The following is an 82,864-nucleotide window of genomic DNA, read 5'->3' on the forward strand; positions in this document are numbered from 1 at the left end:
AGGCCGACCTGGCCGGGTCCGGCCGGCGCAGCACCCGCAGCACCAGTTGCGCGCCGTGGTTGACCAGCTGCGGCCGCACCAGCACGACCACGATCAGCACCGCCGCCACCGCCACCAGCCACGCCACCTGGGTGCCGATCATGTGCACGCCCGCGAGCAGCCCGATCGTGAGCCCGGTCAGCAGGACCAGGCTCATGCTCAGCGCCGCCGTGCCCATCAACCGCCCGAGACCGACACCGTTGGCCGTGGCCACCTTGGTCGCGGCGATCAGGCCGGGCACCTTGCCCGGCACGTACTTGCTCAGGAACGTCACGAAGAAGACGCGTGCCACCCGCGGTTCGCCGACCCGCGGCCCGAGCTCGAACAGCACCGCCCGCCACGCCAGGTAGCCGAACCCCAGCCCGGCCATGCTGGTCAGCAGCGCGCCGGCCAGCAGGAGGCCGATCCGCCCGCCGTCGCTCCGGGCGAGCATGACGGAGACCACGCTCCAGTCCTGCCCGGCCAGTGCCGCCGCCACCGCGCCCACCAGGACCAGCGCGAACGCCGCGATCAGGGCGCGCACGAGCGCGCGGGGCAGGCGCCACGACGGGCGCCACGGGCGCCACGGCCGGCTCTCGGTCACTCGGGCGCACCGGCCGGGGAGACCGGGGTCATACCGGTCTTGGCCGGGTGCCCCTGGCGGCGGAGCAGCTCGTAGACGAGCCGTGGCAGCCCCGCGCCGGCGCCGAGGAAGAACGCCGTGTGATAGCAGAACTGCATCGAGGCCATCAGCAGCGCGAAGCCCGCGCCCCGGTAGCGGTAGGAGTATCGGAGGAAGTCACGGTTCACCGTCACGAACGCCGCCAGCAGCAGCGCGAGCACCACGAGCAGCCACGGCACGAAGAAGACGAACGGCAGCGTGAACAGGCTCAGCGCCGCCGAGACGGAGGAGATCCGCGGCGGCAGGCGGCGGGTGCGGGGATCCGGGCCGATCATGTCCAGCCGGAACCCGATCGTGTCGTCGTCGTACAGCCGCCGCGCCCTCAACATGATCACCGGCAGGGTGCTGGCCCTGACGAACCGCTCCCACATGCATTCCCAGAACCGGTCGACGTCGTCCGCCCTGGTGACCACGGTCGCGGTCACCACCAGCCGGTACCTGGACGGCACCCGGTTGCCGAACTCGAAGTCCTCGCCGTCGCGCAGCCGCTCGTCCAGCCCGCCCGCCTCGCGGTAGACCGTGCGCGGGATCAGCGAGTTGGACAGGAACGTGGACACCGCCCGCTGGCGGTCGAAGTGCTCGGAGAAGACGCGGTATCTCTCCACCGGTCCGTCGTCGTACAGCGGCTCCTTGTCGTAGATCCCCTGAACCATGCCGCAGTCGGGCGTCTCCCGGTAGGCCCGCACCGCGTTCTCCACGGCGTCCGGGGCGAGCGCCGTGTCGGAGTCCACGAAGAAGAGCAGGGGCGAGGTGCTGGAGTCGACCCCGGTGTTGCGCGCCCCCGACGGCCCCTGGTTGGTCGGCAGCTCGACGATCGTGCACGGGAACTCCCGCGCGATGTCCAGCGAGCCGTCCGTGCTGCGGTCGTCGACCACGATCACCTCGGCCGGGGGGTACGTCTGCGCGTACACCGCCTCCAGGCAGGCTCGGAGGGTCTTCTTCTTGTTGTAGTTCGGCACGATGACCGCGACATCCTCGGGTCGCGCGGTCGCTGGTTCCGTCATGTCAATTCCTTCCACGGCTCAGTGGCCGACCGATAGAACCGTTTGCTGAGGACGGTGGTCGGACAGTCCGGCGGCCCCGGGCATCTCGTAGCGGTGCACGACGACGTCCGGCGTGGTGCGCACCCAGTCGATCCGCCAGAGCTCGAGGTTTCCGGCGAGGTAGGTGACCGGATAGAGGGACGGCAGCGCCCGGGTGTGGTCGACCAGCTTCTCCGGCAGCAGCCGGAGCATCCCCATCGCCGGGGTGGTGTTGAGGTCACCGGCGAGCACCACCGAGTTGTCGTTCGCCTCGACGTCCGCGCGAAGCGCCCGGTAGCTCGCCTCGCGCCTGCTGTGGGCGTACTGGTTGGAGTCGCGGGCCTCGCCGTCGTACAGCCGCCATTCGAGCGGGGGCTGGTTGATCTGCGTGTTGTAGAAGGAGACGACCTTGCCGTTCACCCGGATGTCGGTGCGCAGCGTCTCGACCGTGTAGGAGTCCGGCCAGTCCCGCATCACCTCCGGGATCGCCTTCTGGTCCTCGGGCAGCCACGGGGTCATGTCGAGCCCGCGCTGCGCGACGATGGGAAGCCGGGAGAGCGTGATCAGCTCCCCGGACGTCGCGACCTCGTATCCCGGGAACTCGCGTCGCAGCTCTGCCGTCTTGTCGATGCGGAGCGCCATGTCGGCGGTCCACTTCGTCGACATCATGTCCCCCGCCGAGGTGTCGACGTAGAGGTACTCCGTGAGCAGGTAGACGTCCGCGTCCATCTCGCGCAGGTAGTCGTAGAAGTCGGGCGAGTAGCTGTTCCCGTCGGAGGTGCGCCAGTCCTGGTCCCAGAACTCGGTGTTCCACATGGCCACCTTGACGGCCCCGGGCGGCGCGGGCGGCGGGGTGTGCCAGAGGGTCGCCACGTTGATCCCGCTGTGTCCCGCGCCGAGCGCCAGGGTGAGCACCAGCACCGGGATGACCCGCCGGCGGACCGGGCGCGCCAGCGGCGCCACCACCAGCACCAGCAACGGCACCGCCACGAACATGAACGGCGGCATCAGGTCGAGCGGGGCCCACAGCGAGGTGCGGCCGCTCACCAGCAGGTGCGCGACCACGAACAGCAGCCACCCTGTGGTGGCCGTCACCACCAGCCGGGTGCCCAGGCACCACCGCCGCCGTGGCCGGACGAACCGGCCGATGCGGGCCCGCCGGCTGAGCGGCTTCTCGGGAGGGACATCCGTCGGCTGATCCTCGGTCATGATGTCCCGGTCGCCCATCAGCACACCACCTCGGCACGTAGGTCAGGCCGGCGAGAGCCATTGACGATCCGCGGTCACTTCCGGCACCTCAACGTACTGACCGGTTCTTGTCGCTTCCTTGTCGTCCGCGCCCCGGACCGCGCGAACCTCGGCTTCGAACCACGCAGACCTTGGCTTCGAACCGCGCAAACCTCGGCCCCGGACCACGCAGGCCTCGGTCTCGGACCGCGCAAACCTCGGCCCCGGACCGCACAAGCCGCACGGAAAGGGAACCGTACGACATGACGGACCGCACGACAAGAATGAGACAAGCCGTCGAGGCTAGCGTGGGCGGGAAGCAAGGCGGTCGGAGGTCGGGCGACGAGCCACGACCGGTTGACCGAAGACCCACCGGGGCTGCCCGCCCTGATCATCGGCCGACACCCGGCGGTTCGGAAAGAGCGGCCTTCAGCCAATGGAGCGACCTGTGAATCGAGAACGCCCGCTAGTCTCGGTCATCATCCCCAGCTTCAACCGATCCCACGTGTTACGCCTGTGCCTGCGCGCGCTGGAGAAGCAGACCTACTCCCCCATCGAGGTCATCGTGGTGGACGACTGCGGCACCGAGGACGCGGCGGAGGTGGCGAGGTCGATGGGCGTCACCGTGCTGCGCACCGAGGTCAACAGCGGGGCGTCGACCGCGCGCAACCTCGGCGCGGAGCACTCCCACGGCGAGATCCTGCTCTTCCAGGACGGCGACATCGCCCTCGACCCGGACGCCGTGGAGAACGCGGTGAACATCCTCCAGGCCGAGCCCAGGCTGGGCGCCCTGGGAGGCATCCTGCACCCCGAGCCGCTGGCGGCCAACACCCTCCCCGCGCAGTATCGCGCGCTGCAGATGTATCACTGGTGGATGCCGACCGACCGTCCGACCCTCGAACTGCACGCGGCCGTGCTCGCCGTAACGGCCAAGGTGTTCAAGGAGATCGGCCCCTTCAACCCGCATCTGAGCGACACGGTGTCCGCGGACTACCGCTCCCGGCTGATGCGGAAGGGTTACGAGGTGCGCATCACCGACGCCGTCCGCGGCCGGGCCGACCACGACTCCACGATGGGGATGATCGTGAACAAGGTGTTCCGGCGCGCGCGGGTGAGCGCGCGGGAGTGGAAGAAGGGCGAGACGCCGGGCGACTCCGTGCCGCGCGCGTTCGGCGGTGTCCTGCTGGTCGTCGCCGTGCCGGCGGCTCTGCTGCCGCTGCTGACCGGCCGCGTCGGCGCCCTCGTGTCGCCGCTGCTCGTCGCCGCCGCCATCGTCCTCGACGGCAGTACCTACCGGCGGGTGTTCGCCCGCCGGGGCGTCCCCTTCGGCCTCTACTTCAGCGCCGTCCACCTCCTGGTCACCCTCGTGGGAGCGACCGGGGCGGGGGTCGGTGTCCTGCAGCGCCTCCTGCAGGGCGGCCCGCCGAAGGTCGTCTGGGTCCCCCAGACCGGTGAGCTGAAGAACCGGTGAGCTGAGACCGGCGTGCCCCGTCGCTCCGGTCCGAGGGGACCCGGACCGGCGCGACAGCGTGGTGACCCCGACCGGCCGGAACCGGGGGAGCTCGGTCATCCGGTGGCGCGGGGGCACGAGGACCCGGCGGCCGCCTCGCGGCCGGGGCCGCCGGGCTCTTCCAGCAGCGCGGCCATCGGGAGCAGCCAGGACATCCGGGGACTGCCCATCTCCTGGTCGAGCTCCTCGGGGCTGGGCATCCTGTCGTCGAGCACGTGGGGCGGGACCAGGTGGTGGATCGCGTGCGCGAGCAGGTTGGCCATCGAGTATCCGGGGTCGGCCTCGTGCGCCCGGGTGAGGGCGACGCCCGCCAGCGCGGAGTCTCCCCGCCGCCAGGCGACCAGGCCGAGTAACGAGGCCACCGGAGGCACGAACCTCGGCTCCAGCCTCCGGGTGAGGTCGTGCCAGAGCTTGAGATGCGCGTCGTGGCTCTCGTCGGTGACCAGCGCCCACGCCTCGTCACGGATCCTGATCACCGCCAGGTCGAGCCCCAGCCTGGCCGCCTGGTCCTCGTCGAGCCGCCCTCCCGAGGCGTAGGTGACGATCGCCTCGCGAACCCTGGCCATGCCGTCCGCGACGAACTCCGCCGCGAACCCGTCGGGGTCGTGGCATCCGGCGAGCCTGCCGCGCATCTCCTCCGTGAGACGGCCCGTCGCCTCGCGGACGGCCTCCCGCGCGGGCCCGGTGACCGGGTCGAGCGAGCGCTCCAGGGTCTGCCTGTCCGGCAGGGCGACCAGCCCGTGCAGGACCGCCTCCGCCGCGACCGCACCGGCCCGCCGCTCGTACGGCATGCCGTCGGCCGAGCAGCAGTCGGTCCGCGAGCATTCGTACGACCAGTAGCGGCCGTCTTCCACCCGGAGCGCGTCGACGACGGTGAGCTCGCTCCGGCGGAACAGCGCCACGGCCTCGTCGACGGCCGGGGTCACCAGCGGGCCGGCACCGTAACCGACCACGACGACCTGGGTGACGCCCTCTTTCCCGAGGAGCGGGACGATCCGGCCGAGACCGCCGGGCCCCAGCGGCAGGTCCCACCGGACGGTGAGATGCAGCCTGCCCCTGGACGGGCTGCCCGTGAGGCCGATGACGACCAGGCTGTCGGCGGGGTGGAACCCCAGCAGGTAGGGAACGGCGCCCAGGACGTCTTCCGTGGAACCGAGCAGGAGCCGGGGCCGCGCGGCGGGCGGGGAGGACGGAGAGGAGGGAGACGGCGCTTCGGGCGCGACCGGGGACCGGGCCGATGGAGACGACGCTTCAGGTGAAACCGGGGACCCGGCAGGCGAGGGCTCGGGCGAGGCAGGGGTGTTTGGTGTCATGTCCCGAAGCCTCGCCGGAACCGGCCCGCCTCCTTTGCACCGAGCGCCTTTCTGTGGAAAGCCCTCCTTGGCCGTCCACAGGTGAACGGCCAAGGGGAGCGGGAACTCCTCAGACACCCCTGTCGACGCGCGGGCTCCCGTCCGTCCTTCCCGCCGGGAGGACGGGCGGCGCCAGGCGGGTGCGGACCATGATGGCCGCGCCCGCCACGGCGGCGGGCATCGCGATCACCGCGACGAACGGGATGAGGAAGAGCAGGAAGAGCAGGACCCCGAAGCCGAGCGCGGGGGCCTTGTTCCCCCTGAGCAGGCCGAAACGTCGCTTGCGCGCCAGTCCCCTGCGCTCGAGGGCCAGCGTGGTCAGCTCGATCGTGAGGAAGAAGCCCGAGACCAGGGCGCCCAGGACCGGCACCACCGTCTGCCCGATCACCGGCACGAAACCGAGGAAGAACAGCGGGATCGTGAACAGCAACAGCCACCCGAGGGTGACGAGACTGTCCCTGATGGATCGGGGGATCGACTTCCACAGCGGGAGGTCGTAGCCGGTCGGCACCTCCCCGTAGGTCTCCTCCACCTTCTCGGAGAGCTTCTCGTAGAAGGGGTCGCCCAGGATGAGGGTGATCGCCGTGAAGGTCACCACCGACAGGATCAGCGCCGCGCCGAAGAGCGCCAGCCCGACCACCGCCCGCAGCGCGGTCCGCGTCGCCTCGCTCCATCCGTCGGCGAACGGCGTGCCCCACGCGGCGATGTCCAGCGCGTTCGTGCCGAGGAAGTAGAGGCCGGTCGCGTAGAGGGCGAACGCGATCAGAGCCGGGATCAACCCGAACAGCCACCAGCGCGGGTATCGCGCGACCCAGCGCAGCCCTTGGAAGAAGAACCCGATGCCGTCCAGAAAGGAGCGGAAATGACCCATGGCGGAAGATTATCGGGATCGGGCGTCACCCGGGAGGGCGCGCCCGACGGCACCGGGAGACCTCGGAGGAAAGCCTCCGGAAGCCGGCGGGCACGCAGGCGGCGGGCGTCAGGGACGCTGCCAGAGGCCGGGGACGGAGAAGCCGAGGGCGCCGAAGAGGCGGCGGAGCAGGGGCAGGGAGATGCCCAGGACGTTGCCGTGGTCGCCGTCGATGCCGTCGACGAACCAGCCCCCGCGGCCGTCCAGCGTGAAGGCCCCGGCGACGTGGAGGGGCTCACCGGTGGCGACGTAGGCGGCGATCTCGTCGTCTCCGGGGGTGCCGAAGCGCACGACCGTCGCGCCCACCTCCGCCACCTCGCGCCCGTCCGCGGCGTCGATGACGCAGTGACCGGTGAGCAGGCGGCCCTCGCGCCCGCGCATGTCGCGCCAGCGGGCGACGGCCTCCTCGGGTGAGGACGGCTTGCCGTGGGCCCGGCCGTCGAGTTCGAGCATCGAGTCGCAGCCGATGACCAGCCCCTCGGTCAGATCATCGGCGACCACGGTCGCCTTCGCGCGGGCCAGCGCGAGGCAGAGCTCGCTCGGGCTGTCGGCGGTGACGGCGTCCTCGTCCACACCGCTGACGATCACCTTGGGATCGAGTCCGGCGCTGCGGAGCAGGGCGAGGCGGGCGGGAGAGGCGGAGGCGAGGACGATCTGGGTCACGGCGACCGAGCCTAGCGCGACTCCGATCCACGACAGGCACACGGCCCACGACAGAGCAACCGATCCACGACAGAGCACCCGATCCACGACAGAGCACCCGATCCACGACGGAGCACCCAATCCACGGCAGAGCACCCCGTCCACGACGGAGCACCCGATCCGCGACAGGTGCCCAGAGGTCAGCCGTGCGGCGGGGGCGGGAGCCGCGGAGGCGGTTCCGGGGAGGGAGGCTCGGCGGCGGTGTTCACCGGGAGCCCGGCTGCGGCGTAGGCCTCGGCCTCGGCCAGGGTCTCGTTCTCCAGCAGGGCCGCGGCGATGCCGTCCAGGCGGCTCCGGTTCTCCGTCAGGACGGCCAGGGCGACCTCGTAGCACTCGTCCACGATGCGCCGTACCTCCTGGTCCACCGCGGCGAGGGTGTCCGGGGCGGCGGCGGGCCGGCCGTCGGAGGCGGCGGGCAGGACGGTGAGCGGGCCGATCCTGGCGGACATGCCCCAGCGGCCGACCATGCCGCGGGCGATCACGGTGACCTGTTCCAGGTCGTTCTCCGAGCCGGTGGTGACCACGCCGTAGACGACCTGCTCGGCCGCCATGCCGCCGAGGGCCCCGACGATCCGGTCGCGCAGGTACTTCTCGTCGTAGGCGTACCGGTCGGTGTCGGGCGTGGAGAGCGTGACGCCGAGCGCCCGCCCGCGCGGGATGATCGAGACCTTCCGCACCGGGTCGGCGCCCGGCTGGAGCATGCCGAGCAGCGCGTGGCCCGCCTCGTGGTACGCGGTGCGCCTCCGCTCGTCCTGCGGGATCACGACGGCGCGGGCCGCGCCGAGCAGGATCTTCTCCAGCGCGTCGGCGAAGTCGGCGGCGTCGACCCTGTCGTTGCCCCGCTTGGCGGCGAGCAGCGCCGCCTCGTTGACCAGGTTGGCCAGGTCCGCGCCCGTCATGCCGGGAGTGGTCCTGGCGAGCCGCTCCAGGTCCACGTCGCCGGCGAGCGGCACGCCCCGGCTGTGGACGCGCAGGATCGCCAGCCGCCCCTCGGCGTCCGGCGCGGAGACCACGACGGTACGGTCGAAGCGGCCGGGACGCAGCAGCGCCGGGTCGAGGACCTCCGCCCGGTTGGAGGCGGCGATCACGATGACCCCCTCGGAGCCGGTGAAGCCGTCCATCTCGGTGAGGATCTGGTTCAGGGTCTGCTCGCGCTCGTCGTGGCCGCCGATGGTGCTGCCGCCCCGCACCCTGCCGATCGCGTCGATCTCGTCGATGAAGATGATCGACGGCGCGACCTTGCGGGCCTCGTCGAACAGCTCGCGCACCCGCGAGGCCCCGACCCCCACGATCATCTCGATGAACTCCGAGGCGCTCGCCGAGAAGAAGGGCACGTCGGCCTCCCCCGCCACGGCGCGGGCGAGGAGGGTCTTGCCGGTGCCGGGCGGCCCGGAGAGCAGCACGCCCTTGGGCAGTTTCGCCCCCAGCCGCCGGTACTTGTCGGGGTCCTTGAGATAGTCGACCACCTCGGCGACCTCGTTCTCGACCTCGTCGATGCCCGCGACGTCGTCGAAGTCGACCCGGACCTTGGCCGGTTCCACCGGTTTGGCCGCCCTGGACCTGCCGAGGCCGCCGAGACCTCCGAGGCCGCCCATCCCGCCGCCCATCGCGCCGGACGCCGCGCGCCGGACGAGCCAGATCCACAGGCCGCCCAGCAGCAGGACCGGGACCAGGGACAGCAGGAGGTTCGACAGGAGGTTCCCGCCGACGGGCTCGGCCCTGATGTTCACCTTCGTCGCGAGGAGCCGCTGGTAGAGCCCGGCCCGGTCGGCGAAGACCGGCAGCTCCGTGGAGAACTTGTGGTAGGTGACGTTGTCGCTGTCGGGGTCGCGGGCCGCCTTCCTGAGGGTGCCCTGGATCGCGGTGCCCGTGGCGTAGACCTCCTTGACGTTCCCCGCCTGAACCTGCTGGGTGAACTGGGTGTAGGAGATCGGCTCGGTGGGTTCCTCGAAGAACGAGGAGACGATGAAGAAGCCCGCGTAGACGATGACCATGGTCATCAGGAAGCGCACCCAGTTGAACCTCGGGCGCTGCGGGGTGGGCGCCCCGTCGCCGGGCAGGCCCTCGGACCGCCAGGGCTTGGTCTCGTTCCCCTTGTCGGGCGTGTCGGGGCCGGCACCCTTGCGTTCCTGAGACGCCGGTCGGTTCACGACTTCCCCCTCGACGGCTCGGGGGAGTCGGCCTGGCCGGGCGTCCCGGAGGCGCGCCCGGGACGCCCGGCTCAGTCCGGGCCCTCGAACCGGGGCCGCCTTCCGCAGGAGAGCCGAACCCCGCGCCCGGCGAGCGGGCGGGAGGTCGTCACGCGTGCGGCGGCGAAGCGGCCGGCCGTGAAAATCCCCCGAGTTTCACCAGGTCACACGGACAAGGCGATTCCTGCCCAGGTGAGGCTCACTTCAATCTGAGGGAGGAGACCGCGGTGTTGATGGCCCGCCAGTACTTGCTCTGGGCGTCGGGGATCGTCGCGAAGAGCATCGCGGGCTTGGCACCGGAGATCTCGGTCACGGCGACGGCGGCCATGGAGGAGCGCGTCTTGCCCTTCAGCTTGTACTTCACCCGGTAGGCGAGCAGCCAGCCGTCCTTGATCGGCTGCGAGGCGGTCCAGGTGATCTTGCCGCCCTTGGGGTGGTGGTTGAGCGTCCACCGGGCGGCCAGCACCGCGGTGTCCTTGGACTCCTTCTGCACCAGGATCGGCACCGGGCAGGTCGCGAGCATCCCCCGGTGGGCGGCGCCCTTCGCCTTCGGCAGCACCTGCTTGGTGGAGAACGGCGACGCGCCGAAGACCTTCCAGGGCTTGCCCAGGCGGACCAGCGACACGCCCGACTTGCCGTCCTGGACGCGTCGCTTGCTCTTGTCCGCCTTGCCGGGCAGGCGGCCGAGCCGCTTGTCACGCGGCAGGTCGGGCACCCGGGGATCGGCGAGGGCCGCGATGACGGCGCTGCGGTCGGGCGCCGGCTCCGAGCCGTCGGGCGGCGAGGAGGGAGCGGCCGTCTCGGCGGGGCTCTCCGAGGGGGACGCCTGCGCCGACTGCGCCGGGGAGGCCTCGGCGGAGGACTGAGCGGACGCCTGCTCCGACGCCGAGGCGGACGGCTCCGTCGCCGGAGTCGCGGGGACGGACGGCTCCGCCGAGCCTGGACCGGACGAGGGTGGCGCGGCAGATGGCGCGGCGATCTGCCCCGTCTTTCCCTCGCCCGGTTGATCTGGGGAGCCCGAGGAGACGAAGCCGACCACCGCCGCGACCGCGGCCAGGATCACCGCGAGGCCGACGGCCAGGATGCGGTAGATGACGCGCATCGGCAGGTCGCCGATACGGGACCGCTTCACGGGGGAATCCGGTAGCTTCGGGGGGCTCTCAGCCACGATTCTCGGCATCTCCGATGTGGCCGCCTCCGCGGTCACGTATGTCGGCGCGGGACCCGTCTCCCGGGTCCCCTGAGTCCCACCCAACCCATCGAGCACGATCGGGAGCGTACGACAAATCCTGTTTTCCCGTGCGGGATCCCCATCACACTTCGGGAACGAGTACCTTCCCCTTCCTCGCGCGAAACACCCTGCGATGATTCCAGGATGTTCGTGGAACACCAGGTGGAGCTCAGGTTCGACGTCTCCTCACGCGAGGCGAGGACGCACACCAACCTGTCGGCCGTGCGCACCGACGCCCTCGGGCTCTGGCTGGCCGGTGACGAGACCGCCACCGTCGAGCATCTGGCGTTCCGCGCCGGGCGCTTCGACGACCAGCGCACCTTCCACCTCGCCGATTTCGTGGACCTGCCGGCCGGGCGCGACGAGGAGGCCGACATCGAGGGCCTGGGCCGGGCGGACGGCTGGCTCTGGGCGATCGGGTCGCACAGCCTCAAGCGCAGGCGGGTCAAGAAGGGGCATCCGCCGAACAAGGCCCGCCGCCGTCTCGGCAGCGTGGTGCGCGAGGAGAACCGCTACATCCTCGTACGGCTGCCGCTCGTCGGCGCCACCCCGGCCCGCGAGGACGGCTCCCGCAGGGCGGAGATCCTGGCGGGTCCCGGCCGGAACCTGGCCGACCTGCTGGCGGACGATCCGCACCTCGCCCCCTTCGTGGCGATTCCCAGCAAGGACAACGGGCTGGACATCGAGGGCATCGCCGTGCTCGACGACCGCCTGTTCGTCGGCCTGCGCGGCCCGGTGCTGCGCGGTTGGGCCGCGATGCTGGAGATCCGGCCGGAGAGCGATCCCCGGCGTCCCGGCAGTCTGAGGCTCGCCCCCATCGACGGCAGGCCATACCGGACGCACTTTTTGAACCTCGGCGGGCTCGGTGTCCGCGACATGTGCCCGCACCGGGGCGGGTTGCTGATCCTCGCGGGGCCGACCATGAGCCTGGACGGCCCGGTCCGGGTGCTGCGCTGGGACCCGGAGGACGAGCCGTCGGTACGGCACGAGCTGGAACTCGTCGGCGACCTGCCGCACGGGAACGGGAACGACCACCCGGAGGGGATCACCGTGCTCGACGGCGAGCGCCTCCTGGTGGTCCACGACAGCCCGTCGGCGGCGCGGCTCACCCCCGAGGGCGGCGTGCTCGCCGACATCGTCAGGATGCCCCGCTGACCGCTCGTCCCCCGGACCGGGTCACCGGCCGTTCCCCCGTGGACGCCTGCGCCCCCATGCCGGTCACCCGCCGATCACCGGCTCACGCGTCGCCCGCCGATCACCGGCCGTCCCCGCGCAGCCACGGAGCGTCCGCGACGACCGTGCGGGAGCCCGGCTCGATCTCGGTGAACCCGGCGTCCCTGACCACCGGCAGGCCAGAGGCGACCAGCCCGGCCCACGCGGCGGGATCGGCGGTCCGCACCGAGGCAGCCAGGCCCTTGTCCCGCCATGCCCTCCTGGTGTCGTCCCCGCTCGCCTGCCAGGCGAGCTGGGCGGCGTGCCCGGCCTGGGCCATGGCCTTGCCCGCCGACATCGTCAGCCCGGGGTTGAGCCACAGCACCACGTCCCCCGGCGGTCCCGGCTCGGAGGGGTCGGCGAGCTCGGTCCCGGACACCTGGAGCCTGGAGAGGTCCCTGGGCCAGCCGTCCAGCGGGACCGGCGGGTGGACGCGGACCTCGGCGGTGCCCGAGGTGACGGTGACACCGGGCAGGTCGAGCACCCTGCGCCACTCCGCCCCGCGCGCCCGCCGGACGACCTTCCTGAACCGGCTGCCGTCCCAGGCCCGTACGGCCTCGGCCCACTCGCCGCCGTCGAGGGCGCGCGGGTCGTCGAGCAGCGCCAGCACGGCCAGGGCCGCCGCCTCCAGGGCGTCGGTCCGCGCGGGCGGCGCGGAGCGCTCGATCCGCACCACGAGCGGGAGGACCTTCCTGTCCCTGTCCCCGCCCTCGCCGCCCTCGCCGCCCTCGCCGTCCCCGCCGCCCGTCGCCGCCGCCCCGCCTCGTTCTCTCACGCCTTCAAGGATGCCTGCTCCTCGGTGGTGACCTCGCCGGTGCCGGACGTCACCGTGACGGGGTTCCCGGTGACGGGCTTCCTGGTGATGACGATCGACATGACGGCGGCGGCGAGGCAGAGGAGACCCGCGGCGTACCAGGCGAGGTCGTAGGCGCCGAAGTGGTCGCGGGTGACTCCCGCGGCGACCGCGGCGATCGCGGCGCCGACCTGGTGGGAGGCGAAGACCCAGCCGAACACCACGGCCCCGTCGGGACCGTAGATCTGGCGGCACAGGGCGACGGTCGGCGGGACCGTGGCCACCCAGTCGAGGCCGTAGAAGATGATGAAGACGAGCATGCTGGGCTCGGCGGTCGCCCCGAACAGGCTCGGCAGCGCCATCAGCGACAGGCCGCGCAGGCCGTAGTAGGCGCCGAGGAGGACGCGCGAGTCGACCCGGTCGCTCAGCCAGCCGGACGCGACGGTGCCGACCACGTCGAAGATCCCGACCAGGGCGAGCAGCCCCGCGGCGACCGGCTCGGCCATGCCGTGGTCGTGGGCCGCGGGGATGAAGTGGGTGCCCACCAGGCCGTTGGTGCTCATCCCGCAGATCGCGAACCCCCCGGCGAGCAGCCAGAAGGGACGCGTACGCGCCGCGCTCCGCAACACGCCGAGGGCGCGTGAGGCGGCACCGCCGGCCCGCGCTGGCCGGACCGCCGGGGGCGCGGCGGGGTCGGCGCCGAGGGCGGTGGTGCCCACGTCCTCGGGCCGGTCGCGCAGCAGGAACCAGACCAGGGGGACCACGACGAGGGCGGCGACGGCGACCGTGACGGCGGCCGACCGCCAGCCCCTGTCCGCCGCCAGGTGCGCGAGGACGGGCAGGAAGACGAGCTGCCCGGTGGCGCCGCCCGCCGTGAGCACGCCGGTGACGAGTCCGCGGTGGCGGACGAACCAGCGTTCGGTGAGGGTGGCGGCGAAGACCAGGGCCATCGAGCCGGTGCCGAGACCGACCAGCACGCCCCAGCACAGGATGAGCTGCCAGGGGGCGTTCATCAGGATGGTGAGCCCGCTGCCCGCGGCGACCAGCAGCAGGGCGTACGTCACGACCCTGCGCATGCCGAAGCGGTCCATGAGGGCGGCGGCGAAGGGTGCGGTCAGCCCGTACAGCATGAGGTTGACCGAGACGGCCAGTGAGATCGTGCCCCGGGACCAGCCGAACTCCTCCTGGAGCGGTGTGATCAGCACGCCGGGCGTCGCCCGGAACCCGGCCGCGCCGAGGATGGCCACGAACGCGACTCCCGCCACGATCCAGGCGCGGTGCAGCGTGCGTTCGGGCGCCCGAGGGGTCGTTGTCATGCGCTCCATAATCGAGGGACGGCACACGGGCCCACGAGTGGCCCGAGCGCCAATAACCGCAAGAATCAGGCCACGGCCCTTCTCGCGGGACATGCCCGTGATCCGAACCCGTGAGACGGCTATCTCACATATTGGGTAAATTCGCTCAAAGGTGGTGTTTTTCCTATTCTCCTCATTTGAGGGTCTCGCGTTCGGCATGGTCATGGGGAGACGCGATGCCGGTCCGGGTTCCGCCCGGCCACACGAAGTGACGATGCTCGACCGGTACGGGGACAGACCGGGGACCGGGCGATCGAAGGAGTGGTGCCGTGTTCCACGCACGAAGGCCGGGAAGGTTCCTGGCACTGCTCGCGAGTGGCGCGCTCCTGCTGAGCGCCTGCGCGGACACCGGCCCGGCGGACGACCCCGCGGCCTCCGGCTCGGAGTCGGCCCTGCCGAGCGAGACCATCACCTACGCGTACGAGCAGGAGTTCCACTCCTACAACAACAACACCACCGCCGAGAACGCCACGCGCAACGCCGCTCCCCTGCAGCGGGTGCTGACGGGCTTCTGGTTCTACGGCGACAAGGGCGCGATCACCCCCGACAAGGACTTCGGGACGTACGAGAAGGTCTCCGACGACCCGCTGAGCGTCGAGTACACCATCAACGACAAGGCGGTCTGGTCGGACGGCGTCCCGATCGACTGCGACGACGTCATGCTGTGGTGGGCCTTCCGGTCCGGCAAGGTCGGGGGCTTCGCCTCCGCCGACACCACCGGCCTGCGGGACACCAAGGTGCCCGACTGCCGCAAGGGCGAAAAGAAGTTCACCCTGGTCTACGACAAGCCGTTCGCGGACTGGGTGGCCGGGGGTCCTGGCGCCACCGAGATGATGCCCGCCCATGTGATCGCCAAGCAGGACGGCCTGTCCGAGGAGGACTTCATCGCGGCGGTCAGGGAGGGCGACTCCAGGAGGATCGCGAAGGGCATCACGTTCTTCAACGACGGCTGGGTCTCCGAGGGCAGGCTGCCCGACGCCGAGCTGATCCCGTCCTCGGGGCCGTACAAGCTCTCCAAGCTGGACGCCGGGCAGCGGCTGACCCTGGTCGCCAACGACAGGTGGTGGGGCACCCCGGCCGCGACCCCGACGATCGTCGAGCGCTTCATCACCCTCGACGAGCAGGCCCAGGCGCTGCAGAACCGCGAGGTCCAGATCGTCGAGCCGCAGCCGGGACCCGACGTGCTCAGGCAGCTGCAGTCGCTGCGTGGCGTGGAGGTCGACGTCTTCGAGAAGTACACCTACGAGCACCTGGACTTCAACTTCGACTCCAGCCCGTTCAGGGACAGGAGGCTGCGTGAGGCGTTCGCCAGGTGCGTGCCCAGGCAGCTCATCGTCAACACCCTGATCGGGCCCGTCTCCCCCTCCGCCAAGCCCCTGCAGGTCCGTACCGTGGCCCCGTTCCAGGCCAACAGCGCGAGGGTCGTCGCGGCCAGCGGCAGCGCGGACGTGTACGCGCGGCAGGACATCGCGGGCGCCAGGGCGCTGCTGCGGGAGGCGGGCAGGACGGGCCTGGAGGTCAGCATCGGCTACCAGACCCCGAACCCGCGCCGTACCGCGGCGGTGCAGCTCATCATCGACGCCTGCAACAAGGCCGGTTTCAAGGTCGTCGACAAGGGTTCCGAGGACTTCCTCGGCACCGTGATGCCGGCCAACGGCTACGACGTGGCCCTGTTCGCCTGGTCGGGCTCCGCCCTGGTCAGCGGCTGGGCCTCCAACTTCACCTCGCCGGGAAAGTGCGACGCCCAGAACAAGGGCAACAACAACGGCTGCTACTCCAGCAGGCAGGTCGACCGCCTCATCGCGAAGCTGAACTCGACGGTGGACCTGGCGGCCCAGGACCCGATCATCGGCGCGATCGAGAAGCGGCTCTGGAGCGACCTGGCCACCATCCCGCTGTTCCAGCACCCGGGCCTCAGCGCGTGGGACGAGACGCTCCAGAACGTCGTCCCCAACCCCGCGCAGTCGACCATCACCTGGAACATGGACAAGTGGAGGCTGTCCTAGGGAGTCCGGAGCGGGCCCGTATCTGACATCAGATGGCAGGTACGGTCGCCAGGATGGGCGCGAGATCCGGAATTCCACAAGGGAGCCCCACATGCCTCGCGCCACAGGAACCTTCACCATCGACAGCTGGGACCCACAGCCCTACGACGAGGCCGAGGGAGCCACGCTCTCCCGCGTCCACATCACCAAGACCTTCGACGGCGACCTGGTGGGCACCAGCACCACCGACATCATCACCGCGATCTCCCAGGTCGAGACGTCGGCGGCCTACGCCGGCTTCGAGCGCTTCACCGGCATCGCGCACGGCCGCAAGGGCACCTTCGTGCTCCACCACACGGCCACGGGCCACGCGGGCGAGTCGGCGCTGAGCTGGACGATCCTCCCCGACTCCGGCACCGGCGAGTTGTCGGGCATCCGGGGCGGCGGCCAGATCGTCAACGACGACGGCGCCCACTCCTTCCACCTCGACTACGAACTGGGCTGAGAACGACCGCCCCCGCGCGCGCCGGCGTACGGCAGCAGGCGACGCGCGGGGATGCCCCCTCCGCCTCCGCCGAGGCCGGCGATCCGGCCGTCCGGCGCGCGAGACCGGTGCCCGCATCCCGGTGACCCACGCCCGGCGCCCACGGACCGGCGCCGTGACCCCGCGCCCGTGACCCCGCGCCCGTGACCCGGCGCCCACATGTCCGCGCTCACAGGCCGATGCCGGCGCCCGGCGTCCACAGCCCAGCGCTCACAGACCGATACCCGCGCCCGGCGGCCACGGCCACAGCCACGGCCCGGCATTCACCGCCGTTCTGACCCCTTGTCACATCTCGCGTCGAGCCGGTTGAGAAAGCTGCTTCCCAGCCGTTGACGCGCCCGTAGCACGTATGTAACATTTGGCCAACGTCATGCAAGAATATTGCAATCTATTGTTCAGTTTCTTGCTATTCCTCGCAACTCTCCAGGGATGCACTGCGTCGTGCACCTGCCCCCCATTACGTGTGCGGTGAAGGCGCAGCCTTCACGCCTCGGCCCCGCCGTGCCTGACGAGAGAAGAAGAGCGCGAATGAGAATGCTGTACAGACCGTTACGGCTGGTGGCGACCATGGTCGCCGCCGCCGGCCTGCTCATGGTGGGGTCGGTCGTCCCGGCCTCCGCCGCGGCCGGCCCCAATCTGTCGCCGGGCAAGGCGACCCTGGCGAGCAGCTCCACGGGCGGCCAGGCGGTGTCCGCCATCAACGACGGAAACCAGTCCACCTACTGGGAAAGCGCCAACAACAGCTTCCCGCAGTGGGCGCGGATCGACCTCGGCGCCGCCACGAGCGTCGACCAGATCGTCCTGAAGCTGCCCCCGCCGGCCGTCTGGGAGACCCGCACCCAGACGCTCTCGGTCCAGGGCGGCGCCGACGGCAACACCTTCAGCACGGTCGTGGGCTCGGCGACCTACACGTTCAACCCGGCGACCGGCAACACGGTCACGATCGACTTCGGCGCCGCGACCCACCGCTACTGGCGTGTCAACATCACCGCCAACACCGGCTGGCCCGCCGCGCAGATCTCCGAGTTCGAGATCTACGGTGCCGCCGCCGGCGGTGACAACCAGAACCCGTCGGCCCCCGGCAACCTCGCCTTCACCCAGCCGGCCACCGGTCAGATCAGGCTGGCCTGGAACGCCTCCACGGACAACGTGGGCGTCACCGGGTACGACATCTACGCCAACAACCAGCTGCGGGGCAGTGTCGGCAACGTGCTGACCTACACCGACAACCAGCCGGCGTCGGCGACCGTGACGTACTTCGTACGGGCCAAGGACGCGGCGGGCAACCAGTCGGCCAACAGCAACTCCGTGACCCGCAACGGCACCGGCGACCCCGGCACGAACCTGGCGATCGGCAAGGAGATGGTCGCGTCAGGCCACGTGCACTCGTTCGTCGCCGCCAACGCGAACGACAACAACCTGGCCACCTACTGGGAGGCCAACTCCGGCGCGTTCCCGAACACGCTGACCGCCAGGCTCGGCGCCAACGCCGGCGTCAGCTCTGTCGTGGTGAAGCTCAACCCCGACTCCGCGTGGGGCACCCGTACGCAGAACATCCAGGTCCTGGGCCGTGAGCAGAACGCCACGGGATACACCAACCTGGTGTCGGCGCAGAACTACACGTTCAACCCGGCCTCCGGCAACTCGGTGACGATCACCTTCAGCGCCACCGTCGCCGACGTCCAACTGAGGTTCACCGGTAACAGCGGCGCGCCCGGCGGCCAGGTCGCCGAGTTCCAGGTCATCGGCGTCCCCGCGCCGAACCCCGACCTCACGGTCACGAACCTCTCCTGGACCCCGGCGTCCCCGAGCGAGGCCGGCGCGATCACGCTGTCGGCCACGGTCAGGAACGCGGGCAACGCCGCCTCTCCGGCGGACAGCGTCAACCTCAACCTCGACGGCACCCTCGCCGGCACCGTCGCCGTCCCCGCTCTGGCCGCCGGCGCCACCGCCACAGTGACCCACAACATCGGCACTCGCGGCGAGGGCAGCTACACGGTCAGCGCCAGGGTCGACGCGGACAACACGGTCTTCGAGCAGAACGAGGGCAACAACACCCTCACCGCCTCGTCGCCGCTGGTGGTCTCGCAGGCTCCCGGTCCCGACCTGCAGGTCCTCGGCGTCACCTCCAGCCCGCAGAACCCGGCCGTCGGCGCGCCGGTCACGTTCACCGTCGCGGTGCGGAACCGGGGAACCGCCGCGTCGGGCACGACCACGGTCACCCGCGTGGCGGTGGGCGGCACCACGCTCAACGGCAACACCGCGTCGATCGCCGCGGGCGCGACGGCCAACGTGGCCGTCAGCGGGAGCTGGACCGCCACCAGCGGCGGCGCCACCATCACCGCCACCGCGGACGCGACCAACACCGTCACCGAGACGAACGAGAACAACAACACGTTCTCGCAGTCGATCGTGGTCGGGCGCGGCGCGGCCGTCCCGTACGTCGAGTACGAGGCCGAGGCCGCCAACTACCAGGGCACCCTGCTGGAGACCGACCCGCTGCGCACCTTCGGGCACACCAACTTCGCCACCGAGTCCTCGGGCCGCAAGTCGGTGCGGCTGAACAGCACGGGCCAGTTCGTCGAGTTCACCTCGACCAACCCCTCCAACTCGATCGTGGTCCGCAACTCCATCCCCGACGCGGCGGGCGGCGGCGGCATCGAGGCCACCATCAGCCTCTACATCAACGGCGCCTTCTCCAGGAAGCTGACCCTCTCCTCGCGCCACAGCTGGCTGTACGGGAACACCGACGGCCCCGAGGCGCTGTCGAACACCCCCCAGGCCGACGCCCGGAGGTTGTTCGACGAGTCGCACGCGCTGCTCTCACAGAGCTACCCGGCCGGCACCAAGTTCAAGCTGCAGCGCGACGCGGGCGACACGGCCTCGTTCTACGTCATCGACCTGATCGACCTGGAGCAGGTGGCGCCGGCGGCGAGCCAGCCGGCCGGCTGCACCTCGATCACGAACTACGGCGCGGTGCCCAACGACGGTCTCGACGACACGGCCGCCATCCAGCGGGCGGTGACGGACGACCAGAACGGCGTCATCAGCTGCGTGTGGATCCCGGCGGGCCAGTGGCGCCAGGAGCAGAAGATCCTCACCGACGACCCGCTGAACCGGGGTCAGTGGAACCAGGTGGGCATCAGCAACGTCACGATCCGCGGCGCGGGCATGTGGCACTCCCAGCTGTACACCCTGACCGAGCCGCAGGACGTGGTGGGCGGCATCAACCACCCGCACGAGGGCAACTTCGGCTTCGACATCGACAGCAACACCCAGATCTCCGACATCGCCATCTTCGGCTCGGGCCGCATCCGCGGCGGAGACGGCAACGACGAGGGCGGAGTGGGCCTGAACGGCCGGTTCGGCGAGAACACCAAGATCACCAACGTGTGGATCGAGCACGCCAACGTGGGTGCCTGGGTCGGCCGTGACTACGACAACATCCCGGCCCTGTGGGGCCCCGGCGACAACCTGCTGTTCAGCGGCATGCGCATCCGCAACACCTACGCCGACGGCATCAACTTCACCAACGGCACGCGGAACTCGCGGGTGTTCAACTCCTCGTTCCGCAACACCGGCGACGACGCCCTGGCGATCTGGGCCAACCAGGCGGTGAAGGACCGGGTCGTCGACAACACGCACGACAACCACTTCGTCAACAACACCATCCAGCTGCCCTGGCGGGCGAACGGCATCGCGATCTACGGCGGTTACGACAACTCCGCCGAGAACAACCTGATCTACGACACCATGAACTACCCGGGCATCATGCTGGCGACCGACCACAGCCCCCTGCCCTTCTCGGGGACCACGCTGCTCGCCAACAACGGGCTGTACCGCACGGGTGGCGCCTTCTGGAACGAGGATCAGGAGTTCGGCGCGATCACGTTGTTCCCGCAGGGCAGCGACATCACCGGTGTCACCGTCCGCGACACCGACATCTCCGACTCGACCTACGACGGCATCCAGTTCAAGACGGGCGGCGGCAACATGCCGAACGTCGCGATCACCAACGTGAAGATCGACAAGTCCAACAACGGGGCCGGGATCCTGGCCATGAGCGGCGCCCGCGGCAACGCGGTCCTGTCGAACGTGACCATCACCAACTCGGCCGACGGCGACATCGTGAGGCAGCCGGGGACGAGCTTCGTGATCACCGGCCAGTGATCCTTCCGGTGAACGCTCCGCTGCCCCCTCATCCGGGGGCCGGCGCCTGAAAAACGACCGGCCATGTGGCGTGCTCCCCGGGGAACACCTGGGGAGCACGCTCATGGCCGGTCTCGTCGACCCCGATGGATCCCGGTCGATCACGCCGATCACGCCGATCACGCCGATCACGCCGATCACGCCGGCGAGCGTGCCGATCCCCCGGGTGAACGACGAAGGGGCCCGCCGGGAGCAGGCTTCAAGCCTGCGAACAGCGGACCCCAGTCACCGAAGTGGAGCTATGGGGATTCGAACCCCAGACCTCCTCCATGCCATGGAGGCGCGCTACCAGCTGCGCCATAGCCCCTCGGGTGTAACCATGTCCCCGGGCCCGGCCCGGCGACCACGCCAGTGTATAGGAAATCACCCCGCACCCTGTAACCGTGGGCGCCCTCGCCCCCGCCCCCGCTCACGGTCCGGTCGCCGTCGGGGGACCGGCGGCACGGACCTCCCACGGGGCCGGCTCACGGGGAGCCAGCCCACCCGATCACGATTCGCGCGTACGGGCGACGCGGGTGCGGGCGCCTACCGGAGCGACGCGGCCTTCTCGATCAGTTCGGCGAGCTCGGTCACCGCCGGGTCCTCGGTGGACGCGGCCAGGCGGTCGGCGTGGGCGGCGAGGTCGTCGGGCTCGGCTCCGGCGATCCCCTCCCCGGTGCGGAGATACTCCGCGAAGCCCGCGGCCACCACGTCGACCTGGAACCTCGGCGTGGGCCCCTCCCACGGCGAGGCCGCCAGGTCGCCCGTCTCCAGGGAACGGGCGGCTTCCGCGGGGTCGCGGGTGTCGGGATCCTGCCAGCGCACGGTGGCGGTGGCCAGCTGTCCCGACGCCCCGCCGCGCAGCCGGACCTCGTACAGTGCCGTCACCGAGTGGCCGGGGCCGATCTCGCCGCCGTCCTTGCTGTCGTCGCGGAAGTCCTCGGTCGCGATCTGCCGGTTCTCGTAGCCGATCAGGCGGTAGGACTCCACGGCCGAGGGGTTGAACACGACCTGCGCCTTGGCGTCGCGGGCGCGCAGGTCGATGTTGGTGGCGAGCTGCTCGACGAAGACCTTGCGCGCGTCGTCTACGGAGCTGACGTAGACCGCGGCGCCGTCGCCGTTGTCGGCGAGCTGCTCCATCAGCTCGTCACCGTAGTCGCGGCCGACGCCGACACACAACAGCGTGATCTTCTTGCCCGCGGCGTCCGCGACCCGGTCGAGAATGCCCTGCCAGGTGGTGTCACCGGCGTTGGCCAGGCCGTCGGAGAGCAGGATGACACGGTTGACGGCCACCGGCCTGAAACCCGCCGCGGCCACCGCGTAGCCGCTGGTCAGTCCCGCCTCCAGGTTCGTCGACTCCTGGATGGCGAGGCGCTCGACGGCGGCGTGGAGCTCCTCCTTCTCGGTCGCCGGGGTCATGGAGAGGACGACGTCCGCCTGGTCGCTGAAGGCCACGAGGGAGACGTGGTCGCCGGGCCCGAGCTGGTCGACGAGCTTGTGCAGCGCCTCCCTGACCAGGTCGAGCCTGCCGGGTTCGTCCATCGAGCCGGACACGTCCACCACGAAGGTGAGGTTCGCCGGGCGCCGGGCCTCCGCGCTCGCCCGGCGGGTCTGCAGGCCGACGCGGAGCAGCGCGGTGCCGTTCCCCGGCGTGCGGGCGCCGTCCATGTGCACGGTGAAACCGTCGTCCCCGGGCTCCGCGTAGTCCTGCTTGAAGGAGTTGACGAATTCCTCCGGCCTGACCTGGCCCGCCTCCGGCAGCCTGCCCTCGTCGAGGGTCCGTTTGCTGTAGCCGTACGAGGCGGTGTCCACGTCGAGGGCGAAGGTGGAGATCTGCTCGGCGGAGGTGTCGCGCCGCCGGGTGGCATCGGCCTCGGGCGCCTCGCTTCCGGTGGTGGCCCGGGCTTCGGTCTCGTTCTCGGCGGTGTCCTCTCCGGCGGCGGGCGGACGACCGTCCGGGGGCATGGACGGGATCCCCTTCCCGGATTCGGGCATCGGCTGGCCGGCGGATTCGACGGCGCCCGAACCTCCGCAGGCGGCGGCGAACAACAGGGCGAGCACGGCGAGGACGATGGCGAGCGGACGTGACTTCATGTCGCCTCCTAGGGATGCGGGTCATCCCCTACGACGACTCCCCCCGCCGGTCCGCCGGGAGCTTGACCCAAGCGAGCGCAAACCGTGTTCGGCGCGTGATCAGGATTTCCAGGCCGGATCCCGCCCGCCGAGCCCGGGTGCCCGCTCGAACGGCGAGGCGTCCTCCGCCACGGGCACCTCCTCCCCGAAGACCCCCGTTCGCCGTCCCTGCGGCGGCGGCTGCTCGCGGCGGGCCGGCGCCTCGAACATCGCGGCCGTCCAGGCCAGATGGTCGAGCAGTTCCCGTACGTCGAAACCGTCGCAGGGGGTGGGCAGGTCCAGCTGGTCGTCGCGGACGCCGCGGGCGACGGTCGCCGCGCCGGTGACGGCGCGTGACAGCATCCCGTTCATGACGGTCATGCTGTCGGGCCGGACTCACAGCTGTCTTGAAAAAACGCGGCATAGGATCCTGCACCATGCGCGTGTATCTCGGCCTCGCGGCCAAACACCCGGAGGCCGGTATACCGGAGACGATGCTGCACACCGTCAGGGGCGCCATCGACAGCGCGTTCCCCGTACCGCCCGAGGTCATCAGATCCCGGGAGTGGCACCGTCCCGGCATCGCCATGTTCGCCTGGACCAACGAGCCGGACGACTCGCGGCAGCCTCCCCTGCTGGAGACCGGGCACGACCGGGTGACCGGGGTGAACGGCTACCTGGCCGCGCCCGACGACGTGAACCGGCTGGCGGGCATGCCGACCCTGGACACCGAGGCGGTCGGCGGGTGCTTCTCGGCGTTCCGGGCGACCGAGGACGAGCTGTCGGCCGCCACCGCGATCCACCGGGTCTGCCCGGTCTACTACGCGGAGACCCCCGACGTGCACGTGATCGGCAGCCGGGCGCTGCTGGTCCACCTCGCGGCCGGCGGTGACCGGGTCGAGTGGGACGTGCTCGCGCTGCAGTCGATGATCAGGCAGGGGTACTTCCTGTCGGACGAGACGCCCTACCGCGGGGTGAGCGCGCTGCCGCCGTCCTCGTCGGTGACCGTCAGGGGCGGCCGCCGTACGATCTCCACGACCCCGCTCCCCTCCGCCGTGCCCGCGCCCACGTCGCGCAGGGGGAAGAAGGAACTGGTCGGCGAGCTGGCGAGCGCGCTGCTGGCCACGGTGGAGCCGCTGCGCGCGGCCGGGGAGCCGGTGAACCTGGCCCTCACCGGCGGCAGGGACAGCCGCCTGATCGCCGCGACACTGCACGCGGCCGGCATCCCGCTGCGCGCGACCACCAACGGCCTGGACACCCACCCCGACGTGATCATCGCCGGGCGGGTCGCCCGCGCCCTCCGCGTCGAGCACACCGTCATCCCCCCGGCCCGCGCCGAGAAGAAGGACGCGATCGTCGTCGAGCACCCCCTCGCGCGGGCCTACGAGACGCTGCGCGCCTGCGAGGGCATGACGTCGGCGTACGAGTCGATCGTCGGTTACCTCCCCTACAGCGCCAAGCCCACCATGTCCGGGCAGAGCGGGGAGATCCTGCGGGCCGGGGGCCTGCTGCTGCTCCAGACCGACCTGAGCGAGAAGGCGCTGCGCCGCCGGGTGGACGTGACCTTCCTGCGGGACCCGGCGCTGTTCACCGAGGAGGCGAACGAGCACGCCCGCGAGCTGGCCGGGCCCTGGCGGGAGCGGGCTCCGCTGGAGGCGCTCGACCACATGTACATCTCCTACAAGGTCGGCCGCTGGCACGCGGGCGCGCGGGCCGGCTCGCTGCGCAGGGGCGACCAGGTCTGGCCGTTCCTCGACAACCGGGTGGTCCGCGCCGCGCTGGGTCTCGACCAGACCTGGCGGCTGTCGGAGGAGGTCATCTACGAGCTGCTCGGTGTCCTGGCCCCTTCGCTCAGGGACATCCCGGTCGAGGGCAAGCCGTGGCGGTTCAGCGTCGGAAAGCGCTACTACCCCTGGCAGCGCAGGCCGCAGGTGCTGACCGCGCCGAAGACAGGTGGCGGTGGCTGGAACTGGCGGACCAGCCCCGGCGCGGAGCTGACCGGCCTGATGCGCGACCACGTTCTCGGCCGCCTGGACCTGCTGGCGCCCGTCGTCAGGCCCGACGAGGTGCGCAAGCTGTTCGCCGAGCCCGTCCTGAAGAAGCCCAACCAGGCCTGGCACCTCTACACCGTGGCCACCATGCTGGGTGGCGAGTACCCGGGCAAGGAACCCCAGGGCCTGCCGAGGGTCCACATCCCCATCCCGTCGTGACGGGGGCGCCCGCCGACGACACCCGGGGCATCCTGAACTTCGGGGCGGCCAGGTTCCGCTACGGGCGCCACGCGTGCCACCCGGCGCTGGCCCCCTTCGTCGAGCACCACTGGATCGTCCGCTGGGAGCTGGACGAACCGTACGAGCAGCGGATCGTGTCCCACCCGTCGGTGAACCTGGTCTTCCACGAGCACGGTTCCCGGGTGGCCGGGGTCATCACCGGCGACTACCTGGAGATCCTGACCGGCACCGGGGTCGTGGTCGGCAGCCGCTTCCGGCCGGCCGGTTTCCGTCCCTTCCTCGGCGCCCCGCTCTCCACGATCACCGACCTCTTCACGCCGGCCTCCCAGGTCTTCGGTCCGGACGCCGACACGGTGACCCCGGCCGTACTGGCCGCCTCCGACGAGGAGGCCCTGCGGGCGCTGGAGGGATTCCTGCTCGCGCGGCTGCCCGCCCGCGACCCCGTCGCCGAACGGGCGGCGGACCTCGTCGCGAGCGTGCTCGCCGACCCGGCCATCGTCCGCGTCGGCGACCTGGCCGCCCTGCACGGGCTGAGCGTCAGGCATCTGCAGCGGCTGTTCAGCGACCATGTCGGCGTCTCCCCCAAGTGGGTGATCCGCCGCTACCGCATCCACGAGGCCGCCGAACGTGCCGGGGCCGCCACCGACTGGTCGCGGCTGGCCGCCGACCTCGGCTACAGCGACCAGTCCCATTTCACCCGCGACTTCACCGCCGTGATCGGCATGTCCCCCACCGCGTACGCCCGCCGCCTGGCGGAGTGACGTCAGCAGGCGCAGGCGATGCCGGAGACCGGCGCGGTCAGGGCGTCGACGGGGCGGCGGGACACACCCGCGGCGGTCTCGACGGGGAAGCCCTCCCTGACCCAGTACTCGAAGCCGCCGAGCATCTCCTTGACCGGGTAACCGAGTCCGGCGAACTCCAGCGCGGCCCGGGTGGCGCCGTTGCACCCGGGACCCCAGCAGTAGGTCACCACGGTCACCCCCGCGGGGACGACCGAGCGGGCGCGGGCGGCGATCAGCGCGGTGGGCAGGTGAACGGCTCCCTGGATGTGGCCCTGATCCCAGCTCTCCTGGCTCCGGGAGTCGACGACGACGATGTCGCCGACCCCGGCGGCCAGGTCGGCGGCGACGTCGGACACGTCGGTCTCGAACGCCAGCCTGGCGGCGAAGTGCGCCAGCGCGTCTGCGTTCCCCGCCGCGGGTACCGCGGTGACGGCGGAGGAGAAACGAGCGGTGACAGACATGTGTGACCTTTCGGGTAAGGGGGCGAGGGCCGCGTGGGGCGACGGCGCCGCCATGATGTCGGGCCGAGCGATGGTGCCGGTCGCGACGCCCGGCATGGGCGACAGGGCCGGTCACCATGCCCGGCACGGGCAATGGTGCCGGTCGCGATGCCGGTCCCGACAGTGGCACGAATGCCGCTTATCGTTAATATCTCGCCATGTTCGTCCCGTCGCCGATGCCCCGCGCCACGCCCCGCACCGTCTCCGTGCTCGCCTTCGACGGCATGTCCCCCTTCGAGCTGGGCTGCGTGGTCGAGATCTTCGGCATCGCCCGCCCCGAGTTGGAGGTCCCCTGGTACGAGCTGTACGTCTGCGCCGAGATCCGCACCGACCTGCGGGTCACGGGCGGGTTCACGATGCGGGCGGAGCACGGCCTCGACGTGCTGGCGGCCGCGGACACGGTGATCGTGCCCGGGGTGGCGGACGTCCGCGGCGAGGTGTCCCACGAGGTGGTCACGGCACTGCGGAGGGCTCGCGACCGAGGGTCGCGGATCGTGTCCATCTGCTCGGGAGCGTTCGCGCTGGCCGCCGCGGGACTGCTGGACGGCAGGGAGGCGACGACCCACTGGAGGTACGCCGACCTGCTCCGGCGGAGGTTCCCGCGGGTCAAAGTCGATCCGGACGTGCTCTATGTGGACGGTACGGACGTGCTGACCAGCGCGGGCAGCGCGGCGGGGCTGGACCTGCTGATCCACCTGGTACGCAAGGACTACGGGCCGGGCGTGGCCAACGAGGTCGCGCGAAGACTCGTCATCCCCCCGCACCGGGACGGAGGGCAGGCGCAGTTCATTCAGGCCGCGGTCACCCCGGTGGAGGACGGTGTCGCCATGGCGAGCGCGATGGCCTGGGCGCTGGAACATCTCGCCGAACCCATCACGATCGCCGCCCTCGCCGAGGCCGCGCACATGTCCCGGCGTACCTTCATCAGGCACTTCGGGCGGCAGACCGGAACGAGCCCGCTGCGGTGGGTGATCTCCCAGCGGGTCACGGCCAGTCTGGCGATGCTGGAGTCCACCTCCGTCCCGGTGGAGGAGATCGCGTCCGCGGTGGGCTTCGACAGCGCGGCGACCTTCCGCCACCACTTCACCCGGGCGATGCGCACCTCTCCCTCCGCCTACCGGCGGGCCTTCCGCACCTCGGCGACACCGTCCGGCCAGGTGAACCCGCATGGAGCCGGGCACCGAACCCGGACACTGGATCCGGCCACGGAACTTTAGCGCGAAACAATCCCTTAGCGTAATTTACCCTTTATCTCACCGTGGTTCGCTTATCCGACTAATCAGGACAAGGACACCATTAACACTTTATCAAGAGACCCAAATTCACGGAACGCAAAGAAACGCGCGCCCTCCATCAAGCTTCCATTCTGGATTCGAACCATACTTCTCCTGCCTATCTCCCGGACGCTCCAAGAATGGCCGTACAGCGTTTTCTCTCAATAGGAGGGGAGAGACAACGCACGTGTCTACTTTCATGAAACGGACCCTTGCGGGCGGCGCGCTCGCCGGGGCCGTCCTTCTTCTGCACTCCCCTGTCCCAGTTTCAGCCGATTCGCAACTTCAAATATCGGCGCTGTCTCGTCACAACGGAATCCAACCCACTGGAAGCGTGCAGGGTGACCCCTGCCCCGTGATGCTCTCCAGCATTTGCACGAACTTCATCGCCCTGCCCACCGTGATCCGCAGCAGGGACGTCGTAGCCACCGGAACGATCATTCATGGCGGTCTGCAGCCGACCGCGAGCGACGCGGTTTACATCCCGCTGTGCAGGTGGCTGGGCCTGCCCAGCTTCCTTTGCCGGATCCCTGACGGAATTCAGGGCCCACCTGGTCCCAGGGGCCCGGCAGGTCCCAGGGGCCCGGCAGGCGCGGACGGGGCCGACGGCGCTGACGGCGCACCCGGACCCGAGGGACCCGCAGGACCTGAGGGACCCGCAGGACCCGAGGGACCGGCAGGCGCTGACGGCGCACCCGGACCCGAAGGACCCGAGGGACCCGCAGGACCTGAGGGACCCGCAGGACCGGCAGGCGCCGACGGCGCACCCGGACCCGAGGGACCCGCAGGACCTGAGGGACCCGCAGGACCGGCAGGCGCCGACGGCGCACCCGGACCTGAGGGACCGGCAGGACCCGCAGGCGCTGACGGCGCACCCGGACCTGAGGGACCCGCAGGACCGGCAGGCGCCGATGGCGCACCCGGACCTGAGGGACCGGCAGGACCGGCAGGCGCTGACGGCGCACCCGGACCGGAAGGACCGGCAGGACCCGCAGGCGCCGATGGCGCACCCGGACCCGAGGGACCCGCAGGACCTGAGGGACCCGCAGGACCCGCAGGCGCCGATGGCGCACCCGGACCGGAAGGACCCGCAGGACCTGAGGGACCCGCAGGACCCGCAGGCGCCGATGGCGCACCCGGACCGGAAGGACCCGCAGGACCTGAGGGACCCGCAGGGCCGGAGGGACCCGAAGGACCCGAAGGACCCGCCGGGCCAGAAGGGCTGGAAGGACCTGAGGGACCGGCAGGACCCGCAGGCACCGACGGCGCACCCGGACCGGAAGGACCGGCAGGACCCGCAGGCGCTGATGGCGCACCCGGACCCGAGGGACCGGCAGGACCCGCAGGCGCTGACGGCGCACCCGGACCCGAGGGACCCGCAGGACCTGAGGGACCCGCAGGACCCGCAGGCGCTGACGGCGCACCCGGACCTGAGGGACCGGCAGGACCGGCAGGCGCTGACGGCGCACCCGGACCTGAGGGACCCGCAGGACCCGCAGGCGCCGATGGCGCACCCGGACCTGAGGGACCCGCAGGACCTGAGGGACCCGCAGGACCCGCAGGCGCCGACGGCGCACCCGGACCGGAAGGACCGGCAGGACCGGCAGGCGCTGACGGCGCACCCGGACCCGAGGGACCCGCAGGACCGGCAGGCGCCGACGGCGCACCCGGACCGGAAGGACCCGCAGGACCGGCAGGCGCCGACGGCGCACCCGGACCCGAGGGACCCGCAGGACCCGCAGGCGCCGACGGCGCACCCGGACCCGAGGGACCCGCAGGACCCATAGGACCTCAGGGCCCGGTCGGACCGCAGGGTCCCATCGGACCGCAAGGCCCTAGTGGAGGGACGACAACCGGTACCCAGGTTGTCGGTTACCCGGTCGTCTCCGCCCACATCGTCAGGGCTCCGATTGTCAGCGCCCCGCTCGTCTGGGCTGCTCACATGGGTCTCTGCACGCCTGTGAGGATCTGCTGAGGTTTTCCAGGGGCCTCGTGGAAACAGGTCGATTGACGTGCCCCGGCCCGGCGGTTTACTCCGAAGGTCCATAGGACCGGGAAAGTAAAACTCGGGAACGGCCGTGCGGGGCAGGTGGCCGTCAACTGAAACACGGAGAGGTGCGGGGCATTGCGCCTCGCACCTCTTCGCCTGTCCGAGGATCTCCATCCGAAATCTTCTAATACGGATTTCACGACCACGCGGGCCGCCTCCCGCGTTCACCGGCCCGCGAAACGGTAGAACCGAGCAGCCGGACGCGCGCCTCTCCGTTCGCACCTCTGCCCCTACCGCCGTCCACGCCGGTCACGCAACATGACCCCTGGACAACAGACAGTTTTCCTACATGATTAGTTGGGTACCGGTTCCGGCTACGAGTTCAGGAGTTCACCGTGGCACTCATCCAGCCTGACCCCACCTTCTACCCGTCGGCCCGCGAGGCCATGGCGGCCCCGAAGGAGGAGCTCGCCTACGTCGCTTTGCTCGCCACGACCGGTGACGACCGGCCCGACGGGCTCGCCACGATCGACCTGTCGAACGGGTCGATCGCCAACGTGCACGACATGTCCGTCCCCGGCGACGAGCTCCACCACTTCGGCTGGAACGTGTGCAGCGCGGCCCTGTGCCCGTACGCGCCGCATCCGCACGTGGAGCGGCGCTACCTGGTCCTTCCCGGTCTGAGGTCCAGCAGGATCTACATTTTCGACGTCAAGGACGATCCCTGGTCCCCCAAGCTCGTCAAGACGATCGAACCAGAGACGATCTTCGAGAAGACCGGGTACAGCCGCCCGCACACCGTCCACTGCGGCACCGACGCCATCTACGTCAGCGCGCTCGGCAACGTGGACGGCGACGCGCCCGGCGGTGTGTTCACGCTCGACCACGACACCTTCGAACCCAAGGGCCGCTGGGAGGCCGACCGGGGTTCGCAGCGGCTGCACTACGACTTCTGGTGGCACCTCGGGCACGACACGATGATCACCAGTGAGTGGGGAACGCCCAACCAGATCGAGCCGGGGCCCTCGCTGGAGCTCCTGGTCGGCCGGCAGTACGGCCACAAGCTGCACGTCTGGGACCTGGCCAAGCGCAGGCACCTCCAGGAGATCGACCTGGGCGACCAGCACCAGATGGCCCTGGAGCTCCGGCCCGCCCACGACCCGACCAAGACCTACGGCTTCGTCAACAGCGTGATCAACGTCGAGGACCTGTCGGCCAACATCTTCACCTGGTACCTGGAGAACGGCGTCTGGAAGGCCCGCAAGACGATCACGATCCCGGCCGAGCCCGCGGACCCCGACCTGCTGCCCGAGCCGCTCAAGCAGTTCGGCGCGGTACCGCCGCTGGTCAGCGACATCTCGCTGACCCTCGACGACCGGATCCTGCTCGTCTCCGCCTGGGGCACCGGCGAGCTCAAGGCGTACGACGTCTCCGACCCGTTCGCGCCGCGCGAGACCGGCTCGGTCCGGATCGGCGGGATCGCCGGGAGCGGCGGTCACCCGGCCGCTCCGGGCCGGGCGCTGAACGGGGGGCCGCAGATGGTCGAGGCCAGCAGGGACGGACGGCGGGTCTATTTCACCAACTCGCTCTACCGCTCCTGGGACGACGTCTTCTACCCCGACGGCATCTCGGGCTGGATGGCGAAGGTGGACGTCGCCGACGACGGTTCGATCGCCCTCGATCCGGGTTTCTTCGTCGACTTCGCCTCCGACGGCCGGCGCGCGCACCAGGTCCGCCTGCAGGGCGGCGACTCCTCCTCCGACTCCTACTGCTTCCCGTGACCCCGGCCGAGGGACCACAGGCCACCTTCCCACTCTTCTCAAGGCGTGCCCGATGGATCTGACACCGCTGCTCATCCTGGCCGGGCTCGGCGCCTTCCACGGCCTGAACCCGGCCATGGGCTGGCTCTTCGCGGTCGCGCTCGGACTGCAGGAGCGCTCGCGCGACGGGGTGCTGCGCGCGCTGCCGCCCATCGTGCTCGGTCACGCGGGCTCGGTGCTGGTCACGCTCGGGCTGGTGTCGGTGGCCCGGCTGGCCGCCCCGCCCAAGGCGGTCTCGTACGGCGTGGCGGCCGTGGTGTGCGGGTTCGGCCTCTGGCGGCTGTTGAGGCGGCGTCATCCCCGCTGGGTCGGCATGAAGGTGACGAAGTGGCAGCTGGCCGGATGGTCGTTCCTGATGGCCACCGCCCACGGGGCCGGGCTGATGGTGCTCCCGGTCACCCTGCACGGCGGGCACGGCGGGCACGGCGGGCACGGGGTCCACGGCGGGCACGACGCCGCCGCGCTGGCCTCGCAGAGCCTGCTGGCGACCGGGGTGCACACGATGGCCATGCTGGTGACGACCACCGTACTGGCCCTGGTCGTCTACGAGCGGCTGGGCGTGGCGGTGCTCCGCAAGGCGTGGTTCAACCTCGATCTCGCCTGGGCCGTCGCCCTCATCGGGGCGGGCGCCTTCGCCGCGCTCACCTGATGCCGCCCACCGGGCGAACCGGACGCCGCGCGAACCGGGTGAACCGCCCGGCGGCGGCGTACGTCTCAGGAACATGCGCCGACTGTTACCCGCCCTGCTGGCCGTCGCCGCCCTTTCGGCGTGTGCCATGACCGAGTCCAGCGCGATCACCGCGAAGGGGGTGAAACGGGAGGTCCCGAAGGACCCTCCGATCGCGGAGACCGTACGCGGTCTGACCTCCTTCGGGCACGCCCTGTTCGCCGCGACCGCGAAACCCGGGGCCAACACCGTCCTGTCGCCTCTGAGCATCGGTTACGCATTCGGCCTGGCGAGGGCGGGGGCCGCCGGAGACACCGCCACCGAACTCGACGCGGTCTTCGGCTTCCCCTCCGAGGGGCCGCACACCTCCCTCAACGCGCTCACCCGGCAGATCGTCACGACCGACGACCCGCCTCCCCTCACCGAGCCGGACGCGGAACGGGACGCCCAGGAGCGCGACCCCGAGCCGCCGACCGTGGGCATCGCCAACGAGTTGTTCACCCAGGAGGGACTCAGCGTCAAGCCCGGGTTCCTCCATACGCTCGCGGCGCAGTACGGCACGGGCGTGCGCCAGGTGGACTTCGCCGGGAACGCCACCGAGGTCATCAACGCCTGGGCCGAGGAACGGACGGCCGGGCGGATCAGGAAGGTGTTCGACGACCTGCCCGCGAAGACCAAGCTGGTCATCGCCAACGCCGTCTACCTCAAGGCCGACTGGAGGACGCCGTTCACCGACCCGCCGGAGGAGGGCGCCGCCTTCACCCGCGCGGACGGTACGACGACACGCACGACCCTGATGCGCCACGAGGGTTTCCTCCCGTACGCGGCGGGGTCCGGCTGGCAGGCGGTGGAGCTGCACTACGCCGGAGACGAGCTGGCCATGTGGGTCCTCGTGCCGCGAGCGGGCGGCTCTCCCGCCGACCTGCTCTCCCCCGCCGTGATGGCGGAGGTGGCCGCCGGCCTCGGGCAGCGGCCGGTGCGGCTCGCCATGCCCCGATGGGACTTCTCCGCGAGCCTGGACCTGGCCGAACCACTCGCGAGACTGGGGCTGCGGGGGACCGACTACTCGGGGATCACCGACGGGGCCTACCTCGACCAGGCGATCCACCGTGCCGACATCGCCGTGGACGAGTGGGGCACCGAGGCCGCCGCCGTCACCGGCCTCGCCTTCCCCGTGTCGGGCCCGCCCCCGCCGGAGGCCGAGGTCCGCGCCGACCACCCGTTCGCCTTCGCGATCGTCCACCGGCCGACGCTGACCCCGCTGTTCATCGGCCAGGTCGGCGATCCGTCCGCGGGAAACTGAGCCGGCCCGCCCGGCGAGGGGCGATCGCGAAAGCCCGAACCCCCGGCGAGAGGTGACCGCGAAGGCCCGGCTCCGGCGGGCTCAGCCGGAGAGGGTGAGCAGGCCGTTGTCCACCACGGCCCGGCCGAAGGCGCGCGCGAGCTCGGCCAGGCGGGCCAGCTCGTCGTCGGAGAGCGCGGCGTACGCGGGCAGCGCCAGCTCGTCGGTGCGGTCCTCGATCCGCTGCCTGAGCGCCGCGCCCTCCTCGGTGAGCCCGTCACCGGCCAGCAGGCCGCGCCCGCGCAGCCTCTCCTCCGCCGCGGTCCACTCCTCCTCGGGCCAGTCGCGGCTGAACTTGAGGAACACCGTGGGGACGTGCCCGGTCGCGGCGTGCAGGACCAGCGCGTCCAGCGGGCCGACGCCCTCGGTCAGCAGGGTCGCGACGTGCCCGTCACCCCGGAACTCGCGAAGCAGCGTCTGGGCGTGCCAGAGCCGCAGGAGCGGCTCCGAGGGCCAGGGCAGCGCGGCGTGCGCGGCGAACAGCGGGCGCCCCTGGGGGTGCTCGCAGGCCCTCTCGGCGGCGCGGACGGCGAGCTCCGTCGTCTCTGCGAGGGTGTCGATCTCGTGGATCCCGGCACGGCGCAGGGCTGCTCCGGCGGCTTCGAGACGGGCCGCGAGCACCTTCTCCGGCGTCGTGACCTGCCACGCGGCGGGAAGCGCGCGCCGTACGAGGGCGGGGTGGAAGTTGTAGAAGGTCGCGATGACCAGCTCGGCGGAAGCGGCGCCGAAGGCCGCGGCGCGGGAGGCGAAGTAGCCCGCCCGGCTGTCGAGGCCGAGCGCGGCGTAACGCTCGGTGGCCTCGGGCACGAAGTAGATCATTCCGTGGACGGGCTCCAGGCGGCGCCAGGATTGACGGGCCAGCTGGACGTCGGTCATCACGCCTCCGGGGGAATCAACGGAACGGCCGGCGGCCGGGGTATCCGGTCTCGCGCCGGACGAAACCGGCGTCCCACGCCCTCGAACCGACCAGTCGGTATCCGGAAACCTATTCCTACTCGCCAGTAGCCGTCAACGGCGGCGCGCCACGAAGACCCCCCAGCCGAGGTATCGCCTGCCGTACTCGACGTGCGAGCGGCGCGAGCGCTCCAGGAAGTCGCGCACTCCCCCGGCATCGGGGTCCTCGGGATTGTCGCGCAACCAGTCACTCAGCGTCCACCACTGGCTCGCCATGTAGCGGTCCCAGCTGTCCTGGTCGGCGAGGACCATCTCCAGCACCTCGACCCCCGCCGCCTCGAACCGGTCGAACGTCCCCGCCAGCGAGGTGAAGTCGTCCGGGCCGAAGCCGAGCGACTCGTACGCCCCGGCAGGCGGCTCGGAACTCCAGTACGGCTCGCCGACGAGGAGGATCCCGTCGTCCTTCAGCGCGGGGAGCATCAGCTTGACCGTTCCCTCCAGCCCGCCGCCGATCCAGGTCGCCCCGAGGCAGGACACGACGTCGAACGCCCCCGCCTGCGCCCGGTAGGCCCCGGCGTCGCCCTTCTCCAGGCGGACGCGATCGGCCACCCCGAGCTCCTCGGCCCTGGCCCGCGCCGCGTCGAGGAAGACGTCGCTGATGTCGACGCCGACCCCCTTGATCCCGTGGCCGAGCGACCACTGGCAGAGCATCTCCGCCTTGCCGCAGCACAGGTCCAGCAGGCGTGCGCCCGGCCGGAGCCTGGCGACCTCGCCGAGCAGCATCAGCTTGTCGTGGGTGAACGGGTTGAGGATGCGATGGCCGCCCTCGGCGATCTCGTGAAAGCGCAGTGACATGGCCGCCATGCTCACCCGGCGGGGAGCCGCCGGACAACCGGTTATCGCCGCGCCCCCTGCCGGCCCGCGGGAGCGCGACCGGGCGAAGACGGGGGACACGCGCTGAGGCGACTCGACGGAGACGGGATCCGGGGGTTGCGGCTGACACGGTGTCAGCCCCTATACCTGAAGGCACCATGTTCAGTATCGGAGAGTTCTCCCAGCTCGGCCAGGTGTCGGTGCGCATGTTGCGGCACTACGACGCGATCGGCCTGCTCCGGCCCGCCCATGTCGACCCGGCCGGCGGACACCGCTTCTACCGGGCCGACCAGCTGTCGCGGCTCAACCGCGTCATCGCCCTGAAGGACCTCGGTCTCACCCTGCGCCAGATCGGCTTGGTCCTGGACGAGCGGGTCGACGCCGCGGAGCTGTACGGGATGCTGCGGCTGCGTCGCGCCGAGCTGGAGGAGCGGATCGCGGCGGACACGGCCCGGCTCGTCCGGGTGGAAGTACGGCTCGCGACGATCATCAAGGAAGGTCACATGCACCCCGAAGAGGTTCTTCTCAAGCCGATCCCCTCGACGCGCGTGGCGGAGCTCACCGCCGTCGCGGCCAGCTACGACGGCGAGGACATCGGCCCCGTCATCCAGCCGCTCTTCGCCGACCTGTGCCGGCGCGTCGACGCCGCCGGGGTGAAGGTCACCGGATACGGCATCGCCCGCTACGAGGCCGAGGCCGACGGCCGGGTGACCGTGCACGCCGGGCTGGAGGTCGCCGCGGAGACGGGCGACGAGCACGACTTCGCGGTCGTGGACCTGCCGGAGATCGAGCAGGCCGCCACGATCATCCACCGCGGTTCGATGGAGCAGGTGGGGCCGACGTTCCAGACGCTGGCCCACTGGATCGACGAGCACGGCTACCGCGGTGTCGGGCTGGCCAGGGAGGTCTCCATCGACTGCCCCGAGGGCGACCACGACAACTGGGTGACCGAACTGCAGATGACGGTCACGCGGGCCTGACGACCAGGTGGGCGGCGACGCCACGGGCCGCGTCCACACGAACGCGGTCGCCGCGGTGAACACGGACGACGAACCGGTCGCCGCGGTGAACACGGACGACGACCGCGAGGGGCGACCGCCACCCGCGGACGACGTCACGCGTCCGTGGTGACCAGGTCGCCGAGGCGGCGGACGTTCTGCTCGAGCTTGCGCCTGAGCATGCGTTCGAGCATGGGAGCGCGCAGGCGCAGCAGGCCGGGGAGCTTGAGCCGGAACCACATGGTCACCCGGCACCGGTCGTCGTTCAGGGGCACGACCGACCTGCCGCCCTCGACGTCGATCCCCGACGTCCCCCGCCAGAGGAACTCCCTGCCGGGCACCACCGACGTCACCAGGCCGCTGATGTAGAAGCCGCGTCCGGCGAAACGCATGGTCTCGTCGGTGGTGGTGCCCGGGACGACGAGACCCGGCGGGTCGGGCGCCATCGTGGTCACGCCCGCACGCCACCGGGGATCCTGGCCGAAGTCGGCGACGATCCGCCATATCTCGGCCGCGGGACGGTCTATGTCGATCGACACGCTCAATTCGATCACAGGCCGTACACGATCCCCGTCAGCCGCTCGGACGCCGCTCGCGGGCGGGCCTGGACGGCGGGCACCTGGGCGGCCTCCGGACGGGGACCGGTGCCGGCACCGGTGGCGGTCACGACCCGCCGTGACCGGCCGGGAACCTCGACCCCGGTCCAGCGGTCACCGGCCATCGACCTGCTCTTTCCCATTAAGCGAAATTAGTCGACAAACCATATTCAATCCATATTTGTCATGAATGTTAACTAAAAAGGGTTTTCTGGGTCGGCCCGGCGATCGTGCCCGCACCTGGCTCTGACCGGCCGTGCGCGGTGACCCGCGATCACGGCCGGTCAGAGCCGGCGAGCCGGGATCACGCCTGGTCGGAGCCGGTGGAGTCAGTGGAGCCGGTGGAGTCAGTGGAGTCGGGAACACGGATGGTGATGCCGCCGGGCACGACCTTGGCCTTGAGCTCGGTGACGGTGCCCTTGGCGCCGCCGTCCAGTTCGTAGGTCATGGGGGTCGCGAACGTGGCGGTCACCTTGCGCGCCCGGGACATCCGGACGAACGGCGACTCGTCGGACCGCCCCACGCTCATCCGGCCGAGCACGCGGGCCCACTGGATCGGCCCCGTCGCGGTGGTCACGCCGATCTCCAGCCATCCGTCGTCGGGACGCGCGTCGTCGAACGCCTCGATGCCGCCGGTGATGGTGCCGACGTTGCCCAGCAGCAGGCAGCTCGCCTCGCCCTCGAACCACGTCACACCGTCGATCTTGACCTCCATCCGCACGAGCTCCCCCCGGACGTGGCGCAGCCCCGTCCAGACGTACGCCACGCGCCCCAGGCGGTCCTTCAGCCCCCGGTCGGCGTCCTCGATCATCGCCGCGTCGAATCCGACCCCGGCCATGACGGCGAAGTGCTCCCCGTTGACCTTGCCGAGGTCCAGCTTCCGGCTCTCGCCGTGGAAGGCGATGTGCACGGCCTTGGGCAGGTCCTCGGGAATGCCCAGGTTCTGCGCGAAGAGGTTCGCCGTTCCCGCGGGGAGGATGCCGACCGTGACACCGGAGCCCGCGAGCGTGTCCACGCAGCGCTGCACCATGCCGTCGCCACCCCACACCAGGACCAGGTCGGCCCCTTCCTTCAACGCCTTCTTCGCCTTCTTCGGCGCCTTCTTGCTCTTGGGCACCTCATACCAGAGCAGCTCGCCGACCCCCTCGTCGGCGAGGAGCCTGCGCAGCTCGTCCAGCCCTCCGCCGAACGTCTTCCTCTGGTGGGCGATCACCGCGACCGTGCCGACCTTCTGCTTCCGGGGCAGCATCTGACCTCCTGTAACACCACGTCGGATACGTCGAACAGCACCGCGTCGGATACCTCGACGGCTGCCCTCACCCCGGGGCGGCAAACGTCGCCCCCTCGCTCCGGGAACGGATGCCCCCGCCGCGCGCGCCCAGCTCGTGCCCCGTTTCCTCCGTTTCCCGAGCGCTCCGCCAGTTCGGCCAATCGGTGAGGAACGGATCCCAGGAGTCACTATCGTCACACCTATGGAGCAACTGGCGTTCGCCTCGACCACCCTGGTCAACTTCAAGGACGGGACCTACCGCTGGGTGGATGTGAAGCACTTCCGCCTCGCCACCCCGCAGGACGACGAACCGCTGCTCACCGCGCTGCTCTCCCACCAGCTGTACCGGGACGACTACCTGGGCTCCGACTCCTGGAAGGACGGCGGGCCGGTGCACGGCCCCTACCGCCTCGACGCGCTCTCCGCCGCCTCGTTCGAGAAGGTCGGCCAGGAGGCCGCCTGCGCCACGATCCGCACCTGGGCCGGCAGGTACGCCGACCTCCCCGAGACGATCGCCCACGACCTGGAGGCCGAGGTCTACCCGCTGATCCGCGCGGCCACCTCCCGCTACCGCCTCCGCGACCTCGACGAGGCGGCCCGCGACGACGACCTGGGATGGATTCTCGGCGAGTTCCACGAACTCGTCCTGATCGACAGGAACGAGGACTCCCTGGCCGTCATCGTCGCCTCCGACGACTGACCCGGCCCCTGGGTCGTGGTTCCTGTTCGTCGCCCTGCCCGGCCCGCTCCAGCCGTCAGGAGCGCCGGTCAGCGGTTCTCTCATCCGCCTGACGCGAAAACGATCCCGGTGGGCTTGGACGCGCGCCTCAGACCCGCGAGATTCCGAAACCGCCCAGCCCACCGAGGCGGCCCCTGAGCGAAGCGAAGCGGGGGGCGTGGGGGCGGAGCCCCCACACCGGGGGGCCGGGGGGTCGTCCCTCCGGGTGAACGACGAAGGGGCCCGCCGGGAGCAGGCTTCAAGCCTGCGAACAGCGGACCCCAGTCACCGAAGTGGAGCTATGGGGATTCGAACCCCAGACCTCCTCCATGCCATGGAGGCGCGCTACCAGCTGCGCCATAGCCCCTTGCGATGCAGATGAAATCCTAACCGACTCGGGACAGTCCTCGCGCCTTCATTCCGGTCACGAGCGCGACGACGGCGGAGCCCACCGCGCTCACGGTGATGATGCCGAAGGAGATCACGTACGCGTCGCGGGAGGGGACGGAGGTCCCGGCGATGGTGACGGAGGTGAGGAGGGCCGAGGTCGCGGCCCCGGAGACGCTGCCGCCGATGGAGCGGACCAGGGAGTTGATGCCGCTGGCGATGCCGCTCTGGTCCATGGGCACGTGCTGCACGGCCAGCGCCCCCAGCGCGGCGTAGCCGATGCCGAATCCCAGCCCCTGCACGGCGTTGGAGCCGATCAGATGGAGCACCGAGTCGTTGAAGAAGGTGAACCAGCCGAATCCGGCCGCGCACAGGCCGGCGCCGAGGGCGAGGGAGTAGGCGGGGCCGAGCCGGGTGGAGAGGCGGCCCGCCATGAAGGAGGCGAGCAGCATGGTCACGGTGCTGGGCAGGGCGTAGACGCCGACGTCGAGGACCGACCCGCCGAAGCCGTACCCGGCGGACGGGGGCGTCTGGATGAAGCTGGAGATCAGGGTGAAGAAGCCGAACATGGCGAAGCCCAGGAGCATCGAGGCCAGGTTGGCCGGCAGGGACCGGCGGCCGACGAGCAGGTGCAGCCGGATCATCGGCGCCCGGAGCCGCATCTGGCTGAAGACCCAGACGGCGCAGAACAGGACCGCGCCCGCGAACAGCCCGACGACGGTTCCCGAGCCCCAGCCCCAGTCGTTGCCCTTGGAGATCGCCAGCAGCAGGCAGACGAGCCAGACCGACAGCAGCGCCGCGCCGACGAGGTCGGGACGGCCGCCGGCGCCGGCCCCGCCGTCGTGGGCGCTGAGCGCGATGAGGACGATCGCGGCCGCCGCGAGTCCCGCGGTGATCCAGAAGACCGGGTGGTGGCTGGGGGTGCGGTCGGCGATCAGGCCGGTGACGATCATGCCGAAGCTGCCGCCGACGCCCATGGTGGCGCTGACCACCCCGATGGCCGTCATCACCCTGGCGGGCGGGAAACCGTCCTTGATCATGCCGATGGCCAGCGGGATCAGCGCGGCCGACGCCCCCTGCAGGGCCCGCCCGGCGATCAGCACGGGGAGGGTGTCGGACAGCGCGCAGACCACCGAGCCCAGGACGAGCAGGCCGACCGTGAACAGGATCATCCGCTTCTTGCCGTACATGTCGCCGAGGCGCGACAGCAGTGGCGTGGCCACCGCGGCGGCGAGCAGCGAGGCGGTGAAGACCCAGGTGACCTCGGCCACCGACGCGCCGAAGGTGACCATCAGCCGGGGCAGCAGCGGGATGACCACGGTCTGCTGGACGGACACGACCATCCCGGCCATGGAGAGCGCCACCAGGGTCAGCCAGAGGTGCCCGCCCTGCCGTGTGGCGCCCGGTTCGGCAAGGGTCGTTCCCGTCACTGCCCGCTCCTCCGCTGTCGACTTCCGCCCTCGCATGGTAGAGGGTCGCTGTAAACAACCGTTTACCGGGTCGTGTCACATCAGGGTGCCGTGATACGTCTGTCTCCCTATGGCCGTTGAGCGTTTCGAAGAGCACCGCGACCTGCTGACCGGGGTCGCCTACCGGATCCTGGGCAGCGTGACCGACGCCGAGGACGTCGTCCAGGAGGCGTGGCTGCGCTGGTCGGGGGTGGACGTCTCCCAGGTGGAGGACGACCGGGCATACCTGGTCAGGGTCGTGACGCGGCTTTCCATCGACCGGCTGCGGCGGGTGAGGGCCCGGCGTGAGGCCTACGTCGGGTCGTGGCTGCCGGAGCTGATCGTCACCCCGGACGTGGCCGAGCACGCCGAGCTGGCCGGCTCGGTGGAGCTCGCGCTGCTCGTGGTGCTGGAGACCCTGTCCCCGCTGGAGCGCGCGGTGTTCGTGCTGCGGGAGGCGTTCGGCATGCCGTACGCGGAGATCGGCGAGGTGATCGAGCGCAGCGAGGCGGCGACCCGGCAGCTCGCCCGGCGCGGCAGGGAGCACGTCCAGGAGGGCAGGCCGAGGTTCGAGGTGGACCGGCGGCTGCGGCGCAGGCTCACCGAGCGGTTCGCCGAGGCGGCCGTGGGCGGTGACCTGGGGGCGCTGACCGCGATGCTCGCCGAGGACGCGTCGCTGGTCAGCGACGGCGGAGGCAGGGCGAAGGCCCCGCTGCGGACCATCACCGGCGCGGGCAGGGTGGCGCGTTTCCTGTCCTCGATCACGTCCGGGGACCGCCCGCGGGCCTTCATGGAGAGCATCGGCGCCGGACCGGTCTCCGGCTTCGGCATGGAGATCGCGGAGGTGAACGGCGGACCGGCCGTGGTGGTGACCGCGGACGGCCGGCCGGTCACGGTGTTCTCCCTGGTGGTCGAGGACGGCCTGATCAGGACCGTCTTCCTGGTGACGAACCCGGAGAAGCTCTCCCGTCTGTGACCTCCCCCGGAGAAGACCGGGCGGGGATGTCACGAACGGCGTCCTTCGATCCGTCGTACGGGCATGACACGAGAGACGCGACAGATCAGCATCGTCGGCGGCGGGCTCGCCGGCCTCACCGCGGCCATCGCGTGCGCCGAGGGCGGCGCACGGGTCACCCTCCACGAGGCGCACCGGGAGCTGGGCGGCCGGGCCCGCAGCACCGCCGCGCCGTACGTCGCCAACAAGGGCACCCACGTCTTCTACTCCGACGGCGAGCCGTGGCGCTGGCTGGCGGCCAGGGGGCTGGTCCGGCCGTACACCAGGCTCACGCCGGGCATGCTCGTCAGGAGCAGGTTCCGCCACGGCGGCCGGCTGTCGGGCCTGCCGCCCCGGTCGCTGCTGAAGGCGCTCGCCGGGCGGCGGCTGCGGGCACCGGTGGACGAGGACTTCGGGACCTGGGCCACCCGTCGTTTCGGCGAGGAGGGCATGCGGGCCGTCGCCGGGCTGGTCGGTGTGATCACCTACGACGCGGACCCCGGGCGGCTGTCGGCGGCGTTCGTCTGGGAGCGGGCGCTGCGGGCGACCGCGCCGAGGTATCCTGCGCCGCGCTACGTCACCGGCGGCTGGGGACGGGTGATCGACCGGATGGCCGTCCACGCGCGCGGCCTGGGCGTGCGGATCGAGACCGGCTCGCGGGTGGACCGCCTGCCCGAGGGCGTCCCCGTGATCGTGGCGACCTCGCTGGACGCCGCCAGGACACTGCTCGGCGACGAGTCGCTGCGCTGGGAGAGCGGCAGGGCCGTCCTGCTCGACCTCGGCGTCTGCGCGAGCGCCGGCGACCTCTTCCTCGTCTCCGACCTGGACGAGGGAGGATTCATGGAGCGGTACAGCCTGCCGGACCCCTCGCTCGCCCCGGACGGGCACAGCCTCTGCCAGCTGCAGATGCCGGTCAGGCCGGGCGAGACGAAGGCGGAGGCGATCTCCAGGGCGGAGCGGGTGGCCGATCTCGGGCTTCCCGGCTGGCGGGAGCGGACGACCTGGCGGCAGGAGGCCGCGTGCAACGGCCGCACCGGTGCCCTGGACCTGCCGGGGGCCACCTGGCGGGATCGGCCCGCGATCGGCCGGGGGGACGGCGTCTGGCTGATCGGTGACGCGGTGGCGGCTCCCGGCCTGCTCAGCGAGGTCTCCTCGCACAGCGCCCTGATCGCGGCGGAGGCCGCCCTGCGAGCCGTCTCCGGGGCGGGCGCCGCTCGAAGCCGCGCCTGACCGCCTCACCGCGTCCGCCTCACCGCGTGGCCGGGCGGCCGTTCACCGGGGGCGGTGGGAGCGGCCGCCCGACGCCCCGCGTCCTACGAACCGCCGGCGTACGGACCGGTGGTGGTGCGCATGGTCAGCTCGGAGCCGTCGGCGGACAGGTCCAGGGTCACGGAGATCGTGCCGAGCTCGGCGGTGCTCGACAGGTGCGTCCCCCCGCACGGGATGGAGACCTCGGCCTCGGGCAGGGCGCAGTGCCAGGTGCGCCGGGCGGTCAGCTCCGGGCCGGGGCTGTCGACCCTGACGGCGGCGCCGGCCGCGATCCACGCCGTGAGCCGGTCGCCGGCCAGGCGGGCGATCTCCGGGAGCTCCTCGGCCAGTCCTTCGGTGACGAACCCCTTGCGGCGCAACGACTTGCCCAGCCGGTAGACGTCGAGGCTGCCGCCGGGCAGGATCCGCGAGGAGGCGATGGCGGTCTGGTCGAAGTCGGGGTGGCCCAGCCCGTCGGCCGGCACCTCCTTGCGCCACCGTCCGGCCAGCACCGCGTTGAGCGCGAGCGCGGCGAGGTGGCAGGCGGTGTGTCCCGCCGAGAGCGCGCGGCGGCCCGCGGCGTCGACCACCAGCTCGACCTCGCCGCCGGGCCCGGCGGCGGTGAGACCGTCGCCGGCGAGCCCGCCGTCCGCGACGGGTTCGGCGGTGACGTGGACGACCAGCCAGTGCCAGCCGGGGGTACCCCGGCGCACCGGGATGTCCACGCCCAGATGGACGGTCTCCTCGCCCTCGGCCACGGCTCCGGTCACGCAGTCGGTCACCGCGAGCCCGCCGATGGTCCCCGCGTCGGCCGGCTGGTCGGGCCAGGTGTGGTCCAGCGGGTGGAAAGGGGTCTCGGCCACGATGGTCCCGTACCCGTCCCCGACCGGCACGGTGGCGACGACGGCCGAACTCCCCCTGACCTCCCCGCCCGGGTAGGTGACCCGTGTCGAGTCCGTGATGGGCATCGCCCCATTATGCCGGTACGGCTTGCGCCGCCCCCGCAGGGGCGCAAGCCGTACCGGTTCAGGGTGGATCAGCGCGCGAGGGCCCGCTCGTCCTCCAGGTAGCCCGGACGGCCCGCGTACCAGCCGGCCACGAACTGGGCGGCGACCACCGCGAACAGCAGCAGGAACGGCAGCGTCCAGCCACCGGTCGACTCGTGCATGACGCCGACGACCAGGGGCCCGGCACCCGCGATGAGGTACCCGGTGCTCTGCCCGAAGGCCGACAGCGCGGCCGTCGCCTCGGGAGTGCGGGTGCGCATGGCGAGCATGGTCAGCGCGAGCGGGAACGACCCCATGCCGATGCCGACCAGGCTGGCGAAGGCCCAGGCCAGGGCGGAGGGCCCGAGCCAGAGGCCGAGGAAACCGGCGGTGTAGAAGAGGACGAAGGCGGCCACCACGGGCCTCTGGTCGGAGAACCTCGACGCGATCGAGGGCACGACGAGCGAGACCGGGATGCCGATCGCGGTGAAGACGCCCAGCACCAGACCCGCCTGCGAGGTGGTGTAGCCGCCGTCGGTGAGTATCTTCGGCAGGAAGCCGAACATGATGTAGGCGACCATGCTCTGGGTGCCGAAGTAGGCGGCGACCGCCCAGGCCAGCCTGCTGCGAAGCAGGGCGCGGGCACCCGTTCCCCCGCTCGCTCCGTGCCGCTCCGGCTCACTGCGCGAGAGCGCAAGCCACGGAATGGCGGCGACGGCGGCGAACGCCCCCCACACCCCGAGGGCAACGTGCCAGTTGCCGTCGGTGGCCCGCTGGATGGGCACGGTCGCGGCGGCCGCGAGCATCGTGCCCACCGCGAGGGCGGTGGTGTAGACGGTGGTCATGGTTCCGGCCCGGCCGGGGAAGTGGCGCTTGATCAGGCTGGGGATGAGCACGTTGCCCACCGCGCCGCCCGACAGCGCCAGGGCGCTGCTGTAGAGGAAGACCTCGGCCGAGCCCACCATCGATCGGATGAGCAGGCCCGCGCCGAGGACGATGAGGGCGAAGAGCAGCAGGCGGTGCTCTCCGACCTTCCTGGCCAGCGCGGGGGTGACCGCGCCGACCGAGGCGAAGATGAGCACGGGGAGCGTTGTGAGCAGCCCGGCTCCGACGGCGGTCATGCCGAGACCAGAGGTGATCTGGTCGAGAACCGGCCCGACGCTCGTGACGGCGGTGCGCAGGTTCAGCGCCGCGAGAACGATTCCCAGCACGAGCAACCAGGCGAGGGAGCCTGTCGTTCCACCGGTGCGGCCCCTGGTCTGATGGGTGAGCACGCTCATGCTGGTTCCAGTCCTCCTCAGTGATTTCATCCAATCGTAGGATGATTGGCTGACCCCGACTGTAACAGGAGCGAAACCTTGATTTGTTCCTGACCGCATGCACCGGATCGCAACCGGCGCGAATCGCTGACAATGTGAAAGCCGGGCCACGTCCCTGTTTACAGAACGTGACCCGGCTCTCTTACGCACCGGTGCGGCTCCCCGGCCTCCGGATGCCCGGAATCCCGGACGGTTCGGGCACCGGACGCCGGGGCGACGACACCGGGCGCGCCTGCGCCGGGCGCGCCGTCCGGGGCCGGCCGGCGCCGGGGCGCGCGTCGCGAACGAGGATCCACCGCCCGGTCAGGGCGGCGGGGCTTCGGGGGCGGCCCCGGCGGGCGAGCGTCAGATGCGCGGCCCCGGGAAAGGCGGCGGGGCTTCGGGTGGGCGAGCGTCAGATGCGCGGCCCCGGGGAGGGCGGCGGCTCCTCGCCGAGCCCGCGACCGGCCGGGGGCAGCGGCGTGCCACCGGGCGGGGGAAGCCCCGGGTCCGACGGGTAGGACTGGCCCACCGTGCGCGGAGGCGGCGAGGGCACGGCGTCGTCGAGGCCGTAGCCGCCTCCCGTCCCGGTACGGTGCTCACCCGGGTCCCGGTCGCCCAGCCTCCCGTCACCGGCGTCGCCGCGCTCGTGCGGGGCGGGCACGTCGCCGCGCCACGCGCCGGTCTCGCCGCCGCGCGACTCGATGAAGGTCTTGAAACGCTCCATGTCGCCGCGGACGCGCAGGCGGACGATCTGCAGCCAGTCACCCACGGTCTCGACGAACCCCTCGGGGTCGTACTCCATCTGCAACGTGACCCGGGTGGTCTCGGGGCCGAGGTGGTGGAAGGTCACCACGCCCGCCTGGTGCGGCCGCTCGACCGACTTCCAGGCCACCCGCTCGTCGGGGTGCTGCTCGGTGATCTCCGCCTCGAACTCCCGGTGGACCCCCGCGATCTCGACGACCCATGCCGTACGCGTGTCGCTCAACTGCTTGACCGACTCGACGCCTTCCATGAACTCGGGAAAGCTCTCGAACTGGGTCCACTGGTTGTACGCGGTCCGGATCGGGACGTTGACGTCGACGGACTGTTCAATCGAGCTCATGACCGTGCCTCCCTTGTGGTTCGGTTCGGGAGGCACACATGCCCGATGGGATGCGGGCCTAACTAACGGCGCCGCAAAAGCCAGTAAAGCCCCAGGACAGGAAGAACAAATGGGATAAACAGGTATCCGCTTCCATAACCCGACCAAACTGTGGCACGCGGGAAGGCCTCGGGGTCGGCCATGCTGAGCGTGCCCACGACGAGCACCCCGGCCAGCTCGACACCGCAGGCGACCAGTGCCAGGGTCCTGTTCCCCCTGGCCAGCGCCACGGTGAGCACGATGTAGACGGCGGCGGCGAACGCCGACAGCGAGTAGGCCAGCGGGGCCTCATGGAACCGGGTGGCGATCTGCACGGCGGCGCGGGCTCCCGCGGCGAGGGCGAACACCCCGTAGAGCGCCACCAGCGCGCGTCCGGGCCCGGTGCCGATCGCCGGCTCGCTCACGGCAGTCCCTGCCAGACCTGGAGCATCCGCCCGACCATGCCGGGAATCGCGAAGCCCGCCACCGCGATCACCGCCGGACCCCAGCGCGAGCGCTCGCCGACCCCCCAGAACGCCGCCGCCGGCGGGATCACCAGGCTGCCCACCAGGTAGCCGACGAGCGTGGCCGTCTCCGCGGGCCCCTCGCCCCTCACCAGCGCGGCGATCACGAACCCGGCCTGGACGAGCAGCCCGAGTTCCAACACCCCGAGCGCGACGAGGAGCGTTCTCCCCATCGCCCGGTTCCTCGCCGTGCTGACGAGGCCGAAGATCCCGACCACCAGCGACAGCAGGATCAGGCCGGTCGCGAGAGGGCCGATCATCGCGACCTCAGGACATCGAGAAGCATGGGCAGAAGGGTACTGCCCGGCCCCCTCGCCCCCCGCGCCGCGCCACGTACTCTGGGGCCGTGGAGAGGATCCTGGTCAGTGCCTGCCTGATGGGGCGGAGGGTCCGTTACGACGGGGCCGCCAAGACGAGCGGCGACGCGCTGCTGGCCGCGTGGCGGCGGGAGGGGCGGCTCGTCCCGTTCTGCCCCGAGGTCGAGGGCGGCCTGCCCGTCCCGCGCCCGGCCGCGGAGATCGAGGGCGGAGCCGGGGGCGAGGCGGTGCTGGCCGGGACGGCCCGGGTGCTGACCGCCGGGGGCGCCGACGTCACGGAGGCCTTCCTGGCCGGTGCGCGGGCGGCGCTCGCCGCCGCGCGGGCCCACGGTGCGAGGGTGGCGATCCTGAAGGAGGGCAGCCCCTCCTGCGGCAGCCTGACCGTCTACGACGGCGCCTTCGGCGGCCGGCGGGTGCCCGGCCACGGGGTCACCACCGCCCTGCTGGAACGGCACGGCGTCGCGGTCTTCGGCGAGGACCGCGTCGCCGAGGCCGCCGCGCGCCTGCGCGAACTGGGCGACCGGCCCCCGGACCCGCGTGAGGAACGCCCACGCGACCTCGGCGACCGGCACCCCGGCCCCTCCGAAGAGCATCCCCGTGACCCCGGCGACCGGCACCCCGGCCCTTCCAAGGAGCACCTCCGCGACCCCGGCGCTCCCGCGGACCGGTTCTAGTACTCCCACAGGTCGGTGCGGTTCTCCCCACCGATGCAGAAGACCGCCGAGCCGTGCTGTCCCTGGACGAGGTCGACCCGGATCCAGCCGGTGGCCGAGGCGACCTTGGCCTCGTAGCCCGCGTTGGGAGCGGCGGCGATCAGGCGGCACACGCCGTCCTCGATGGCGAACGAGACCGAACCGCCCTTGACGTTCACCACGCGCAGGTTCTCGGTGGAGATCGACTGCGTCCTGGTGGCCGTCGCCTTGGGCGCGGCGGACGACGAGGGGGCGGAGGCGGCCTGGGTCGCGGCCGGCCTGGACGGTGACCGGGACGGGGACGCCGACGGCCCGGGACGGGAGAGCCCGCTCTCCCGCGCGCGTACCGGCGTCGCGGCGGTCCTCGACGGGGAGCGGTCCGGCCGAGGCCCGGCGGTGTCCCGCGCGGACGAGGTGGGACGGGGCGCCGAGGTCCGGCCGGGCGCGGCGGAGGAGGCGATCGGCGTGCCGACGGCCTGCGGCCCCGTGGGCGCTCCCGGCGGGAGCGTCGAGTCTCCCGTACGGCCGATGGCGGCGTTCAGCGGTTCGATGCTCGCGTCGTCGAAGACCTCGCTGCGGAGCACGTCGCGGACGCCGAACCAGGCGACCGAGATCGCCAGGACGGTGGCCCCGCACCACACCGCTATGAATCCCAGCGTCTGACGCATGTCGTGAATTATTACGCCATATGTCTCACCGTTCACTACCGTTACGTGGCATGGCGACGGTTCTGGTGGTCGAAGACGACGAGTACGTACGATCCGCGATCATCCAGGAACTCAGCAGGCGCCAGCACGCCGTGCGCAGCGCGGGGCGTGCCCTCGACGCGTTGAGGGAGATCACCCAGAACCCTCCGGACGCGGTGGTCCTCGACCTCGGCCTGCCCGACCTGGACGGGGCGGAGGCGCTCAAGATGGTCCGCAGCGTCTCCAGCGTGCCGGTCATCGTGGCCACGGCCAGGGACAACGAGGCGGAGATCGTCCGCCTGCTCCAGGCGGGAGCCGACGACTACCTGGTCAAGCCGTTCTCCGGCGACCATCTGAACGCCCGTCTGGACGCCGTGCTGCGCCGGGCGCGGAGCGCGACCCCGCCCTCGGTACTGTGCGTCGGCGCGCTGTCGGTGGACCTCAACCGGCGCGAGGCCGGGCTGGACGGCGTCCCTCTCACCCTCACCAGGCGCGAGTTCGACCTTCTCGCCTACCTCGCCGCCCGCGCCGACCGGGTGGTCTCCCGCAAGGAACTGCTCACCGAGGTGTGGCAGCAGTCCTACGGGGACGACCAGACGATCGACGTCCACCTGTCCTGGCTGCGGCGCAAGCTCGGCGAGAGCGCGTCCTCCCCCCGCTACCTGCACACCGTACGCGGCGTGGGGGTCATGCTGATCACACCGCCGTGAGGCGGACCCTGGCCCTGCTCACCGTCGCGGGAACCTCGATGGTCGCCCTGGCCTTCCTGATACCGCTCGGGCTCATCGTCAGGGAGATCGCCCACGGCCGGGCCATGGCCGAGGCGGAGCGGCAGGCGTCGGCGCTGGTCCCGGTGCTGGCCATCACCGTCGATCCGGACCGGCTGACCCACGCGCTGCTCAGCACCGGCGCGCGGGACCGGATCGCGGTCCACCTGCCCGGCGGCGGCTCGGCCGGCACCGTCAGGGCCCCCGCCGAGACCGTGGCCGCGGCCTCCCGGCTCACCCGGGCCATCACCGCGGAGATGGACACCGGCTACCTCCTGCTGCGCCCCGTCGCCCTGGACGGAGGCAGGACCGTGGTCATCGAGATCTTCATCCCGTCGGCGGACCTCACCCGGGGCGTCGCCTCGTCGTGGGCGGTGCTGAGCGGGGTGGCGGCGGTGCTCGTCGCCGGATCGCTGCTGGTCGGCGACCGGCTGGGGGTACGTGTGGTGCGCTCGGCCCGGCGGCTGGGCCGGGCGGCGAGCGCCCTGGGCGCCGGGGACCTCAGCGTCCGCATCGAGCCCGAGGGCCCGCCCGAGCTGGTCGCGGCCGGCGAGGCGTTCAACAGCATGGCCGACCGCGTGACCCAGCTGCTGGCCGCCGAACGGGAGATGGCCGCCGACCTGTCGCACCGCCTGCGCACCCCCCTCACCGCGCTCCGGCTCAGCCTGGACCACCTGGGACCCGAGGCCGAGCAGAGCAGGAGCGCGCTGGGCCGCCTGGAGGCCGAGGTGGACCAGATCATCGCGGCGGCCAGGCAGCCCTCCCGCGCACCGGAACTCGTGCACTGCGACGCCGCCGAAGTGCTGCGCGAACGGCTGACCTTCTGGTCCGCGCTCGCCGAGGACCAGCGGCGCCCGTGGGAGCTGATCGGCGCCTCGGCCCCCGCGCGCGTCCCGGTCGCGGCCGCCGAGCTCAGCGCCGTGCTGGACGCCCTGCTCGGCAACGTCTTCCGGCACACCCCCGAGGGCACGGCGTTCACGGTGACCCTGCACCAGGGCGCGGGCACCGTCGGCATGCTGATCGCCGACGCCGGTCCCGGCATCCCCGATCCCGAGGCGGCGCTGCGGCGCGGGGCCAGCGGGGCGGGATCCACCGGGCTCGGCCTGGACATCGCCCGCAGGCTCGCGGAGTCCTCGGGCGGCACGCTGCGGATCGACGCCTCCTCCCTCGGCGGCGCCAGGGTCCAGCTCTGGTTCCGCACCGATCGGCACGACCGGCCCCCGCGTACCGCCCGGCGCCTGGTCGGCGGCCGCTGGCCGCGCAGGAACGCGGCGCGCTGAGAGACCTGCGCCCCGGGCCGCCGGGCCGAGGAGCACGCCGTACGCCGGTACGGGGGCCGGGGAACCCGGGGAAGGGCCACCCGGGCGTTGGTTAGGTCATCCGTAAACCCGCCTTAAGTAAGACTAAAACGAGCTGTTTCGCTACTCCGACTGATCGATCATGGAGAGGAGCGCGGACGTCACCCGCGTCCATGGTTCCCGGCTCGCCCTACCGTGCCGGCCTCGCATCCAGACGGAGGAGGCGCGGCCGGCGCGGCAAGGGCGAGCCGGGAATCCGTTTCCACACCCTCGCCGGATAATTCGTGACATGCGCGCGAGCCGTCTCATCTCCCTGCTGATGCTCCTGCAGACCCGCGGCAGGATGACCGCCCGGGAACTGGCGGCCGAACTCGAGGTCTCGGTCCGGACCGTCTACCGCGACGTGGACTCGCTCCACTCCGCCGGCGTGCCGCTGTACGGCGACGCGGGCCCCTCCGGCGGTTACCGGCTGCTCGACGGTTACCGTACCCGCCTCACCGGGCTGACCGCGGGCGAGGCGGAGTCGCTGTTCCTGGCGGGCATGCCGGGTCCCGCCGCGGAGCTCGGCCTGGGCTCGGTGGTGACGGCCGCGGGACTCAAGCTGATGGCGGCGCTCCCGGCCGAGCTCAGGGACAGGGCCGGGCGGATCCGCGAGCGATTCCACCTCGACGCCCCCGGCTGGTACCACGGCGCCGACGAAACCCCGTACCTGGCGGCGGTGGCCGACGCCGTCTGGAACGAGCGCCGCCTGGAGATCCGCTACCACCGCTGGAAGGCCCCCCAGGACGTGGTCCGCACGCTGGAGCCGTACGGGCTGGTCCTCAAGGCGGGCCGCTGGTATCTCGTCGCGCGCGGCGGCGAGCACGTGCGCTCCTACCGGGTCTCGCAGATCCTGGAACCTCCCGCGCTCCGGGAGCCGTTCGAGCGGCCCGCCGGTTTCGATCTCGCCGCCCACTGGAACGGCGCCCTGGAGGAGTTCGAGGCGCGGCTCCTGCGGGGCGAGGCCGTCATCCGGCTCTCGCCGTTCGGCATGCAGCGGCTGGCGGACATGGTCCGCCCGGCCGTCCTGCGCGCCGCCGAGGCCACCGCGGAAGCCCCGGACCACGAGGGCTGGACGCGGCTCACGGTCCCGGTCGAGTCCCCGCAGCACGCGCTGGCGGAATTCCTGCGCTTCGGCGCGGATCTGGAGGTCGTCGCCCCGGCGGAGCTGCGCGACCTCGTCGCGGAGACCGCGCGGGCGGTGGCCGGGATCTACGACCGGCCCGGGACCGGGTGACCACGGCCGTTCCCGTGCCCCGGAGGACGACCGCCGCCGTTCCCGGGCCGGGAAAACGACCGCCGCCGTTGCCAGGCCGGAAAAGACCGCCGCCGTTGCCGCGGCCGGAAACGCCGAGATCCCGCCCGATCGAGGTGATCGGACGGGATCTCGGCGACGTCCTTCGGGCCCGTCCGGAGAACGGCCCGACGTGGAGCTATGGGGATTCGAACCCCAGACCTCCTCCATGCCATGGAGGCGCGCTACCAGCTGCGCCATAGCCCCTGGTCACCGCTTCGAGTGCTCTCGTCGCGGCGCTCGGGAAGCATATAAGGACACCCGCGAGTTCACCTAATCGACGGCCACACGGCCCGCGCCCGCCACCGGGGCGCAAGCCGCGCCGCTCGAAGGTCAATCCTGGGTGACCTCGGGGTTGTCGTCGCTGCTGACCGGCTCGGGCAGGGTCCCGGCGTTGTGCTCGAGCAGGCGCCAGCCCTTGCGCGCCTCCTCCAGCACCGACCACGAGCAGTTTCCGAGACCGCCCAGGGCGGGCCAGAGCTCCTGCGGCAGGTTCATGAGCTTGGCGATGCCGAGCCGGATCGCCGCCCCGTGCGAGGCGACGACCAGCAGGCCGTCGGAGTCGATCTCCGCCGCCCAGCGGCGCACGGCCGAGGAGACCCTGTCGGCGACGTCGCCGACAGCCTCACCGCCCGGCGCCTCCCAGTTGGTGAACTCCCGGGGCCACCTCTCGGAGATCTCCTCCCGGGTGAGCCCCTCCCACTGGCCTCCGCCCCGCTCGCGCAGGTCCTTGTCGACGGTGACGTCCAGGCCCGTGACGCGGCCCAGCGCCGAGGCGGTGTCGAAGGCCCGCTGGAGATCGGAAGAGACGATCATCGTGGGGCGGAGCGCGGCGAGCAGCGAGGCCGCGCGGGCGGCCTGCGCGACCCCGGTCTCGTCAAGGGGGATGTCGCTGTGACCCTGGAAGCGGTGCTCGACGTTCCACAGCGTCTGGCCGTGCCTGAGGCAGACGACGCGACGACTCACTCAGCTACCGCCCCGCGGGCGCGCTGGGCGGCGACCTGGGTCACGCTGTCCGGCAGCGCGATGGAGGGGCAGTCCTTCCACAGGCGCTCCAGCGCGTAGAAGGTGCGGTCCTCCTCGTGCTGGACGTGCACGACGATGTCGATGTAGTCCAGCAGGACCCAGCGGCCCTCGCGCTCGCCCTCGCGGCGGACGGGCTTGGCGTCGGCCTCGATCCGCAGCCGGTCCTCGATCTCGTCGACGATGGCGCGGACCTGACGGTCGTTGGTGGCGGAGCAGAGCACGAACGCGTCGGTGATGACGAGCTGGTCGCTCACGTCGTAGGCAAGGATGTCATCGGCCAGTTTGTCGGCCGCCGCCTCGGCGGCGAGCCTGACGAGCTGGACGGATCTGTCGGTTGCTGTCACGGTGTGGGTCAGTCCTCCTGCTAGTCGGCGCTGTCACCTATCAGGGTGCCCGATTCGGTGCTCGTTGAAGAGCCACCTTTTTGAACAACGCCTATCGTGTGCCACCCGATTCCGCGCCGCAAACGAATTGGCGGCCTGATCAGGGGCGTCCTCCGCGGTCGGGACCGCGCTTGTCGATCTCGGGTGGGACGGGCACCGGCCGGGCCGTTCGACGATCATGCCGGGTGAGCTGCGGATACTCGCCCCACGCAAACTTCCCGAATCATAGCGAATTTCATCGGAACACGTTCTCACCTGCGGCATTTCACCAGATCACGGTGGTTAACAGGATTTTTCATCATCCATCGCTCCGGCCACTCTCCGCGCCGGCCCTCGGCTCCCGCCCGGCCCTGCCGGTCCGCCCTGCCGTCCCGCCCTGCCGGTCCGCCCGGCGAGAACACCGCTCAGGCCCGCCCAGACCCGCTCGCCGGAGATCACGGGGTACGGGGACCGTACCGTTGTGGAGATCGGTGGCCGCGAGGCCTACGCCTGACAACGCCTGCGCCGGCAACACCATGCCGGCTGTCCGGCGAGCCCTTCGTCTGAGCCGCATCTGAGGTTGACTGGAGGTGAGCGGCGTTCGGCGACCCACGACTCGATCACCCCCTCGTCGCGCTCGACGGCCCGCTGCACCGGCACCTGCGGCGTCCAGCCCATCCGATGCAGCAGATACGACACCCCGCGCAGGGTGCAGCGGAGGTGAAACAAGACCGCGATCAGGTCGGCGACCCGTGCCAGGGTCCAGCGCTGATCCTCGGTGAAGCCGTGCGCGGCCGGCCCTCGCTCCAGCTCCGTCCGCAGCCGCTCCAAACGCCGCTCATCCAACCGGCACCTCTCCCCGCCCGGCCCCTTGGACGCCAGCGCCTCGACGCCATCGGCCTGCCAGCTGCGATACCAGCGGTTGGCCGACATCCTCGTCACCCGGAATCGGCGCGCCACCTCCGACGCCGACACCCCCTGGGCGAACAACTCAGCGGCCTCGAATCGCAACCGCTCGCGTTCGGCCCGTTCCCCGGCGGTCAGACCGCCCCCTTCGGGATATCTCATACCTCCGGCATAGCAAACACCTCAGCAGTCACCCGCAACCGCACCCCGTCGTAACACCCGCCCTTCAACCTCAGATGCTCACTTGCTGAGCTGCTTTCGGGCCCTGGTGGATGCTCGAAGACCCGAGGCCCATGAGGGACGGGATACGGAGCGCACGTCCCCGCGCCCTTCTGATCTTCCGTCCCGGCGTGAACATCCTTGGACGTCACCCCAGGGGCAGGGACGGAACAGCGGCGGTCCCCGACTCCCCGGAGGGAAAGTCAGGGGCCACCAGTGTCAAAGAGAAGGGTGCAGGTGAAGCCGCACCCCTCCCTTGAACTCCTGGTACCTACTTTTCATCAGCAGAATCTAGAACGGGCACGATCGAACCCCATGTCGAATCCGCGCTGGAACCTCCCAAAACCGCGGCTACCCTGCCATGAACGGGATCTCCGGTCAGAGCTGCAGGAGGCCCTCCCTGCGCTGTATCCGGCGCTGTACCCCTGTTTGCAGCTTCTGTCTTTGTGGCAGGGCTTGGCGTGAAGCTGGATTGTCGTCGCCGCGCGGTGTGAGGCATCGGCTACCGCCGTTTTCGTGGACGCCGTGCCGGCCGAGGCCGTGTTCATCGTGCCGCTGCCGATCATCGCGACACCGGCGAGGGCGACGACGATCGCCTGGCGAATTCTCGTGGACATGGCAGTCATCTCCTTTGCTGGTCGTGCGGTCCGTCGCATCGGCAGGAGTCGAAGCAGCGGGGCCGCCGTTGTCTCAGCGGAGAAGAAATACCCGACATTAGACATCAAAAGCACTCATACTTGGTCAATTGTCGCAAATCGACTCAGGGGTATCACCATGTACGGCCTCGTACCACTGCGCGCGGGGAAAGCCGCGGCCGGAGCGACGTCTCAGGGACAGGACGCCTGCTGAACAGCCGGCTGTGGAGAAGGTGGGGCTTCCGCCGCGGACCGGTCTGCACATCGGCCGGCGCACCTACGCCTCGGCGCCGATCCGGTTCGGCGAGAGTGTGGAAACGGTCCAGACGTCGCCTGGCCGCAAAAGCCCGACGATCACCCTGTCGACGTACGCCCATCTGTGGCCGGGTCCCGATGATCGGGCGCGTCTCGCGGTGGACGGCCCTTTTCGCCGATGTGCCCTCCCTGCGGCGAAGGAGGCGTAGCGTTTGACCTGCTCATGGCTGCGTGTCCCCGTACAGGCCGCGCTTGTTGATGTACTGGACGATGCCGTCGGGGACGAGATACCAGATGGGCTCCCCCGAGGCCACCCGCTGGCGGCACTCCGACGACGAGATGGCCAGCGCCGGGATCTCCACCAGGCTGACCTTGCCCTCCGGCAGGCCGGGGTCGTGCAGGACGTGGCCGGGCCTGGTGGCCCCCACGAAATGCGCGATGGTGAACAGCTCGTCGACGTCGCGCCAGCTCAGGATCTGGGCGAGGGCGTCGGCGCCGGTGATGAAGTAGAGATCCACGTCGGGCCCCCAGGCGGCGGAGATCTCCCGGAGCGTGTCGATGGTGAAGGTGGGCCCCGGGCGGTCGATGTCGACGCGGCTCACCGAGAACCGGGGGTTGGAGGCGGTCGCGATGACCGTCATGAGATAGCGGTCCTCGGCGGCCGAGACGATCTTGTCTGCCTTCTGCCACGGCTGTCCCGTCGGCACGAAGACCACCTCGTCGAGATCGAAGTGGTGGGCGACCTCGCTGGCCGCGACCAGGTGACCGTGGTGGATCGGGTCGAAGGTCCCGCCCATGACGCCCAGACGTCGCTTCCCCTTGCCGGTAGGCGCGTTCATCATGAAACGGACCATACGTGCAAGCCGTACACAGCTTTTAACCACCCCCCGCGCGTGGCAGGCGGACCCGACGTAGCATGCCGGACATGACCACCACCCCGGATCGCCACCGCGTGCAGCTTCCCGGCATCAGCTCGCGCGCCTACGAACATCCTGCCGATCGGTCCGCGCTGGTCGCCCTCCGGTCGCTCAGCGGTTTCGACACGGTGCTCAAGCAGATGTCCGGCCTGGTCAGCGAGCGCCGCCTGCGCCTGATCTACCTCGCCTCGGCCGTGCGGACCAGTGACACCCAGTTCCGAGCCCTGCACGACATGGGCCGCGACGCGGCCTACACGCTCGACCTCCATCGCATTCCCGAGGTCTACGTGCAGCAGAGCCCGCTGGTGCAGGCGAAGGCGATCGGCTTCGACGACCCGTTCATCGTCGTCACCACCGGCCTCCTCGACCTGATGGACGAGGAGGAGCAGCGCTTCGTCATCGGCCACGAGACCGCCCACATCCTGTCGGGCCACGCGGTCTACCGCACCATGCTCGACATCCTGACCCGGCTGGCCACCCGCGTGGCCTGGATTCCCCTCGGCTACATCGGCCTGCGCGCGATCGTGGCCGGCCTGGAGGAGTGGCACCGCAAGTCCGAGCTGTCCGCCGACCGTGGCGGCCTGCTCTGCGGCCAGGACTCCGACGCGGCGCTGCGCGCCCTGATGAAGCTCGCCGGCGGCTCGCGCCTGCACGAGATGAACATCGAGGCCTTCCTCGACCAGGCGCGGGAGTACGACACGGCGGGCGACGTCCGTGACGGCCTGCTCAAGGTCCTCAACCTGCTGGGCACCACCCACCCGTTCGCCGTCTCCCGCGTCGCCGAACTCGACAAGTGGCGCCGCGGCGGCGAGTACGACACGATCATCGCCGGGGAGTACCCCCGCCGCGCCGACGACGCCAACGCGAAGATCTCCGAGGAGATCAGGGCCGCCGCCCGCTCCTACCGCGACTCCTGGTCGCAGTCCCAGGACCCGTTCATCGGCGTCCTGCGCGACGTGGCCGAAGGCGCCGTCAACGCCGGAGAGCGCATCTTCAATCGCTTCTCCCGCCGCGATGGAAATTAACGGAAAGTTCCACCGAAAGGGTCCGGGCAACTGTTTCCGGGCCCTTTTTCATGCAGATCATCCATGAGCAGAAATTGTCCTATTATCCTGCCTCATGAGAATTCGAATGATCACTGCTATGGCCGGTGCGGCCGGGCTTTTCCTCACGGGTACGGCGCACGCCTACCCGATCGAGGATCCGGTTCTGACGGAGAACACCCTCTACGACTCCGGCAAGCTCGCCGGGACCAGGTGCGCCGAGCCGCCGATCAAGAACAATGACCGGACACTGGTCCGGCGGTACATCGCGGGCGTCACCAAATGCATGGACGCCTCGTGGGGGGCGCACTTCAGGGCGGCGGAGCTACCGTTCGGCAAGCCCAGGCTTCGTGTCGTCAACAAGATGCCCGCGCGCTACTGCGGTGACGATGTGAATCTCAAGGAGGACTCACAGCTGTACTACTGCAGCCAGTCGCGGACGATGACGATGCAAATCGGCCGGAACTGGCTCGCCGATGTCGACGACCTCTCGCTGCTTCACGCGACGGGCGCACTCTACGCCGCGCATCTGACGCTGCTCACCGGCATCGAGAAGGCGTACCAGGACGCCCCGTACGCGAACAAGAACGAGCTGAACGAGCAGAGTCGCCGCATCAACCTTCAGGAAGACTGCCTGAGCGGTGTGTTCATCCGGAGCGTCTGGCCCTCCCTCGAGCGGGGGACCAAGGACTGGAACGAGCTGCTGCGCATCCTGAAAGGCAGCGGGGACGTCAAGGGCCGGCCCCGGACCTACGGAAAGGGCGGCAACCGCGCCGCCTGGACGAAGGCCGGTTACACCACCGGCGACCCGGCCTCCTGCAACACCTGGACCGCCACCTCGGCCAAGGTCGCCTAACCTCTGCCGAATCCCGCCACAGGGGTCCTCCCCTGTGGCGCCCCGGACCGAATCCCTATACGAGGAGGGCGATCGCGCGTACGGCCGCGGAGCACAGGGCGACGAACCCGCCCAGCACGGCCAGCGCGCGCAACCCCTCCTTGCGGAGCTCGACGAGCTCGGCGCCGATCCGCTCGATCTCCCTGCCGAGGATGCCTCCGCAGACGACGCCGAACACGACGCCGGCGACGGCGACCGGGGCGGGATGCGCCCACCAGTCGGGCGGCAGCGAGCCGCCGAGGGTCAGCCAGAGCGCGCACCCGGCGAGGGCCGCGGCCGGCAGCCCCGGCCACACGAGGGCGGCCAGCAGCGAGGCGGCGAAGGTCAGCGGGAACCCCAGCACCCGCAGGATCGCCCGGGTCCTGACCGACTTGCGCTTCCTGACCAGCCAGTGACCGACCCACAGCGTACGGGCCAGCGTGGCGAACAACCCGGTGACGGCGAAGGTGGCCGGCGGCCAGATGGCCGTGGCCACGACGCACGGGACGGCCAGGACGGCCAGCAGGAGCAGCGCCGCGTTACCCGCCGGCAACGGCCCCGCCCTGCCCTCGCCCCGGAGCTCCCCGGCCGCGCCGCCCCTCCCCTTGCCCGCCTGGCGCCGGACGGTCCTGGCCGCGGCGGCCGGACGCCCGCCGCGGGACGTCTCGGCGGCCGCGGGAACCCGGCCTGCCCGGGACACCTCACCGACCGCGGCCGGACGCCCGCCACGGGACGCCTCACCGACCGCGGCGGACGTCCGGCCGCCGCGGGACGTCTCACCCGCCACCGGGAGCGCCCGCGCCGCACGGGCCGCCTCACCGGCGGGCACCGCCCGACCGCCGCGTGGCGTGCCCTCCGCACCGGCCGGGAGCCGGGGCGCCCGCACCGCGCCGTCCGCCGGGGCGGGCGGCCGTCCCCTGCCGGTCTCCGCCCTGGCGGCCCTGCCACCCCTGGCGGGATCCTCACCCTTGGCGGCGGGCTTGGAGCGGCTCTCCTGCTTCCTGGCCGGGCCGGTTCTCTCCCCCGCCGGAGCCGGCGGCTTCCGGGCCGCCCCCGCCTCGGACGGGATCACGCGGGCCAGGCGGCCCAGGCGGCCGGTGAGGAGCGCCGCGGTGGGGCGCTTGGCCGGCTCGCGGTGGAGGGCGGCGCGGACCAGCGGAAGCAGGGCGGCCGGGACACCCTCGAGGTCGGCCTGGCCGTTGAGGATCGCGTACATCTGCGCCTCGACGGTGCCCCCGCCGAAGGTGGGGCGGCCGGTCGCGGCGAAGGCCACCGTGGCCGCCCAGGCGTGCACGTCGGCGGGCTCGCCCACGTGCTCGTCGGCGAACAGCTCGGGGGCGGCGTAGCCGGGGGTGCCCAGGAAGGTGCCGGTCAGGGTGAGCCGGGTGGCGTCCAGGACGTGGGCGATGCCGAAGTCGATGAGGACGGGCTCGTCGTCTCCGTCGACCACCACGTTGGCCGGTTTGAGGTCGCGGTGCACGACCCCGGCCGCGTGGATGATCGACAGGGCGACGGCCAGCCCCTGCGCGACGCTGAGCAGGGCACCGTCCTGCAGGGGGCCGTCGCGGCGCACCCGCTCCAGGAGGGTGTCTCCCTCGATGTGCTCCATGACCAGGTAGGGCCGGTCACCGTCGAGGTCGGCGTCGACGACGCGGGCGACGTAGGGGCTCTCCACCCTGCGGAGGGCGCGGACCTCTCGCTCCAGGCGCACCCGGGCCTCTGAGCCGGCGTCGTGGACGTCGTGGAGCACCTTGAGCGCGACGTTGTCACCCCGGCGGCTGGAGGCGAGGTAGACCTCGCCCATTCCCCCACGGCCGAGACGCTCCAGCAACGTGTAGGGACCGACCCGCCCGAGACGACCCACGTGACCTCCTGCGTCGGCCACATGGGTCAGGGACCGCTGCGCCTATCGGGTCGCTCACTCCCGCTCGCTTCCCTGCTCTCCAGCCATAGGAGACCACACCATAGCGGGCGAGTGTGACGTTTTCCCGATGGCACGCCGGACTCCCGGAAAGATCCGGGAAAGCGGGACGTTCCGCGGCCACGGGGCCCGCCGGGCTCGGGCCACGCCACGGGCGGGACGTCTCAGGGCCGGCGCACCGGCCCGCGGTCCGGGTCTTCCAGCAGGCTGTCGAGGTTCGCGGTGGGTTCCGCCGACAGGTCCCGGCGTCCGGTACGGCGCCAGTTGACGTGCCCGCGGCTCTCCAGCAGCAACAGCAACCGGTCAGCACTGAAGAGGACGATAGCTATGAAAAGGAACACAACGACGATTTCCATGGAATCCAGTCAAACCACTGACTACCGCGATTACACGGAGCGACACGCCGTAACGCTCGGCGACCGGAGACGGGCGCCGAGCGAGACCCGACGAATCGTTGGAGTGCCGGCTACACCATAGGGCTCGGGCAGGACCCCCGCGTGCCGAACGAGGACATCGGCGGCCCGCGTCGCCCCGGGCTCCGGCGGAACCGGCACCCGGGCACCCGAGCACCCGAGCACCCGCGAAACGGGACACCCCGGGTGCCGCCGGCCCACGGCACATGCGACACCCGGGAGGCCCCCACCGCGAGGAACTACCGGGAGGCGGCCTCCGGCGAGGCGAGGACCGTGCCCTCGGCCGTGCGCAGGTGGCCCTCGCCGGTGTAGACCCACTTGGTCGAGGTCAGCTCCGGCAGGCCCATGGGACCGCGCGCGTGCAGCTTCTGGGTGGAGATGCCGATCTCCGCGCCGAAGCCGAACTCCCCGCCGTCGGTGAACCTGGTCGAGGCGTTGACCGCCACGGCCGCGGAGTCGACCAGCGCGACGAACCTGCGGGAGGCGCTGACCGAGCGCGTGACGATCGCGTCGGTGTGGGCCGAGCCGTACTTCCTGATGTGCGCCACCGCGTCCTCCAGCGAGTCGACCACGGCGGCGGCGATGTCCAGCGAGAGGTACTCCATCCGGAAGTCCTCCTCCTCGGCGGGCACCACGTCGCCGTACGCCGCGACGCGCGCGTCACCGTGCACCGTGACGCCCTCCGCCGCCAGCGCCGCCAGCGCGCGCGGCACGAAGGCGTCGGCCACGGCCGCGTGCACCAGGAGCGTCTCGGCGGAGTTGCACACCGAGGGCCGCTGGACCTTGGAGTTGAGCAGGATCTGGATCGCGAGGTCCTGGTCGGCGTCGGCGTCGACGTAGACGTGGCAGTTGCCCACGCCGGTCTCGATCACCGGGACGGTGGACTCCTCCACCACCGAGTTGATCAGCGAGGCGCCGCCGCGCGGGATCAGCACGTCGACCAGGCCGCGGGCCCGCATGAGCTCCTTGACCGAGTCGCGGCTCTGCCCGGGGACCAGCTGGACGGCCCCGGCGGGCACCTGGGTGCCCGCCAGCGCCTCCTGCATGATCCTGACGAGGACCGTGTTCGACGCGTACGCGCTGGACGAGCCGCGCAGCAGGGTGGCGTTGCCGCTCTTGAGGCAGAGCGCCGCGGCGTCCACGGTCACGTTGGGGCGGCCCTCGTAGATGATGCCGATCACGCCGAGCGGGACCCGCAACTGGCGCAGCTCCAGCCCGTTGGGCAGCGTGTTGCCCCGGATCACCTCGCCGACCGGGTCGGGAAGGTCGGCGACCTCGCGGACCGCCTCGGCGATCGCCTCGATCCTGGCCTCGTTCAGGCTGAGGCGGTCGATCATGTATTCGGAGATCCCGCTCTCCCTGGCCCGCTCCACGTCGAGCGCGTTGGCCGCGACGATCTCGGCGGACGCGGCCACGAGCGCGTCGGCCATCGCCCGGAGCGCGGCGTCCTTCGGCGCCCTCGGCAGCGGGGCCAGCTCGGCGGCGGCCTCTTTCGCCGCCAGGGCAACCTTCAGGAAGTCCTCGGACATCTCGCGCTCCAAAAGAACTAGTTGTGGGATTCCAGTATGACGATGTCGTCGCGGTGGATCAGCTCTCGCTCGTACTCGGGCCCCAGGCTGGCCGCCAGTTCCCGGGTGGAGCGTCCCAGCAGCTCGGGAATCTCCGTCGCGTCGAAGTTGACCAGGCCGCGCGCGACCACCCGGCCGAGCGGCCCGCACAGGTCCACCGGATCGCCCGCCGCGAACTCGCCCTCGACGGAGGTGACCCCGGCCGGCAGCAGCGACTTGCGGCGGCTCACCACCGCCTCGACGGCGCCGGAGTCCAGGTGGAGACGGCCGCGTCCGGTGGTGGCGTGGGCCAGCCAGAGCAGGCGGGTGCCCGGGTGGCGCCCGCCGGGGTGGAAGTAGGTGCCGACGTCGGTCCCCGCGAGGGCCTGGGCGGCGTGCGCGGCGGCGGTCAGCACCACGGGCACACCCGCCCCTGTGGCGATCTTGGCGGCCTGGACCTTGGTGATCATGCCTCCGGTGCCGACCGCGCCGCCCTTGCCCAGCTCGACCCCGACGAGGTCCTCGGGCCCGCGCACCTCGGCGAGCCTGCGGGCACCGGGACGGCGGGGATCGCCGTCGTAGAGGGCGTCCACGTCCGACAGCAGCACCAGCGCGTCGGCCCGGGTCAGGTGGGCGACCAGCGCGGCGAGCCGGTCGTTGTCGCCGAAGCGGATCTCGTCGGTGGCCACGGTGTCGTTCTCGTTGACCACCGGGACGATGCCCAGCTCCAGCAGCCGGGCCAGCGTGCGCTCGGCGTTGACGTGGTGCGAGCGGCGCATCATGTCGTCGGCGGTGAGCAGCACCTGGCCGACCCGCAGGCCGTACCGGGCGAAGGAGGAGGTGTAGCGGGCCACCAGCACGCCCTGGCCGACCGAGGCGGCGGCCTGCTGGGTGGCGAGGTCGCGCGGCCTGGTGGGCAGGCCCAGCGGGCCGAGACCCGCCGCGATCGCGCCGGAGGAGACCAGCACGATCTGGGTGCCCGCCTTCCGCCGGGCGCCGAGCACGTCGACCAGGGCGTCCACCCGGTCGACGTCGATCATTCCCTGCGGGGTGGTGAGCGAGGACGAACCCACCTTCACGACGAGGCGTGAAGCCGTACGGATCCGTTCGCGCGCAGAGTCCACGACACGCACCTCTCAAAGATGATCACTTGGAAGGGCAGGCTATCCGAACCGCCCGGACGGGCGGGGTCGGGAGCGGCACCGCCGGGACGATCCCGCTAACCGAGCCGGTTGTCGGAGCCGCGCGGCCCCTGGCGCACGGCCTCCGCGTTGAGCGTCGGCTGCCAGTCGAAGATGTAGCCGCTCTCCATGGAACCGATGATCACCTCGGCCCCGGCCTTCGCCCCGGCCTTGGTGAGCTCCTCCTCGACGCCGAGCCGCTCCAGCCGGTCCGCCAGGTAACCCACGGCCTCGTCGTTGGTGAAGTCGGTCTGGCGGATCCACCGCTCCGGCTTGACGCCGGTGACCTGGAAGGTGCGCTCGTCGACCCTGCGGACGGCGAATCCCGCGTCGCCGTGCTGCTTGGGCCTGATGACCAGGCGGGTCGGCTCCAGGACGGGAGCGGCGGCCCTGGCGGCGGCGACCATCTCGCCCATGGCGTAGGTCAGCTCCTTGAGCCCGTCGTGGGTGGCCGCGGAGATCGTGAAGACCCGCAGGCCCCGCTCCTCGAGCATCGGTCCCACGATGTCGGACAGCTCGCGGGCGTCGGGCACGTCGGACTTGTTGAGCACCGCCAGGCGCGGCCGGTCCTCCAGCTTGCCGTACGCCGCCAGCTCGGCCTCGATGGCCTCGTAGTCGCTGATCGGGTCACGGCCCGGCTCCATCGTGGCGCAGTCGATCACGTGCACGAGCGTGTTGCAGCGCTCGACGTGACGCAGGAACTCGTGCCCCAGGCCCTTGCCCTGCGAGGCGCCGGGGATCAGGCCGGGCACGTCGGCGACGGTGAAGATCGTCTCGCCCGCGGTGACCACCCCGAGGTTGGGGACCAGGGTGGTGAACGGGTAGTCGGCGATCTTCGGGCGGGCGGCGGAGAGCGCGGCGATCAGGGAGGACTTGCCCGCGCTGGGGAAGCCGACGAGCGCCACGTCGGCGACGCTCTTCATCTCCAGCATGACGTCGACCTCGTCGCCGGGCTCGCCGAGCAGCGCGAAACCGGGGGCCTTGCGCTTGGCGGAGGCCAGGGCGGCGTTGCCGAGCCCGCCGTGCCCGCCCTCGGCGATCACGTAACGGGTGCCCGCGCCGATCAGGTCGATCAGGACCTCGCCGGTGTCGGCGTTCTTGACCACGGTGCCGTCGGGCACCGGGATGATGATGTCGCCGCCGTTGGCGCCGTCGCGGTTGGCGCCCTGGCCCTGCTTGCCGTTGTCGGCCTTGCGGTGCGGGCGGCGGTGATACTCCAGGAGGGTCGCCGTGTTGGCGTCGACCTCCAGGATCACGTCACCGCCCCGGCCGCCGTTGCCTCCGTCCGGGCCCCCCAGCGGCTTGAACTTCTCCCGATGGACAGAGGCGCAGCCGTTTCCCCCGTCACCGGCCTTGATGTGCAGGACCACCTGGTCCACAAAGTCCGGCATGTCTACTTTCCTACCTCTATCTACGGGAACTTCTGCTGAAAACACGAACAGGGGTGGACCGCATGAATGCGATCCACCCCTGCCGTAACGTCTGTCGGCGCGAATCTACTCCGCGACCGGGACGATGCTCACCGCGCGGCGCCCGCGCTTGACACCGAACAGAACGTGGCCCGCGGCCAGCGCGAACAACGTGTCGTCACTTCCACGGCCGACGTTGTCGCCGGGGTGGAAGTGGGTGCCGCGCTGACGAACGATGATCTCGCCGGCGTTGACCAGCTGACCGCCGAAGCGCTTCACACCGAGCCGCTGGGCGTTGGAGTCGCGGCCGTTCCGAGTGGACGACGCGCCCTTCTTGTGTGCCATCTCGCAAAACTCCCGAAACTCAGGCCTGGTCGATGCCGGTGATCTTCACCTGGGTGTACCGCTGGCGGTGACCCTGGCGCTTCTTGTACCCCGACTTGTTCTTGTACTTCAGAATCCGGATCTTCGGACCCTTGGTCTCACCGAGAATCTCGGCGGCAACCGTGAACTTGCCCGCCTCGGTGGTCACGTCGCCGTCGTTGACGACGAGGACCGTCGGCAGCGAAACCGTGGAACCGACCTCGCCGGCGACCTTGTCCACTTCAAGGACGTCACCGACGGAGACCTTCTGCTGCCTGCCGCCGCAACGAACGATCGCGTACACCGCGGAACCCTTCTTCTGACTGCTTGCTCGCTGGATGCTGCGCCCCGCATCCGGCTGTGGTCATTGATGACGTACCGGGTAGGCGCGCGAACAGGGCGCGCCATGAGCGCACCGGTTCACCAGGGTACCGGATTGACGGTGTCCTGGTCGAACCGGGCGGAACGTCGGGGGTGCCGGCCTTCGGCCCCGTCCCTGTGTGGGACGGGGTCTACCTTCGGCCCCGGCCCTGTGCGGGACGGGGTCTAATCGGCCGGCCTGGCCTTGCGGGAGCGTCTCCGCCCCCGGCCAGAAGCCTGTGCTGCTTGACCGTCCTCGTGCTGGACTCCGTCAAGCGCATCGGTCACCGTATCACGGCCTGAGGGGTCACCGGCCGCCACCGCGTGGTTACCGTCCTTGCCGAGCTTCTCCGCGACGGCCTTCTCCACGGCCATCTTGCCCTGGGTGCCGCGCGGCTCGGGCTTGCCCTCGACCGGTTCGGACGAGACGTGCAGGCCACGGCCGTTGCAGCACTCACAGACGGTCGAGAAGGCCTCCAGGAGACCCTGGCCGACCCGCTTGCGCGTCATCTGGACCAGGCCCAGGGAGGTCACCTCGGCCACCTGGTGCTTGGTACGGTCGCGGGCCAGGCACTCCAGCAGCCGCCGCAGCACCAGGTCCCGGTTGTTCTCCAGCACCATGTCGATGAAGTCGATGACGATGATGCCGCCGATGTCGCGCAACCTGAGCTGGCGGACGATCTCCTCGGCCGCCTCCAGGTTGTTGCGGGTGACGGTCTCCTCGAGGTTGCCGCCCTGGCCGGTGAACTTGCCGGTGTTGACGTCGACCACGGTCATGGCCTCGGTCCTGTCGATCACCAGCGAGCCGCCGCTGGGCAGCCAGACCTTGCGCTCCATCGCCTTGGCGATCTGCTCGTCGATCCGGTACGCGGCGAAGACGTCACCGCCCTCCTCCCACCTGCTGAGGCGGTCGGCCAGGTGCGGGGCGACGTAGCGGACGTACTCGTCGACGGTCTCCCACACGTCGCCCGCGACGACGAGCGAGGCGAAGTCCTCGTTGAAGACGTCGCGGACCACCCGGACGGTCAGGTCGGGCTCGGAGGAGAGCAGCTCGGGCGCGCTGGCCGACTTGGCCTTGCGCTGGATGTTCTCCCACTGCGCCGACAACCGGGCCACGTCGCGGGCCAGCTCGTCCTCCGACGCGCCCTCGGCGGCCGTACGGACGATGACCCCCGCGTTCTCCGGCATGACCTTCTTCAGGATGCTCTTGAGGCGGGTCCGCTCCTTGTCGGGGAGCTTGCGGCTGATGCCGGTCATCGAGCCGTCGGGCACGTAGACCAGGTAACGTCCCGGCAGGCTGATCTGGCTCGTCAGGCGGGCGCCCTTGTGGCCCATCGGGTCCTTGGTGACCTGCACCAGCACCGACTGGCCCGACTTCAGCGCCACCTCGATCCGCTTGGGCTGTCCCTCCAGCCCGGCGGTGTCGAAGTTCACCTCACCGGCGTACAGGACCGCGTTGCGGCCCTTGCCGATGTCGACGAACGCCGCCTCCATGCTCGGCAGGACGTTCTGCACCTTGCCGAGGTAGACGTTGCCCACGTACGACTGGCTCGCCTCGCGGTTGACGTAGTGCTCGACGAGGACGTTGTCCTCCAGCACCGCGATCTGGGTGCGCCCGCCGGTGCGGCGGACGACCATCATGCGCTCGACGGACTCCCTGCGGGCCAGGAACTCCGACTCGGTGATGATCGGCGGACGCCTGCGGCCGAGCTCGCGGCCCTCGCGGCGGCGCTGCTTCTTGGCCTCCAGGCGGGTCGAGCCGCGCACGCTCTGCACCTCGTCCACCGAGGTGCTGCGCCCGGCGCGGGGCGCGCGGATGCGCACCACCGTGTTCGGCGGGTCGTCCGGGACGTCGCCGGGCTCGTCGGTGCCCCTGCGCCGCCTGCGGCGACGCCGGCGCGAGCTGCCGCTCTCGGAGTCGTCGTCGTCCTGCTCGGCCTCGGGCCGCTCCTCGTCGTCCTGCTCGGCCTCGGTCTCCTCGGTCTCGTCGAGGTCGCGTGCCTTGCCGCGGCCCCGGCCGCCCCTGCGGCGCCGGCGCCGGCGGCCGCTGGCGTCGTCGTCGCCGTCGGAGTCGTCGTCCTCGATCTCCTCGACGAGCTCGGCCTTCTCGGCCCTGTCGACCTTCTCGGCCTTCGTCTCGGCGGGCTCGGGCTCCGGCGCGGCGGGCTGGACCGGCGCGGGACGCGCGGCGGGCTGGGCGGCCCGCTGCGGGTCGGGGGCCTGGAACAGCGGCTGGAACACCGCGGCGGGCGCCTGGAAGGTCACCGAGGGCACCTCGGAACGTTCCTGGCCGGCCAGCCCGAAGGGGTCGGCGAACAGGACGGACCGCTCCTCGACGATGTCCTCGCCCGCGGGCTCGTCGTCGAGCGGCTCGTCGGCGGGCAGGTCGAGCAGCAGCTCCGCCTCGATCTCCTCCGCGTCGGCCGGGGACACGTCGGAGACGCTCCGCTCGGCCTGCGGCGCCTCGCGCGGGGCTGCCTTCTTGCGCGTACGGGTGCGCTTGGCGGGAGCGGCGGGCGCCTCCTGGGGCGCGGGCTCGGCTCCGCCGGTCCCGGCCTCGGCGAAAGGCCGGGGGATGGCGAAGGGGTCCGGCACGGCGGCGGGCGGCGCCGCCGCGGGTGCCGCGGGCGCCACCGTCTCCGCGACCGGAGCGGGCCCCGTCTCTGCGGGCTCTGCGGGCTCTGCTGGCTCTGCGGCCTCGACGACCGGCTCGGCCGGCGGCTTCTTCGCACGGCTACGCCGCGTGGTGGTGGTCGTACCGTCCGCCGCGGCCGTCTTGCGCCTGCCGGCGCGCTTGGGGGCCGCCACCGCGGGCTCCGGCTCCTCGGCCGGCGGCTCCGCCGCGGGCGCGTCGGAGGCCGCGGGCGGCGCGGAAGGCGCGGGCGGCGCGGTCTCCGCGACCGGCGCGGGTGGGGCCGTCACCACGGGGGCCGGCTCCGGTTCCTCCGGCGGAGGTCCGGCGGGCCGGCTCGCGGCCCTGCGGCGGGTCGCCGGTGGCCGGGTGTCTTCTGTCGTCGTATCCCCGCCAGGGGTGTTCACCCCGGCGATGGGCTCGTTGTCGAGCATGCGGGCGCTCTCCCGTTCAGCTCCCGGGCGCGTCTCCGCGCCGCGCGGGAGCTCTCGTCTCTCACTGTCCGCCAGGCCTGGGGCCCGGCGCCAAGTCCTATATGTCGCCGCCGACGTGCCTGCCCACCGGTTCCGTTTCGCCGCCGCGCGTGATGTCGCGGTCCAGGCCGAACGGATCGGCGGGCTCACCGGTGTGAACGTCCAGCGGGCCCTGCGCCAGCCTGGTCACCTCGGGGGGCACCGGCGGCGCGAAGTCAGCCACAAGACGCAGTCCAGTGAGAACGTCGTCGGGTCGAACGGCAGGAGTTTCGTGCCGTACAACCATGCGAAGTATGACACATGGCTGACTGGACGCCTGACCTGCTGTTGTCTCAGTTCTCTCAAATACCCCGAGGCTCAGCACCGCTTCACGTGCGTCGAAGCGGCGCATCCCCTTCTTCGTAAGGCGTTCGACCTCGATGTGGTCCGTGGCGAGGAATTTCTCGGCCGCGGCCCCGGCGAGGGCGAGATCGGCTCCTGGCAGCCGCAACTCCCACGCCGAGCACTCCATCTGGTCGGCCAGGCTCGCGGAGCCCGCCTCGACGACGTCGAGCACGTCGAGACCGGGCGGCAGCGAGGCGTCCAGGGCGGCTCGCAGCCGCTCGGGGTCGCACTCGCGCGTCACGCTGATCTCGAAGTATTCGGCCTCGCTGGCGACCCCGGTGGGGGCGGCCGCTCCCACGTAGGAGATCTTCGGGTGGGGCGAGAAGCCCGCGCTGAACGCCACCGGGACGTCGGCTCTCCGGACCGCCCGTTCGAGGGCCCGGGTGATGTCGCGGTGACTGGTGAAGCGCAGGCGGCCGCGCTTGGCGTAGCGCACGCGCAGGCGCTGCACCACGGGCGCGGGCGGCGGCCCGTCGGGAGCGGGTTTCAGGGTGGTGTCGTCCTTCCCAAGTCGTGGTCGTCGTTTCGAAGGGAGCGGTGCTCACGCACCGCCCACCTCAGACAACCGTCAGTGGCAGCAGCTTCTTCCCGGTGGGCCCGATCTGGATCTCGGTCCCCATCGTGGGGCAGACGCCGCAGTCGTAACACGGGGTCCAGCGGCAGTCCTCGACCTCGACGTCGTTGACCGCGTCCTGCCAGTCCTGCCAGAGCCACTCGCGGTCGAGACCGGCGTCGAGGTGGTCCCAGGGCAGGACCTCGTTCTCCTCGCGCTCGCGCGTGGTGTACCAGTCGACGTCGACGCCGACCTCGGCGGCGGCGTCCATCCAGCGCTGGTAGGAGAAGTGCTCGCTCCAGCCGTCGAACCGGCCGCCCCCCGCCCACACCGCGCGGATGACCTTCCCGACCCGGCGGTCCCCCCGGGAGAGCAGGCCCTCCACGATCGAGGGTTTGCCGTCGTGGTAGCGAAGGCCGATGGCCCGGCCGTAGTCACGGTCGCCGCGCAGGGCGTCCTTCAAGGCCTTGAGCCTGCGGTCGACCGTCTCGTGGTCGGCCTGACCGGCCCACTGGAACGGGGTGTGCGGCTTGGGCACGAAACCGCCGATGGAGACCGTGCAGCGCACGTCGCGCGACCCGGTGGCCTCGCGGCCCGCCTTGATGACCTTCTTGGCCAGGTCGGCGATGCCCTGGACGTCGGCGTCCTCCTCGGTGGGCAGGCCGCACATGAAGTAGAGCTTCACCTGCCGCCAGCCCTGGGTGTACGCGGTGCTGACCGTCCTGATCAGGTCTTCCTCGGTGACCATCTTGTTGATCACCTTGCGCATCCGCTCGGAACCGCCCTCGGGAGCGAACGTCAGGCCCGAGCGGCGGCCGTTGCGGGAGAACTCGTTGGCCAGGTCGATGTTGAAGGCGTCGACCCGGGTCGAGGGCAGCGACAGGGAGGTGTTGGTGCCCTCGTAGCGGTCGGCCAGCCCCTTGGCGACCTCGCCGATCTCGGAGTGGTCGGCCGAGGAGAGCGACAGCAGGCCGACCTCGTTGAAGCCGGACGCCTTGACGCCCGCCTCGACCATGTCGCCGATCGTGGTGATCGAGCGCTCGCGCACCGGACGGGTGATCATGCCGGCCTGGCAGAACCGGCACCCCCTGGTGCACCCGCGGAAGATCTCCACGCTGAACCGCTCGTGCACGGTCTCGGCCAGCGGGACCAGCGGCTTCTTGGGGTAGGGCCACTCGTCCAGGTCCATCACGGTGTGCTTGTGGATCCGCCACGGCACGCCCGACCTGTTGGGCGCGACGCGCTGGATCCGGCCGTCGGCGTGGTAGTCGACGTCGTAGAACTTCGGCACGTAGACCCCGCCGGACTCGGCCAGCCGCATCAGCAGCCCGTCGCGCCCGCCGGGCCTGCCCTCGGCCTTCCACTCGCGGATGACCTCGGTGATCGCGATGGCGATCTGCTCCCCGTCGCCCAGCACGGCGGCGTCGAGGAAGTCGGCGATCGGCTCGGGGTTGAACGCCGCGTGACCGCCGGCCAGCACGATCGGGTCGTCCTCGCCCCGGTCGGCCGCCTCCAGCGGGATGCCCGCCAGATCCAGCGCGGTCAGCATGTTGGTGTAGCCGAGCTCGGTCGAGAAGGAGAGCCCGAGCACGTCGAACGCCCGTACGGGCCGGTGCGCGTCGACCGTGAACTGGGGCACGCCCTCGGATCGCATGAGCGCCTCGAGGTCGGGCCAGACCGCGTAGGTCCGCTCGGCCAGCGTCTCCGGCAGCTCGTTGAGGATCTCGTAGAGAATCTGGACGCCCTGGTTGGGCAGCCCGACCTCGTAGGCGTCCGGATACATCAGCGCCCAGCGGACCGTGGCCTCGTCCCAGTCCTTGACGGTCGAGTTGAGCTCACCTCCGACATACTGGATCGGCTTCTGCACCCTGGGCAGGAGCGCTTCCAGGCGGGGAAACAGCGACTCGACAGACATGCCACCAAGAATATCCGCCTGGAGAGGGTGCCACAGGCGGTCGTCGCCCGCTCACGGCGAGCCGGGCCGGTGACACGGCTCCTCACGGGCGGTGCGAACGCGGTACAGGCGCGGAAACGGTCACCGCAGCGGCTGCCTGCGCATGTGGATCGCCTGGAGCAGGCCGAAGGCGATCATGTTGGCGAAGGTGGCGGTGCCGCCGTAGGAGACGAACGGCAGGGGAAGGCCGGTGATCGGCATGATCCCGATGGTCATCCCGATGTTGACGAACGACTGGAAGGCCAGCCAGCACACGATCGAACCGGCCATCAGCGCGCCGAACCGGTCGTCACACTCGCGCGCGATCCGCACCCCGCGCAGCAGGATCACCCCCAGCAGCGCCACCACGGTGACCGAGCCGAGGAAACCGAACTCCTCCCCCGCCACCGTGAAGATGAAGTCGGTGTGCTGCTCGGGCACGAAACGGCCGGTGGTCTGGCCACCCCCGAAGAGCCCCTTGCCGAACACCTCCCCCGACCCGATAGCGATCAGCGACTGGGTGCTGTTGTAGCCGACGCCGCGCGGATCGCTGGCCGGGTTGAGGAACGCGGTGAACCTGGCGATCTGGTACGGCTCCAGGACGTCGAGGAACCACACGGCCACCCCCGCGCCGATCACGCTGAGGGTGAGCCCGGCGATCCAGCGCTTGCGGACCCCCGCCACGACGATCGTGCCGGCGGTGATCACTCCGATGACCATCGTGGTGCCCAGGTCGGGCTGGAGCATCACCAGGCCCATGGTGAACATGGACACCACCAGCGCGATCACGACGTCGAAGCCGCGCGGCCGGTCGGTGCCCCTGACGGGCTGGGCCAGCAGCATGGCGAGCATCAGCACCAGGCCGAGCTTGGCGAACTCCGACGGCTGGAACGCGAAACCGCCGCCCAGCATGATCCACGAGTGGGCGCCGTTCACGGTGCTGCCGAGCGGCGTGATCACCAGGATCAGCCCGACCAGCGTCGCGCCGTAGATCAGCGGCGCGAAGACCCGCAGCGCCCGGTGGTCCACCATCGCGGCCGTACCGGCCAGCACGGCACCGATGACGAGGTTGAGGATGTGCTTCTTGACCAGTCCCGTGGAACCGGCCGCCCACGTCCTGGTCGACGACCAGACCAGCATCGTGCCGATCACCGCCAGCGCGGCGACGGCGACCAGCATCAGCCCGTCCATCCGGCCCACCGTGGAGGCGACCGCCACCGTCCGGCCGGCCAGGGACGCCCTCGGTGGCGCGGCCGCCCGGTTCACGCCGCCTCCCCGGCGGACGTCACCACCGGCGCCCCCGCGAGCCCCACCACGTACACCGCCACGGACACCACCATGGACACCACCACGGACACCGCCACGGACACCGCGCCGGGCACGCCCGTGGACACCCGCGCGAATGTTCCCTCCCGCACGGGCACCGGCGCCACCGGCGTCGTCGAGGTCGTCATCGCGACACCGTCCCGTCCTTGGCGATCACCGGGAGCGCCCTCGCCGGACGCCCGTCCGGCAGGGCCGAGGAGGACGGCTTCCCGTCGGGCTTGAAGCCGTAGATGCCCTCGTAGATCTTCCGTACCGCCGGAGCCGCGGTCTGACCGCCCATCCCGCCCTGGGACACCATGGCGACGATCACGAACCTCGGCTTGTCCGTCGGGGCGAACGAGGCGAACCAGGACGTGTCAGCCTTGCCGTAGACCTCGGCGGTGCCGGTCTTCCCACCGATCTTGACCTTGTCCATGGGGAACCCGGAGAAGGCCCCGGCCGCGGTGCCGTCGGAGGCGACCTCGCTCAGCGCGCCCTTGATGTAGGCCCGCTCCTCCCGCGTGATCGGCAGCTTGCCCACCACCGGCACCTTGATCTCCTTGACCTTGGTGCCGTCGGGACGCACCAGCGCCCAGCCCACCCGGGGGCTGCGCAGCTTGCCGTCCCCGACCAGCGCCGCGTAGGCCGCCGCCAGCTGCAGCGGCGTCACCAGCACGTCGCCCTGCCCGATGGAGAAGTTGGCGGCGTCACCCGGCCGCCACTGGTATCCCTCCAGGCAGTTCTCGTACGCCAGCCGCTTGAGGAACGCGGCCCTGCTGGGACTGCTCTTGGCCACCTCCGGATAGCCGGTCTTGGACCGTTTGCAGTTGTCCTCCTTGGTCACCGCCCAGAGCGCCTTCTTCCACGCCCGGTCGGGGATCCTGCCCGGTGACTCGCCCGGCAGGTCGATGCCCGTGGGACGGCCGAACCCGTAGGCGCGCGCCATGTTCGCCATCGGCTCCTTGGGCCTCCCCTTGGGGTTGAGCCCGCCGTCGCGCAGCCACTGCTCGTACGCCGCCCGGTAGAAGATCGTGTCGCACGACTTCACCAGCGCCATGTGCAGGTCGAGGACGCCCAGCCCGATGCCGCGGAAGTTGTTGAACGGCCGGTCGCCCACCATGAAGGACCCCGGACAGTCGTACTTGCCGTGCAGCGGGTAGCCGTCCCTGAGCATCGCCGCCACCGACGACACCTTGAACGTCGAACCGGGCGCGAACTCGCCCTTGATCGCCCTCGACACCAGCGGCTTGCCGGTCTTGCCGGACAGCAGGCGCTGGTACTCCGTCTCGGAGATGCCCCCGCTCCAGACCGCCGGATCGTACGTCGGCGCGCTGGCCAGCGCGATCACCCGGCTGGTCCTCGCGTCCAGCACCACCGCCGCCGCCCCGTCGGCCTTGGGCGCGCCCTTCATCGCCTCGGCCAGCGCCTTCTCCGCCAGGGTCTGCACCCTGGCGTCGATGCTGGTGATGAGCGTGTCGCCCGGGACCGGCGGCACGTGCCGCTCCACCCCGATGACCTTGCCCAGCCGGTCGACCTGCACCCGCCGCATCCCCGGCGTCCCCCGCAGCGGCACGTCGTAGACCGACTCCAGGCCGTCCCTGCCCACCAGGTCGACACCGGAGAACGCCGCCCTGAGACCGTCGCGCCTGTCCAGCTCCTCCTGCGTGATCGGCTGCAGGTAGCCGAGCGCCTGCGCGCCCGCGCCCTTGCGCGGATACTCCCGCACCGCCTGCACCTCGGCCGTGACCCCGGGGAACTCCTCCTGCCGCTCCAGGATCTGCAGGGCCTCGCGCGTGGTGACGTCGACGTCGATGGGGATCGGCTGGTACGGGGACCCCGGCCAGCAGGGGCGGGCGATCCCGGGGCCGCACGCCCTGATCCGCTCCCGCAGCTCGGTGGGACGGCGGCCGAGCACGCCGGCCAGCCTCTGGAGCACCTCCTGGCCGTTGCCCGCCATCCGGTTCAGGCGCGTACGGTCGACCGAGACCACCAGCGTGGTCCGGTTGCGCACCAGCGGACGGCCCGTCGCGTCGAGGATCTGCCCGCGCACCGCGGGAACGACGACGTCACGCGTGCGCGTCTCGGTCGCGGCCTTCACGTACTCCGTACCGCGCACCACCTGCACCTGCCAGAGCCGTACGGCGAGCAGCGCCAGCATCGACACCACCAGCACCTGCACCACGACCAGCCGCCCCCGCATCAGGCCCATGCCCCATCCTCCCCGCGCACCCGGCCGGAACCCCCGGCCCACGAACCGCCCGGCCCCCCGCTCCCCTCGCGGCGAGACCCGCCGCGACCCCACGGCGTACGAGGCCGCGTACGTGGCCTCATGGGCGACTCCGCATGACGTGCCGGGGCACCCGGACAGGGCGCGACTCCGGCCCTCGGACGAGCCTTCGCGCCATCCACACCACGGGGGGCGCGGCGAGCAGGTTGTAGGCCATCGCCTGCGGCAGCACCGTCGTCAGCATGGAGACCCCGGTCCGCGGATCCCCCACCAGTGCCCCGGTCACCAGGGCGACCACGGGACCGGCGACCGCGCAGGTCATCGCCGTGAGCGGCTCCGCGCCCGGCCGGCTCTCCACCGCGCGTCCCGCCATGAAACCCATGAGGCAGAGCACGAGCGCGTTGTGCCCGAGCAGGTGCGCCGCCGGCGGCAGCAGGTCGCTGACAAGCCCGGCGGCGAAGCCCATGACCGCCCCCGCGGCTGCCCCGCGCGCCAGCGCGTACCCCACCACGGCGAGCAGCACCAGATCCGGCGCGGCATGCCCGGGCAGCGGCAGCCTGTTGACGACGGTCACCTGGACGACCATGATCCCCAGGAGCAGCAGCCCGAAGGCCGCGTTGCGGCCCATCCCGTCAGGCCCCCTCTCGCCGGCCGCGAGGAGCCTCCGCCTCACGCGAGCCGGAGTCGGAGTCGGAGTCGGAGTCGGAGTCGGAGTCGGGTGAGCGTGGCGTGGACCGCTCCGGCGTCGACGCCCTCGTCTCGCGCGGACCGGGCGGGAGCACCGTGTCACGCGGGTCGCGGTGCGGCGCCCGTACCACCACGCCGACCACGTCCAGCGCGGTGAGATCGGCGGACGGCCGCGCGTACGCGATGCGGGTCAGCTCACCCGGCGTGGCCTCCACCCGCTCCACCACCCCGATCGGCACCCCCGCCACGTACGGCGCGCCACGCTGGGAGCCGAAACTCACGATGCGGTGGCCCGGGGTGATCGGCGCGGTCGAGTCGAGCAACCGGAACCGGACAAGGCGGCCGTGCTCCCCCACGCCGTGCACCACCCCGATCTCGTTGCTGCCCTCCAGCCGGGCCCCGGCCGCCGAGGCGGGGTCGCTGAGCAGGACCACCGTCGAGGTGGACGGGCCCACCTGGACCACCCTGCCGACCAGGCCGTCGGCGTTCAGCACGGTCATCTCCGGACGCACCCCGTCGGCGCGTCCCACGTCGAGTTCGACGGCGTCCTCGAAACCGGGGGCGCCGCGCCGGGCGATCACCTGGGTGGGCAGGATCCGGTATCCGCCGGTCCCCGCGACACCGAGCAGCCTGCGAAGCTCCCGGGATCGCCCCCGATCGAGGCTCTGCGCCGCCAGGTCGTGCCTGAGCCGCTGGTTCTCCGCGCGCAGCCGCTCGATACGGGCACGCGCCGAGGGAGCCCCGGCCATCGTCTCGAAGAACTCGCCGACCGGTCGCACGAACCCCGCCCCCGCGCTCTCCGCGGCGCCGAACAGCGTCGTGCCGGCCGTCCTGAGCGGGCCGAACGGTGACTCCGTGACCGAACGGTGGTCGATGGTCACGAGCACGAGGGCGGCGGCCAGCAGCAACCCCAGGTTGACCCGTGCCCGTCGGGTGTCCTTCATCAGTGCCGCGGCTCGGGAACCAGGACCTGCTGCAAGGCGTCGAAGTCCTCGACGCACTTGCCCGAGCCGAGCGCGACGGAGTCGAGGGCGTTGTCGACGAGGTGGATCGGCATGCCGGTCTCGGCCTTCAGCCGCTCGTCCATGCCCTTGAGGAGCGCCCCGCCCCCGGTGAGGGCGATCCCGCGGTCCATCAGGTCTCCGGAAAGCTCCGGCGGGCACTTGTCGAGAGTGGTCTTGACCGCGTCGACGATCACGTTCAACGGCTCCTCGATGGCCTTGCGGATCCCCGCGGCCGACACCACGATCGTCTTGGGCAGGCCGCTGACCAGGTCACGGCCCCGGATCTCGGCATGGCTCTCCTCGGGGAGCATGCACGCGGAGCCGATGGCCATCTTGATCTCCTCGGCGGTGCGCTCGCCGAGCATGAGCGAGTGTTCCTTCTTGGCGAAGGCGATGATCGCCTGATCCATCTCGTCGCCGCCCACCCTGATCGACTGGCTGGTGACCACGCCGCCCATCGAGATGATCGCCACCTCGGTGGTGCCACCGCCTATGTCGATCACCATGTTGCCGGTGGGCTCGTGCACCGGGAGCCCGGCGCCGATCGCGGCGGCCATGGGCTCCTCGACGATGTAGACCCTGCGCGCGCCCGCCTGGTAACCGGCCTCCTTGACCGCCCGCTGCTCGACCCCGGTGATCCCGCTCGGCACGGCGATGATGATGCGCGGCTTGGCGAAGTGGCGGCGCTTGTGCACCCGCTGGATGAAATAGCGCAGCATGCGCTCGGTGACGTCGAAGTCGGCGATGACGCCGTCCTTGAGCGGGCGGATGGCCACGATGTTGCCGGGAGTGCGGCCTATCATCCGCTTGGCCTCGATACCAACAGCCACGATCTTCCCCGTCGCGGTGTTGATCGCTACGACGGACGGCTCGTTGAGCACGATCCCGCGACCCCGTACGTACACGAGAGTGTTCGCGGTGCCGAGGTCGACCGCCATGTCGCGGCCCAGAAAAGCAAGATTGCTGCCCATGAGGAAGGCCGGCCTCCTTCCGTCAGGTCGTCGGCGAAAACTACGGAACGCACTCGAATCGTAACGTGACGTACCCACCATTGAGCGCAATGAGGCGGCCTGCCGCAGCAAAATCTTGGGTTGGCCGAATACACCGGGCCCCGCCGTCCACAAGGACGGCGGGGCCCGGCAAACGCGGCGAAAGCGTGCGTTTAGAAGCGGTCCGGGAAGAAGATCTTGATCTCCCTCGCGGCGGACTCGGGAGAGTCGGAGCCGTGGACGACGTTCTCGCCGATCTCCAGGGCGTGGTCGCCGCGGATGGTGCCGGGCGCGGACTTGACGGGGTCGGTGAGGCCGGCGAGACCGCGGAAGGCCTCGATGGCGCGCGGCCCCTCGAGCACCAGCGCGACCAGCGGGCCGGAGGTGATGAACTCCACCAGCTCGCCGAAGAACGGCCGCTCGGAGTGCTCGGCGTAGTGCACCTTGGCGGTGTCGACGTCCAGGGTGCGCAGCTCCAGCGCCACGACCTTCAGACCCTTGCGCTCGACACGGGCGATCACATCGCCGATGAGACCACGTGCCACACCGTCGGGCTTGATCAGGACAAGGGTGCGCTCGGACACTGAAGTTCTCCTTTGAACATGTATGGGTCGCGGACTGCGGTAATCGCGCGAAGTTTACCGTCCTTCGCGCGATTCCCCGTGGTCGGCGAGGTCACTGGAGGGCGGGCCCGTTCCCCGGGCCGTCCTCGGGCGAGGGCGCGGGTGGTGGCACCACCACGGGCGGCGCGACGACCTTCTCCTGCTCGGTCTCCGTCTCCGGCTCGGGGTCGCGCTCGGGGACGCGGTCGGGCTCGTGCCGGGGCCTGGGCCTGCCGCCCTTGCCCGCCCCGTGCCCGCCTCCGCCGACGGTCATGGACCCGCTCATGGATTCGGTCGCCGCCATGGGCCCGGCCTCGGGATCCGGGCGGATCTGCGGCTGCGGACCGGCCGCGGCCTCGGACCGCGGCCGCACCACCGCGTGTCTCACCTGCCCGGCCCGCCCGTCCCGTTCCGACTGCCCGCTCTGCCCGGCCTGGCCGACCTGCTTGGACTGCCCGGCCTGTTTCGGCTGCACGGCCTGTTTCGGCTGCCCGGTCTGCTTTGTGGATCCAGCCTGCTTGGGAGGTCCTGACGCCGTCGCGGCCGGCCACGCGCCGCCGGCGAGATCGACCTCCCCCGCCGGGGAGGGCACCAGCCCGGAGGCGGAACCAGCGCCGGACGAGGTGCCGAACGTGCCGTCCAGGGCGTCCCGCGCGTCTCTCACGTCCCCCGTGTCCCAGGTGCTCGCCGGGGTGCCGGGCCGGAGGCGTGCCAGGACGGCGCCGAGCACGATCACCACGAGCACCAGGCCGCCCCCGATCAGCGCCCACAGATGCAGGGCGTCCACGAACCCGTCGACCAGAGCCTGCGGGGTCGTGGCCTCCTCCAGGCGGGTGACCTGGACGCCGCTGCCCAGCAGGAAGCCCACGAGCACCGCGGGGAAGAACAGCGACAGCGCCAGGAGCGCGGCCCCCTCGCCGCAGGAACGCAGCGCGCCGGCGAGCGCCACCGAGGCACCGCCCGCGAGCAGCGCGAACGGGAGGATCAGCGGAAGCCCACCCGGAGCGGGAAGGAACAGCCGCACGGCGCACAAACCTGCGACCAGCACCACGAGCCCGCCCGCGGTGACCATGGGCATGGCCGGGTGACCCAACCGGTTCGCCAGCGTGGCGGACAGGAGACCCACCAGCGCGGCGATCGCGAAGGCCGGCCACAGGCCGGACAGGCCGGGGCCTCCCAGCCCGCCGAGCTCGATGTAGGTGATCTGGGCGGCGGTCGGCAGGGCGACGACACCGACCGCGACCATCACGTAGGCCGGCGCCCGGCCGACGGCGCCCTTCGAGGCGCCGGAGGAGGCCAGGGCCAGCAGGACGATGACGGACACCAGCGCCGCTCGGATCACCAGGCTCGGAGACCAGTCGAACGTGCTGCCCAGGGCGAGGGCCGCGACACCCACGGCGGGCACCACCACCCACAGCGTGCGCCCGCGTTCCGCGACGACCCGCACGGGAGCGGCGCTCTCGCCTTCCCTCAGCCACAGCACCAGGTAGAGCGCGGCGAGCACGAGCGCGACCCCGGTGAGCATCGGGTACGGCTGGAGGGTGACCCGCCAGGAGTCGACCTGGTCGAGGGGCCACAGGGCGAGCGCCTGGGCGGCCAGGAGGCTCGTCGTCAACGCGGCCGCCCACACGGCCCTCAGGAGCACCGAACGCCCCCACACGGCCATCAAGGTGGCCGGGACCAGCAGGCCCGCACCGACCCCGTGCAGGACCCGCAGGACCCCCACCAGCGCCGTGGACCCGGCGTACCCGCCGGCCGCGTCGGCGAAGGCGAGCAGGGTCAGCCCCGCGACCATCATCGGGGCCGCCCTCGTCCGGTGCACGGCCACCGCCGCCACCGGCACGGTCAGGACCATCGCGGGAAGCGCCAGCCCGTGCGCCCTGATCATCGCTATCTGCGAGATGTCCGGCGGCAGGAGGGCGGCGACCACCGAGATGGTGTTGGGGATGGCGACGATCGCCAGCGGCAGCACTACCGCGACGAGCAGTCCGAGGACGACGTCGAGCATCAGGGAGACACGGAGTGCGCGCGCCAGGCCCGTGGGCCCGGTGGACACCGCCCGAGTCGGCTGGATGGGAGGGACGGCCATGTTGGCCGACTTTAGCGAGAAGTCACGCCCTCGACACGGCGAGCGACGAATATCGCTGTGATCCACAGCGCGGCGAAGATCGCTCCGAGGAAGAACATGGTTGGGACCATGAGGCCGGACGCGATGGCGAGCACCTGGATCACGCTTCCCGCGACATAGGCGAAAGGCCGTTTGAGCAGGCCTATCACCACCACGCAAAGGAACGCCAGGCCAAGGCCGACGGTGGCCGCGACGGCCGGTTCGATCCCCTGCGTGTTGATGGCGACCGGCGTGAACAGGCCGACGACTATCGCCTCCATACCGAGCACGCTGGCGCAGAGACGCCTCATCCCCGGAGTGACCGTGATCATTTTTCGCTCCTCCAGAGTCGCCTCGGCCATGTCCCACCCGCCGCGCCCACCGTGCCCGGCCGGCTCGTCCCGCTGTGTCGCTTCACTGCGCTTCGTTCTTTCACCGCGTCGTGTCCACCCGGCGCGTTCCGCGCGGGCACCGCGTCTCGTCGCTCACCCCGCCCCGGCCGCTCACTGTGCCTCGTCCGCCTTGAGCAGGAGCCGCGCGTCACCGGCGGTCACCACCGCTCACTGTGCCTCGTCCGCTTTGAGCAGGAGCCGCGCGTCACCGGCGGTCACCACCGACCCGGTGATCAGCACCCCCGCCCCGCTGAACTCGCCCATGGCGTCGGCCAGGCCGATCGCCCGGTCGATCGCACTGTCCAGCCGCTCGACCTGGTACACCCGGTCAAGACCGAAGATCTCCTCGGCCAGCGCGGCGAGATCGTCCACGTCCATGGACCTCGGCGAGGAGTTCCTGGTCACCACGATCTCGTCCATCATCGGTTCCAGCAGTTCCAGGATGCCCTGGACGTCCTTGTCCTCGAACACCGCCACCACGCCGATGAGCTTCGCGAAGTCGAAGGACTCCTGCACGGCCTCCAGGCTGGCCCGCATCCCCGCCGGGTTGTGCGCGGCGTCGACGACCACCGTGGGCCCCCGGCGAACCACCTCGAGCCTGCCGGGCGAGCGCACCTGCAGGAACGCCTGCCGCACCAGCTCCGCGCCGAGAGGCTCGTCCCCGCCGGTCAGCGCCTCCACCGCGGCCAGAGCGCAGGCGGCGTTGCTCGCCTGGTGGGCACCGTACAGGGGGAGCAGGACGTCCTCGTACGTCCCCTTGAGACCCTTGAGCCGGAGCAGTTGCCCACCGATGGCGAGCTCCCTGCTCAGCACGCCGAACTCCAGCCCCTCACGTGCCACGGTGGCACCGGTGTCGGCCGCCTGCCTCATCAGTACCGAGGCCGCGGGAAGCTCCTGTTGCGCGAGCACCGCGGTCGCACCGGGTTTGATGATGCCGGCCTTCTCCCCGGCGATCGTCTCGACGTCGGGCCCGAGGTAGTCGACGTGGTCGAGGGAGATGGGCGTGATGACCGCCACGGTGCCGTCGGCGACGTTGGTGGCGTCGGTGATGCCCCCCATACCCGTCTCGATGACCGCGACGTCCACCGGAGCGTCGGCGAAGGCGGCGAACGCCATCGCGGTGAGGGTCTCGAAGAAGGAGAGCCGCCTCCCCTGGGCGTCCACCATCTCCAGGTAGGGCGCGATGTCCTCGTACACCTCGACGAAACGCTCCTCGCTGAGCGGGGCGCCGTCCACGCTGATGCGCTCGCGCATGGAAACGAGGTGAGGGCTGGTGAAGCGGCCGACCCGCAGGTTGCGCTCGCGCAGGAGTGCTTCGATCATCCGGGTCGTACTCGACTTGCCGTTCGTGCCGGCCACGTGCACCACGGGATAGGAGTGCTGCGGAGAGCCGAGCAGATCCACGAGCGCGGCGATCCTGTCGAGGCTGGGCTCGAAGTTCCACTCGACGCCACGCTGCATGATCGCTTGTTCAACCGCTCGATAGTCCACGTCTCCAGCCTACTGACGTCCTGGGCGGGTTCCGGACAGGGCTGTAAAGGCTGGTGCAACGCGGACCCCGTGCCACATAAAACTCCACAGGCCGAGAAATCCAAGCGCGACACCATACCCTGACGGAAGCCGTTGGGAAGGCCCGGACAGGGCCGCGCACCATCCCCGCACCGCCCCATGAGTAGGGCGGGGAACCGGGTGCGGGACGGGCCCCGACAGATCCGGAAAGGATCCCGGCAAGCCCCAAAAGCAGCCCCCAGGAAACGGAAGAAGCTCCCGGAACAACAGGTCCGGAAGCTCCTGGAACAACAGGTCCGGAAGCCCCCGGGAAAAGGAGAGAAACTCCCAGGACACCGAGTCGGGAAGCTCCAGAAAACGGGGCCCGGACGCTCCCAGAAAAACCAGAAAACAGGGCCCGGAAAAAAAGGGGTCCGGAAATGCCTGAGGGCCTCCACCGAACGGTGGAGGCCCTCAAAAGATTGTCCGGCGGTGACCTACTCTCCCACACCGTCCCCGGTGCAGTACCATCGGCGCTGAAGAGCTTAACTTCCGGGTTCGGAATGTAA

General features: G+C 71.2%; 71 protein-coding genes, 3 tRNA genes, 1 rRNA gene and 1 pseudogene (1 of these 76 running past the window's edge). 23 read left to right on the forward strand and 53 right to left on the reverse strand.

The annotated features are described in order from the left end of the window. The 3 genes in view from AB0F88_RS14150 to AB0F88_RS14160 are tightly spaced (at most 18 nt apart) and all read right to left on the reverse strand, a layout consistent with a single transcriptional unit that may run on beyond the window. Nucleotides 1-622: the 5' portion of a lysylphosphatidylglycerol synthase domain-containing protein gene (locus tag AB0F88_RS14150; protein ID WP_362682259.1), read on the reverse strand. It extends 455 nt beyond the left edge of the window; 622 of the gene's 1,077 nt are visible here — the first part of the coding sequence; the start codon lies at nt 620-622; the stop codon falls past the left edge of the window. Continuing rightward, nucleotides 619-1,704, reverse strand: coding sequence for a glycosyltransferase family A protein (locus AB0F88_RS14155; RefSeq protein ID WP_362682262.1), 1,086 nt, complete (start codon nt 1,702-1,704; stop codon nt 619-621). Before AB0F88_RS14155 ends, AB0F88_RS14150 begins: the two co-directional genes overlap by 4 nt. A gap of 18 nt (nt 1,705-1,722) precedes the next feature. Further along, complete coding sequence (locus AB0F88_RS14160; protein ID WP_362682265.1) at nt 1,723-2,949, reverse strand: endonuclease/exonuclease/phosphatase family protein; 1,227 nt, start codon at nt 2,947-2,949, stop codon at nt 1,723-1,725. 448 nt (nt 2,950-3,397) lie between these two features. Between AB0F88_RS14160 and AB0F88_RS14165 the strand changes: the two genes are divergently transcribed. After that, complete coding sequence (locus AB0F88_RS14165; protein ID WP_362682268.1) at nt 3,398-4,420, forward strand: glycosyltransferase family 2 protein; 1,023 nt, start codon at nt 3,398-3,400, stop codon at nt 4,418-4,420. Nucleotides 4,421-4,515: 95 nt separating this feature from the next. Here the strand turns inward: AB0F88_RS14165 and AB0F88_RS14170 are convergent, their stop codons facing one another. The 5 genes from AB0F88_RS14170 to AB0F88_RS14190 form a co-directional block, all read right to left on the reverse strand. After that, nucleotides 4,516-5,772, reverse strand: coding sequence for a DUF4192 domain-containing protein (locus AB0F88_RS14170; RefSeq protein WP_362682271.1), 1,257 nt, complete (start codon nt 5,770-5,772; stop codon nt 4,516-4,518). Nucleotides 5,773-5,881: 109 nt separating this feature from the next. Then, on the reverse strand, nt 5,882-6,682 hold the full coding sequence (locus tag AB0F88_RS14175) for an EI24 domain-containing protein (protein WP_362682274.1): 801 nt from the start codon (nt 6,680-6,682) through the stop codon (nt 5,882-5,884). Nucleotides 6,683-6,790: 108 nt separating this feature from the next. Beyond that, on the reverse strand, nt 6,791-7,384 hold the full coding sequence (locus AB0F88_RS14180) for a nucleoside triphosphate pyrophosphatase (RefSeq protein ID WP_362682277.1): 594 nt from the start codon (nt 7,382-7,384) through the stop codon (nt 6,791-6,793). Nucleotides 7,385-7,563: 179 nt separating this feature from the next. Beyond that, a complete protein-coding gene (gene ftsH / locus AB0F88_RS14185) occupies nt 7,564-9,573 on the reverse strand; it encodes an ATP-dependent zinc metalloprotease FtsH (protein WP_362682280.1) in 2,010 nt (669 codons plus the stop codon). Nucleotides 9,574-9,811: 238 nt separating this feature from the next. Further along, on the reverse strand, nt 9,812-10,744 hold the full coding sequence (locus AB0F88_RS14190; protein WP_362682283.1) for a hypothetical protein: 933 nt from the start codon (nt 10,742-10,744) through the stop codon (nt 9,812-9,814). 243 nt (nt 10,745-10,987) lie between these two features. Between AB0F88_RS14190 and AB0F88_RS14195 the strand changes: the two genes are divergently transcribed. Further along, complete coding sequence (locus AB0F88_RS14195; protein WP_362682286.1) at nt 10,988-11,998, forward strand: DUF3616 domain-containing protein; 1,011 nt, start codon at nt 10,988-10,990, stop codon at nt 11,996-11,998. A gap of 100 nt (nt 11,999-12,098) precedes the next feature. Here AB0F88_RS14195 and AB0F88_RS14200 read toward each other — a convergent pair whose 3' ends face one another. After that, nucleotides 12,099-12,830 (reverse strand): peptidyl-tRNA hydrolase, encoded by a 732-nt coding sequence (locus AB0F88_RS14200; RefSeq protein ID WP_362682289.1) that lies wholly within the window; start codon nt 12,828-12,830, stop codon nt 12,099-12,101. Beyond that, the gene (locus AB0F88_RS14205; protein ID WP_362682292.1) at nt 12,827-14,164 is read right to left on the reverse strand and encodes an MFS transporter; all 1,338 of its coding nucleotides are present in this window, start codon (nt 14,162-14,164) and stop codon (nt 12,827-12,829) included. Before AB0F88_RS14205 ends, AB0F88_RS14200 begins: the two co-directional genes overlap by 4 nt. Nucleotides 14,165-14,472: 308 nt before the next feature. On the opposite strand from AB0F88_RS14205, the gene AB0F88_RS14210 reads away from it, so the two are divergent. From AB0F88_RS14210 to AB0F88_RS14220, 3 genes are all read left to right on the forward strand, one after another. Then, nucleotides 14,473-16,209: an ABC transporter family substrate-binding protein gene (locus AB0F88_RS14210; protein WP_362682295.1), complete on the forward strand. Its 1,737-nt coding sequence runs from the start codon at nt 14,473-14,475 to the stop codon at nt 16,207-16,209. A 91-nt stretch (nt 16,210-16,300) separates the two neighbouring features. Then, nucleotides 16,301-16,693 (forward strand): DUF3224 domain-containing protein, encoded by a 393-nt coding sequence (locus tag AB0F88_RS14215; protein WP_362682298.1) that lies wholly within the window; start codon nt 16,301-16,303, stop codon nt 16,691-16,693. A 567-nt stretch (nt 16,694-17,260) separates the two neighbouring features. Beyond that, nucleotides 17,261-20,902: a CARDB domain-containing protein gene (locus tag AB0F88_RS14220; protein WP_362682301.1), complete on the forward strand. Its 3,642-nt coding sequence runs from the start codon at nt 17,261-17,263 to the stop codon at nt 20,900-20,902. Nucleotides 20,903-21,175: 273 nt separating this feature from the next. Here the strand turns inward: AB0F88_RS14220 and AB0F88_RS14225 are convergent. The 3 genes from AB0F88_RS14225 to AB0F88_RS14235 form a co-directional block, all read right to left on the reverse strand. After that, a tRNA-Ala gene (locus AB0F88_RS14225) sits at nt 21,176-21,248 on the reverse strand. Nucleotides 21,249-21,466: 218 nt separating this feature from the next. Then, nucleotides 21,467-23,014, reverse strand: a complete 1,548-nt coding sequence (locus tag AB0F88_RS14230) for a von Willebrand factor type A domain-containing protein (protein ID WP_362682304.1) — start codon at nt 23,012-23,014, stop codon at nt 21,467-21,469. A gap of 99 nt (nt 23,015-23,113) precedes the next feature. Continuing rightward, complete coding sequence (locus AB0F88_RS14235; protein WP_362682307.1) at nt 23,114-23,404, reverse strand: maleylpyruvate isomerase N-terminal domain-containing protein; 291 nt, start codon at nt 23,402-23,404, stop codon at nt 23,114-23,116. A 65-nt stretch (nt 23,405-23,469) separates the two neighbouring features. On the opposite strand from AB0F88_RS14235, the gene AB0F88_RS14240 reads away from it, so the two are divergent. Beyond that, nucleotides 23,470-25,242: an asparagine synthase-related protein gene (locus tag AB0F88_RS14240; RefSeq protein ID WP_362682310.1), complete on the forward strand. Its 1,773-nt coding sequence runs from the start codon at nt 23,470-23,472 to the stop codon at nt 25,240-25,242. Beyond that, on the forward strand, nt 25,239-26,024 hold the full coding sequence (locus tag AB0F88_RS14245) for an AraC family transcriptional regulator (RefSeq protein WP_362682313.1): 786 nt from the start codon (nt 25,239-25,241) through the stop codon (nt 26,022-26,024). The genes AB0F88_RS14240 and AB0F88_RS14245 overlap by 4 nt, the downstream gene beginning before the upstream one ends. Before the next feature lie 2 nt (nt 26,025-26,026). On the opposite strand, the gene AB0F88_RS14250 is transcribed toward AB0F88_RS14245, so the two are convergent. Continuing rightward, entirely contained in the window at nt 26,027-26,506 is a 480-nt protein-coding gene (locus AB0F88_RS14250) for a rhodanese-like domain-containing protein (protein ID WP_362682316.1), read from the reverse strand. A gap of 197 nt (nt 26,507-26,703) precedes the next feature. On the opposite strand from AB0F88_RS14250, the gene AB0F88_RS14255 reads away from it, so the two are divergent. The 5 genes from AB0F88_RS14255 to AB0F88_RS14275 all read left to right on the forward strand — a co-directional run bounded on the left by AB0F88_RS14255 (nt 26,704) and on the right by AB0F88_RS14275 (nt 33,599). Continuing rightward, a complete protein-coding gene (locus AB0F88_RS14255; protein ID WP_362682319.1) occupies nt 26,704-27,762 on the forward strand; it encodes a helix-turn-helix domain-containing protein in 1,059 nt (352 codons plus the stop codon). A gap of 968 nt (nt 27,763-28,730) precedes the next feature. Further along, nucleotides 28,731-29,606 (forward strand): hypothetical protein, encoded by an 876-nt coding sequence (locus AB0F88_RS14260; RefSeq protein ID WP_362682322.1) that lies wholly within the window; start codon nt 28,731-28,733, stop codon nt 29,604-29,606. 598 nt (nt 29,607-30,204) lie between these two features. After that, nucleotides 30,205-31,590: a selenium-binding protein SBP56-related protein gene (locus AB0F88_RS14265; protein WP_362682325.1), complete on the forward strand. Its 1,386-nt coding sequence runs from the start codon at nt 30,205-30,207 to the stop codon at nt 31,588-31,590. 52 nt (nt 31,591-31,642) lie between these two features. After that, on the forward strand, nt 31,643-32,278 hold the full coding sequence (locus AB0F88_RS14270) for a hypothetical protein (protein WP_362682328.1): 636 nt from the start codon (nt 31,643-31,645) through the stop codon (nt 32,276-32,278). Nucleotides 32,279-32,351: 73 nt separating this feature from the next. Next, complete coding sequence (locus AB0F88_RS14275; protein WP_362682331.1) at nt 32,352-33,599, forward strand: serpin family protein; 1,248 nt, start codon at nt 32,352-32,354, stop codon at nt 33,597-33,599. A gap of 81 nt (nt 33,600-33,680) precedes the next feature. Here the strand turns inward: AB0F88_RS14275 and AB0F88_RS14280 are convergent, their stop codons facing one another. Both AB0F88_RS14280 and AB0F88_RS14285 read right to left on the reverse strand, forming a co-directional pair. Then, complete coding sequence (locus AB0F88_RS14280) at nt 33,681-34,514, reverse strand: hypothetical protein (RefSeq protein WP_362682334.1); 834 nt, start codon at nt 34,512-34,514, stop codon at nt 33,681-33,683. A 132-nt stretch (nt 34,515-34,646) separates the two neighbouring features. Next, nucleotides 34,647-35,387: a methyltransferase domain-containing protein gene (locus AB0F88_RS14285; protein ID WP_362682337.1), complete on the reverse strand. Its 741-nt coding sequence runs from the start codon at nt 35,385-35,387 to the stop codon at nt 34,647-34,649. A gap of 176 nt (nt 35,388-35,563) precedes the next feature. Between AB0F88_RS14285 and AB0F88_RS14290 the strand changes: the two genes are divergently transcribed. Then, nucleotides 35,564-36,385, forward strand: coding sequence for a MerR family transcriptional regulator (locus tag AB0F88_RS14290; protein ID WP_362682340.1), 822 nt, complete (start codon nt 35,564-35,566; stop codon nt 36,383-36,385). 134 nt (nt 36,386-36,519) lie between these two features. Here the strand turns inward: AB0F88_RS14290 and AB0F88_RS14295 are convergent, their stop codons facing one another. The 3 genes from AB0F88_RS14295 to AB0F88_RS14305 all read right to left on the reverse strand — a co-directional run bounded on the left by AB0F88_RS14295 (nt 36,520) and on the right by AB0F88_RS14305 (nt 38,248). Further along, on the reverse strand, nt 36,520-36,942 hold the full coding sequence (locus AB0F88_RS14295) for an SRPBCC family protein (RefSeq protein ID WP_362682343.1): 423 nt from the start codon (nt 36,940-36,942) through the stop codon (nt 36,520-36,522). Between the two features lie 11 nt (nt 36,943-36,953). Beyond that, nucleotides 36,954-37,142, reverse strand: coding sequence for a hypothetical protein (locus tag AB0F88_RS14300; protein ID WP_362682346.1), 189 nt, complete (start codon nt 37,140-37,142; stop codon nt 36,954-36,956). Between the two features lie 161 nt (nt 37,143-37,303). Further along, on the reverse strand, nt 37,304-38,248 hold the full coding sequence (locus AB0F88_RS14305) for a YegS/Rv2252/BmrU family lipid kinase (protein ID WP_362682349.1): 945 nt from the start codon (nt 38,246-38,248) through the stop codon (nt 37,304-37,306). Between the two features lie 223 nt (nt 38,249-38,471). Here AB0F88_RS14305 and AB0F88_RS14310 point away from each other — a divergent pair, with 223 nt between their 5' ends. Then, nucleotides 38,472-38,969 (forward strand): hypothetical protein, encoded by a 498-nt coding sequence (locus AB0F88_RS14310; RefSeq protein WP_362682352.1) that lies wholly within the window; start codon nt 38,472-38,474, stop codon nt 38,967-38,969. 312 nt (nt 38,970-39,281) lie between these two features. On the opposite strand, the gene AB0F88_RS14315 is transcribed toward AB0F88_RS14310, so the two are convergent. Both AB0F88_RS14315 and AB0F88_RS14320 read right to left on the reverse strand, forming a co-directional pair. Continuing rightward, nucleotides 39,282-39,354: transfer RNA gene (locus tag AB0F88_RS14315), tRNA-Ala, on the reverse strand. Nucleotides 39,355-39,373: 19 nt separating this feature from the next. After that, nucleotides 39,374-40,804 (reverse strand): MFS transporter, encoded by a 1,431-nt coding sequence (locus tag AB0F88_RS14320; RefSeq protein WP_362682355.1) that lies wholly within the window; start codon nt 40,802-40,804, stop codon nt 39,374-39,376. A gap of 109 nt (nt 40,805-40,913) precedes the next feature. On the opposite strand from AB0F88_RS14320, the gene sigJ reads away from it, so the two are divergent. Further along, the gene (gene sigJ, locus AB0F88_RS14325) at nt 40,914-41,798 is read left to right on the forward strand and encodes an RNA polymerase sigma factor SigJ (RefSeq protein ID WP_362682358.1); all 885 of its coding nucleotides are present in this window, start codon (nt 40,914-40,916) and stop codon (nt 41,796-41,798) included. A 63-nt stretch (nt 41,799-41,861) separates the two neighbouring features. After that, a complete protein-coding gene (locus tag AB0F88_RS14330) occupies nt 41,862-43,046 on the forward strand; it encodes an NAD(P)-binding protein (RefSeq protein ID WP_362682361.1) in 1,185 nt (394 codons plus the stop codon). An 83-nt stretch (nt 43,047-43,129) separates the two neighbouring features. On the opposite strand, the gene AB0F88_RS14335 is transcribed toward AB0F88_RS14330, so the two are convergent. The 5 genes from AB0F88_RS14335 to AB0F88_RS14355 all read right to left on the reverse strand — a co-directional run bounded on the left by AB0F88_RS14335 (nt 43,130) and on the right by AB0F88_RS14355 (nt 47,255). Further along, entirely contained in the window at nt 43,130-44,032 is a 903-nt protein-coding gene (locus AB0F88_RS14335; RefSeq protein ID WP_362682364.1) for a metal-dependent hydrolase, read from the reverse strand. Nucleotides 44,033-44,100: 68 nt separating this feature from the next. Next, the gene (locus tag AB0F88_RS14340) at nt 44,101-45,330 is read right to left on the reverse strand and encodes an MFS transporter (RefSeq protein WP_362682367.1); all 1,230 of its coding nucleotides are present in this window, start codon (nt 45,328-45,330) and stop codon (nt 44,101-44,103) included. 433 nt (nt 45,331-45,763) lie between these two features. Next, nucleotides 45,764-46,453, reverse strand: coding sequence for an SRPBCC family protein (locus AB0F88_RS14345; protein ID WP_362682370.1), 690 nt, complete (start codon nt 46,451-46,453; stop codon nt 45,764-45,766). Between the two features lie 62 nt (nt 46,454-46,515). Next, nucleotides 46,516-46,896 carry a hypothetical protein gene (locus tag AB0F88_RS14350; RefSeq protein ID WP_362682373.1) on the reverse strand — a complete coding sequence of 127 codons (381 nt, stop codon included), beginning with the start codon at nt 46,894-46,896 and terminating at the stop codon, nt 46,516-46,518. Then, nucleotides 46,893-47,255: a hypothetical protein gene (locus tag AB0F88_RS14355; RefSeq protein ID WP_362682376.1), complete on the reverse strand. Its 363-nt coding sequence runs from the start codon at nt 47,253-47,255 to the stop codon at nt 46,893-46,895. The genes AB0F88_RS14350 and AB0F88_RS14355 overlap by 4 nt, the downstream gene beginning before the upstream one ends. Before the next feature lie 86 nt (nt 47,256-47,341). Here AB0F88_RS14355 and AB0F88_RS14360 point away from each other — a divergent pair. Continuing rightward, nucleotides 47,342-47,827 (forward strand): annotated as a pseudogene (locus AB0F88_RS14360) (DUF523 domain-containing protein); the annotation flags it as partial. Between the two features lie 155 nt (nt 47,828-47,982). On the opposite strand, the gene AB0F88_RS14365 reads toward AB0F88_RS14360, so the two are convergent. Then, a complete protein-coding gene (locus tag AB0F88_RS14365) occupies nt 47,983-48,672 on the reverse strand; it encodes a hypothetical protein (RefSeq protein ID WP_362682379.1) in 690 nt (229 codons plus the stop codon). Between the two features lie 50 nt (nt 48,673-48,722). On the opposite strand from AB0F88_RS14365, the gene AB0F88_RS14370 reads away from it, so the two are divergent. The 3 genes from AB0F88_RS14370 (at nt 48,723) to AB0F88_RS14380 (ending at nt 52,031) form a co-directional block, all read left to right on the forward strand. Then, nucleotides 48,723-49,400, forward strand: a complete 678-nt coding sequence (locus tag AB0F88_RS14370) for a response regulator transcription factor (protein ID WP_362682382.1) — start codon at nt 48,723-48,725, stop codon at nt 49,398-49,400. Next, complete coding sequence (locus tag AB0F88_RS14375) at nt 49,397-50,737, forward strand: ATP-binding protein (protein ID WP_362682385.1); 1,341 nt, start codon at nt 49,397-49,399, stop codon at nt 50,735-50,737. The genes AB0F88_RS14370 and AB0F88_RS14375 overlap by 4 nt, the downstream gene beginning before the upstream one ends. A gap of 307 nt (nt 50,738-51,044) precedes the next feature. Then, the gene (locus AB0F88_RS14380; RefSeq protein WP_362682388.1) at nt 51,045-52,031 is read left to right on the forward strand and encodes a YafY family protein; all 987 of its coding nucleotides are present in this window, start codon (nt 51,045-51,047) and stop codon (nt 52,029-52,031) included. 191 nt (nt 52,032-52,222) lie between these two features. Here AB0F88_RS14380 and AB0F88_RS14385 read toward each other — a convergent pair. The 4 genes from AB0F88_RS14385 to AB0F88_RS14400 all read right to left on the reverse strand — a co-directional run bounded on the left by AB0F88_RS14385 (nt 52,223) and on the right by AB0F88_RS14400 (nt 54,544). Continuing rightward, a tRNA-Ala gene (locus tag AB0F88_RS14385) sits at nt 52,223-52,295 on the reverse strand. Nucleotides 52,296-52,421: 126 nt separating this feature from the next. Further along, nucleotides 52,422-53,054: a histidine phosphatase family protein gene (locus AB0F88_RS14390; protein ID WP_362682391.1), complete on the reverse strand. Its 633-nt coding sequence runs from the start codon at nt 53,052-53,054 to the stop codon at nt 52,422-52,424. Continuing rightward, nucleotides 53,051-53,458, reverse strand: coding sequence for a ribosome silencing factor (gene rsfS, locus AB0F88_RS14395; protein ID WP_350973855.1), 408 nt, complete (start codon nt 53,456-53,458; stop codon nt 53,051-53,053). Before rsfS ends, AB0F88_RS14390 begins: the two co-directional genes overlap by 4 nt. A 522-nt stretch (nt 53,459-53,980) precedes the next feature. Continuing rightward, on the reverse strand, nt 53,981-54,544 hold the full coding sequence (locus tag AB0F88_RS14400) for a winged helix-turn-helix domain-containing protein (protein WP_362682395.1): 564 nt from the start codon (nt 54,542-54,544) through the stop codon (nt 53,981-53,983). A 573-nt stretch (nt 54,545-55,117) separates the two neighbouring features. On the opposite strand from AB0F88_RS14400, the gene AB0F88_RS14405 reads away from it, so the two are divergent. Continuing rightward, the gene (locus tag AB0F88_RS14405; RefSeq protein ID WP_362682398.1) at nt 55,118-55,450 is read left to right on the forward strand and encodes a hypothetical protein; all 333 of its coding nucleotides are present in this window, start codon (nt 55,118-55,120) and stop codon (nt 55,448-55,450) included. Nucleotides 55,451-55,712: 262 nt separating this feature from the next. Here the strand turns inward: AB0F88_RS14405 and nadD are convergent, their stop codons facing one another. Continuing rightward, nucleotides 55,713-56,333, reverse strand: a complete 621-nt coding sequence (gene nadD, locus AB0F88_RS14410) for a nicotinate-nucleotide adenylyltransferase (RefSeq protein ID WP_362682401.1) — start codon at nt 56,331-56,333, stop codon at nt 55,713-55,715. Nucleotides 56,334-56,407: 74 nt separating this feature from the next. Between nadD and AB0F88_RS14415 the strand changes: the two genes are divergently transcribed. Both AB0F88_RS14415 and AB0F88_RS14420 read left to right on the forward strand, forming a co-directional pair. Then, nucleotides 56,408-57,433, forward strand: coding sequence for a M48 family metallopeptidase (locus AB0F88_RS14415; protein WP_362682404.1), 1,026 nt, complete (start codon nt 56,408-56,410; stop codon nt 57,431-57,433). Nucleotides 57,434-57,527: 94 nt separating this feature from the next. After that, nucleotides 57,528-58,307 (forward strand): neutral zinc metallopeptidase, encoded by a 780-nt coding sequence (locus AB0F88_RS14420; protein WP_362682407.1) that lies wholly within the window; start codon nt 57,528-57,530, stop codon nt 58,305-58,307. Nucleotides 58,308-58,362: 55 nt separating this feature from the next. Here the strand turns inward: AB0F88_RS14420 and AB0F88_RS14425 are convergent, their stop codons facing one another. From AB0F88_RS14425 to rrf, 21 genes are all read right to left on the reverse strand, one after another. Beyond that, complete coding sequence (locus AB0F88_RS14425) at nt 58,363-60,189, reverse strand: protein kinase (protein ID WP_362682410.1); 1,827 nt, start codon at nt 60,187-60,189, stop codon at nt 58,363-58,365. A 221-nt stretch (nt 60,190-60,410) separates the two neighbouring features. Then, entirely contained in the window at nt 60,411-60,602 is a 192-nt protein-coding gene (locus tag AB0F88_RS14430; RefSeq protein ID WP_362682413.1) for a hypothetical protein, read from the reverse strand. Between the two features lie 296 nt (nt 60,603-60,898). Beyond that, nucleotides 60,899-62,188, reverse strand: coding sequence for a glutamate-5-semialdehyde dehydrogenase (locus AB0F88_RS14435; RefSeq protein WP_362682416.1), 1,290 nt, complete (start codon nt 62,186-62,188; stop codon nt 60,899-60,901). Nucleotides 62,189-62,205: 17 nt separating this feature from the next. Further along, nucleotides 62,206-63,330: a glutamate 5-kinase gene (gene proB, locus AB0F88_RS14440; protein WP_362682419.1), complete on the reverse strand. Its 1,125-nt coding sequence runs from the start codon at nt 63,328-63,330 to the stop codon at nt 62,206-62,208. A gap of 95 nt (nt 63,331-63,425) precedes the next feature. Continuing rightward, nucleotides 63,426-64,778 (reverse strand): GTPase ObgE, encoded by a 1,353-nt coding sequence (gene obgE, locus AB0F88_RS14445; protein ID WP_362682422.1) that lies wholly within the window; start codon nt 64,776-64,778, stop codon nt 63,426-63,428. Nucleotides 64,779-64,883: 105 nt separating this feature from the next. Beyond that, on the reverse strand, nt 64,884-65,141 hold the full coding sequence (gene rpmA / locus AB0F88_RS14450) for a 50S ribosomal protein L27 (RefSeq protein WP_030924780.1): 258 nt from the start codon (nt 65,139-65,141) through the stop codon (nt 64,884-64,886). 19 nt (nt 65,142-65,160) lie between these two features. Further along, nucleotides 65,161-65,463 (reverse strand): 50S ribosomal protein L21, encoded by a 303-nt coding sequence (rplU, locus tag AB0F88_RS14455; protein ID WP_030924785.1) that lies wholly within the window; start codon nt 65,461-65,463, stop codon nt 65,161-65,163. Nucleotides 65,464-65,705: 242 nt separating this feature from the next. Beyond that, nucleotides 65,706-68,585: an Rne/Rng family ribonuclease gene (locus tag AB0F88_RS14460; protein WP_362682425.1), complete on the reverse strand. Its 2,880-nt coding sequence runs from the start codon at nt 68,583-68,585 to the stop codon at nt 65,706-65,708. Between the two features lie 97 nt (nt 68,586-68,682). Then, entirely contained in the window at nt 68,683-69,462 is a 780-nt protein-coding gene (locus tag AB0F88_RS14465) for a TIGR03936 family radical SAM-associated protein (protein ID WP_362682428.1), read from the reverse strand. 103 nt (nt 69,463-69,565) lie between these two features. Next, a complete protein-coding gene (locus AB0F88_RS14470; RefSeq protein ID WP_362682431.1) occupies nt 69,566-71,476 on the reverse strand; it encodes a TIGR03960 family B12-binding radical SAM protein in 1,911 nt (636 codons plus the stop codon). A 120-nt stretch (nt 71,477-71,596) separates the two neighbouring features. Then, nucleotides 71,597-72,760, reverse strand: a complete 1,164-nt coding sequence (gene rodA / locus AB0F88_RS14475) for a rod shape-determining protein RodA (protein WP_362682434.1) — start codon at nt 72,758-72,760, stop codon at nt 71,597-71,599. Next, nucleotides 72,757-72,948: a hypothetical protein gene (locus AB0F88_RS14480; protein ID WP_362682437.1), complete on the reverse strand. Its 192-nt coding sequence runs from the start codon at nt 72,946-72,948 to the stop codon at nt 72,757-72,759. The genes rodA and AB0F88_RS14480 overlap by 4 nt, the downstream gene beginning before the upstream one ends. Continuing rightward, on the reverse strand, nt 72,945-75,008 hold the full coding sequence (mrdA, locus tag AB0F88_RS14485) for a penicillin-binding protein 2 (protein WP_362682440.1): 2,064 nt from the start codon (nt 75,006-75,008) through the stop codon (nt 72,945-72,947). Before mrdA ends, AB0F88_RS14480 begins: the two co-directional genes overlap by 4 nt. Nucleotides 75,009-75,126: 118 nt before the next feature. Further along, on the reverse strand, nt 75,127-75,654 hold the full coding sequence (mreD, locus tag AB0F88_RS14490; protein WP_362682443.1) for a rod shape-determining protein MreD: 528 nt from the start codon (nt 75,652-75,654) through the stop codon (nt 75,127-75,129). Between the two features lie 4 nt (nt 75,655-75,658). After that, a complete protein-coding gene (gene mreC / locus AB0F88_RS14495) occupies nt 75,659-76,657 on the reverse strand; it encodes a rod shape-determining protein MreC (protein WP_362682446.1) in 999 nt (332 codons plus the stop codon). Beyond that, the gene (locus tag AB0F88_RS14500; protein WP_362682449.1) at nt 76,657-77,688 is read right to left on the reverse strand and encodes a rod shape-determining protein; all 1,032 of its coding nucleotides are present in this window, start codon (nt 77,686-77,688) and stop codon (nt 76,657-76,659) included. The genes mreC and AB0F88_RS14500 overlap by 1 nt, the downstream gene beginning before the upstream one ends. 191 nt (nt 77,689-77,879) lie before the next feature. Continuing rightward, nucleotides 77,880-78,290 carry a nucleoside-diphosphate kinase gene (gene ndk / locus AB0F88_RS14505; RefSeq protein WP_329084418.1) on the reverse strand — a complete coding sequence of 137 codons (411 nt, stop codon included), beginning with the start codon at nt 78,288-78,290 and terminating at the stop codon, nt 77,880-77,882. Between the two features lie 91 nt (nt 78,291-78,381). Then, nucleotides 78,382-80,397 (reverse strand): hypothetical protein, encoded by a 2,016-nt coding sequence (locus tag AB0F88_RS14510; protein WP_362682453.1) that lies wholly within the window; start codon nt 80,395-80,397, stop codon nt 78,382-78,384. Between the two features lie 11 nt (nt 80,398-80,408). Next, on the reverse strand, nt 80,409-80,747 hold the full coding sequence (locus tag AB0F88_RS14515; RefSeq protein WP_362682456.1) for a DUF4233 domain-containing protein: 339 nt from the start codon (nt 80,745-80,747) through the stop codon (nt 80,409-80,411). A 228-nt stretch (nt 80,748-80,975) separates the two neighbouring features. After that, nucleotides 80,976-82,268: a folylpolyglutamate synthase/dihydrofolate synthase family protein gene (locus tag AB0F88_RS14520; RefSeq protein ID WP_362682524.1), complete on the reverse strand. Its 1,293-nt coding sequence runs from the start codon at nt 82,266-82,268 to the stop codon at nt 80,976-80,978. Between the two features lie 511 nt (nt 82,269-82,779). Continuing rightward, nucleotides 82,780-82,864 (reverse strand): 5S ribosomal RNA (gene rrf, locus AB0F88_RS14525); the annotation flags it as partial.

This window comes from Streptosporangium sp. NPDC023963 (assembly GCF_040639135.1).
Taxonomy (GTDB): Bacteria; Actinomycetota; Actinomycetes; order Streptosporangiales; family Streptosporangiaceae; genus Streptosporangium.

Coding starts and splice junctions, on each gene's coding strand:
- AB0F88_RS14175 (WP_362682274.1), bottom strand. CDS start 6,682: ATGGGTCATTTCCGCTCCTTTCTGGACGGCATCGGGTTCTTCTTCCAA.
- AB0F88_RS14220 (WP_362682301.1), top strand. CDS start 17,261: ATGAGAATGCTGTACAGACCGTTACGGCTGGTGGCGACCATGGTCGCC.
- AB0F88_RS14270 (WP_362682328.1), top strand. CDS start 31,643: ATGGATCTGACACCGCTGCTCATCCTGGCCGGGCTCGGCGCCTTCCAC.
- AB0F88_RS14335 (WP_362682364.1), bottom strand. CDS start 44,032: ATGCCCATCACGGACTCGACACGGGTCACCTACCCGGGCGGGGAGGTC.
- mreC (WP_362682446.1), bottom strand. CDS start 76,657: ATGAAGGACACCCGACGGGCACGGGTCAACCTGGGGTTGCTGCTGGCC.
- AB0F88_RS14380 (WP_362682388.1), top strand. CDS start 51,045: ATGCGCGCGAGCCGTCTCATCTCCCTGCTGATGCTCCTGCAGACCCGC.
- obgE (WP_362682422.1), bottom strand. CDS start 64,778: ATGCCGGACTTTGTGGACCAGGTGGTCCTGCACATCAAGGCCGGTGAC.
- AB0F88_RS14285 (WP_362682337.1), bottom strand. CDS start 35,387: ATGTCACTGCGCTTTCACGAGATCGCCGAGGGCGGCCATCGCATCCTC.
- AB0F88_RS14400 (WP_362682395.1), bottom strand. CDS start 54,544: ATGAGATATCCCGAAGGGGGCGGTCTGACCGCCGGGGAACGGGCCGAA.
- AB0F88_RS14275 (WP_362682331.1), top strand. CDS start 32,352: ATGCGCCGACTGTTACCCGCCCTGCTGGCCGTCGCCGCCCTTTCGGCG.
- mreD (WP_362682443.1), bottom strand. CDS start 75,654: ATGGGCCGCAACGCGGCCTTCGGGCTGCTGCTCCTGGGGATCATGGTC.
- AB0F88_RS14235 (WP_362682307.1), bottom strand. CDS start 23,404: ATGAACGGGATGCTGTCACGCGCCGTCACCGGCGCGGCGACCGTCGCC.
- AB0F88_RS14280 (WP_362682334.1), bottom strand. CDS start 34,514: ATGACCGACGTCCAGCTGGCCCGTCAATCCTGGCGCCGCCTGGAGCCC.
- AB0F88_RS14430 (WP_362682413.1), bottom strand. CDS start 60,602: ATGGAAATCGTCGTTGTGTTCCTTTTCATAGCTATCGTCCTCTTCAGT.
- AB0F88_RS14155 (WP_362682262.1), bottom strand. CDS start 1,704: ATGACGGAACCAGCGACCGCGCGACCCGAGGATGTCGCGGTCATCGTG.
- nadD (WP_362682401.1), bottom strand. CDS start 56,333: ATGATGAACGCGCCTACCGGCAAGGGGAAGCGACGTCTGGGCGTCATG.
- AB0F88_RS14460 (WP_362682425.1), bottom strand. CDS start 68,585: ATGCTCGACAACGAGCCCATCGCCGGGGTGAACACCCCTGGCGGGGAT.
- AB0F88_RS14195 (WP_362682286.1), top strand. CDS start 10,988: ATGTTCGTGGAACACCAGGTGGAGCTCAGGTTCGACGTCTCCTCACGC.
- AB0F88_RS14500 (WP_362682449.1), bottom strand. CDS start 77,688: ATGGGCAGCAATCTTGCTTTTCTGGGCCGCGACATGGCGGTCGACCTC.
- AB0F88_RS14230 (WP_362682304.1), bottom strand. CDS start 23,014: ATGAAGTCACGTCCGCTCGCCATCGTCCTCGCCGTGCTCGCCCTGTTG.
- AB0F88_RS14365 (WP_362682379.1), bottom strand. CDS start 48,672: ATGCGTCAGACGCTGGGATTCATAGCGGTGTGGTGCGGGGCCACCGTC.
- AB0F88_RS14420 (WP_362682407.1), top strand. CDS start 57,528: ATGAGAATTCGAATGATCACTGCTATGGCCGGTGCGGCCGGGCTTTTC.
- AB0F88_RS14520 (WP_362682524.1), bottom strand. CDS start 82,268: ATGCAGCGTGGCGTCGAGTGGAACTTCGAGCCCAGCCTCGACAGGATC.
- AB0F88_RS14255 (WP_362682319.1), top strand. CDS start 26,704: ATGTTCGTCCCGTCGCCGATGCCCCGCGCCACGCCCCGCACCGTCTCC.
- AB0F88_RS14435 (WP_362682416.1), bottom strand. CDS start 62,188: ATGTCCGAGGACTTCCTGAAGGTTGCCCTGGCGGCGAAAGAGGCCGCC.
- AB0F88_RS14310 (WP_362682352.1), top strand. CDS start 38,472: ATGGAGCAACTGGCGTTCGCCTCGACCACCCTGGTCAACTTCAAGGAC.
- AB0F88_RS14470 (WP_362682431.1), bottom strand. CDS start 71,476: ATGTCTGTCGAGTCGCTGTTTCCCCGCCTGGAAGCGCTCCTGCCCAGG.
- AB0F88_RS14345 (WP_362682370.1), bottom strand. CDS start 46,453: ATGAGCTCGATTGAACAGTCCGTCGACGTCAACGTCCCGATCCGGACC.
- rpmA (WP_030924780.1), bottom strand. CDS start 65,141: ATGGCACACAAGAAGGGCGCGTCGTCCACTCGGAACGGCCGCGACTCC.
- AB0F88_RS14215 (WP_362682298.1), top strand. CDS start 16,301: ATGCCTCGCGCCACAGGAACCTTCACCATCGACAGCTGGGACCCACAG.
- AB0F88_RS14340 (WP_362682367.1), bottom strand. CDS start 45,330: ATGAGCGTGCTCACCCATCAGACCAGGGGCCGCACCGGTGGAACGACA.
- AB0F88_RS14170 (WP_362682271.1), bottom strand. CDS start 5,772: ATGACACCAAACACCCCTGCCTCGCCCGAGCCCTCGCCTGCCGGGTCC.
- AB0F88_RS14355 (WP_362682376.1), bottom strand. CDS start 47,255: ATGATCGGCCCTCTCGCGACCGGCCTGATCCTGCTGTCGCTGGTGGTC.
- AB0F88_RS14160 (WP_362682265.1), bottom strand. CDS start 2,949: ATGGGCGACCGGGACATCATGACCGAGGATCAGCCGACGGATGTCCCT.
- AB0F88_RS14290 (WP_362682340.1), top strand. CDS start 35,564: ATGTTCAGTATCGGAGAGTTCTCCCAGCTCGGCCAGGTGTCGGTGCGC.
- AB0F88_RS14510 (WP_362682453.1), bottom strand. CDS start 80,397: ATGGCCGTCCCTCCCATCCAGCCGACTCGGGCGGTGTCCACCGGGCCC.
- AB0F88_RS14330 (WP_362682361.1), top strand. CDS start 41,862: ATGACACGAGAGACGCGACAGATCAGCATCGTCGGCGGCGGGCTCGCC.
- AB0F88_RS14300 (WP_362682346.1), bottom strand. CDS start 37,142: ATGGGAAAGAGCAGGTCGATGGCCGGTGACCGCTGGACCGGGGTCGAG.
- sigJ (WP_362682358.1), top strand. CDS start 40,914: ATGGCCGTTGAGCGTTTCGAAGAGCACCGCGACCTGCTGACCGGGGTC.
- AB0F88_RS14515 (WP_362682456.1), bottom strand. CDS start 80,747: ATGATCACGGTCACTCCGGGGATGAGGCGTCTCTGCGCCAGCGTGCTC.
- AB0F88_RS14250 (WP_362682316.1), bottom strand. CDS start 26,506: ATGTCTGTCACCGCTCGTTTCTCCTCCGCCGTCACCGCGGTACCCGCG.
- AB0F88_RS14415 (WP_362682404.1), top strand. CDS start 56,408: ATGCCGGACATGACCACCACCCCGGATCGCCACCGCGTGCAGCTTCCC.
- AB0F88_RS14480 (WP_362682437.1), bottom strand. CDS start 72,948: ATGACGACCTCGACGACGCCGGTGGCGCCGGTGCCCGTGCGGGAGGGA.
- AB0F88_RS14370 (WP_362682382.1), top strand. CDS start 48,723: ATGGCGACGGTTCTGGTGGTCGAAGACGACGAGTACGTACGATCCGCG.
- AB0F88_RS14205 (WP_362682292.1), bottom strand. CDS start 14,164: ATGACAACGACCCCTCGGGCGCCCGAACGCACGCTGCACCGCGCCTGG.
- AB0F88_RS14260 (WP_362682322.1), top strand. CDS start 28,731: ATGGCGCACCCGGACCTGAGGGACCGGCAGGACCGGCAGGCGCTGACG.
- mrdA (WP_362682440.1), bottom strand. CDS start 75,008: ATGGGCCTGATGCGGGGGCGGCTGGTCGTGGTGCAGGTGCTGGTGGTG.
- AB0F88_RS14305 (WP_362682349.1), bottom strand. CDS start 38,248: ATGCTGCCCCGGAAGCAGAAGGTCGGCACGGTCGCGGTGATCGCCCAC.
- AB0F88_RS14240 (WP_362682310.1), top strand. CDS start 23,470: ATGCGCGTGTATCTCGGCCTCGCGGCCAAACACCCGGAGGCCGGTATA.